101 protein-coding genes, 3 tRNA genes, 3 rRNA genes and 12 pseudogenes (2 of these 119 running past the window's edge) are annotated in these 113,394 nt (G+C 60.5%); 52 read left to right on the top strand and 67 right to left on the bottom strand.

Annotation, left to right across the window (positions count from 1 at the left end; genetic code table 11):
* The 7 genes in view from tssJ to tssB are tightly spaced (at most 16 nt apart) and all read right to left on the bottom strand, a layout consistent with a single transcriptional unit that may run on beyond the window.
* A protein-coding gene (gene tssJ, locus GKC70_RS15480) for a type VI secretion system lipoprotein TssJ (protein ID WP_342649204.1) crosses the window boundary here: on the bottom strand, positions 1-462 show its 5' portion. Its footprint begins 333 nt before the window's first position; 462 of the gene's 795 nt are visible here — the first part of the coding sequence; the start codon lies at positions 460-462; its stop codon lies off the left edge, out of view.
* A complete protein-coding gene (locus GKC70_RS15475; protein ID WP_342649203.1) occupies positions 459-1,016 on the bottom strand; it encodes an FHA domain-containing protein in 558 nt (185 codons plus the stop codon). Before GKC70_RS15475 ends, tssJ begins: the two co-directional genes overlap by 4 nt.
* The gene (tssG, locus tag GKC70_RS15470; RefSeq protein ID WP_342649202.1) at positions 1,013-2,029 is read right to left on the bottom strand and encodes a type VI secretion system baseplate subunit TssG; all 1,017 of its coding nucleotides are present in this window, start codon (positions 2,027-2,029) and stop codon (positions 1,013-1,015) included. Before tssG ends, GKC70_RS15475 begins: the two co-directional genes overlap by 4 nt.
* On the bottom strand, positions 1,993-3,759 hold the full coding sequence (tssF, locus tag GKC70_RS15465) for a type VI secretion system baseplate subunit TssF (RefSeq protein ID WP_342649201.1): 1,767 nt from the start codon (positions 3,757-3,759) through the stop codon (positions 1,993-1,995). Before tssF ends, tssG begins: the two co-directional genes overlap by 37 nt.
* Before the next feature lie 3 nt (positions 3,760-3,762).
* Positions 3,763-4,173 (bottom strand): type VI secretion system baseplate subunit TssE, encoded by a 411-nt coding sequence (tssE, locus tag GKC70_RS15460; protein WP_029612733.1) that lies wholly within the window; start codon positions 4,171-4,173, stop codon positions 3,763-3,765.
* Complete coding sequence (gene tssC / locus GKC70_RS15455) at positions 4,170-5,660, bottom strand: type VI secretion system contractile sheath large subunit (protein WP_342649200.1); 1,491 nt, start codon at positions 5,658-5,660, stop codon at positions 4,170-4,172. The genes tssE and tssC overlap by 4 nt, the downstream gene beginning before the upstream one ends.
* Before the next feature lie 16 nt (positions 5,661-5,676).
* Entirely contained in the window at positions 5,677-6,180 is a 504-nt protein-coding gene (gene tssB, locus GKC70_RS15450; protein ID WP_342649199.1) for a type VI secretion system contractile sheath small subunit, read from the bottom strand.
* Positions 6,181-6,576: 396 nt separating this feature from the next.
* Here tssB and vasI point away from each other — a divergent pair, with 396 nt between their 5' ends.
* The 4 genes from vasI to GKC70_RS15430 all read left to right on the top strand — a co-directional run bounded on the left by vasI (position 6,577) and on the right by GKC70_RS15430 (position 13,284).
* Positions 6,577-7,116 (top strand): type VI secretion system-associated protein VasI, encoded by a 540-nt coding sequence (gene vasI / locus GKC70_RS15445; RefSeq protein WP_342649198.1) that lies wholly within the window; start codon positions 6,577-6,579, stop codon positions 7,114-7,116.
* Complete coding sequence (gene tssA / locus GKC70_RS15440; protein WP_342649197.1) at positions 7,104-8,567, top strand: type VI secretion system protein TssA; 1,464 nt, start codon at positions 7,104-7,106, stop codon at positions 8,565-8,567. The genes vasI and tssA overlap by 13 nt, the downstream gene beginning before the upstream one ends.
* The gene (gene tssM / locus GKC70_RS15435) at positions 8,567-12,169 is read left to right on the top strand and encodes a type VI secretion system membrane subunit TssM (protein ID WP_342649196.1); all 3,603 of its coding nucleotides are present in this window, start codon (positions 8,567-8,569) and stop codon (positions 12,167-12,169) included. Before tssA ends, tssM begins: the two co-directional genes overlap by 1 nt.
* Before the next feature lie 488 nt (positions 12,170-12,657).
* Positions 12,658-13,284 (top strand): dTMP kinase, encoded by a 627-nt coding sequence (locus tag GKC70_RS15430; protein WP_342649195.1) that lies wholly within the window; start codon positions 12,658-12,660, stop codon positions 13,282-13,284.
* 36 nt (positions 13,285-13,320) lie between these two features.
* On the opposite strand, the gene GKC70_RS15425 is transcribed toward GKC70_RS15430, so the two are convergent.
* A complete protein-coding gene (locus tag GKC70_RS15425; RefSeq protein ID WP_342649194.1) occupies positions 13,321-13,743 on the bottom strand; it encodes an autoinducer binding domain-containing protein in 423 nt (140 codons plus the stop codon).
* A 283-nt stretch (positions 13,744-14,026) separates the two neighbouring features.
* Here GKC70_RS15425 and cobF point away from each other — a divergent pair.
* Positions 14,027-14,775, top strand: a pseudogene (gene cobF, locus GKC70_RS15420) (precorrin-6A synthase (deacetylating)).
* A 23-nt stretch (positions 14,776-14,798) separates the two neighbouring features.
* On the opposite strand, the gene GKC70_RS15415 reads toward cobF, so the two are convergent.
* Complete coding sequence (locus tag GKC70_RS15415; RefSeq protein ID WP_342649193.1) at positions 14,799-15,149, bottom strand: response regulator; 351 nt, start codon at positions 15,147-15,149, stop codon at positions 14,799-14,801.
* 260 nt (positions 15,150-15,409) lie between these two features.
* On the opposite strand from GKC70_RS15415, the gene GKC70_RS15410 reads away from it, so the two are divergent.
* The 5 genes and pseudogenes from GKC70_RS15410 (at position 15,410) to GKC70_RS15390 (ending at position 21,908) form a co-directional block, all read left to right on the top strand.
* On the top strand, positions 15,410-18,877 hold the full coding sequence (locus GKC70_RS15410) for a response regulator (RefSeq protein WP_342649192.1): 3,468 nt from the start codon (positions 15,410-15,412) through the stop codon (positions 18,875-18,877).
* Entirely contained in the window at positions 18,874-19,695 is an 822-nt protein-coding gene (locus GKC70_RS15405; protein ID WP_342649191.1) for a protein-glutamate O-methyltransferase CheR, read from the top strand. The genes GKC70_RS15410 and GKC70_RS15405 overlap by 4 nt, the downstream gene beginning before the upstream one ends.
* A complete protein-coding gene (locus tag GKC70_RS15400; RefSeq protein ID WP_342649190.1) occupies positions 19,692-20,267 on the top strand; it encodes a chemotaxis protein CheB in 576 nt (191 codons plus the stop codon). Before GKC70_RS15405 ends, GKC70_RS15400 begins: the two co-directional genes overlap by 4 nt.
* A pseudogene (locus tag GKC70_RS15395) lies at positions 20,261-21,486 on the top strand (hybrid sensor histidine kinase/response regulator). The gene GKC70_RS15400 and the pseudogene GKC70_RS15395 overlap by 7 nt, the downstream one beginning before the upstream one ends.
* 44 nt (positions 21,487-21,530) lie before the next feature.
* On the top strand, positions 21,531-21,908 hold the full coding sequence (locus tag GKC70_RS15390; protein WP_029612722.1) for a response regulator: 378 nt from the start codon (positions 21,531-21,533) through the stop codon (positions 21,906-21,908).
* 74 nt (positions 21,909-21,982) lie between these two features.
* On the opposite strand, the gene GKC70_RS15385 is transcribed toward GKC70_RS15390, so the two are convergent.
* The 7 genes and pseudogenes from GKC70_RS15385 to GKC70_RS15355 all read right to left on the bottom strand — a co-directional run bounded on the left by GKC70_RS15385 (position 21,983) and on the right by GKC70_RS15355 (position 29,137).
* Positions 21,983-22,348, bottom strand: a complete 366-nt coding sequence (locus GKC70_RS15385; RefSeq protein ID WP_342649189.1) for a Na+/H+ antiporter subunit G — start codon at positions 22,346-22,348, stop codon at positions 21,983-21,985.
* Positions 22,345-22,623 carry a K+/H+ antiporter subunit F gene (locus tag GKC70_RS15380; RefSeq protein WP_029612720.1) on the bottom strand — a complete coding sequence of 93 codons (279 nt, stop codon included), beginning with the start codon at positions 22,621-22,623 and terminating at the stop codon, positions 22,345-22,347. The genes GKC70_RS15385 and GKC70_RS15380 overlap by 4 nt, the downstream gene beginning before the upstream one ends.
* Positions 22,620-23,107: pseudogene (locus tag GKC70_RS15375) on the bottom strand (Na+/H+ antiporter subunit E). The gene GKC70_RS15380 and the pseudogene GKC70_RS15375 overlap by 4 nt, the downstream one beginning before the upstream one ends.
* Positions 23,104-24,779 (bottom strand): annotated as a pseudogene (locus tag GKC70_RS15370) (monovalent cation/H+ antiporter subunit D). Before GKC70_RS15370 ends, GKC70_RS15375 begins: the two co-directional pseudogenes overlap by 4 nt.
* A complete protein-coding gene (locus GKC70_RS15365) occupies positions 24,776-25,120 on the bottom strand; it encodes a Na+/H+ antiporter subunit C (protein ID WP_029612715.1) in 345 nt (114 codons plus the stop codon). The pseudogene GKC70_RS15370 and the gene GKC70_RS15365 overlap by 4 nt, the downstream one beginning before the upstream one ends.
* Positions 25,120-28,032 carry a monovalent cation/H+ antiporter subunit A gene (locus GKC70_RS15360; protein ID WP_342649188.1) on the bottom strand — a complete coding sequence of 971 codons (2,913 nt, stop codon included), beginning with the start codon at positions 28,030-28,032 and terminating at the stop codon, positions 25,120-25,122. The genes GKC70_RS15365 and GKC70_RS15360 overlap by 1 nt, the downstream gene beginning before the upstream one ends.
* Before the next feature lie 151 nt (positions 28,033-28,183).
* Positions 28,184-29,137 (bottom strand): DMT family transporter, encoded by a 954-nt coding sequence (locus GKC70_RS15355; protein WP_342649187.1) that lies wholly within the window; start codon positions 29,135-29,137, stop codon positions 28,184-28,186.
* An 83-nt stretch (positions 29,138-29,220) separates the two neighbouring features.
* On the opposite strand from GKC70_RS15355, the gene GKC70_RS15350 reads away from it, so the two are divergent.
* Entirely contained in the window at positions 29,221-29,784 is a 564-nt protein-coding gene (locus tag GKC70_RS15350) for a helix-turn-helix domain-containing protein (protein WP_342649186.1), read from the top strand.
* A 10-nt stretch (positions 29,785-29,794) separates the two neighbouring features.
* Here GKC70_RS15350 and GKC70_RS15345 read toward each other — a convergent pair whose 3' ends face one another.
* Positions 29,795-30,346 carry a cysteine hydrolase family protein gene (locus GKC70_RS15345; RefSeq protein ID WP_342649185.1) on the bottom strand — a complete coding sequence of 184 codons (552 nt, stop codon included), beginning with the start codon at positions 30,344-30,346 and terminating at the stop codon, positions 29,795-29,797.
* Between the two features lie 84 nt (positions 30,347-30,430).
* Between GKC70_RS15345 and GKC70_RS15340 the strand changes: the two genes are divergently transcribed.
* Both GKC70_RS15340 and GKC70_RS15335 read left to right on the top strand, forming a co-directional pair.
* On the top strand, positions 30,431-31,414 hold the full coding sequence (locus GKC70_RS15340) for a helix-turn-helix domain-containing protein (RefSeq protein ID WP_342651535.1): 984 nt from the start codon (positions 30,431-30,433) through the stop codon (positions 31,412-31,414).
* A gap of 119 nt (positions 31,415-31,533) precedes the next feature.
* Positions 31,534-33,342: an aminopeptidase P family protein gene (locus tag GKC70_RS15335; protein ID WP_342649184.1), complete on the top strand. Its 1,809-nt coding sequence runs from the start codon at positions 31,534-31,536 to the stop codon at positions 33,340-33,342.
* Between the two features lie 36 nt (positions 33,343-33,378).
* On the opposite strand, the gene GKC70_RS15330 is transcribed toward GKC70_RS15335, so the two are convergent.
* Entirely contained in the window at positions 33,379-33,660 is a 282-nt protein-coding gene (locus GKC70_RS15330) for a hypothetical protein (RefSeq protein ID WP_029612706.1), read from the bottom strand.
* A gap of 183 nt (positions 33,661-33,843) precedes the next feature.
* Positions 33,844-34,731, bottom strand: coding sequence for a threonine/homoserine exporter RhtA (rhtA, locus tag GKC70_RS15325; protein ID WP_342651534.1), 888 nt, complete (start codon positions 34,729-34,731; stop codon positions 33,844-33,846).
* A gap of 669 nt (positions 34,732-35,400) precedes the next feature.
* Between rhtA and GKC70_RS15320 the strand changes: the two genes are divergently transcribed.
* From GKC70_RS15320 to rrf, 5 genes are all read left to right on the top strand, one after another.
* A 16S ribosomal RNA gene (locus GKC70_RS15320) occupies positions 35,401-36,937 on the top strand.
* An 86-nt stretch (positions 36,938-37,023) separates the two neighbouring features.
* Positions 37,024-37,100: transfer RNA gene (locus GKC70_RS15315), tRNA-Ile, on the top strand.
* A 37-nt stretch (positions 37,101-37,137) separates the two neighbouring features.
* Positions 37,138-37,213 (top strand) — tRNA-Ala (locus GKC70_RS15310).
* Positions 37,214-37,467: 254 nt separating this feature from the next.
* Positions 37,468-40,359 (top strand): 23S ribosomal RNA (locus tag GKC70_RS15305).
* Positions 40,360-40,496: 137 nt separating this feature from the next.
* Positions 40,497-40,612: ribosomal RNA gene (gene rrf, locus GKC70_RS15300) — 5S ribosomal RNA — on the top strand.
* The 16S, 23S and 5S rRNA genes sit together here with 2 tRNA genes alongside, the layout of an rRNA operon.
* 111 nt (positions 40,613-40,723) lie before the next feature.
* Here the strand turns inward: rrf and GKC70_RS15295 are convergent.
* On the bottom strand, positions 40,724-41,587 hold the full coding sequence (locus GKC70_RS15295; protein ID WP_342649183.1) for a universal stress protein: 864 nt from the start codon (positions 41,585-41,587) through the stop codon (positions 40,724-40,726).
* Between the two features lie 152 nt (positions 41,588-41,739).
* Here GKC70_RS15295 and miaE point away from each other — a divergent pair, with 152 nt between their 5' ends.
* Positions 41,740-42,357 carry a tRNA isopentenyl-2-thiomethyl-A-37 hydroxylase MiaE gene (gene miaE / locus GKC70_RS15290; protein WP_029613110.1) on the top strand — a complete coding sequence of 206 codons (618 nt, stop codon included), beginning with the start codon at positions 41,740-41,742 and terminating at the stop codon, positions 42,355-42,357.
* A 22-nt stretch (positions 42,358-42,379) separates the two neighbouring features.
* Here miaE and GKC70_RS15285 read toward each other — a convergent pair whose 3' ends face one another.
* Complete coding sequence (locus tag GKC70_RS15285; RefSeq protein ID WP_029613111.1) at positions 42,380-42,700, bottom strand: DUF883 family protein; 321 nt, start codon at positions 42,698-42,700, stop codon at positions 42,380-42,382.
* 128 nt (positions 42,701-42,828) lie between these two features.
* On the opposite strand from GKC70_RS15285, the pseudogene GKC70_RS15280 reads away from it, so the two are divergent.
* Positions 42,829-43,091 (top strand): annotated as a pseudogene (locus GKC70_RS15280) (hypothetical protein).
* A gap of 3 nt (positions 43,092-43,094) precedes the next feature.
* Here GKC70_RS15280 and GKC70_RS15275 read toward each other — a convergent pair.
* On the bottom strand, positions 43,095-43,547 hold the full coding sequence (locus GKC70_RS15275) for an LEA type 2 family protein (protein WP_245219505.1): 453 nt from the start codon (positions 43,545-43,547) through the stop codon (positions 43,095-43,097).
* Positions 43,548-43,707: 160 nt separating this feature from the next.
* Here GKC70_RS15275 and GKC70_RS15270 point away from each other — a divergent pair.
* The 6 genes and pseudogenes from GKC70_RS15270 to zapE form a co-directional block, all read left to right on the top strand.
* A pseudogene (locus GKC70_RS15270) lies at positions 43,708-44,214 on the top strand (sigma-70 family RNA polymerase sigma factor); the annotation flags it as partial.
* A gap of 4 nt (positions 44,215-44,218) precedes the next feature.
* Positions 44,219-45,103 (top strand): FecR domain-containing protein, encoded by an 885-nt coding sequence (locus tag GKC70_RS15265; RefSeq protein ID WP_342649182.1) that lies wholly within the window; start codon positions 44,219-44,221, stop codon positions 45,101-45,103.
* 183 nt (positions 45,104-45,286) lie between these two features.
* Entirely contained in the window at positions 45,287-47,650 is a 2,364-nt protein-coding gene (locus GKC70_RS15260) for a TonB-dependent receptor (RefSeq protein WP_342651533.1), read from the top strand.
* A 161-nt stretch (positions 47,651-47,811) separates the two neighbouring features.
* Positions 47,812-48,132 carry a hypothetical protein gene (locus GKC70_RS15255; RefSeq protein WP_342649181.1) on the top strand — a complete coding sequence of 107 codons (321 nt, stop codon included), beginning with the start codon at positions 47,812-47,814 and terminating at the stop codon, positions 48,130-48,132.
* 22 nt (positions 48,133-48,154) lie between these two features.
* Positions 48,155-49,303 (top strand): PQQ-dependent sugar dehydrogenase, encoded by a 1,149-nt coding sequence (locus GKC70_RS15250; protein WP_342649180.1) that lies wholly within the window; start codon positions 48,155-48,157, stop codon positions 49,301-49,303.
* A 61-nt stretch (positions 49,304-49,364) separates the two neighbouring features.
* Positions 49,365-50,465, top strand: coding sequence for a cell division protein ZapE (zapE, locus tag GKC70_RS15245; RefSeq protein ID WP_342649179.1), 1,101 nt, complete (start codon positions 49,365-49,367; stop codon positions 50,463-50,465).
* Between the two features lie 4 nt (positions 50,466-50,469).
* Here the strand turns inward: zapE and GKC70_RS15240 are convergent.
* The 4 genes and pseudogenes from GKC70_RS15240 to yegQ all read right to left on the bottom strand — a co-directional run bounded on the left by GKC70_RS15240 (position 50,470) and on the right by yegQ (position 53,850).
* Positions 50,470-51,464 (bottom strand): annotated as a pseudogene (locus tag GKC70_RS15240) (alpha/beta hydrolase).
* A 76-nt stretch (positions 51,465-51,540) separates the two neighbouring features.
* Entirely contained in the window at positions 51,541-51,978 is a 438-nt protein-coding gene (locus tag GKC70_RS15235; RefSeq protein WP_342649178.1) for a YqaA family protein, read from the bottom strand.
* Positions 51,978-52,406 (bottom strand): DUF411 domain-containing protein, encoded by a 429-nt coding sequence (locus GKC70_RS15230; RefSeq protein ID WP_342649177.1) that lies wholly within the window; start codon positions 52,404-52,406, stop codon positions 51,978-51,980. Before GKC70_RS15230 ends, GKC70_RS15235 begins: the two co-directional genes overlap by 1 nt.
* Before the next feature lie 109 nt (positions 52,407-52,515).
* Entirely contained in the window at positions 52,516-53,850 is a 1,335-nt protein-coding gene (gene yegQ, locus GKC70_RS15225) for a tRNA 5-hydroxyuridine modification protein YegQ (protein WP_342649176.1), read from the bottom strand.
* Positions 53,851-53,980: 130 nt separating this feature from the next.
* On the opposite strand from yegQ, the gene GKC70_RS15220 reads away from it, so the two are divergent.
* Positions 53,981-55,045, top strand: a complete 1,065-nt coding sequence (locus tag GKC70_RS15220) for an AI-2E family transporter (RefSeq protein ID WP_029613120.1) — start codon at positions 53,981-53,983, stop codon at positions 55,043-55,045.
* A gap of 6 nt (positions 55,046-55,051) precedes the next feature.
* Here the strand turns inward: GKC70_RS15220 and GKC70_RS15215 are convergent, their stop codons facing one another.
* The 6 genes from GKC70_RS15215 to GKC70_RS15190 form a co-directional block, all read right to left on the bottom strand.
* Positions 55,052-55,984 carry a class I SAM-dependent methyltransferase gene (locus tag GKC70_RS15215; RefSeq protein ID WP_342649175.1) on the bottom strand — a complete coding sequence of 311 codons (933 nt, stop codon included), beginning with the start codon at positions 55,982-55,984 and terminating at the stop codon, positions 55,052-55,054.
* A gap of 196 nt (positions 55,985-56,180) precedes the next feature.
* Positions 56,181-56,924, bottom strand: a complete 744-nt coding sequence (locus GKC70_RS15210) for a YcaO-like family protein (RefSeq protein ID WP_342649174.1) — start codon at positions 56,922-56,924, stop codon at positions 56,181-56,183.
* A 129-nt stretch (positions 56,925-57,053) separates the two neighbouring features.
* Positions 57,054-58,301 carry an IS256 family transposase gene (locus tag GKC70_RS15205; protein WP_342648733.1) on the bottom strand — a complete coding sequence of 416 codons (1,248 nt, stop codon included), beginning with the start codon at positions 58,299-58,301 and terminating at the stop codon, positions 57,054-57,056.
* The gene (locus GKC70_RS15200) at positions 58,273-58,584 is read right to left on the bottom strand and encodes a hypothetical protein (RefSeq protein WP_342649173.1); all 312 of its coding nucleotides are present in this window, start codon (positions 58,582-58,584) and stop codon (positions 58,273-58,275) included. The genes GKC70_RS15205 and GKC70_RS15200 overlap by 29 nt, the downstream gene beginning before the upstream one ends.
* Before the next feature lie 48 nt (positions 58,585-58,632).
* Complete coding sequence (locus GKC70_RS15195) at positions 58,633-58,776, bottom strand: hypothetical protein (protein ID WP_155290516.1); 144 nt, start codon at positions 58,774-58,776, stop codon at positions 58,633-58,635.
* Between the two features lie 369 nt (positions 58,777-59,145).
* The gene (locus GKC70_RS15190) at positions 59,146-61,194 is read right to left on the bottom strand and encodes a TonB-dependent receptor (protein WP_342649172.1); all 2,049 of its coding nucleotides are present in this window, start codon (positions 61,192-61,194) and stop codon (positions 59,146-59,148) included.
* Between the two features lie 135 nt (positions 61,195-61,329).
* On the opposite strand from GKC70_RS15190, the gene GKC70_RS15185 reads away from it, so the two are divergent.
* Positions 61,330-61,950: a TetR/AcrR family transcriptional regulator gene (locus GKC70_RS15185; protein WP_295487784.1), complete on the top strand. Its 621-nt coding sequence runs from the start codon at positions 61,330-61,332 to the stop codon at positions 61,948-61,950.
* Positions 61,951-62,035: 85 nt separating this feature from the next.
* Here GKC70_RS15185 and preA read toward each other — a convergent pair whose 3' ends face one another.
* The 3 genes from preA to hydA all read right to left on the bottom strand — a co-directional run bounded on the left by preA (position 62,036) and on the right by hydA (position 66,242).
* Positions 62,036-63,310, bottom strand: coding sequence for an NAD-dependent dihydropyrimidine dehydrogenase subunit PreA (gene preA, locus GKC70_RS15180; RefSeq protein WP_342649171.1), 1,275 nt, complete (start codon positions 63,308-63,310; stop codon positions 62,036-62,038).
* Positions 63,311-64,678 (bottom strand): NAD(P)-dependent oxidoreductase, encoded by a 1,368-nt coding sequence (locus GKC70_RS15175; RefSeq protein ID WP_342649170.1) that lies wholly within the window; start codon positions 64,676-64,678, stop codon positions 63,311-63,313.
* Between the two features lie 124 nt (positions 64,679-64,802).
* On the bottom strand, positions 64,803-66,242 hold the full coding sequence (gene hydA, locus GKC70_RS15170) for a dihydropyrimidinase (RefSeq protein ID WP_342649169.1): 1,440 nt from the start codon (positions 66,240-66,242) through the stop codon (positions 64,803-64,805).
* Between the two features lie 615 nt (positions 66,243-66,857).
* On the opposite strand from hydA, the gene GKC70_RS15165 reads away from it, so the two are divergent.
* The 3 genes from GKC70_RS15165 to GKC70_RS15155 all read left to right on the top strand — a co-directional run bounded on the left by GKC70_RS15165 (position 66,858) and on the right by GKC70_RS15155 (position 70,866).
* Positions 66,858-68,348, top strand: a complete 1,491-nt coding sequence (locus GKC70_RS15165) for an NCS1 family nucleobase:cation symporter-1 (RefSeq protein WP_342649168.1) — start codon at positions 66,858-66,860, stop codon at positions 68,346-68,348.
* A gap of 36 nt (positions 68,349-68,384) precedes the next feature.
* A complete protein-coding gene (locus tag GKC70_RS15160) occupies positions 68,385-69,668 on the top strand; it encodes a Zn-dependent hydrolase (RefSeq protein WP_342649167.1) in 1,284 nt (427 codons plus the stop codon).
* 181 nt (positions 69,669-69,849) lie between these two features.
* A complete protein-coding gene (locus GKC70_RS15155; RefSeq protein ID WP_342651532.1) occupies positions 69,850-70,866 on the top strand; it encodes a transporter in 1,017 nt (338 codons plus the stop codon).
* A 17-nt stretch (positions 70,867-70,883) separates the two neighbouring features.
* On the opposite strand, the gene sodC is transcribed toward GKC70_RS15155, so the two are convergent.
* The 5 genes from sodC to GKC70_RS15130 all read right to left on the bottom strand — a co-directional run bounded on the left by sodC (position 70,884) and on the right by GKC70_RS15130 (position 75,900).
* Positions 70,884-71,402, bottom strand: coding sequence for a superoxide dismutase family protein (gene sodC / locus GKC70_RS15150; protein ID WP_039576844.1), 519 nt, complete (start codon positions 71,400-71,402; stop codon positions 70,884-70,886).
* 221 nt (positions 71,403-71,623) lie between these two features.
* Positions 71,624-72,964: a glycerol-3-phosphate transporter gene (gene glpT / locus GKC70_RS15145; RefSeq protein WP_342649166.1), complete on the bottom strand. Its 1,341-nt coding sequence runs from the start codon at positions 72,962-72,964 to the stop codon at positions 71,624-71,626.
* A gap of 149 nt (positions 72,965-73,113) precedes the next feature.
* A complete protein-coding gene (locus tag GKC70_RS15140; RefSeq protein WP_342649165.1) occupies positions 73,114-74,406 on the bottom strand; it encodes a sorbosone dehydrogenase family protein in 1,293 nt (430 codons plus the stop codon).
* Positions 74,403-74,831: a DUF2231 domain-containing protein gene (locus tag GKC70_RS15135; RefSeq protein ID WP_342649164.1), complete on the bottom strand. Its 429-nt coding sequence runs from the start codon at positions 74,829-74,831 to the stop codon at positions 74,403-74,405. The genes GKC70_RS15140 and GKC70_RS15135 overlap by 4 nt, the downstream gene beginning before the upstream one ends.
* Before the next feature lie 103 nt (positions 74,832-74,934).
* On the bottom strand, positions 74,935-75,900 hold the full coding sequence (locus tag GKC70_RS15130; RefSeq protein WP_342649163.1) for a ribonuclease Z: 966 nt from the start codon (positions 75,898-75,900) through the stop codon (positions 74,935-74,937).
* Positions 75,901-76,207: 307 nt separating this feature from the next.
* On the opposite strand from GKC70_RS15130, the gene GKC70_RS15125 reads away from it, so the two are divergent.
* Entirely contained in the window at positions 76,208-77,020 is an 813-nt protein-coding gene (locus GKC70_RS15125; RefSeq protein WP_039576855.1) for a crotonase/enoyl-CoA hydratase family protein, read from the top strand.
* A 34-nt stretch (positions 77,021-77,054) separates the two neighbouring features.
* Positions 77,055-77,885: an NAD(+) diphosphatase gene (gene nudC / locus GKC70_RS15120; RefSeq protein ID WP_342649162.1), complete on the top strand. Its 831-nt coding sequence runs from the start codon at positions 77,055-77,057 to the stop codon at positions 77,883-77,885.
* Positions 77,886-77,916: 31 nt separating this feature from the next.
* Here nudC and GKC70_RS15115 read toward each other — a convergent pair.
* The 3 genes and pseudogenes from GKC70_RS15115 to GKC70_RS15105 form a co-directional block, all read right to left on the bottom strand.
* Positions 77,917-78,695 (bottom strand): annotated as a pseudogene (locus tag GKC70_RS15115) (TSUP family transporter).
* Between the two features lie 162 nt (positions 78,696-78,857).
* Positions 78,858-79,793 (bottom strand): glutaminase B, encoded by a 936-nt coding sequence (glsB, locus tag GKC70_RS15110; protein ID WP_039576861.1) that lies wholly within the window; start codon positions 79,791-79,793, stop codon positions 78,858-78,860.
* Between the two features lie 110 nt (positions 79,794-79,903).
* Positions 79,904-81,903: pseudogene (locus GKC70_RS15105) on the bottom strand (DNA topoisomerase III).
* Positions 81,904-82,148: 245 nt separating this feature from the next.
* On the opposite strand from GKC70_RS15105, the gene GKC70_RS15100 reads away from it, so the two are divergent.
* A complete protein-coding gene (locus GKC70_RS15100; protein WP_342649161.1) occupies positions 82,149-83,999 on the top strand; it encodes a polyurethanase in 1,851 nt (616 codons plus the stop codon).
* A 43-nt stretch (positions 84,000-84,042) separates the two neighbouring features.
* Here the strand turns inward: GKC70_RS15100 and GKC70_RS15095 are convergent, their stop codons facing one another.
* The 3 genes from GKC70_RS15095 to GKC70_RS15085 form a co-directional block, all read right to left on the bottom strand.
* A complete protein-coding gene (locus tag GKC70_RS15095) occupies positions 84,043-85,020 on the bottom strand; it encodes an endonuclease (RefSeq protein WP_342649160.1) in 978 nt (325 codons plus the stop codon).
* 50 nt (positions 85,021-85,070) lie between these two features.
* The gene (locus tag GKC70_RS15090; protein ID WP_029613133.1) at positions 85,071-85,310 is read right to left on the bottom strand and encodes a DUF1654 domain-containing protein; all 240 of its coding nucleotides are present in this window, start codon (positions 85,308-85,310) and stop codon (positions 85,071-85,073) included.
* Positions 85,311-85,509: 199 nt separating this feature from the next.
* Positions 85,510-86,601 carry an asparaginase gene (locus GKC70_RS15085; protein ID WP_342649159.1) on the bottom strand — a complete coding sequence of 364 codons (1,092 nt, stop codon included), beginning with the start codon at positions 86,599-86,601 and terminating at the stop codon, positions 85,510-85,512.
* A 318-nt stretch (positions 86,602-86,919) separates the two neighbouring features.
* Between GKC70_RS15085 and GKC70_RS15080 the strand changes: the two genes are divergently transcribed.
* The 7 genes and pseudogenes from GKC70_RS15080 (at position 86,920) to GKC70_RS15050 (ending at position 93,901) form a co-directional block, all read left to right on the top strand.
* The gene (locus GKC70_RS15080) at positions 86,920-87,873 is read left to right on the top strand and encodes a sugar ABC transporter substrate-binding protein (RefSeq protein ID WP_342649158.1); all 954 of its coding nucleotides are present in this window, start codon (positions 86,920-86,922) and stop codon (positions 87,871-87,873) included.
* Positions 87,874-87,924: 51 nt separating this feature from the next.
* Complete coding sequence (locus GKC70_RS15075; RefSeq protein ID WP_342649157.1) at positions 87,925-89,478, top strand: sugar ABC transporter ATP-binding protein; 1,554 nt, start codon at positions 87,925-87,927, stop codon at positions 89,476-89,478.
* Positions 89,475-90,470 (top strand): ABC transporter permease, encoded by a 996-nt coding sequence (locus GKC70_RS15070; RefSeq protein WP_039576874.1) that lies wholly within the window; start codon positions 89,475-89,477, stop codon positions 90,468-90,470. The genes GKC70_RS15075 and GKC70_RS15070 overlap by 4 nt, the downstream gene beginning before the upstream one ends.
* Positions 90,471-90,473: 3 nt before the next feature.
* Positions 90,474-91,496 (top strand): LacI family DNA-binding transcriptional regulator, encoded by a 1,023-nt coding sequence (locus GKC70_RS15065; RefSeq protein ID WP_342649156.1) that lies wholly within the window; start codon positions 90,474-90,476, stop codon positions 91,494-91,496.
* A gap of 9 nt (positions 91,497-91,505) precedes the next feature.
* Positions 91,506-92,413 (top strand): annotated as a pseudogene (gene rbsK / locus GKC70_RS15060) (ribokinase).
* Positions 92,410-92,814, top strand: a complete 405-nt coding sequence (gene rbsD, locus GKC70_RS15055; protein WP_029613135.1) for a D-ribose pyranase — start codon at positions 92,410-92,412, stop codon at positions 92,812-92,814. Before rbsK ends, rbsD begins: the two are co-directional and overlap by 4 nt.
* Positions 92,815-92,881: 67 nt before the next feature.
* Positions 92,882-93,901 (top strand): nucleoside hydrolase, encoded by a 1,020-nt coding sequence (locus GKC70_RS15050; protein ID WP_342649155.1) that lies wholly within the window; start codon positions 92,882-92,884, stop codon positions 93,899-93,901.
* Here GKC70_RS15050 and GKC70_RS15045 read toward each other — a convergent pair.
* Positions 93,873-94,085, bottom strand: coding sequence for a hypothetical protein (locus GKC70_RS15045; protein ID WP_342649154.1), 213 nt, complete (start codon positions 94,083-94,085; stop codon positions 93,873-93,875). The two genes, GKC70_RS15050 and GKC70_RS15045, sit on opposite strands and share 29 nt — an antisense overlap.
* A 268-nt stretch (positions 94,086-94,353) precedes the next feature.
* Here GKC70_RS15045 and GKC70_RS15040 point away from each other — a divergent pair, with 268 nt between their 5' ends.
* Positions 94,354-94,677 carry an I78 family peptidase inhibitor gene (locus GKC70_RS15040; RefSeq protein WP_342649153.1) on the top strand — a complete coding sequence of 108 codons (324 nt, stop codon included), beginning with the start codon at positions 94,354-94,356 and terminating at the stop codon, positions 94,675-94,677.
* Between the two features lie 61 nt (positions 94,678-94,738).
* Here the strand turns inward: GKC70_RS15040 and GKC70_RS15035 are convergent, their stop codons facing one another.
* Positions 94,739-94,951, bottom strand: a complete 213-nt coding sequence (locus GKC70_RS15035) for a cold-shock protein (RefSeq protein ID WP_342649152.1) — start codon at positions 94,949-94,951, stop codon at positions 94,739-94,741.
* A gap of 160 nt (positions 94,952-95,111) precedes the next feature.
* Complete coding sequence (locus GKC70_RS15030; RefSeq protein ID WP_029613139.1) at positions 95,112-95,420, bottom strand: hypothetical protein; 309 nt, start codon at positions 95,418-95,420, stop codon at positions 95,112-95,114.
* 328 nt (positions 95,421-95,748) lie between these two features.
* Here GKC70_RS15030 and thrS point away from each other — a divergent pair, with 328 nt between their 5' ends.
* From thrS to GKC70_RS14985, 9 genes and pseudogenes are all read left to right on the top strand, one after another.
* A complete protein-coding gene (gene thrS, locus GKC70_RS15025; protein ID WP_039576902.1) occupies positions 95,749-97,671 on the top strand; it encodes a threonine--tRNA ligase in 1,923 nt (640 codons plus the stop codon).
* Positions 97,671-98,222 (top strand): translation initiation factor IF-3, encoded by a 552-nt coding sequence (infC, locus tag GKC70_RS15020; protein WP_205419309.1) that lies wholly within the window; start codon positions 97,671-97,673, stop codon positions 98,220-98,222. Before thrS ends, infC begins: the two co-directional genes overlap by 1 nt.
* A 61-nt stretch (positions 98,223-98,283) precedes the next feature.
* A complete protein-coding gene (rpmI, locus tag GKC70_RS15015) occupies positions 98,284-98,478 on the top strand; it encodes a 50S ribosomal protein L35 (protein ID WP_003250667.1) in 195 nt (64 codons plus the stop codon).
* Between the two features lie 28 nt (positions 98,479-98,506).
* Entirely contained in the window at positions 98,507-98,863 is a 357-nt protein-coding gene (gene rplT, locus GKC70_RS15010) for a 50S ribosomal protein L20 (protein WP_003250671.1), read from the top strand.
* Positions 98,864-98,973: 110 nt separating this feature from the next.
* A complete protein-coding gene (pheS, locus tag GKC70_RS15005; RefSeq protein ID WP_342649151.1) occupies positions 98,974-99,990 on the top strand; it encodes a phenylalanine--tRNA ligase subunit alpha in 1,017 nt (338 codons plus the stop codon).
* Positions 99,991-100,023: 33 nt separating this feature from the next.
* Positions 100,024-102,403, top strand: a pseudogene (gene pheT / locus GKC70_RS15000) (phenylalanine--tRNA ligase subunit beta).
* Between the two features lie 4 nt (positions 102,404-102,407).
* Entirely contained in the window at positions 102,408-102,710 is a 303-nt protein-coding gene (gene ihfA, locus GKC70_RS14995) for an integration host factor subunit alpha (protein ID WP_029613142.1), read from the top strand.
* Positions 102,691-103,047, top strand: coding sequence for a MerR family transcriptional regulator (locus GKC70_RS14990; protein WP_009394050.1), 357 nt, complete (start codon positions 102,691-102,693; stop codon positions 103,045-103,047). The genes ihfA and GKC70_RS14990 overlap by 20 nt, the downstream gene beginning before the upstream one ends.
* Before the next feature lie 100 nt (positions 103,048-103,147).
* A tRNA-Pro gene (locus GKC70_RS14985) sits at positions 103,148-103,224 on the top strand.
* Positions 103,225-103,314: 90 nt separating this feature from the next.
* On the opposite strand, the pseudogene GKC70_RS14980 reads toward GKC70_RS14985, so the two are convergent.
* The 8 genes and pseudogenes from GKC70_RS14980 to GKC70_RS14945 form a co-directional block, all read right to left on the bottom strand.
* A pseudogene (locus tag GKC70_RS14980) lies at positions 103,315-104,417 on the bottom strand (tyrosine-type recombinase/integrase).
* Complete coding sequence (locus tag GKC70_RS14975) at positions 104,417-104,629, bottom strand: hypothetical protein (RefSeq protein ID WP_342649150.1); 213 nt, start codon at positions 104,627-104,629, stop codon at positions 104,417-104,419. The pseudogene GKC70_RS14980 and the gene GKC70_RS14975 overlap by 1 nt, the downstream one beginning before the upstream one ends.
* 37 nt (positions 104,630-104,666) lie before the next feature.
* Positions 104,667-105,167 carry a hypothetical protein gene (locus tag GKC70_RS14970; protein WP_342649149.1) on the bottom strand — a complete coding sequence of 167 codons (501 nt, stop codon included), beginning with the start codon at positions 105,165-105,167 and terminating at the stop codon, positions 104,667-104,669.
* 51 nt (positions 105,168-105,218) lie between these two features.
* Entirely contained in the window at positions 105,219-105,701 is a 483-nt protein-coding gene (locus GKC70_RS14965; protein ID WP_342649148.1) for an SAM-dependent methyltransferase, read from the bottom strand.
* Positions 105,698-106,090 carry a phage protein NinX family protein gene (locus GKC70_RS14960; protein WP_342649147.1) on the bottom strand — a complete coding sequence of 131 codons (393 nt, stop codon included), beginning with the start codon at positions 106,088-106,090 and terminating at the stop codon, positions 105,698-105,700. The genes GKC70_RS14965 and GKC70_RS14960 overlap by 4 nt, the downstream gene beginning before the upstream one ends.
* Positions 106,087-106,599 (bottom strand): hypothetical protein, encoded by a 513-nt coding sequence (locus GKC70_RS14955; protein ID WP_342649146.1) that lies wholly within the window; start codon positions 106,597-106,599, stop codon positions 106,087-106,089. The genes GKC70_RS14960 and GKC70_RS14955 overlap by 4 nt, the downstream gene beginning before the upstream one ends.
* On the bottom strand, positions 106,596-106,979 hold the full coding sequence (locus tag GKC70_RS14950) for a hypothetical protein (RefSeq protein WP_342649145.1): 384 nt from the start codon (positions 106,977-106,979) through the stop codon (positions 106,596-106,598). The genes GKC70_RS14955 and GKC70_RS14950 overlap by 4 nt, the downstream gene beginning before the upstream one ends.
* Positions 106,976-107,458, bottom strand: a complete 483-nt coding sequence (locus GKC70_RS14945) for a hypothetical protein (protein WP_342649144.1) — start codon at positions 107,456-107,458, stop codon at positions 106,976-106,978. The genes GKC70_RS14950 and GKC70_RS14945 overlap by 4 nt, the downstream gene beginning before the upstream one ends.
* Before the next feature lie 282 nt (positions 107,459-107,740).
* Between GKC70_RS14945 and GKC70_RS14940 the strand changes: the two genes are divergently transcribed.
* Positions 107,741-107,998, top strand: coding sequence for a hypothetical protein (locus GKC70_RS14940; protein ID WP_342649143.1), 258 nt, complete (start codon positions 107,741-107,743; stop codon positions 107,996-107,998).
* Here the strand turns inward: GKC70_RS14940 and GKC70_RS14935 are convergent.
* From GKC70_RS14935 to GKC70_RS14890, 10 genes are all read right to left on the bottom strand, one after another.
* Positions 107,977-108,573: a hypothetical protein gene (locus GKC70_RS14935; RefSeq protein WP_342649142.1), complete on the bottom strand. Its 597-nt coding sequence runs from the start codon at positions 108,571-108,573 to the stop codon at positions 107,977-107,979. The two genes, GKC70_RS14940 and GKC70_RS14935, sit on opposite strands and share 22 nt — an antisense overlap.
* A gap of 30 nt (positions 108,574-108,603) precedes the next feature.
* Positions 108,604-108,780: a hypothetical protein gene (locus GKC70_RS14930; RefSeq protein ID WP_342649141.1), complete on the bottom strand. Its 177-nt coding sequence runs from the start codon at positions 108,778-108,780 to the stop codon at positions 108,604-108,606.
* Between the two features lie 256 nt (positions 108,781-109,036).
* Positions 109,037-110,194 (bottom strand): RNA-directed DNA polymerase, encoded by a 1,158-nt coding sequence (locus GKC70_RS14925; RefSeq protein ID WP_342649140.1) that lies wholly within the window; start codon positions 110,192-110,194, stop codon positions 109,037-109,039.
* Positions 110,195-110,392: 198 nt separating this feature from the next.
* Complete coding sequence (locus GKC70_RS14920; RefSeq protein ID WP_342649139.1) at positions 110,393-110,746, bottom strand: four helix bundle protein; 354 nt, start codon at positions 110,744-110,746, stop codon at positions 110,393-110,395.
* 52 nt (positions 110,747-110,798) lie between these two features.
* Positions 110,799-111,371, bottom strand: coding sequence for a DUF1566 domain-containing protein (locus GKC70_RS14915; protein ID WP_342649138.1), 573 nt, complete (start codon positions 111,369-111,371; stop codon positions 110,799-110,801).
* A gap of 116 nt (positions 111,372-111,487) precedes the next feature.
* The gene (locus GKC70_RS14910) at positions 111,488-111,967 is read right to left on the bottom strand and encodes a hypothetical protein (RefSeq protein ID WP_342649137.1); all 480 of its coding nucleotides are present in this window, start codon (positions 111,965-111,967) and stop codon (positions 111,488-111,490) included.
* A 59-nt stretch (positions 111,968-112,026) separates the two neighbouring features.
* Positions 112,027-112,386, bottom strand: coding sequence for a hypothetical protein (locus tag GKC70_RS14905; RefSeq protein ID WP_342649136.1), 360 nt, complete (start codon positions 112,384-112,386; stop codon positions 112,027-112,029).
* The gene (locus GKC70_RS14900; RefSeq protein ID WP_342649135.1) at positions 112,361-112,726 is read right to left on the bottom strand and encodes a hypothetical protein; all 366 of its coding nucleotides are present in this window, start codon (positions 112,724-112,726) and stop codon (positions 112,361-112,363) included. Before GKC70_RS14900 ends, GKC70_RS14905 begins: the two co-directional genes overlap by 26 nt.
* Positions 112,727-112,792: 66 nt before the next feature.
* A complete protein-coding gene (locus GKC70_RS14895; RefSeq protein WP_342649134.1) occupies positions 112,793-113,311 on the bottom strand; it encodes a hypothetical protein in 519 nt (172 codons plus the stop codon).
* Positions 113,312-113,319: 8 nt separating this feature from the next.
* Positions 113,320-113,394 carry the 3' end of a lambda exonuclease family protein gene (locus GKC70_RS14890; protein WP_342649133.1) on the bottom strand. The gene runs 543 nt beyond the window's last position, so only the last 75 of its 618 coding nucleotides appear in the window; the start codon falls outside the window, past its right edge — the gene reads right to left on this strand; the stop codon is at positions 113,320-113,322.

Here is a 113,394-nt window from a genome sequence, read left to right as displayed (position 1 = left end):
AGGCTCGGCGGCCACGGTGGTGGTGTGGGGTAAGGTCAGGACCACGGCCGGGTCGTCGTAGCTGCCAGGAGTGCTCTCTTCCATGGGCGATCGCAGCAGGTCGTCGTCCTCGTCCAGAGGCATCGAGACCGGCGACATGGCAGGGAACTGTTGCTGGAGGTATTCGAACAAGGTCCCGACTTTCTCGGTCAAGGCGTACGGATCGCCTGCGCTCAAACTGACCGCGTAGGGGCTCGGTTCCAGTGCGTCAGGCTGCTCGATGGGCACCTCGACGCTGTGAGCGTTGCCGTTGAGTGTCGGGCTGGCGTTGATACTGAACGCGACCTGGGTGAGATGCTCCTTGGGTGGGCCTACGGGTACAGAGGGGTCCATGATCACTTGGCCGATTTTGCTCAGAGAAGTGCAACCGGAAACTCCGATCAACACCGTCAGCAGACCAGCCGAGAACGAACAACGGGTCATGGGTGTTTTCCCGTAATCAGGTGGTCCATCGGGTTTTCCTGTACAGGCGCTGCCACAGTGTCTAGAGCGACCAAGGGGTCTTTACCCATGTTCGATTCGAAGGCGGCACAGATTTCAACCGCAGCGTCACGGGTGACAGATACGGGCTGCCACGCTTGGGCGGGTACATCGAGTAGCCATTGATCAAGGGTTCTCTGGTCAGGGCTAAACAGGTCTTCCAGCGAGCGCACATCAGCTTGTGAAACTTGAGCTTGCAGCAGGCAAGCGCCAATGCGCAGTTGGTCACCTTCTAACAGCCGTCTGGCGGTGAGCGATCCCACACTCTCAAGGCTGTCATTCAGATAGGTGCGTTGGCAGCGGTCGATTACACAGAAACTGCCCTCGAACCAGCGAATCTCGCAGTGAATCGGCGCAACGTTTCCTTCACGATCATCAATCCGCCAGGTAGCCCCTGCGCTGCCAATAGTGCCGCCGGAGCAATCGAACTGATGTCGGGCAGTGACGTTGTGCCGCAGTTGTTCAAGGTTGGTGATGCTCAAGGTCAAGGAGCTCATGAGCGCCCCCGGAACCGTACAACCGGGGCGATCTGACCGTTGCGGTCATCAACGAAACTGGTCCAGCCCAGGTAGGCGCCCTGGCTGTTGTGCAGGCGAAAGGGCAGTAGGGCGTTCTGCTTGAGGCGCAGCTCCAGGTCGTAGGCCAGGCCATCGCGTAGCAGAAAGTCGATCAATGCACGCAGGCGATTGAAGTTGATGCCACTGGGCAACAGGTCGCGCAATTGATCCTGATCGAGTTCACTGATCACGATGGTGAACTTGCTGCTGCGAGTTCGTGTGCGGCTGCCGATCGTGAAGGAACTGCCCAGATTGCCATTGCTGCAACCCAGGCTTACCCGTTGCTGGGTCGTGGTGTAAACCGAGCGGGTTTCGAACTCTCGAATCTGTACCTGCTTGAGGTCGAAGCAGTGGGCAATGATGCCGGCGACGGTGCCTGGCGAACGGCTGCGACTGGCGATCACGCCGGCAAAACTGAGCAGTCGACTCCAAGGCAGTGCCGTGTCGCCGCGCAGCTTTTTGTCATTCAATCCAAGCAGGGCGAAGATATATTGGGAGAAGCCATCGCTGGCACCCGGCTGGAAACGAATGTAGTAGCGGTACTTGCGCCAGATGCGGTGTAACAGACTGAGCAGGTAGTGATTGAAGAAATCGAAGAAGGCCGGACGCACACCGATACCCTGCGCATGCTCATACGCCACCTGCTCCAGGTAGTAGGACGGCAACGGGGAGTCCGTGCCATGCAAGCCCATGAATGTGGTGCAGATGCGGTACCGGTCTTGCGCCGCAGGCATGCGTTCCGCTTTGTACACGTCCGAAATGGGAAAGGTCAGCCGCGGGTCGCAGCCAAGCCGTACACGCAGGCGGGTGGCTCTGTCTGGCCAACGCGGTTCCAGATCATCCTCGTGCAAGCCGTGCAGGCGCTCCAGCAACTGGAAGAAGTTGTACTGATGTGCCTCGGCGAGCAACGTGTCGGCTAGATCAGCGGTTGCTTGCCGGTCTGGATTGGCCATGTGTAACGCTCATTATTGGTGATGTTGATCACTTCCAGTTGATGGAAGGAATTGATGCTGGCGTAGAGGGCGAAGAAGTGTGCGAGCACGCAACCGAATAGGTAGAGGTCGCCTTCGCAGAGGAACGCCGTCTGATCCACCTTCAATCGTGTCCGCAGGCCACGAACGGGCTGTCCTTTGATCAGCCAGTCCAATGGCTCTGTTTGAACATCCTGGATGCCATCGAGGCGTTTGCGGGTGGTGCGTGTCTGCTGGATATCGTGCAACGCCGCGAAGTCGTAGGCGCGAATGATCGCCTTAAGCGCTTCAGCCGAAAGCAACGACAGGTAGTTGAGTGACATGTTGGAAATCAGGACCCACTGCAGTTGGCCGTCCAACACCGGCCGATAGGGGCGCGTAGGGGCACAGATGTTGCTGTAGCTGGCAAGTGGAGGCGTGACCTCGGAGGTTACATTGATATCATCCACTGCCAGTGCCAGCGGTAGGTCGCGATTGGTGCAGGTCAGATCGATGGATGCGGTTTCCAGCTCGCCGATGTAAGCGTTGGCGTCCGCGCGCACAAAGGCGATGCGGTGCGTAACGCCATCACCGCGCAGGGACTGCTCGAGTGTGTAGCGGTAGTACAGTGCTGTACGTCCTTGGGCATGTTCGATCTCATGAGCGAACGATTCGAAAGGGCGGAAGGTCCGCAGGTGTCCGCCGACAGTACCGTCGGTTGTCGTGCGGGTGCTGATTACCTGATCGACACTGAAGATCTCATAGGCATGCCGCTCGCTCCCCTTGGGCGTGAGCTCGACCTGAGCAGCCTTATTCGAAAGGTCGATTGGTTCCGCGCTGTGTGCGAATAAGTTCACCGCAGGTGTACAGCACAGGCTGAAGTCTGCTTCCGCGACATGCAGTAAGTCGGGCAACTGGCGGGTGAAGTGGAACTCCAAGCCCACGTGCTGGGCCACTTGATCAGGCCAGATCCTTTCCAGACCCGTTAGCGTGAAGAAATGGAAGCGCTCAGGAAAAACGAAGTATTCCTGGAGAATTCGGTAACCATCGAAGACGTTTTGCGGGTAGGGCAGTAAAGCCTCGTCGGGTCTGAAGCCTGGGAAAGCAAGGCTACTGGCGGGTAGTCGGCGAACTGCACCATTGATCACCACACTGACATCTTTGAGGTACTGAGCGATCCAGAGATACAGGGTGCGGGCGGTCTGGGTGTCACCGCTCAGATGGAAGTCCAGGCTGTCGCAGCTCATCGTGTTCAACGGCCGCTTGGCCAAGGTTCGCAGGTCAAGCCGGACTACCGAACTGTCGAGTGTCTGGGTAGCGTGTACCTTATCGATCGCGAATGGGTGGATGTCCACTTCGGTACAGGTGCGAAACTCGCAGGGCACCCCATCCACAGGTTTGGAAAACAGTCGCGAGCCCCTCGGTATACGCTGGGATTGACTGAGTGCCTGGTTGCGTGGCGTGAACTGGATGATCGTGGCGCTCGGCAGCGGCCGCAGGTAGTTGGGCCACAGCAGTTGCAGCATTGGATGCGTTAGTTCAGGGAGATCGTCTTCCAGCTTGAGCCGCAGCTTGGCGGTGAGGAAAGCAAAAGCCTCCATCAAGCGTTCGACATCCGGGTCGCTACCACCCTTGCCTAGCAGTCGGGCAAGCTGCGGGTTGTCTTTGGCGAAGTCATTCCCCAGCTCATGGAGGAAACGCAACTCTTCGCTGAATCTATCCTTGAGCGACATGCGTCACCTCACTCGGGTGTGGTGGTTATGGCCGTTGACCAGCAGATCCAGTTGCAACTGCTCAGAGTGGTTGTTGACCTGTATGTGGCAGTCCAGCCTGAAATGCAGTTCCAGCGAGGCGTGGCAATCGGGCATTGCTTTGAGCGCGTGCACGTGCACGCGCGGTTCGAAGCGCAGAATGGTGCGACGGATGTCTGCGCTCACTTGCTGCAGCAGATCGCCACTGCTTGCGTCGTGTCCGTTGAAGTCACGCAGGCCCAGCTCAGGGCTGCTTTGCGAGCAACCCTGACGAGCGTTGAGCAATATTTCGAGGTGGCGCTTGATGGCAGCGAATTTTTGACTAGCGTTTTCCTGCCGGGACGGCTCTCGGCAGACGGATTGATTCGCCGTCAAACGATCGAAAAATCCACTCATTGCGTGTCGAGCCGCCCAACCAGGGAAATTTCGAAGTTCGCCCCCATGTACTTGAAGTGCGGGCGTACGGCGAGCGAAACCTGATACCAGCCTGGATCGCCGGCAACGTCCGACACCTCGACTCTCGCGGCACGCAATGGCCGACGGCCGCGCACATCGGCAGAAGGATTTTCCTGGTCGGCAACGTATTGCTTGATCCATTTGTTGAGCTCGGACTCAAGGTCACGACGCTCTTTCCAGCTGCCGATCTGCTCGCGCTGCAGCACCTTGATGTAGTGGGCCAGGCGGTTGACGATGAACAGGTAGGGCAACTGGGTGCCGAGTTTGTAGTTAGTCTGCGCTTGCAGCCCTTCTGGGGTCTTGGGGAAGTTCTTCGGCTTTTGGGCCGAGTTGGCGGAGAAGAACACGGCGTTGTCGCTGTCCTTGCGCATGGTCAAGGCGATGAAGCCTTCTTCAGCCAGCTCGAACTCCTTGCGGTCGGAAATCAGCACCTCAGTCGGGATCTTAGCCTGCAACTGGCCGAGGGACTCGTACAGGTGCACCGGTAGATCCTCGACGGTGCCACCGGACTGCGGGCCGATGATGTTCGGACACCAACGGTATCGGGCGAAGCTGTCGTTGATGCAACTGGCCAGCAGGAACGCTGAATTGCCCCACAGGTAGTTGTCGTGCTCCCCGTCGATATTCTCGTAGTAGTGGTAGCTCTGGACGGGGTTCTCTTGTGGGTGATAGGCCGAGCGGAGCATGAAACGCGGACCGGTCAGCGCAGCATGGCGGGCATCCTCACTTTCACGGAACGCTCGCCATTTGGCATGCCGCGGGCCAGCGAAAATGTCCTTGATCTCTTTCAGGTTGGGGAGCTCTTCGAAGCTGCTCAGATTGAAGAACTCAGGGGATGGCGCTGCGAGGAAGGGAGCGTGAGACATTGCGCCGACGGAGGCCATGTAACTCAGCAGTTTGATGTCCGGGGAAGAGGGGCCGAAGTTATAGTTGCCCACCATGGCCGCAACTGGCTCGCCGCCAAATTGACCGTAACCTGCTGTGTAGACATGCTTGTACATTCCGCTGCAGGTGATATCGGCAGCATTCTCGAAATCGTCGAGTAGATCGTCCTTACTGACATGCAGGACTTCAAGCTTGATATTCTCGCGGAAGTCAGTGCGGTCGACCAGAAGTTTGAGGCTGCGCCACGAGGACTCAAGCTGCTGGAACTCAGGCTGGTGCAGGATCGCATCCATCTGTTTGCTGAGTACCCGATCCACCTCGGCGATCATCTGATCAACGCGATGTTTATTGATCATTTGATTTGGATCATTACTTTTAAGTAGTTCAGCGATAAAGGCCGAGACGCCTTGCTTGGCGACCTGATAACCCTCTTGTAAGGGAATCAATTTGGTTTCCGCCATGAGCTCGTCGAGTAAACTGGCAGAGCCCAATGTGTCGGCAGTTTTTTTAACGGCCACAGGAGTGCTGTTTTGCTTAGGCATGGGACGCTCCGCTGTCTCAGTCTTGTTTTGGTGCTTCGAGCACTAGGTCCAGTTCTTCAGCGAGCTGCTTTCGTGCACGCTCATTGCTCAACAGATGCTGCAGGTGCTTGCGAAATGTCGGCACATTACCCAGCGGGCCTTTGAGGGCAACCAGTGCTTCACGCAACTCCAGCAGTTTGTTCAGCTCCGGAATCTGACGGGCGATCCGGTCTGGCCCAAAGTCATTGATCGACCGGAACTGCAATTGCACAGCGAGCTCTGTCCCTGGCGCGGCATTGAGCATGGAAGGTACGGACATGCCTAGGCTTACGTCGGCGTCATGCAGTACATTGTTGAACGTGTGTTTATCAATACGCATGACCTGGCGGTCCTCCAGAGCACGGTTGTCATCCAAGCCGAAATCGCCCATGACCAACATCTTGTGGGGGAGCTCTATTTCGGCTTGCTCGTCCCCAGTTGCCGAAACATATTTGATATTTATACGTTCCTTGGGCGCGACGGAGCCAGTGCTCTTGATCATTGAAACTCTCTCCTTGATATGTAGGGATTTTCCGAAAGATATGAATTTTAAAGATTACTTGTAGGAAAATTCTCTGATGGCGGTGCGAAAGTTGGCTTTATGAAGTTGGCGGCGATTCGAAGATTTAAAACCTTGCACTGGGAAGGATTGCTTGGTCGAGCGTGAATTTGTAAATGAATATTTGTTTGTTATTTTTCTTTCCTATGGCCTACGCTTTCGCCAGTTTCCAGGCCCGGCTGACATTGAGTGATGAGCAGGCCTGGTCTCGGCCAAGTGCAGACCTAGAACAGGAAGTTATTGTCAGTGATTGTGCGGAGTACATATAGCGTAGCTATTTCACTGCTACTCAGTTGTATGCCGGTGCTTGCATACGCTGATCGAGATTGCCCAAGAATTGTGTCCAACCTCGAGCGCCTGGCTTGTTTCGACAAGTCCGCCGGAACACCGGCTCGCGTTGAGCCGGTGAGTTGGTCCGCGCCGGAGCAGGACTCATCCACCCTGCGCCGCGTATTGGATCACGAGGCGGGTCGGCCGCCAGAGGACCTGACGTTTCGCCTGAGCGCTGAAGGGGAGGGGTTGTTGTTTTCCGCGCCCGCTATCGCATCGGCAGCCCCAGTTCCGTACCTGGTCATCAGCTGTGTGCAGAACATCTCCAGATTGCAGTTGGTCCTCGGCCGCCCTGTCGATGTGGGTCGGGTGAAGGTGCGGTTGCAGGGCGAGCAGCGCTCTACGCACGCGACGTCATGGCGGGTACTGGAAAACGGCCAAGTACTCGATGCTGGTCGAGGTTTACCGGGGATCGAGCAGATTAGGCAACTGATCGGAGCTCATCGCATCCATGTTCAGAGCGACAACCCGGCGGTCGATGGCTTGATCTTCGATGCCCAAGGGCTTGATCCACTCATCGATAAGGCGCGCAAGACATGTCGCTGGTAGCAAAGGTCTCGGCTGAGGAAATCGCCCGGCTGCTTGCGCCGATTGACCCACAGGCACCTGCCGGCCTGTTCGATGTGGAGGACGAAACGTATCAGGCCATTGATCAAGAGATGGTCAAGCTGGGCGGGCTGCAGGAAGCCTCGATCGACTGGGTCTACATCGAAGAAGCGTCCCGGCAATACTTAGGCCAGCAGTGCAAGCATTTGCGGATCGTCGCCCACCTGAGTGCTGCATGGCTGCGCGTCGATTGCTGGCAGCGCTGGGTATTTACCTTGGAGCTGTTGGCGGGTGTTGTTGAGCGCTATTGGGAAGCCGCTCATCCCAAACCGGGCCCCAAGGGCTACCTAGGCAAGCGCAAGCTGGTCGTCATCGTGGTCACGCGTTTGATCGAGGCTCTACCGCGGCTAGACCGTTTTACTTACAGCACCTCCCATGCCGCAATGGCTCTGGATGGGTTGACGCGCCTACAGCAGCAACAGAACACCGCACAATTGGATGCCGGGGGTCTGGGGGAGTTGGAGCGCGTGCTACGTAAACAGTTGGAGCTTGCCAGCGGTGTTGGCGAGTCCTGCGTGGCCACTAATCTTGCTCCTAGCACCGACTCTGCACCGCTTGCGCAGGTCATCGCCAAGCCAGCGCCGCGCGTGTCGCTGGGCAACGAGCGAGAAACGCGGCGGGCCCTATTGAGCATGGCTGAGCTCATCAATCAGCAGGACCCCTACGATCCTACCGGCTACCAGTTACGCCGCTTCGGCCTTTGGGCACATATTCAGGCTGCGCCGCAGACCAGGCAGGACAATCGTACGGAACTGATGGCGGTTCCGCAGGACATTGCCGGTGACTATGAGGAGGCCATCGGTGGCACGACGGTTGATGCCGCATTGCTGCAGCGGATCGAGAAAAGCGTGACGGCTTGCCCTTACTGGATTCGCGGCAGTTTCCTCGCGGCGACCGCCGCAACCCGGTTGGCGATGGGCGAAGTGGCCGAGGCTATTCGCGCTGCCACCGCGCGGTTCGTGCTGCGCATGCCGGCGTTGCAGCAATTGTGTTTCAGCGACGGCCGGGTATTCGTGGATGACCAATGCCTGGCCTGGCTCAAGGGCTCTCAAGGGCAACCTGATCAGGACGCAGGCGCTCAGGAGTTTTCAAGCTTGCGCGAGGAGCTGACCGGCCAACTGGAAACCGGTGGCGTCGAGCCGGTTCTGCTCAGGCTGCAAGGAATGCAGGCCGATCTGCGAACGCCCCGGGAGCGCTGCCATACCACAGTGATCGCTGCTGACTTGCTGGCTACGCGGGGGGTGTCCTGGCTGGCGCAGGACCTGTGCGCGAGCGTTGCCCGGACGATGCAGCACACCACCGCCAGCGCATGGGAGCCAGAGGTCTTTCAAAGGCTTCAGCAGTATGCCGCCCCCCAGTTGCTGGTTGAACGGAGCAAGGAGCAGGAGTCTTGATGACGCAATTATGGAAGCAACTCAAACGCTGGAACTTGCCGCTGGTAACGCGTATTGGTCTGGCAATGCCGTTGCTGATTGTGCTGGCTGCTCTGCTGATGCTCGTTGCCATTTGGTGGCTTGGTCCGCAATGGAGGTGGCACGAGCAGCAGCCGTTGGCCAGCACGGCCCACCGGGGGTTGGCAAGCCTGGTGCTTGTGCTAATACCGCTGCTGTGCTGGCTGGTTGTGCTGCGCGGCCGTAATCAACGCCTGCAGTCCGAGCGCAATCAGGCCGTGGCAGCCGAGCTGGACCAAACGTTGCCGTTCGTTCAAGCGCAAGAGAAGGCATTGGACCAAGGGCTTTCGCGATTTCTGCACAATGCCGGTGGGCGACGTGCGTTGTACCGACTGCCCTGGTATCTGGTAGTGGGCGACCGGCATGCAGGCAAGACCAGCTTGATCGACCGTACCGAACAAAATTTTTCTCTGACTCGCATCGACCAGACACAGGCGCGCGGCCGACAAGTGCAATCACTGGCCTACCCGATCGGTTGGTGGATCAGCAACGATGCGGTGATCATTGACCCGCCAGGCGCCTTTATCAGTCAGGAATCAGGGGACGCTTCGCCTGCCGAGAAATCAGGCGCAGTGCCACCCGCCACTTCGGCCAGATTATGGCAGCACCTGCTGGACTGGCTGCTGCGCAACCGAAGCCAGAGAGCCCTCAACGGTGTGTTGCTGGTCGTCGATTTGCCTGCACTGCTGCACGGCACGCCTGAGCAACGTATTGCGCTGGCGCACGTGTTGCGCACGCGGGTGTACGAGGTGAGTAGCCAATTGGGCTCGCGCCTGCCGCTGTATGTGATATTGAGCAAGTTCGACTTATTGGATGGTTTCGATCAGCTTTACGCCGGGCTTCCCGCCGCGGCGCGGGAAAAGATGCTGGGTTTCACCTTCAAGCTGGACGCGATTGGAACGTTCGACGCCTGGCTGGACGAGTTTAGCGATCACTACGACCGAATGATCAGCCACGTATTTGAGCAGGTGCTGGACCGACTCGATACCTTGGGCGATGCAACACTGCGGGCGCGTCTTTTCTCATTGCACGCCCAGTTGGTTGGGCTGCGTCCGATCCTACTGGGATTCCTGCAAGAAGCATTGGCAAGTGACCGCTTCACCACACCAGCACTGGTGCGTGGTGTGTACTGGTCTTCGGTGGTACAGCAAGGCGACATGCTCAATGCATTCGTTCGTGAGGCCGCACAGCCCTACAAGACAAAACTTCCCCTGCGCGAGGGCAAGGCTCAGGGCAAGGCACTGGTCTATTTCATCCAACATGCCTTCAGGCGTGTCATCTATCAGGAAGCCGGGCTTGCCGGGGATAACATCAGAGTGGCGCTTAGGAAGCGGCAGTTACTCTGGGTTGGCACGGGTGTGGGGATACTGGCTCTTAGTGTCACCATCGCCAGTTGGCAACGTTATTTCGAAATCAATGGCGCGAAGGCCGCCAACGTGCTCGCCAAAAGTCGAGTGTACAGTCATCGTGAAGTGGACCAGCGTCTGGACCCGACTGGACACAACCTGCTGCAGCCGCTGGATCAGATCCGCGACGCCGTGTCGGTATTTGGCGACTACCGTGGCGCATGGCCGGGTGTGGCTGACTTAGGTTTGTATCAGGGGCGTGTCATCGGTCCGCGTGTCGATGAGGCTTACCTTAGCTTGCTCTCGAAACGTTTCCTGCCGGCCTTGGCCAGCGGGGTAGTCGATGTCATGGATACGGCCTCCCCAGGCAGTGAGCAGCAGATGGCGGCCCTAAGGGTCTACCGGATGCTGGAGGATCGCCAGAACCGCCGACCCGAATGGGTAGAGGATTGGATGGCTCGCCAGTGGCAGCAAAAATTTCCTGGCCAGGGCCAATTGCAACGCGACCTCATGCGGCACCTGAAGTACGCGATGGCCTATGCCGATACCGAGCTGCCGCAATACAACCAGCGAATCGCTGAGGTGCAGCAAAGTTTACGCAAGATGCCGCTGCCAGAGCGGGTCTATGCGAGCCTGAAGCAGCAGGCAGGAAAACAGTTGCCTACTGACTTGGACCTGCGTCTTCAGGTCGGGCCGGCCTTCGATGTGGTATATCGGTCGTCGGTCGGTGGCAGGCAGGGTGAAAGTGTGTTGGTAGCACCCATGCTTACGGCCAAGGGATTCAGGGAATACTTCGAGCCGCATAGTCAGCGATTTGCCGAAATGGCGATGGTCGACGAGTGGGCACTGGGTGAGCGCGGCCAGCTCGACTATTCGGATGCCGACCGAGAGGCGCTGGGTGAACGGCTGCGTAATTTGTACAGCGCCGACTTCATCGACAGTTGGCGGCGTGCCTTGAATGCTTTCTCGGTGGCCGACTTCCGCGATCTGGATCATGGCGTTGAGGTGCTGCAGCAGTTCACCGGTCCATCTGCACCCCTGCATCGGCTGTTGGATACGGTAAGGGCCAATACCTGGCTGACATCCGCTGTGGATACTGATGCAGTGGCGAAGGCTGAGATGTTAGGGCCGACAACCCGCAAGTCTGAGCAACAGCAGGCGTGGGCGATTCAGCGTGCCTTTGCGGGGCTGACCGCCATGCTGCGCGCAACGGGTGAAAAGCCTAGCTATTACGATGAAACCCTAGGTGCCATCACCGCCGTACATGATTACGCGAAGGCGGTGCAGGACAGTCCGGACAGAGGCAAAGCGGCACTCCAGGCGGTGCTTCAGCGCTTCTCGATGACAGGACCTGATCCGATCGGCACCCTGCAACGCGTAGCCACCGGCTTGCCAGAGCCAATCAACCAACAGGTTGGAAAATTGGCCGATCAAACGGCACAAGTGCTTAACGTCGAGGCCCTGCGCGAGCTTGAGCGCCGCTGGGATGCCGAGGTGTACAGCTTCTTCCAGCAGCGCCTGGCTGAGCGCTACCCCTTTGTGGTGCGGGCACCCGATGCTTCTCTGGATGACTTTGAAGCATTCTTTGGACCGAAGGGGCGGCTGCAGCAGTTCAACAATCAATACCTGCGGATTTTCCTAAAGGACAATCTCGAAGCCATGCAGGCTGACAAGCAAGGTCGGTCGTTGATTCGCAGCGATGTGATCGAGCAGTTGGAGCAGGCAGATCGTATCCGCGAAACGTTCTTTGATCAGCGCGGCAACCTGAGCGTGCAGTTCAGTATCGAGCCGCTGGGGCTCAGCGCGAACCAGCGCACCAGTCTGCTTGACCTCGATGGTCAGTTGATTTCTTACACCCATGGTCCGCGCCAGATCATCGGTATCATCTGGCCTAATACCCTGGGGCAGCATGTGCGTAGCAACCTGACCTTGCTTAGGCAGAACGGCAACAGTAGCAGCTTGGAATACCGCGGGCCGTGGTCGATGTTCCGCTTGCTCAGTCGTGGCTCGCTCAATGGGCGCACGGCGACCAGCGTGGACTTGAGCTTCCGCACCGGCGACGGCGTGATGCGCTATCGACTCAACGCCGAGAAGGCTTTCAACCCCATCACGCAAGAGCCTTTTAAAGGTTTCAAATTGCCACGCGGATTGTTGCAGAAGTCGTCCAATCTGGAGCCAACCGCGCGGGCCCGGCTATAAGCGGGGGCAATCTGAAGTAAGTTGAGGACGGCGTTTCGGCGCCTTTATCCTAGGCAGATTCAATGTGCGGTATGCCGCTGATGGTTATTTAACATTCGAGGTAGCGTCACCTATATGAGTGACTGCTCATGGTACCCATGCAGGTGACCCGCACATTAGGCGTCTTTATTCATTTCAGCCTCTTCTAGACTACGACTTGCCTATCCACGCCTGTGATGCGAGCTCATCCAGGACTTCAGTACACTTGAACGCCAGATAGCCATCGTCGAGCAGCCGAACGCCATGAACTGCACGAAACAGTCAGCCCTGGAAGCGATCAGCGAGGTGCTGTTCGCTTCGCTCGCAACCTCGTTCAAGCCTTTATGTGGTGCGCTCGAAGAGCGGCTGGCGAGGCGTGCTGACCAATCCCGGTTGTGCCTCAGGCATCGGGTCCAATGTCATGTGGGCGCTCCTTGCCGCACACTATATACCACAGTCGAGGTTCAGTGATGTCTGCACCACTGTTCGTCTCGCTGGACGGTCCCAAGGGTGTCGGCAAGACCACCTTGCTCGAAGCCATCGCTCGTGCGCTACGGCTCGAGGGTCACAAGGTAGTACGACTCAGCGAGCGTAATCACGATCCATTCCGGGCGCAGACCATGGCGCTCGTCAATGCGTTCGCCAGAGCGCCTTGTGTGGAACTGGAGCTGCGTATCTGTGAGCAACTGGCGGACAGCCGTGCCTGGATTTCACGTCACGTGCTGCCCAACCAGTTGCCCGGCAGCATCATCCTGATGGACCGCTGGTACGCCTCAGATGCGGCATTCCGGCGCACTGTTGCTTTCGCGGACATTCAGCGGCTGAATCTTGAACGCGGTGTCCAAGTGCCAGATCTGCAAGTGGCCGTAATCACTCGCTCGGAGCTGTCGTGGGCCAGGGCGCAGGCACGCCGCGGCGGTCTGCGCAGCACCGTGCTGCAGAGCGCTCAGGACCATGCAGCCTGCACCGATGCTTTCGAGCAGGCAATGGCCGGCCAGGGCTGGCTGGTGTGTCGCAACGAGGGAGCACTGGAGGTCGCCATCGCGCAGGTAGTGGCCGGAGTGCGGGAGCGTTTGAAGGCAAGGGCTGACGGCTGATTGAGGTGTTCTTGCGGCGCCTGCTGACCCCTGCCATCACCGGCCGCACGTGTCGCTGACTTCAGAACCTTGGTGATGGATCAGTGAGGCTCGATGCAACTGCTGCGCCGCCCACATGACGAAACCGGCTTTGCGGTAGAGCTCTTGAGGGGAGATGACACAACGGGGGCGTAGGACCGTCAGGCTGCTGTGGGTGCCCTCAAGATGTGACGGCTGGACCCAGCCATGACGCAAACCACTGGCTTGCAGGGCAGCCCACAGCTCAGGTGCTGTCAAGAACGCGTCGACCGTCCATAGTAGCGGCAGTTCATGGGTTTCGACGTATCCCGGAATCGGGTTGCTGCTGGCGAACGCGTCCAGGCATGCCAGTCCTTCCGGCCCCAGGTTTGAGTGCAACTGCGAAGTTGGGCTGGTGAAGAGATAGAATTCGAAACCCAGAAGATGAACGAGCTTGGGCATGCCCTCCAGCAATGGCCGAAGATTGCCCGCGCTTGCCCAGCGCGCCGCAGCTGTCTCTAACATCATGCCTCCCTGCTGGATAATTCCGTTAGTTTCACACCCTGCACAGCGTGGATACCTCAAACGTTGCTAGCCTGCCGTATTTACGGTGTGAATGTATAGTCATTGATGATTGGCGGTCATCAAAAAGCGTGACCCTGTATACCGGTGGGCTGGCTAAACCGTTGTAGCCCTACGTCGTTCGCTGATCGATAGTTCCGAATCATTTTGTAGAGGAGGCAGCATGAAGCAACTGTTGCTGATTGGCATAGGCCCCGGCGATCCTCGTCAGATCACCTTCGAGGCGGTCGATGCGATGCGGCGTGCGACTGTCTTTTTCATGATTGAGAAGGGCGGCGACAAGGAAGAGTTGGCGCATCTGCGCAAGGACATTCTGGCGCGTTACCTTCCACATGACGGCTATCGAATCGTGCGTGTGACGGATCCGTGTCGAGACGGTAGTGCGCAAGATTACATCAGCGGAGTGCAGGATTGGCACCGGGCACGGGCGAATTTGTACCGCCAAGTGATGGAGCATGAACTCCACGAAGGCGATATTGGGGCGTTCCTGCTGTGGGGGGAACCTACGCTGTATGACAGTACCCTACGCGTCCTGGATCTGGTGCGCGAGCAGGGGATGGCGCTGAAGCTGGAGGTGATTCCCGGTATCAGCAGTGTGCAGGCGCTCGCTGCACGTCATTGCTTGACGCTCAATCGCATCGGAGAGCCGTTGACGGTACTGCCGGCGCGCCGTTTGGCCGAGCTGGAGACACTCGATAATGTGGTAGTCATGCTTGATGGCCACGCCACCTTCGCCGAACTGGATGACCCAAATCTGACGATCTATTGGGGGCATATCTGGGAACGGCGGACGAGATTCTGATGTCTGGGCCGCTCATGGAAGTGAAAGCGCAGATCGTTGCGCTACGGTTGGAGGCGCGAAGGCGCAAAGGCTGGATCATGGATACCTACCTGTTGCGCCGTGAGGGGTGAAGCTGGGTACCGGTCGAGGGGGCTCAGGGTGTACCGAGAATGCTGACCACTTTGTCGCATAATTGGTCGACACTGAATGGCTTGCCGATCAAGTGCATGCCTTCCGGAACGTCCACGGTTTCCGCATAACCGCTGGCGAACAGAACCGGCAGCGAGGGCCGGATGTCGCGTGCTTGGCGGGCCAATTCATCGCCACGCATATCGGGTAAACCGACGTCCGTCATCATTAACGCCAGCGGCTGAGTTTTGTCCTTGAGGATCGCCAAGGCTTGGGTGGCATTTTCCGCCTCGACCGCCTTGTAGCCCAGTTCGTCGAGCACATCGACCATCAGCATACGAACGATGTCGTCGTCTTCGACTACCAGAAGGTGCATGTATTGAATCCTGTTGCAGGGAGAGGTAGTTACTCTGTGTCTGTTACCAACGCAGAAGTTCCCTCAGAATAGCGGGCCTTGCAGTTGGATGGAACGATTCTATGGGGTTACCTTCAAATACTGGCTAAACGCCCCGATCCAGTAACGCTGAAAGTGCTTAGTGATCGTGGCAGCACTGGACGCAAAGGTCAGCGACGGCCGCCGTGCTAGCAGTGTCGTCCTTCTACTCTTCAATGGATTCTTCGTTCGGGCGTTATCAGATGATTCAAGCAGCCTCCATGGATCAACGCAGCTTCCGCAGACTGCTGAGCCGCAATATCGGCCTGCCGTTAGGTGTCGGGCTGCTGGGCGCCGTGGCCTTCGTCGCGGTAATCAACTACCTGCTATCGGCCATGCAGTGGGTGGAGCACACCGACCGGGTGATCGGTAATGCCAATGAAACGGTCAAGCTTTCGATCGACATGGAAACCGGGATGCGCGGCTTCCTGATTACGGGTGATGAGCGTTTTCTCGATCCCTACGAGGTGGCCAAGCCGCAGATTTTCGGCAGCCTGGAGAATCTGCGCGACATGGTCGGTGACAATCTCCCGCAGGTTGATCGCATCAATCGCCTGACGGGCCTGCAACGCGCCTGGAACGATTTCGGCAGCGAACTGATCACCCTGCGCCGCCAGAACGGTGACTTTCAGGGGGCGATCGGTGGCGGTCGCGGCAAGCGAATCACTGACCAGATCCGCAAGGAATTCGAAGACTTCATCGCAACCGAGCAGCAACTGCGCCAGGCCCGTACCGAGCAGGTCAGCACCGTCACAGTCACGGCCATCACCGCGTTCGTACTGTTCATCGTTGGCCTCAGCGGGTTGCTGGCCTATCTCGGGCGCCGCGATCTGCTGGCGCTGTCCGACAGCTATGTTGGCAACCTCAAGGCTCAACAGCGTGCCGCCGAGCGTTTGGAGCACCAGGCGTGGCTACGTAACGGGCAACAGCAATTGTCGCAGCAAGTGCTGGGTCAGCTGACGCTGACGGCGCTGGGCGACAACGTCCTGCGCTTCTTCGCCAGCTACCTGGGGAGCGTGGTGGGCGCACTTTATGTGCGCGATGCCCATGGCCAATTGGTGCGCGTCGCTACCTATGGCCTGGATGCCGAGCAACAGAAACGTAGCCAGACCCTGGGAGAGCACGAAGGCCTTCTGGCGCAGAGCGTGCGTGAGCGGCGACTGATCCGGCTGGACGATCTGCCCGCAGACTACTATCGCCTGAGTTCCGGCCTGGGCAACGGCTTGCCGCGCAGTGCGCTGTTGATTCCTTCGAGCGATGAAGGTGAGGTCAATGGTGTGCTTGAGTTGGGCTTCCTGCGCCCGTTGCTGGACCGCGATGGCGAACTGCTCGAGCGCATTGCTGATAACTTGGGCATGTCCATCGAGAGCGCGCGCTATCGTCAGCGACTGCAAGAGGTGCTTGCCGAGACGCAGCAGTTGAACGAAGAGTTGCAGGTCCAGCAAGAGGAGCTCAAGACTGCCAACGAAGAGCTCGAGGAGCAGTCTCGTGTGCTCAAGGAATCCCAGGCCTACCTGGAGACCCAGCAGGCCGAACTGGAGCAGACCAACGAGCAACTGGCCGAGCGCACGGTGGCCTTGGACCGCAAGAACAGCGAACTCAACAGTGCCCAGCAGGAGCTGCAGGCCCGCGCCGAGGACCTGCAGCGTTCGAGCCGCTATAAGTCCGAGTTCCTCGCCAACATGTCTCATGAGCTGCGTACGCCGCTCAATAGCTCGCTGATCCTGGCCAAATTGCTGGCCGAGAACGGCGAAGGCAATCTTACCCAGGAGCAGATCAAATTCGCCGAGTCCATCTACTCGGCCGGCAACGATCTGCTCAACCTCATCAACGACATCCTCGATATCGCCAAGGTCGAGGCCGGCAAGCTTGAGGTGCGACCGGAGACCACCCAGGTGGTGCGCCTGGTCGAAGGCTTGCGCGGCATGTTCCAGCCGCTGGCCGACGACAAGCAACTGGGCTTCGAGGTGTCGCTCGAGTCGCAGGTGCCGAGCACGCTGTTCACCGACCGCCAGCGCCTGGAGCAGATTCTCAAGAACCTGTTGTCCAATGCCATCAAGTTCACCGATCGAGGTCAGGTCAGCCTGAGCATCAGCCATCGGCCTGACACGGGTATCGTTTTCACCGTCCGTGACAGTGGGATCGGCATTCCCGCCGATCAGCAGGAGGCCATCTTCGGTGCCTTCCACCAAGTCGATGGCACCAGTAATCGTCGCTTTGGCGGTACCGGCTTGGGGCTATCGATCTCGCGAGACCTTGCGCACCTTTTGGGTGGGCAGATCACGGTGCAGAGCAGTGACGGTCAGGGCAGCATCTTCAGTCTGACCATTCCTGAGCGCTATGAGTCGGCGGATGCGCAGGGAGAGGTTCAGAGCCCTCGACCGACACTCGATCGCCTGCCACCCATAGTGCGGGCCGCGCCGATGCGTCAGCCGACAGTGCTGACTCCGAGTTTCGCCGATGACCGTGCACAGGCGCCGTTCACGGGGCGCTGCATCCTGGTGATCGAGGACGAGCCCAATTTTGCCCGTATTCTCTACGATCTGGCTCACGAGCTGGGCTACAACTGTCTGGTCGCCCATGCTGCCGACGACGGTTTCGCCCTGGCCGCCCAGTACTTGCCCGATGCCGTGTTGTTGGACATGCGTCTGCCCGACCACTCCGGATTGACCGTGCTGCAGCGTCTTAAAGAGCAGGCCAGTACCCGTCACATCCCTGTGCACATCATCTCGGTGGAAGATCGCGTCGAAGCAGCCATGCACATGGGTGCGGTGGGTTATGCGGTCAAGCCGACCAGCCGTGAAGAACTCAAGGAGGTCTTCGGGCGCCTCGAGGACAAACTCACGCAGAAGCTCAAGCGCATTCTGCTGGTGGAAGATGACGATCTTCAGCGTGAAAGCATTGCACGCCTGATCGGCGATGACGATATCGAGATCACCGCGGTGGCCATGGCTCAGGACGCGCTGGAGCTGCTGCGCGAAAACATCTACGACTGCATGATCATCGACCTCAAACTGCCCGACATGCTGGGCAACGAGTTGCTAAAGCGCATGACCGCCGATGACATCCGCAGCTTCCCGCCAGTGATCGTATATACGGGCCGTAACCTGACCCGCGAGGAAGAGACCGACCTACTCAAGTATTCGCGCTCGATCATCATCAAAGGCGCCCGCTCGCCGGAGCGTCTGCTCGATGAGGTGACGCTGTTCCTGCACAAGGTCGAGTCGCAGTTGTCCCATGAACGCCAGCGCATGCTCAAGACGGCTCGCAGCCGTGACAAGGTGTTCGAGGGGCGTAAAATCTTGCTGGTGGACGACGATGTACGCAACATCTTCGCCCTCACCAGTGCACTGGAGCACAAGGGCGCCATCGTCGAGATAGGCCGTAATGGTCGTGAAGCCCTCGAGCGGCTTGACCAGCATAGCGACATCGATCTGGTGTTGATGGATGTGATGATGCCGGAAATGGATGGCTATGAAGCCACCCGGTTGATCCGCCAGCAACCGCGTTGGCGCAAGCTGCCGATCATTGCGGTGACTGCCAAGGCCATGAAAGACGACCAGCACCGCTGCCTGCAGGCCGGCGCCAACGACTACCTGGCCAAGCCCATCGACTTGGACCGTTTGTTCTCCCTGATCCGCGTCTGGCTGCCGCAACTGGAGCGAATTTGATTAGCGAGCGCAACACCGACATCGAAATTCGCCTGCTGATCGAGGCCATCTACCTCAAATACAGCTACGACTTCAGGAATTACTCCGGTGCCTCGATCAAGCGCCGGATTCTTCATGCCTTGCGCCAGTTCGACTGCCGTACCGTTACGGCATTGCAGGAGCGCGTGTTGTACGATCCTGGCATGTTCATGCAGTTGCTGCAGTTCCTGACGATTCCGGTCAGCGAGATGTTTCGTGATCCTGGCCATTTCCTGGCGTTGCGCCATGAGGTGGTGCCATTGTTGCGAACCTGGGCGTCGCTGAAAATCTGGATCGCCGGGTGCAGCACGGGTGAGGAGGTCTATTCCATGGCGATCCTGCTGCGCGAGGAAGGGTTGCTGGAACGCACTATCATCTATGCCACCGACATCAATCCCAGCTCGCTGGAAAAAGCCAAGCAGGGTATCTATTCGATGCAAAGCCTGCGCGAATACGAAGAAAACTACCGCAAGGCCGGGGGGCGTCGCGACTTCTCCGACTACTACACGTCGGCCTACGGCAATGCCATCATGGACAGCAGCTTGCGAGACAATGTCACCTTTGCCGACCATAGCCTGGCTACCGACAGCGTATTTTCCGAAACCCAACTGGTGTCCTGCCGGAATGTGCTGATCTACTTCAACAAAGAGCTGCAGGACCGTGCGCTGGGTCTGTTCCACGAGTCGCTGTGCCACCGGGGGTTCCTGTTCCTTGGCAGCAAAGAGTCAGTTGACTTTTCGGCGTACGGTGATCGCTTCGAGCCTTTGGTACGGCCCGAGCGGATCTACCGAAAAGCATGAGGGGCGTTCGCGCGGTAGTGATCGGCGCCTCGGCGGGTGGCGTTGCGGCGCTATTCGAGGTGCTTGGCGCTCTGCCGATAGATTTTCAGCCGCCGGTGCTCTGCGTGTTGCATCTGCCGGCGGATCGTCACAGCCAGTTGGCCGAGGTGTTGCAGCGGCGCTTGCGTCGGTCCGTGCGTGAGGCCTGCGACAAGGAGCCCATCGAGGTGGGCGGCATCTACGTGGCAGGACCGGCCTATCATCTGTCGGTGGAACGTGACCTGAGCTTGTCGCTGAGCCAGGAGGCGCCGGTGCATTTCTCTCGGCCTGCAATCGATGTGTTGTTTCATTCGGCCGCCGATGCCTACGGCGAAGCTCTGCTTGGCGTGTTGCTCACCGGAGCCAACGAAGACGGCGCCGAGGGATTGGCCTATATCAAGAAATGCGGAGGTCGGACGCTGGTTCAGGATCCCCGCGAAGCACAGGTCGCGTTAATGCCCGAGGCTGCTCTGGCCCTGCATCGGCCCGATCATATTCTTTCTCTGAGCGGTATCGGGCAGTTGCTCGCCACCCTGGAAACCAGCACATGCTAAGCCACATCATCGCCAAACTGCTGATCGTCGACGATCTGCCGGAAAACCTGCTGGCCCTCGAGGCTCTTCTGCAAGGTGAGGATCGCGAGGTGCACCGCGCTCAGTCGGCCGAGCAGGCTCTTTCGCTGCTGCTCGAGCACGACTTCGCCCTGGCTATTCTCGATGTGCAGATGCCGGGTATGGACGGTTTCGAGTTGGCCGAGCTGATGCGCGGTATGGAGAAGACCAAGAACATCCCTATCGTATTCGTCAGTGCCGCCGGTCGCGAGTTGAACTACGCCTTCAAAGGCTATGAAAGCGGTGCGGTCGATTTCTTGCACAAACCGTTGGATACCCAGGCGGTTAAAAGCAAGGTGTCGGTCTTCGTCGATCTGTACAGGCAGCGCCAAGTGCTCGGCCGCCAGTTGCAAGCGCTGGAGCGCAGCCGTCAGGAGCAGGAGCAGTTGCTGGCGCAGTTGCAGGTGGCTCGCGGTGAGCTCGAGCGGGCAGTGCAAATGCGCGACGACTTCATGTCGATCGTTTCCCATGAAGTTCGCACGCCGCTCAATGGCCTGATTCTGGAAACGCAATTGCGCAAGATGCACTTGGCCCGAGGCAACTTGGCGGCATTCAGCGAGACGCACTTGCAGGCCATGGTGGAGCGTGATGAGCGGCAGATCAACAGCCTGATCCGCCTGATCGAAGACATGCTGGATGTTTCGCGGATCCGTACCGGCAAATTGTCGATCAGGCCACGCTCTGTGGACCTGGCCAAGCTGGTCGAGGGCTGGTCGAGCGCTTCGCTGCTCAGGCCGCAGCGTTGGACACCTCCATCGATTTGACCCGTTGCGAGCCCTTGCAGGGTGAGTGGGACGAATTCCGGATTGAGCAAGTGCTGGCCAATCTGTTGTCCAACGCTTTGCGTTATGGCGAACGGCGTCCAGTGCAGGTCAGAGTTTTCGAGCAATGTGGCATGGCTTGCGTGCAGGTTCAGGATCACGGCATCGGCATCAGCGCTGCTAACCAGCAGCGCATCTTTCATCAGTTCGAACGGGTATCCGCTCAGCAGGCCAGTGGTGGATTGGGCCTTGGGCTGTTCATTTCAGAACAGATTGTTCACGCCCATGGCGGGCGGATCCGGGTCGACAGCGAGGAGGGTAGGGGCTCCACATTCAGTATCCTGCTGCCACTGGCGACTGTCGGCCAACAAAGTGACCAGACCCAGGCAACCTCTGCGTGACCCTGGGGTCAGATAGCCAACTTTTTGAAATTCAAGGCATTGTCATGAGCGAAGACGCACAAGATGTAGTACTGGTAGTGGAAGATGAACCGCTGATCCGGATGATCCTGCGCGACTACCTGGCAGGGCAGGGCTACCACGTGCTGGTGGCGGAAGATGGGGCAGAAGCGTTCGCCATCCTGGCCAGCAAGCCACATCTGGACCTGATGGTCACCGATTTCCGCTTGCCGGGCGGCATTTCCGGTGTGGAGATCGCTGAGCCTGCGCTCAAACTGCGGCCGGATCTGAAAGTGATCTTCATCAGCGGCTACCCAGCCGAGATTCTTGAATCGGGCAGCCCTATTGCACGCAAGGCGCCGATTCTGGCGAAGCCTTTCGACCTTGATACCTTGCACGAGCAGATCCAGGCCTTGCTCAAGTGACGTGTCTGCAAGACTGTGACTGCAAAGGTTCAAGCAAAGTAGTCAGCTCATCAATGAGCATTGGGTATCCGTGCTCAGTGGCTGCGATTGCTGCCGCTGCTGACCTCTTCAGGCACCGCATCGCCCGCCATGCGCTTGCGGAACAATGCTGCCCGCGCCAGCAACAATGTCGTCACCGGCACGGTGATTGACAATAATACGGGGATTAACCACGCGTGCAGTACGGGCCCGTGCTTGAGCTCGGAGAAGTACAGGATCGATGCCAGGCTCACGCACCAGGCACCAAGAGTCGACGCCAGTGCCGGTGGGTGCATGCGTTGGAAATAGTCCTTGAGTCGCACCAGCCCGATTGCGCCGAGCAAGGCGAACAGACTGCCCGTCAGTAGCAGTGCGGCGGTGACCAACTCCAGCCAGAATGGCAACTCAACGGTCTGGATCATTCGATCACCTCCCCGCGTAGCAGAAACTTGGCCAAGGCGAATGACCCGACGAAGCCAAACAGTGCGATCAGCATGGCGCCTTCGAAGTAGGTGTCACTGCCATATCGGATGCCCAACACCAACATCATCAGCATCGCCAGGATGTACAGGTAGTCCAGCGCGAGCACCCGGTCCTGTGCCGAGGGGCCGCGAAACACCCTGATCAATGCGAGCGCCATGGCGATGACGAAGATGAACAGGCTGGCGAGGATGGCATTGGCAAGTAGGCCAGTCATTCGAAGATCTCCATCAGCGGGCGTTCGTAAGTGTGTTTGAAATGCGCGATGAAGGTGTCTTCGTCCTCAAGGTCAAACACATGTAGCAACAGCACGCTGCGGTCCAGGGCCAACTCCGACCAGACTGTTCCAGGAACCACCGTGGTTATCATCGACAAGGCGGCCAACCCGTGAGCATCGCGAAGTGCCAAAGGGATATGCACGAACGCCGAGCGAGGGGGTGGGTGCGCGCCCGTAGCACGCCCCAGGCCACCTGCAGGTTCGATGAAATCACGTCCAGGCCGACGCGAGCGATTAGGCGGATGACCGTCAAAGGGCGGCGCACGAGTGCATGCTGGGGGCGCAGCGGCGCCATTAGCAGGGGCGCAAGAATACCTAGCGCCGCAGCAAGCAGCAGATTACCGGGACTGATCGAAACGTTCAGGGCCAGCCACAGTACGAACAGCGACAGGGACAGCAGCGGGGCGGGGAACAGTCGCTTCATGGCTGCACCTGCGAGAGTGTGGTCGGGCCGGGCAGGGTGCGCGTCGACAAGACTGCCTGGATGTAGCTATCCGGGGCCTGCAGGCCAGCGGCGGTATCCTGCGTGTACCGCAGGAGGGGCTCGGCCTGGGCGCTGATTAGGATACACAAGCCCAGCAATAGCACGATCGGCATACATTCGTAGCGACGCAGCAGAGGAGAGGCCGGCTCTTCGGGTTTCCAGAACCGTTGGATGCCGACTCGGCCGAAGGCGATCAACGACGCCATCCCGGAGAGCAGGAGTGATGCCACCAGGCACCAGCCCGCCGCCGATAATGGCTGTTCTGGCGCAGCGCCAAGGCCCAGTGGGTTGAACAGCGCACTGATCAGATTGAGCTTTCCGATGAAGCCCGACAGTGGCGGCATACCAATGATCAGTAGCGCACAGGCGATAAAGCTCAGACCGAGGAAGGCCATGGTCCATGGGATGATCTGTCCGATGACGGCTTTCTGCTCATCGTCCAAGTTGATGCCCTTGGGCGGATGCAGAGACTCGAGCAGGGGGGGATGGCATCTTCCTCGTCATCCAGGGGCGCCTCATTGGCCGAGCGCGAACGCTCGATCAGTTCGGCGAGCAGGAACAAGGCGCACAGTGCGAGAGTGGAACTGACCAGATAGAACAACGCTGCGCCAGTGAGAACCGGCTGGCCGAAGCCGACCGCTGCCAACAGAGTGCCGGCCGAGACCAGAATGCTGAGTGCCGCCAAACGCTCCAGACGCTGCGCAGCCAGAATGGAGACCACTGCCACAGCCAGGGTTACCAATCCTCCATAGACCAGCCATTGCCCACCAAAGTGTGCCGAGGCGCCGGCCTGTTCGGAGAACAGCAGTGTCCACAAGCGCAGTAAGGCATACAGTCCAACCTTGGTCATGATAGCGAACAGCGCCGCTACCGGTGCGCTGGCCGAGGCATAGGCCGGCACCAGCCAGAAATTCAACGGCCAGACCCCGGCCTTGACCAAGAAGGCCATGGCCAAGATCGCAGCACCGGCGTGTAGCAGGCCGCGATCGGCCTCGGCCACAAGAGGAATTTTCAATGCCAGATCGGCCATGTTCAGCGTGCCGGTCACGCCGTAGAGCATGGCGGCCCCGACCAGGAACAGAGAAGAGGCGAACAAGTTTATGGCGACGTAATGCAGGCCGGCCTTGACTCGAGCCCTGCCCGAGCCATGCAGCAACAGGCCGTAGGACGCTGCCAACAGGACTTCGAAAAATACGAACAGGTTAAACAGGTCGGCCGTGAGGAAGGCGCCGTACAGCCCCATCAGTTGGATCTGGAACAGAGCGTGGAAGCTGGCCCCGGCACCATCCCAACGGGCACGCGCGAACAGCAGTGCACTGACGCCGATCACTCCGGTGAGCGTCAGCATCAGCGCCGATAAATGATCGACTACCAGTACGATGCCAAACGGCGCTGGCCAGTTGCCCGGCAGGTACACGCCGATGGATTCGGCCTGGCCCTGATTTCGCACCCACAGCAGCAGCGTGATGGCGACCCCCAGGCCGATCAAGCTGGACAGCAGGTTGAGCCGGCCCTTGAACTGGCGGTGTTTTTCGCCGATCAGCAGCATGATCGCGGCAGTCACCAACGGCAGTAGGATGGGGGCTACGATCAATTGATTCATCCCACTCATTCCCCACGCTCCCGGCCGTCGACGTGGTCGGTACCTGTGAGACCTCGCGAGGCCAGGAGCACCACCAGAAACAAGGCCGTCATGGCGAAACTGATGACGATGGCGGTCAGTACCAGGGCCTGTGGTAGCGGATCGGTGTAGTTCAGCAGATCCTGTGGCACGCCATCCTTGATGATCGGTTCCTTCCCGATGAACAGGCTGCCCATGCTGAAGATGAAAAGGTTCACGCCATAGGACAGCAAGCACAGGCCCATGATCACCTGATAGGTGCGTGGACGCAGTACCAGCCACACACCGGAGGCAGTCAGTACGCCGATTGCGACTGCGATGACTTCTTCCATCAGGCGGCTCCTGCTTGGCTGGATTTCTGGTTGCCCGGGCGGTAGGCGCGTACCGACTGGTGCGCCAGAGCAGTGAGGATCAGGAGGGTCGAGCCGACCACCACTGTGTACACGCCGACGTCGAAGAACAGGGCGCTGGCCACGTGGATATCTCCAAGCAAAGGCAGGTGCAGGTGCGCGGTGTGTGTGGTGAGGAATGGATAACCGAGGAACATGGCGCCGATACCGGTGAGAGTGGCGCACAGTAATCCGGTGCCCATCCACCGCAGTGGACGCAGGCTCATCTGCGCCTCGACCCACTGGGTGCCGGCCACCATGTACTGAAGAATGAAGGCCACGGACATCACCAAACCAGCGACGAAGCCTCCTCCGGGTTGGTTGTGACCGCGCATGAACAGGTACATCGACACCAGGAGGGCGATGGGCAGCAGTAATCGCACCAGCACTGCCGGGACCATCATGAAGCCCAGCGCGGTATCGGCAACCTGTCGCGGATTCACCAGGTCGGTGACCAGGTCCGGGGCCAGGTGGCGCTGCTGTGCTGGCAGTTGCATGCTTTCTTTTGGCGGGCGGAAGCGACGCAGCAGGGCGAAGACAGTCAGCGCGACGGCCACCAGTACGGTGATTTCGCCGAGGGTGTCGAAACCGCGGAAATCGACCAGCATCACATTGACGACATTGGTGCCTCCGCCTTCTGGCAAGGCGCGACTGAGGTAGAACGAAGAAATGTTATTGGGGGTGGCACGCGTCAGCATTGCATACGACAGCAGCGCCATGCCGCCACCGACCAGGATCGCCAGCAGCAGATCGCGCAGACGTCGTACCCGCGCCCGCTCGCGGCTGCCGGGCAGTGGCGTGACGCCTTCGATCCTGCGTGGTAACCAGCGCAGGCCTAGCAGAATCAGAACGGTGGTCACGACTTCGACCACCAATTGGGTGAGCGCCAGGTCGGGTGCCGAGAACCAGACGAAGGTGATACAGGTCATCAGTCCGCACACGCTGACCATGATCAGTGCGGCCAGCCTGTGGTACTTGGCCTGCCAGGCGGCGCCGATCGCGCAGGCGATCGCGATCAGCCACATCACTACGAATACGCCGGAACCCGGGATCTTCGGCCGGTCGCCCCAGCTGATGCCGCTATAGAGCATCGGTGATAGACCGGCAATGAACGCGGCTGTCACCAGCATGAACAGTTGTGTCTGCAGGCGGCGACTGGTCAACAGGGCCTCGGCGCGTCGGGCGATCAGCATCAGGCGTACCAGGCCATGTTCGAACAGGCGCTTGCCGTTGAAGCGTTCGATCAGCGGCGGGTAAGGGAAGCGGCCCCGGCGCAGTTGCTTACGCAGCAGCAGGTACAGCACCACACCGCCACACATGGCGATCAGGCTCATGATCATCGGTGCGTTCCAGCCATGCCAGATTGCCAAGCTGTACTCTGGCAGCGTTCCGCCCACCACCGGCAGCGCCGCAGCAGCCAGTAACGGGCCGACAGATTGGGCGGGAAAGATGCCGACTACCAGGCAGGTCAGCACCAACAGTTCGACCGGTGCACGCATCCAGCGTGGCGGCTCGTGCGGGGTATGTGGCAGGTCCTGCGCAGTGGGTCCGAAGAAAACGTCGACGGTGAAGCGCAACGCATAGGCCACACTGAAGGTTCCGGCCAGAGTCGCGATCACTGGCAAGGCTATTTCGACCCAGGCTGATGAGGTGATGAACACGGTTTCAGCGAAGAACATTTCCTTGGAAATGAAGCCGTTCATCAGCGGCACGCCTGCCATGGATGCGCTGGCGACCATGGCCAGAGTGGCAGTGTACGGCACCAGGCGGATCAAACCGCTGAGGCGTCGAATGTCTCGGGTGCCGCTTTCATGGTCGATGATGCCAGCGGCCATGAACAGCGATGCCTTGAAGGTGGCGTGATTGAGTATATGGAAGACCGCTGCTACCGCTGCCAGCGGGCTGTTCAGTCCCAATAGCAAGGTGATCAGACCCAGGTGGCTGATGGTCGAATAGGCCAGCAAACCCTTGAGATCGTTCTGAAACATGGCGGCGAATGCACCGAGTAACAAAGTGCAGGCACCGGCACCGCCGACGATCCAGAACCATTCCTCGGTGCCTGCCAGTGTTGGCCAAAGCCGAGCCATCAGGAACACTCCTGCCTTGACCATGGTCGCGGAGTGCAGGTAGGCCGAAACTGGCGTGGGCGCAGCCATTGCGTGCGGCAGCCAGAACTGGAAGGGGAATTGCGCACTCTTGCTCAAGGCGCCCAGGAGGATCAACGGTAGCAGCACCGGATAGAGCGCATGCTGGCGCACGGCATCGCCGGCGGCCAGTACCTTGTCCAGGTCGTAGCTGCCGACCACATGTCCGAGCAATAGCGCCCCGACCAGCAGGCAGAGCCCGCCTGCGCCGGTGACCATCAACGCCATGTAGGCGCCACGGCGGGCGTCGGCGCGGTGGTGCCAGTAGCCAATCAGCAGGAAGGAGAACAGGCTGGTGAGCTCCCAGAAGAACACCAGTTGAATAAGGTTGCCGGAAATGACCAAGCCGAGCATGGCACCCATGAAGGCCAGGAAGAAGGCAAAGAAGCGTGGCACCGGATCCTGGGGCGACATGTAGTAGCGCGCATACAGAGACACCAGGGTGCCGATGCCCAGCACCAGCAGCGAAAACAGCCAGGCAAAGCCGTCCATGCGCAGCACCAGGTTCAAGCCCAGGCTCGGCAACCACAGAAATTCTTCGCGAATCACGCCGCCATGCGCGACCTGCGGATACAGCAGCGCCACCTGGACAGTGCCGACCAGGGCTACGAGTCCGGCAAGGATAGACTCGGCATTACGCGCATTGTGCGGCAGGACGGCTGCCAGGCAACTGCCGATGAACGGCAGAAGCAATAGCACTATCAATGACATAGCGTTCTAATCTGCGAAGGTTGGTCAAGGATCATACGTGTGCAGGTGGTTGATCACCAACACGCAAGCTGTGGCAGAATCCTACAAAAGCGTGGTGACAAGCAGTTTTTTTATAACAGTTTTTTTCAGAGCATAGCCGTTGGGCGAGAGTTCAACGCCCGCTCTCGCCTGCATTGTTCGGTGAGAGCGCCGAGGTATCGTCCGGCACGGTGCCCCTGCGCCGGACCTTCAGTTCGCTGATAACGACCGCTGTCACGATCAATGCGCCACCCAATAGCGCCAAGCCCGGTAGGCGTTCCCCGGCAAGACGACCGACAATCCCTGCCCAGACCGGCTCGCCGGCGTAGATCAAGGTAGCCCGGGTGGGCGATACCGACTTCTGCGCCCAATTCATCGCGACTTGGATGACTGCACTCATGGCGCCCAGGCCAACGGCGCTGATAAGCAGTAGCCAGGAGAAATCAGGCAAGCGCTCCTGAGTCGGTATAGTCATCAGAAATGACAGCACAGAAGCGGTCGCCAGTTGCACCACGGTCACTCGGCGCACGTCCACCTTACCGGCATAGCGGCTGATCAGGATGATTTCACCGGCGATCGCCACAGCGCTGATCAGCGTCACCAGTTCACCTTCGCTCATGTGCAAAGTGCCGCCCTCAGGGCCTGCCAACAACATCAGGCCAACGAAGGCCAGGGCAATTCCGAGGCTGGGCATCAAGCCAGGCCGCCGCCCCAGTACCAGCCACTGCAGCAAGGGCACGAAAGGCACGTATAGCGCGGTGATGAAGGCTGACTGACTGCTGCTGATGCTTTGCAGGCCCATGGTCTGAAGCCCGTAACCGAGCATGATCGAGGCGCCAATCACTGCCCCGGCTTTCAATTCGGTGAATGTCAGTCCTGGCAATGCGCGCATCGAGACCAGTCCGACGAACAGCGCCGCTGCGGCAAACCGCAGTCCGACGAAGTACATCGGCCCACTGACGCTCATGACGTTGTGGACGATCAGGAAGGTTCCGCCCCACAGCATGGTAATGAACACCAGCACCATCTCGGCTTTGCTTAGACGGAAATAGAGGGAAGGCCGTGGACGGCAGTTGGGCTGGCTCATGATCTTGCGCACTCGTGGAGGGCGGCGCACAATCGCCGCAAAGTGCGCAGTATACTGCGCACCCCCTTCTGGTGAGCAATATAGTGCACAGAGATTCTTCCCATCGCGCTTCGGTGTTGCAATACGTCAGCCAGAACATCCGCCGCTTGCGCACTGAACAACGCTATAGCCAGACTCTTTTGGCAGAGCGCTCGGGCGTCAGCCGACGGATGCTAGTGGCCATTGAAGCTGGCGAAAAGAATGTGAGCTTGACCACCCTTGACCTGATCGCCGAAGCCTTGGGCGTAGCGTTCAGTACGCTTATCCAGGCGCCGGAACAGCGTGATTCGGCACGCATCAACCAACTGGCCTGGGCTGGGCAGCACCCCGAGAGTCGTGCTGTGTTGCTGGGTAGCAGTTCGGCACGGCGTGAAGTGGAATTGTGGGAGTGGACCCTGGGGCCAGGCGAGCACTATGCCAGTGAGGCCGATGCTGAAGGCTGGAGTGAGCAGATCTATGTCTGCTCAGGTTGCCTGACCGTGGTGATCGAGGGGGGCGAAGTGCGCCTGCAAGCAGGCGACTTCTACATCTTCCAAAGCAATTGCCGTTATGCCTACCGTAACGACGGCGACCAACCCACTCGCTTCGTGCGCAACGTAGTGACTTGAGCGCAGTGCTTCATGCCTCGGCGAGCAGTGAGGCGGTGTCTTGTACGCGAGCGAACGCAAATGCCAGGGCGGCCATGGCTGCGCCATGCACTTGCTCAGCCGGTATGCTGTGCTCGGCGAAGGTAAGTCCCAGTGTTGCGCAGGCGTCGTGTGCCACTGTCACTTGGTATCCATGGTCTGCTGCGGCGCGGGTGGCCGAGTCGATGCACATATGGCTCATGGCTCCGACAATGGTTATCGTCTCTACGGCCTGCTCATCCAGCACTTTCTTGAGCTCAGTGTCACGAAAGGCGTTGACCTGATGCTTGAGCACTACCACCTCATCGGCGGTGGGTAGCACCTTTACATGGATTTGCGCGCCGTGCGATCCAGGCGCGAAGAACGGCGCGTCAGCCGACCCGAACTCGTGGCGTACATGCACCACCAGGTCACCGCGTTCGCGAGCCTTGGCCAGCAGGCGCGCCGCGTTGTCGGCCGCCGCTTCGATGCCGTCCAAGGTCCATTTTCCGCCGGGGAAGTAATCGTTCTGGATATCGATGAGAATAAGGGCCTCTTTAGCCATGTCGGGAGTCTCCGGTGAGGTGTGCTGAGAGTGCGATGAGGTTAGCCCGATATGGAGCCGGCCGGGATTGGCGCGACCGACAGATTGAAGGCAAAAACTGACATGAGGTCTGAAGTGGAAGTAGGCGTGTTGATCTACCCGGATGTGCAGATCGCGGCGGTACACGGCTTGACGGATCTGTTCGCAGTCGCCAACAGGGTGGCTGGAGAGATGAGCAATATTCAGTTGTCGAGGATCCGCGTCACTCACTGGCAGCTCGATGGCTTCGGCAGATTGGCCCCTGTGTATGACAGTCACCCGGGAGCGGTCCATGCGCTCAACGTGTTGGTGATCCCGCCCAGTCTTGGTGGCGCGCCTCCCTCGGAGCTGCTTGAGCGTCATTGTCCGCACCTGTGTGACTGGCACGGACGCGGTGCGGTGCTGGCCTCAGTCTGCATTGGTGTGTTCTTCCTCGCCGCCAGCGGGGTGCTGGATCGGCGTCCGGCGAGCACTCACCAAAACTACGTGCACGCTTTGCTCGAGCGCTACCCCGAGGTCCGCGCTGACGCCAATGTGCCCCTATTGGACGACGGCGACGTCGTGACCTCGGCGGGCTTGATGGCTTGGACCGGGCTGGGACTGCGATTGCTCGAGCGTTTTCTTGGCGCCACGCTCGCCTTTGAGACTGCCCGCTACCTTTCGCTGGAGCCGCTGCCAAGCGCAGTCTCGGGAGCACTGTTCGTCCCTCGCCTGGACCATGGTGATGAGGCTGTGCTCAAAGTGCAGCATTGGTTGCAGGGCGGTGCGGTGCAACACGCAAGTGTGAGCAGCATGGCGGCATGCGCCGGTTTGGAGGAGCGCACCTTCCTTCGCCGGTTCCGTGCTGCAACTGGATTGCGTCCTACTCATTATTGTCAGCAGATCCGGGTGGGGCGTGCTTGTCGCTTGTTGGAGTTTACTAGGCGTAACGTGGACCAGATCGCCTGGGAGGTGGGATACCAGGATCCTGGCGCGTTTCGCAAGGTGTTCCAGGCCGCCACAGGTTTTACACCCAGTGACTATCGACGACGTTTCGCCCTGACCGTTTGATCGAGCCGCGCTGGCATAACTGACGGCAGCACCGGCATCTGGCTCCGATTGCAGGACATGGCCTGCTGTTCCATTATCCAGCGTCTGAAACCGTCGACGATATTGCCGCAGGAGAGTGCATGAGCCGTTCCCCAACCCCCCAGGATTCCGTTCCTTCGCGTCTGGCACGTGTTCGTCAGGTGCTGGCCAGAGAAGGCGTCGATGCCTTGTTGGTGCCTTCTGCCGATCCTCATTTGTCGGAGTACCTGCCTGAGCATTGGCAAGGCCGTCAGTGGCTTTCTGGATTTCAGGGGTCTGTGGGAACGCTGGTGGTCACGGCGGAGTTCGCCGGTCTATGGGTCGATAGCCGCTATTGGGAACAAGCCGCAGTGGAGCTGTCAGGCAGTGGCATCGAACTGATGAAGCTGCAGGGAGGTGGGCCCGGCGCACTCGATTGGCTGGGTGCGCATACCGTCAGTGGCGGGGTGGTTGCAGTCGATGGTGCGGTGATGTCCCTGACCTCCGCCCGTCAACTGGAAGAGCGTCTGAAAGTACGTCACGCGAAATTGCTCACCCATCTGGACGTGTTTGACGAGGTGTGGAGTGCGCGTCCGGCGTTACCTGGCAATCGTGTCTATGAACACTTGGCGCCCTATGCCACGCGTGCGCGCGCTGACAAACTCGCAGCGTTGCGCTGCACAATGGCCGAGAAGGATGCTGATTGGCATTTCATTGCCACCTTGGATGACATCGCCTGGCTGTTCAATCTGCGGGGTAGCGATGTCTCCTACAACCCGGTGTTTGTGGCGTTTGCCTTGATCGGTGGTGACCGAGCGACGCTTTTCGTTGCGCAGGAAAAAATCGATGCCAGCCTGCGTCAGGCACTCGCTGCCGATGGTGTCGAGGTGCAGGATTACAGTGAAATCCATCGGGCACTGGCCGCGATCGAAACTGATCACCGTCTTTTGTTTGATCCGTCACGTGTGACCTGTGGGCTTCTGGCGTCTGTCGATGAACGCGTTACGTGGATCGAGAGCCTCAACCCGACGACGTTGAGTAAGTCGCGCAAAAGCGAGGCCGAACTGATGCATATCCGTAAGGTAATGGAACAGGATGGTGCAGCCTTGTGCGAGTTCTTCGCCTGGTTCGAAATGACTCTGGGACAGGAGGTCATCACCGAGCTGTCGGTGGATGAGCACTTGAGTGCAGCGCGGGCGCGACGGCCTGACTTCGTCTCGTTGAGCTTCTCGACCATTGCTGCGTTCAATGCCAATGGCGCAATGCCGCACTATCGCGCGACTGCCCAGTCCCATGCGGTGATCGAGGGTGATGGCTTGCTGCTCATCGACTCGGGCGGACAGTACTTTGGGGGGACTACCGACATCACCCGCATGGTGCCGATCGGTACGCCCAGCGAGGCGCAGAAGACGGACTGTACGCGCGTGCTCAAAGGCATGATCGCACTATCACGCGCGAAGTTTCCGCGAGGGATTCTCTCGCCGATGCTCGACGCCATCGCCAGGGCACCGCTGTGGGTTGATCAAGTCGATTACGGGCATGGCACAGGGCATGGGGTAGGCTACTTCATGAATGTGCACGAGGGGCCGCAGGTGATTGCCTATCAAGCCTCCGCCAGTCCGCAGACAGCGATGCAGGAGGGCATGATCAGTTCCATCGAGCCGGGTACCTACAGGCCGGGTGAGTGGGGCGTACGGATCGAAAACCTGGTGGTCAATCGTGAAGCGGGGCGGAGTGTCTTCGGCGAATTTCTGGCGTTCGAGACGTTGACACTGTGCCCGATCGATACACGTTGCCTGATACCAGAGTTACTGGACGCTTCAGAACGGCATTGGCTCAATCAGTATCACCAGGCAGTGCGCCAGCGTCTTGCGCCTCTAGTTGAGGGTGATGCCCTTGCGTGGCTGGAGCGCCGGACCCAGCCTCTATGAGAGAGTTGAAAGAAGGGCAGCGAACGCTGCCCTTCTTTACTTGCAGATCACGATCATGCTGCGACTGGTATAGCCGGCCGGATTGATCCCGAACACATAATCGCCAGGCTCCTCCTCGCTGTCGCTGGAGCGAGCGATGACTTTGTACCCTTTGCTGCTGCATGAGGCTTGAGCGTTGGCGTAGCACTTATCCCAAGAAGAAGAGAGGCCCGAGCAATTGATGTGGATGCCTTTCTTTCCTCGTTTCACCTCGGTCTTGGCGGTAGCGGCGCACCCAGCAATGGCCACGATGGCCAGGATGAGAAAAATACGTTTCATTCCTGTCCTTATCAGGGCGTTTACAGGTGTAGGCCCTTTCAGTGGTGACTGCGTTCTTCCTTAAACTCCCTGCTTCCGTGCCCAGCTTAGTAGATCGTCTGAAAATGATGATTCTTCGACAGCTTAAACAGCCTGATAGGCTGGTACAAGGCTGAAGAAGGGCCAATGAAAGTATTTCTCAGATCAATCGACTGCAACAGGTGGAGGGTTCTCCTTGCGCATGGAAAGGGTTGCGCCCACGGAGGCCGTGATGATCGCCAGAATTGCGAGCCATTGTGTCAAGCTCAGCACTTCACCGAGAAATAGCAATCCGGACAGCGCCCCGAAGACCGGCTCAATGCTCATCAAGGTGCCGAAGGTGCGAGCTGGCATGCGGGTGAGTGCGACCATCTCCAGGCTGTAGGGTAGGGCGGTAGAAAGCACCGCCACGCCCAGGGCTATCGGAATTAGCCCAGGTGTCAGCAAGGCGCTGCCTGCGTGTGCAATCCCAATGGGGGCGATGAACAGGGCTGCGATCAACACGCCAAGGGCTGCGGTCTGGATACCATTTTCAGCGCCTGCGCGTTGCCCATATAAAATGTACAGCGCCCAGCACACGCCCGCCCCCAATGCGTACGCAGCGCCTGTGAGGTCCAAGGCAGCGTCAGTTTGTCCGGTCGGCATCAGCAAGAGCAGGCCGGCGATGGCCAACGCGATCCAGAGAAAATCGAGTGCGCGGCGCGAGGCGAAGATCGCTACCGCCAACGGTCCCGTGAATTCCAAGGCCACGGCGATGCCCAGCGGTACGCTACGCAGAGACATATAGAAGAGGAAGTTCATGCCGCCCAATGCCAACCCGTAAATGATGACGCTGCGCAGAGTGCGAGCGTTGAGCTTGGCGCGCCATGGGCGCAGCAGGGCTAGCATGATGATGCTGGCAAAGATCAGGCGCAATGCTGTAGTTCCTTGGGCACCTACGATTGGAAACATGCTTTTAGCCAGGGAGGCCCCTGACTGGATCGAGGCCATGGCGATTAGCAGCAGGCCGATGGGGAATAGCGTGGTGGCCAAGCTGCGGGAGGTATTGTTCATTGGGTAGGACAGTCCAGGAAGGAGGCGATTCAGTTGCGCACTATATTGCGCAATTGGTCGCTGGGTATGCAACTGGGTCATGGTTGGCTTATCGGTGAGGCTTGATTTATAGGGCGCAGGGGGCGGCGCTTGACGGCCTTGACTACCGTTGCACCAATCAACTATTTGAATTTATTTGAAATCAAGCCTTGACCGCTGTTCAGATCCCCTTATAATGCGCCCCACCTCCGCAGCAAACGGAACGCGAAACTCCTTGAGAATCAACGAGTTAATCGAGTTCGGTGCGGTGCGAAGGGCTTCGATCCTCGGGTTGAAAGCGGTGAAAAAGGCAGTTGACAGCATCGAATGGTGCTGTATGATTCGCCTCCCGCTACGAGAGATCGCAGCGAGTCAAGTGTTTGAAGCTAAACGAGTTTCTCGGAAAGAACTTCAAAATAAACGCTTGACACGAAGTAAGGCTGCTGTAGAATGCGCGGCCTCGGTTGAGACGAAGCGCTCTTAGCCAAACGCTCTTTAACAAATCGAATCAAGCAATTCGTGTGGGTGCTTGTGAGTATGGACTGATCGTCGCCTAGATTATCAGCATCACAAGTGGCCATGCGAGAAATCACATAGTCATTTGAGATTGCTGAGCCAAGTTTAGGGTTTCTTAAAAACCCAAGCAGTATTGAACTGAAGAGTTTGATCATGGCTCAGATTGAACGCTGGCGGCAGGCCTAACACATGCAAGTCGAGCGGATGAGAGGAGCTTGCTTCTCGATTCAGCGGCGGACGGGTGAGTAATGCCTAGGAATCTGCCTGGTAGTGGGGGACAACGTTTCGAAAGGAACGCTAATACCGCATACGTCCTACGGGAGAAAGCAGGGGACCTTCGGGCCTTGCGCTATCAGATGAGCCTAGGTCGGATTAGCTAGTTGGTGAGGTAATGGCTCACCAAGGCGACGATCCGTAACTGGTCTGAGAGGATGATCAGTCACACTGGAACTGAGACACGGTCCAGACTCCTACGGGAGGCAGCAGTGGGGAATATTGGACAATGGGCGAAAGCCTGATCCAGCCATGCCGCGTGTGTGAAGAAGGTCTTCGGATTGTAAAGCACTTTAAGTTGGGAGGAAGGGTTGTAGATTAATACTCTGCAATTTTGACGTTACCGACAGAATAAGCACCGGCTAACTCTGTGCCAGCAGCCGCGGTAATACAGAGGGTGCAAGCGTTAATCGGAATTACTGGGCGTAAAGCGCGCGTAGGTGGTTTGTTAAGTTGGATGTGAAAGCCCCGGGCTCAACCTGGGAACTGCATCCAAAACTGGCAAGCTAGAGTACGGTAGAGGGTGGTGGAATTTCCTGTGTAGCGGTGAAATGCGTAGATATAGGAAGGAACACCAGTGGCGAAGGCGACCACCTGGACTGATACTGACACTGAGGTGCGAAAGCGTGGGGAGCAAACAGGATTAGATACCCTGGTAGTCCACGCCGTAAACGATGTCAACTAGCCGTTGGAATCCTTGAGATTTTAGTGGCGCAGCTAACGCATTAAGTTGACCGCCTGGGGAGTACGGCCGCAAGGTTAAAACTCAAATGAATTGACGGGGGCCCGCACAAGCGGTGGAGCATGTGGTTTAATTCGAAGCAACGCGAAGAACCTTACCAGGCCTTGACATGCAGAGAACTTTCTAGAGATGGATTGGTGCCTTCGGGAACTCTGACACAGGTGCTGCATGGCTGTCGTCAGCTCGTGTCGTGAGATGTTGGGTTAAGTCCCGTAACGAGCGCAACCCTTGTCCTTAGTTACCAGCACGTTATGGTGGGCACTCTAAGGAGACTGCCGGTGACAAACCGGAGGAAGGTGGGGATGACGTCAAGTCATCATGGCCCTTACGGCCTGGGCTACACACGTGCTACAATGGTCGGTACAGAGGGTTGCCAAGCCGCGAGGTGGAGCTAATCTCACAAAACCGATCGTAGTCCGGATCGCAGTCTGCAACTCGACTGCGTGAAGTCGGAATCGCTAGTAATCGCGAATCAGAATGTCGCGGTGAATACGTTCCCGGGCCTTGTACACACCGCCCGTCACACCATGGGAGTGGGTTGCACCAGAAGTAGCTAGTCTAACCTTCGGGGGGACGGTTACCACGGTGTGATTCATGACTGGGGTGAAGTCGTAACAAGGTAGCCGTAGGGGAACCTGCGGCTGGATCACCTCCTTAATCGAAGACATCAGCCTGCTGATGAGCTCCCACACGAATTGCTTGATTCATTGTGAAAAGACGATGCTGTAACGCGACCCTGTTATAGGTCTGTAGCTCAGTTGGTTAGAGCGCACCCCTGATAAGGGTGAGGTCGGCAGTTCAAATCTGCCCAGACCTACCAATTACTTGGTGCGGCCTACGAGATGTAGCAGATACACGGGGCCATAGCTCAGCTGGGAGAGCGCCTGCCTTGCACGCAGGAGGTCAGCGGTTCGATCCCGCTTGGCTCCACCACCTTTGTACAGCACTGTTAGAACTCAGAAATGAGCATTCGCGCGTCGTGTTGACGCCGCGTTGGAATGTTGATTTCTGGCTTTTGCCAGATCGTTCTTTAAAAATTCGGATATGTGATAGATACAGACTGATGACCAGTTTCACTGCTGGACATCAGGCTGAGGTAAAATTTGTGAGTTCTGCTCGAAAGAGCGACGTGCGAATTTTCGGCGAATGTCGTCTTCACAGTATAACCAGATTGCTTGGGGTTATATGGTCAAGTGAAGAAGCGCATACGGTGGATGCCTTGGCAGTCAGAGGCGATGAAAGACGTGGTAGCCTGCGATAAGCTTTGGGGAGTCGGCAAACAGACTGTGATCCAGAGATCTCTGAATGGGGGAACCCACCTAGGATAACCTAGGTATCTTGTACTGAATCCATAGGTGCAAGAGGCGAACCAGGGGAACTGAAACATCTAAGTACCCTGAGGAATAGAAATCAACCGAGATTCCCTTAGTAGTGGCGAGCGAACGGGGACCAGCCCTTAAGTTGATTTGAGATTAGTGGAACGCTCTGGAAAGTGCGGCCATAGTGGGTGATAGCCCCGTACACGAAAGTCTCTTTTCAATGAAATCGAGTAGGACGGAGCACGAGAAACTTTGTCTGAACATGGGGGGACCATCCTCCAAGGCTAAATACTACTGACTGACCGATAGTGAACCAGTACCGTGAGGGAAAGGCGAAAAGAACCCCGGAGAGGGGAGTGAAATAGAACCTGAAACCGTATGCGTACAAGCAGTGGGAGCCTACTTTGTTAGGTGACTGCGTACCTTTTGTATAATGGGTCAGCGACTTATATTCAGTGGCGAGCTTAACCGAATAGGGGAGGCGTAGCGAAAGCGAGTCTTAATAGGGCGCTTAGTCGCTGGGTATAGACCCGAAACCGGGCGATCTATCCATGGGCAGGTTGAAGGTTAGGTAACACTGACTGGAGGACCGAACCGACTACCGTTGAAAAGTTAGCGGATGACCTGTGGATCGGAGTGAAAGGCTAATCAAGCTCGGAGATAGCTGGTTCTCCTCGAAAGCTATTTAGGTAGCGCCTCATGTATCACTGCTGGGGGTAGAGCACTGTTTCGGCTAGGGGGTCATCCCGACTTACCAAACCGATGCAAACTCCGAATACCAGCAAGTGCCGAGCATGGGAGACACACGGCGGGTGCTAACGTCCGTCGTGAAAAGGGAAACAACCCAGACCGTCAGCTAAGGTCCCAAAGTCATGGTTAAGTGGGAAACGATGTGGGAAGGCTTAGACAGCTAGGAGGTTGGCTTAGAAGCAGCCATCCTTTAAAGAAAGCGTAATAGCTCACTAGTCGAGTCGGCCTGCGCGGAAGATGTAACGGGGCTCAAACCATGCACCGAAGCTACGGGTATCACCTTTGGTGATGCGGTAGAGGAGCGTTCTGTAAGCCTGTGAAGGTGAGTTGAGAAGCTTGCTGGAGGTATCAGAAGTGCGAATGCTGACATGAGTAACGACAATGCGAGTGAAAAACTCGCACGCCGAAAGACCAAGGTTTCCTGCGCAACGTTAATCGACGCAGGGTTAGTCGGTCCCTAAGGCGAGGCTGAAAAGCGTAGTCGATGGAAAACAGGTTAATATTCCTGTACTTGCAGTTATTGCGATGGAGGGACGGAGAAGGCTAGGCCAGCCTGGCGTTGGTTGTCCAGGTTTAAGGTGGTAGGCTGAAATCTTAGGCAAATCCGGGATTTCAAGGCCGAGAGCTGATGACGAGTTGCCTTTAGGCGACGAAGTGGTTGATGCCATGCTTCCAAGAAAAGCTCCTAAGCTTCAGATAACTGGGAACCGTACCCCAAACCGACACAGGTGGTTAGGTAGAGAATACCAAGGCGCTTGAGAGAACTCGGGTGAAGGAACTAGGCAAAATGGCACCGTAACTTCGGGAGAAGGTGCGCCGGCGAGGGTGAAGGACTTGCTCCGTAAGCCCATGCCGGTCGAAGATACCAGGCCGCTGCGACTGTTTATTAAAAACACAGCACTCTGCAAACACGAAAGTGGACGTATAGGGTGTGACGCCTGCCCGGTGCCGGAAGGTTAATTGATGGGGTTAGCGCAAGCGAAGCTCTTGATCGAAGCCCCGGTAAACGGCGGCCGTAACTATAACGGTCCTAAGGTAGCGAAATTCCTTGTCGGGTAAGTTCCGACCTGCACGAATGGCGTAACGATGGCGGCGCTGTCTCCACCCGAGACTCAGTGAAATTGAAATCGCTGTGAAGATGCAGTGTATCCGCGGCTAGACGGAAAGACCCCGTGAACCTTTACTATAGCTTTGCACTGGACTTTGAGCTTGCTTGTGTAGGATAGGTGGGAGGCTTTGAAGTGGGGACGCCAGTTCTCATGGAGCCATCCTTGAAATACCACCCTGGCAACCTTGAGGTTCTAACTCAGGTCCGTAATCCGGATCGAGGACAGTGTATGGTGGGTAGTTTGACTGGGGCGGTCTCCTCCCAAAGAGTAACGGAGGAGTACGAAGGTGCGCTCAGACCGGTCGGAAATCGGTCGTAGAGTATAAAGGCAAAAGCGCGCTTGACTGCGAGACAGACACGTCGAGCAGGTACGAAAGTAGGTCTTAGTGATCCGGTGGTTCTGTATGGAAGGGCCATCGCTCAACGGATAAAAGGTACTCCGGGGATAACAGGCTGATACCGCCCAAGAGTTCATATCGACGGCGGTGTTTGGCACCTCGATGTCGGCTCATCACATCCTGGGGCTGAAGCCGGTCCCAAGGGTATGGCTGTTCGCCATTTAAAGTGGTACGCGAGCTGGGTTTAGAACGTCGTGAGACAGTTCGGTCCCTATCTGCCGTGGACGTTTGAGATTTGAGAGGGGCTGCTCCTAGTACGAGAGGACCGGAGTGGACGAACCTCTGGTGTTCCGGTTGTCACGCCAGTGGCATTGCCGGGTAGCTATGTTCGGAAGAGATAACCGCTGAAAGCATCTAAGCGGGAAACTTGCCTCAAGATGAGATCTCACTGGGATCTAGAATCCCCTGAAGGGCCGTCGAAGACTACGACGTTGATAGGTGGGGTGTGTAAGCGCTGTGAGGCGTTGAGCTAACCCATACTAATTGCCCGTGAGGCTTGACCATATAACACCCAAGCAATTTGAGCGTGAGCGCCGAATTGTGGTGGTGAAGACGAAAGAACCGAAAGTTCGCGACGAATCACAGAATCACATATCCGAATAGGCTGGGGTGTCCGCAGGGGCGCACTGGCAACCGAATTTCTTGACGACCATAGAGCATTGGAACCACCTGATCCCATCCCGAACTCAGCAGTGAAACGATGCATCGCCGATGGTAGTGTGGGGTTTCCCCATGTGAGAGTAGGTCATCGTCAAGATTCATTTCGCAAAACCCCTATCTGCGCAAGCAGGTAGGGGTTTTGTCTTTTTGGTGTTTTCAAAATCAGCGCTGCCCTCTTGGGAGGCAGCTTGCAACCCCAACAGAAATCTCACACCATGACCGGTCGTGTGAGGGCGCTTACAGCCTGATCACTCTTGAGTACAAGCACATCGCCTTCAAGTGCGTCGAGCACCACCTCAGCAGTATTGCCAATCAGGGCCCCGGAGATACCCGTGCGCGCAACTGTTCCGATAATAGTCACCACCGCATCGATTTTCTTTTCGGTGTAAGGAATCAGCACATCCGCTGGTCCTTCGGCGACATGCAGCCGCTGATTGCTGATGTCGAACTCCGCCTGGAAAGCTGAACACGCCTCACGGTAGCGCTTTTCGATAGTCTCGCTGAGCTGATACACCGGATCGGAGGCAGCCAACATGGGCGAGGGGTGAGCGCTGATCACGTGCAGTTCACCTTTGGCCAAGCTGGCGATAGCGTAGCCATGGTCAATGATACTGGCATGCAGGCGGCGGTGATCTTCATCCTGATTGCCCACATCCACTGCCGCCAGGATGGCGCCGCCGGTCCAAGGCCGCTCGCTCTTGACCATCAGTACGGCACACGGACAGTTGCGCAACAGTTTCCAGTCGCTAGGCGTCAGCAGGGCTTTGCGCAGGGGGTTATCCGGGTAATGCTCTTTGATGACCAATTCGCACCCTTCGGCCTGCTGCACAGCGATGATCGACTCATGCAGGCTGTCCTGCCAGGCCTGTTCGTGGCTGACGTTATCGTAGCCATCGTCATGCAACTGACTGGCGAGCACGCTCAGCAATGCGTGATGGTCGCGCTTCTTGTCACACATCAGCAGATGCAGGCGTGCGCCGGTAACCCCGGCAATCAGCTTGGCGCGGGTCAGCGCGCGACTGTGGGCGTGTTCAGGGTCGAGCACGACGAGGATGCTGCGAACGGCTTGCATGGCATGAAACTCCTTGGATCTCGAGGGCTCATACCTGACTATAGTTGGCCAATGCGGCGATGCCGTTTGACCTGTATCAAGCGCAAGCGCTGGCGATGGCTGTCACCGTCGGTATAATCCCGCGCTCCTGCGTTGCCAACCTCCGTGAATTTATGTCCCTGACTCCTGAAATCGATGCCTTTCTTGGTTGCCCCACACCCGACGCCTGGATCGAGGCTGCGTTGGCCGATGAGCACACCTTGCTGATCGACCACAAGAACTGCGAGTTCAAGGCCGCTAGTACCGCACTCAGTTTGATCGCCAAGTACAACACGCATTTGGAGCTGATCAATATGATGTCGCGCCTGGCGCGTGAGGAACTGGTGCACCACGAGCAAGTGTTGCGCTTGATGAAGCGTCGGGGTGTACCGTTGCGCCCCGTTTCAGCCGGACGTTATGCCTCTGGACTGCGGCGAGTGGTGCGTGCCCATGAGCCGGTGAAGCTGGTCGATACCCTGGTGGTCGGCGCTTTCATCGAGGCCCGCAGTTGCGAGCGCTTCGCGGCTTTGGTCCCACACCTGGACGAAGAACTGGGTACGTTCTACCACGGCTTGCTCAAAAGCGAGGCGCGCCACTATCAAGGCTATTTGAAACTGGCGTATGAGTATGGAGAGGCGTCAGATATCGCGCAGGTGGTGCAGAAGGTTCGGGAGATAGAGGCGGAACTGATAAGTTCCGCCGATGGGGAAATGCGCTTTCACAGCGGCATCCCAATGGCCCAGCCAGCCTGAGTGGGCCAGAAGTTTCCTTGACTTACTGCCTACGGCCGAGTAGCAGGCCTACCACCAGACCGATGCCAGCGGAGATCGCCACAGTCTGCCAAGGATGAATGCCGATCAGCTCTTCAGTCGCCTCGACCACCGGCTGCGCTTTTTGCCCCAGACGGCTGGTGGCCTGACGCGCTTGACGCAGCTTCAGACCGAGCTGGGCGCGCAGCGTATCGGCTTCCTCGCCCACCAAAGACGCGCTGCTGTCCAAAAGCTTTTCCGACTCCTCGATAAGCGCCTGCAACTCGCTGAAGACTTGATCCTTGATCTGCTCGGTTTCGCTGGTCGCGTTGGATTTCCTGGCCATGGATGCCTCCTTGTAGGTGTGTTGGTGTAAACAGTGGAAAGCAGTGGTCGGCGAAAGTTGCACTGGCTTGGCGATGGTGCATCGCAAGCGTGTAAGATATCGCTCATTTTCAAGCGGCAGGAAAGACCATGAGTTTCAATCTGGCCAATAGAGACTTCGCCGAGCGTGCGCAGATCGAGTCGGAAAAGGCGCGCTTGTTCGAGCTGTGGCAGAACAACCTGGGCAAGGCCAAAGCCGAGGCGGCCAGGATGATTGCCGAAAAGTCGCGGCGCAAGGGCAAGTGGGCGGAGTGGGTGCGTGCGGAGCTGGACGGCATATCGCCCCTGAATTCGCTAACATGATTCGCAGCGAAATCAATAAGATGATGGCCGCCGCCAGCGCCAATCGTTGAGGGCTACCAGCCGAGAGTACCTGGCTGGGGCAGATCGAGTTTGCCCTTGTCGGTGAAACGGATCGTTCCCAACGGACCCCCGGCCAACTTGCCACGTAGTATGTAGGGCAGACCCTGTAGCGACTGTGCACGGCTCAGGCCGTAGGCTTGGCGTAGAAAGGAAAACGCGGTAATGCTCACCGGTACTACGATCACCGTCTCCTCATAACGCCCGATGTGGCCGCGTTGATCGCTGACACCAGCCGCCAAGGGTTGATCGTTCACCTCCAGATTCAAGGCAACGCCGTTGAAATCCACAGGCGTTTCGTTGGGGTTCTGAATGCGGATCTTGACTGCCATGCGTAACTCTAGATCTTGCCCCGCAAGAGGTTCGATACCGATGACGCTGATGTTCAGAGGATCTCGTGGTTGCAACAGCGCGCAGGCGTTGAGCAGCAGGGCCAGCATCAGCACCATGCACAGGCCTGGTCTTGAGCGAAAGCGGACAGTCATGAGCAGGCGCCTTGGCGTGTGGACGAGCGCGCAGTGTGGCAAATGCGGCGTGTCGTTGAAAGTGACAGTGGATATGAAAGATACTCTTTCGCATTAACACCAATCCTACTGGCATCATCTCTCCATGCTGACGTCTCCCGTGTCCAGCCTGCTGGCAAGCTTCCAGGAGCATTACGACGACTTGTTGTCGTTCCTCACACGTCGTATGCAAGACCGACAGCGCGCCGCCGACGTTGCGCAGGAAACATACCTGCGCCTGGTGCGTATCGAGGCACAGGCCATCGCGGTCGCGCACCCACGCAGTTTCATCTTCCGGGTCGCCGGCAACCTGGCCATCGACGCGCTGCGGCACGAGCGACGCCGAGCATCGAATCATGAACCGGAGGAGGGTAGGGGCGAAATCCCGTGTCCCTCGCCCGCCCCGGAAGCTACGCTGTTAGCTCGCGAGCGCCTGCAAATCTTGGATGACGCCTTGCTGCAGTTACCGAGCAACGCCCGTCAGGCCCTGCTGCTGAACCGGGTCGAGGGCCTGACCCAGGCGCAGATCGCTCAGCGCCTGGGCGTTTCCCCGAGCATGGTGGCAAAATACATCGGCCAGGCCCTGCGCCACTGTCGTGACTGGCTCGAGCAAAACCATGACTGAGCGGCCTGCGATGACCCCGCGACCTCCCCACAACGACCTCTGCGACGATGCCCTCGACTGGCAGGTCGTGCTCCACTCCGGTAATGCCGGTGCCGATGACCATGAGCGTTACCAGCGCTGGTGTGCGTCCAGTCCGGCCCATGCGCGTGCCGCTCGTGAGGCCGAGGCGCTGTGGGGCGATCTCGGGCAGACCCAGGCTGCACGGACGTTGCACGCCAAGCCGCTATCGCGTTCTCGGCGGCGCTGGCCACGCGCACTGGCCGCATCGATAGTGATGGTCGCCATCGCTTGCACCGGATGGCAGCAAGCGCCGATGTGGTTTTCTGACTATCACACCGCAATGAACCAGCGTCAGACTTTCACTCTGGCCGACGGCACACGTGTCACTCTGAACGGCAATAGCGCATTGTCGGTGTCATTCAGCGATACACGGCGTGAGGTCGTGCTGCAGACAGGTGAAGCATTGTTCGATACCGCCAGCGATCCGCGTCCGTTCGTGGTCGATGCCGGAGGCGAACCGGTCGAGGGCCGCCATGCCTTGTTCAGCGTGAGACGCCAGGCATCCGGCGCTGAAGTGGTGTTGACCCGGGGCGAAGCGCAACTCGGTGGGCGACAGCTTGCACTCACCCCTGATGCCGAGGCCCGGACCGCCTGGCGGCGCGGCAAGCTGATCTTCAATGGCAAGCCGCTTGGCCAGGTACTCGCCGAACTGGAGCGATACCGTCATGGGCGTATCTTCATTTCCGATGCCCGCCTGGCAGGCCTCGAAGTGAGCGGGGTGTTCGATCTTGACCAGCCGGACGCCTTGCTTCGTACCTTGGAGCAGCGCTACGGTTTGACAGTGACCTATCTGCCGCTTCTGGCAGTGGTGCGTTGATCGAGAAGATAATCGAAATATTTTTCATTTCCTGCTGCAAGTTTCCGCTGGCCAGATCGTCGTAGGGGGACTGATCCGTACACCCCCCTCGACTCGCCTGGAAGCTCACTTGTGAAGGCCACGCTCAATTCCCTGAACCGCTGCGGCGGTGGTTTCAAATATGTCCTGGCATCCTGCAGCGCCGTGCTGTCGCTGGCAGGCCCGCTGCCGCTGCTGGCTGCCGAGTCCCTCGACAGTGCCCAGGTGCAGTCACGCCAAGTTCGGCTCGATCTGCCCGCGCAACCGCTGGATCGCTCACTGACCGCATTTGCCGACCAGGCGGGCCTGCATGTGCTCTACACCACGGCCGATGTCGCTGGTTTGGACGGACCACCTCTGCAGGGTAGCTACACCATCAACCAAGCGCTCCAGATGCTGCTGGCCAGTACGGGTATCGACTGGCAGTTCAACGATGCCCGCACCGTCACACTGCGCAGGGCCGACGTTGCGCCGCAGAGCATCAACCTCAAGCCCATCGAGGTGAGTGTCGCCTCGCGCACCAGCACTGCGATCAGTGAAATCCCCGGTACTGTCTGGGTGGTGGATCAACAGCAACTGCGCGAGCAGATCGACAGCGGCGTGAGCCTCAAGGAGGCGATTGGCAAGCTCGTCCCTGGCCTGGACTTGGCGCCGGAAGGCCGCACCAATTACGGCCAGAACATGCGTGGGCGCAATGTGCTGGTGATGATCGACGGTGTCAGTCAGAACAGCTCGCGTGGTCTTTCGCGTCAGTTCGACAGCATTTCGCCATTCAACGTCGAGCGCGTCGAGGTGCTCTCCGGCGCCAGCGCCCTCTATGGCGGCGGTGCCACCGGTGGAATCATCAATATCGTGACCAAGAAGGGAGAACCGGGGCCGGCGCGGTTCGAGACGCAGATCGGTGCCAGCAGCGGTTTCAACAACAGCGACGACCTGGCGACCCGCATCGCTCAGTCGATCAGTGGCGGTAACGAGCGGATCAGCGCCCGTCTGGGTATCTCCGGTGAGCAGAACCAGGCCTTCTATGACGGCGCGGGCAAGCAGATCTTCATCGACAACACGCAGACCGATCTGCAGTACAACCGCACCCTCGACCTACTGGGCACACTCGGCCTGCAACTGAACGACGAACAGAGCCTGGAGTTTCTTGCCCAGTACTACGACTCCGGTAACACGGGCAGCACGGGCATTTTCTTCCCCAACCTCAAGCACAACGCGCCGTCGGATCTGGAAGACGCGCAATTGCGCGGTGGCTATTCCTCCGACTTGCAACCGCGTACCCGGCGTCTGCTGCTCAACGCCAACTATCACCATAGCGACGTGCTTGGCCAGGACTTTTACCTGCAGGCCTCGTATCGCAAGGAAAACGACAACTTCTACCCGTTCCCGTATTACAACGCCGGCTCGCCGCGTGGATCGCGCGGCGTGTACTTCGCAGCCTCGCAGCAGAATTTCGAGGTCAGCAGCCTCAAGGCGCTGTTCTCCAAGCAATGGGATCGCTTGAAGCTGACCTACGGCGTCGATATCGATCGCGAGCGCTTCAGCGCCGAGCAGACCACCTTCGATGCGCTGACTTCATCGAACAGCGGCGGTCTCGACCTGGACAAGGCCAGCAAGGCAGCGCGCTATCCCAGTTATCGGGTCGACGGTGTCTCGCTCTATGCCCAGGCCGATTGGCGCCTCACCGATAACCTCACGCTATCCGGCGGCGCTCGGCGTCAGCAGATGGACGTGGACGTGGGGGACTTCAAACGAGTGCCGGGCGGTAGCAACGACTATCAGGTCAATCTGTACAACCTGGGCGCGATCTACGATTTCAAGAACGGTCACCAGATCTGGACCAATTACGGCGAAGGGTTCGATCTGCCAGACCCGGCCAAGTACTACGGCAAGCCAGGGCTGTCCGTGGCCGACAACCCTCTGGCTGGCATCAAGAGTCGCCAGGTCGAGATGGGCTGGCGCTACAGCGATCTGCAATGGGATGCCCAGGCGGCGCTGTATTACATCTGGTCGGACAAGATCATCAACGTCGACCAGCAGACCTTGACCATCAATGTCGATGAGCAGAAAAGTCGCGACTTCGGCTTCGAAGGTGCCTTGACCCGGCACTTCGACAGCGGCTGGGAGGTTGGCGGCTCCTTGCACCTGGTACGTTCGGAGGAGGAGGCGGCCAACGGCGGCTGGAACAAGCGTGATGCGCGTTACGCCTCGCTCTCCAAGTCTACGGCGTTCGTCGGTTGGAAGGGCGATGGGCGCAGCGCGCGTCTGCAGGCCAACAGGGCCTTCACGCTCAAGGACGATGCCGACCATCAGATCGACGGCTACACCACCTTCGATTTGCTGGGCAGCCAGGAAACCGGCTTCGGGACCTTCAGTGCGGGTATCCAGAACCTGTTCGACAAGCAATACAGCACGGTATGGGGCCAACGGGCGACGCTGTTCTATTCGCCGACCTACGGCCCTGCCTACTTGTACGATTACCAAGGCAGGGGCCGTACTTACAGCCTGACCTGGAGTCTGGCGTACTGACCGGCTGCACGCGTCTGGTCAAGGCAGGGGGCCCGCGGTGCCCACCTGCCTAGCTGAAACATCGCGAATCAACTCAATACGGCTTCATGCTTTTTTGGCGAACCTGTCGAGACTTAGGCTATCCAACGCTTGGTCGCGAATTTTCGTACAGGAGGTGAAGCATGAAACCTACACTGCCGCTCTTGGCTATCAGCCTGCTCCTGTGTCTGCCGGTACAGGCTGCCCCAGTGCAGCTCCCCCTGCTGGCCGCCAGTGACTCGAACAACCCTTACAACAGTCCGATCCAGCGCGCCAACCCCAACAGTCGCCAGGGCAGCGTGCCGGATACGCCCCCGGTACGGGGGCCCTCGACGGCACCTGTTGAACGTCCCCCGACGCTGGAAAACCGCGGCATCGGCAATGGCGACAACCTGCGTCGTCAGCAGCAGACACCGAACCTGGAGCCCCGTCGGCCTCCACGCGACTCGCAACGCACGCCTTGAATCCCCCTGGAAGGAATCCCCTATGACCCCACGTACCTGGATGACCACACTGGCGGCTGCTGCACTGTTTCCATTGCTGGCGCAGGCCGCTGCCGAACAGCGCTTGCCCAGTGAAGAAGGCGAGTTGACGGTCAGCACTGTCGCCGATGGACTCAACCACCCTTGGGCGCTGGCCTTCCTGCCTGGTGGCAAGGACATGCTGATCACCGAGCAGCCAGGCAATCTGCGCATCGTCAATGCCGAAGGCAAGGTCGGCCCACCGTTGTCGGGCGTGCCGAAGGTCTGGGCGCAAGGGCAGGGCGGCCTGTTGGATGTTGCCCTTTCACCTGAGTTCGCCAAAGACCGGACGGTGTACCTGTCCTATGCCGAGGAGGGTGCGGACGGCAAGGCCGGTACGGCGGTTGGTCGGGGGCAGTTGTCCCAGGATCGATCGCGTCTGGAGAACTTCAACGTGATCTTCCGCCAGCAACCGAAGCTCTCGGTGGGTAATCACTTCGGCTCCCGGTTGGTGTTCGACCGTGACGGCTACTTGTTCATCGCCCTGGGCGAGAACAATCAGCGCTCCACTGCCCAGGAACTGGACAAGCTGCAAGGTAAGTTGGTGCGAATCCTGCCCGATGGCGAAGTACCCAAGGACAACCCCTTCGTTGGTCAGAAAGATGTGCGGTCGGAAATCTGGTCGTTCGGCCACCGCAACCAGCAGGGTGCGGCGCTCAATCCTTGGACGGGTCAGCTCTGGACACATGAGCATGGGCCGCGCGGTGGCGACGAAATCAATATTCCTCAGCCGGGCAAGAACTATGGCTGGCCGATTGCCACCCACGGCATCGATTATTCCCTGTTGCCGATTCCCGAGGCCAAGGGCAAGCATGTCGACGGCATGGAAGACCCACATCACGTCTGGGAGAAATCACCCGGCATCAGTGGTATGGCCTTCTATGACAGCCCCACCTTCAAGGCTTGGGATCACAATCTGTTCATAGGGGCCTTGGCCACTGAGGAGTTGATCCGTCTCCAGCTCGACGGCGACAACGTGGTCCACGAGGAGCGCTTGCTTGGCGAGCTCAAGGCGCGAATTCGTGACGTGCGGGTTGGCCCTGATGGCTATCTCTATGTGCTGACCGATGCGCAGGATGGCGCGCTACTCAAGGTGGGCTTGAGCAAGGATTGATCGGCGGCCCCACGCCAACGCTGCTTGCACTATCATGGCGGCTTTGCCCAGGCATGCCGCCATGACGCCCGCTGCTCTCTACCTCCAAGCCCTGCAACGCGAGGGTTTCGTCGCCGATGCCGCGCAGGCCTCGGCGGTCAGCGCCCTTGAGCGCTGTTTCGAGGCCGTCCAGCAAGGACGTGCCGTCCAAGGCGTCTATCTGTGGGGGCCGGTGGGGCGTGGCAAGACCTGGCTCATGGACCTGTTCCATCGCTGCCTTGAAGTGCCGTCGCGGCGTCAGCATTTCCATCACTTCATGGCCTGGGTGCACCAGCGCCTATTCCAGCTCGTGGGCACCGCCGATCCTCTACAGGCCCTGGCTCAGGCGTTGGCGCAGGACATCCGTGTGTTGTGCTTCGACGAGCTGTTCGTCACCGATATCGGTGATGCGATCATCCTCGGACGCCTGTTCCAGGCGCTATTCGAACAAGGTGTCGTGCTGGTCGCGACCTCCAATCAACCGCCTGATCAGCTCTATGCCGATGGCTTCAACCGCGAGCGCTTCCTGCCGGCGATTGCGGCGATCGAGCAGCATATGCAACGGGTGGCGGTGGCTGGCGATCAGGATCACCGGCTGCATCCCGGCGCGCAGTTGCAGCGCTACTGGGTGAGCGAGGCAGGCACCGCCTCTGCGTTGGCGGCCGTGTTCTGTCAACTGAGCGCCGGCGAAACGGCTACTGAGCTACCGCTGCAGATCGGCACACGGCACGTCACGGTCATTCGTCGCAGTGAGCGGGTGATCTGGTGCGACTTCACGCACTTGTGCGACCAAGCGTTAGCGGCGACGGACTTCATGGCCTTGTGCGATCGCTATAGCGCGATTCTGGTCAGCGCCGTGCCCGCACTGGGTGGCCAACAGCGCGCCGGGCGTATCGCCCGAGGGACGGAAGATGCCGCGCAGCGCGTGATCGCTGGCGACCGCGAGCTGCCGGCGCTGTCACCGCGTGATGACAGTGTGCGGCGCTTCATCGCACTGGTCGACGAATGTTACGACCGGCGAATCGCCTTGTACCTGGAGGCTGCCGTGCCGCTCGAGGCGCTGTATACCGAAGGTTACCTGTCATTTGCCTTCCGCCGAACCTTGAGTCGCTTGCAGGAAATGCAGTTGCAGCGCTTCGCCTGAGGACCTATCGCAGCCAGTCGATCAGCGCGTCGTGAAAGCGCTCGGGCGCCTCGATTTGCGGCGCGTGACCCAAGCCTTTGAAGGTCACCAGTTTGCCTTGGGGTATCAGTTTTTCCACCTGAGGGCCCAGTACCGCATAGTGGCCCAGTTTGGCTTTGATCTCGGGCGGTGCGATGTCGCTGCCGATGGCAGTGGTGTCCTGGTCGCCGATCATCAGCAGCGTCGGCATCTGCAGGTTCTTGAACTCGTAGACCACCGGCTGCGTGAAAATCATGTCGTAGATCAGCGCAGAGTTCCACGCCACCGCTTCATGTCCTGGTCCTTGGTTCAGGCCCACCAACATATCTACCCAGCGCTCGTATTCGGGCTTCCAGCGCCCGGCGTAGTAGGTGGTGCGTTCATAATTGCGCACGCCCTCGGCATTGAGCTTGAGCTCGCGTTCGTACCATTGATCGACCGTGCGGTAAGGCGCACCCAGGGCTTTCCAGTCTTCCAGGCCGATGGGGTTGACCATGGCCAGGCGCTCGACCTGCTGTGGGTACATCAGGGCATAGCGGGTGGCTAGCATCCCCCCGTGGAGTGGCCCACCAGGCTGATCTTGTCGATCCCCAAGCGTTGGAGCAGCGCATGGGTGTTATCCGCCAGTTGTTGGAAGCTGTACTGGTAGTACGCGGGTTTGCTGGAGGTGCAGAAACCGATTTGGTCGGGAACGATGACCCGATAGCCGGCCTTGCTCAAAGCGTCGATCGAGGACTCCCAGGTGGCGGCGCAGAAATTCTTGCCATGCATCAGTAGCACGCTGCGACCATTGGCATGACCTCGGGCGGGTACATCCATGTAGCCCATCTGCACGGTCTGGCCTTGTGAGCTGAAGTTGAAATGTTGCAATGGATGAGGGTAGGCGAAGCCTTCGAGCTGCTTGCCGTAGGTGACGGATTCAGCGGCCAGGGCCGGAGCGCCGGCCAGGCATGCCAAGGTCAATGCGGTTATGCGCAGCATGGCGAAGACTCCGAGTTCGGTCATATAGGAAGCGGCGACTGTAGCAGTCGGTTGACCTGCGCAGCGGACAAAGGTGTCACCCGGTGTGAAACCAGCCCAGGGTAATCAGTATCAGAACCCAGTAGCGACCAGCCTTGGCCAGGGTCACCAATAACACAAAGCGCCAGAGCGGCTCGCGAAGGATTCCCGCGACCAGCGTCAGTGGATCGCCGATCACCGGAACCCAGCTCAGTAAAAGCGACCACTGTCCCCAGCGCTGGTAGTGGCATTGTGCGCGTTGCAACTGAGTGGCGCTGAACGGGAACCAGCGTCGATCACGCAGGCGTTCGATTGCCCGGCCCAGCAGCCAATTGACCACCGAGCCGAGCACATTGCCGAAGGTGGCCACCAGCAGCAGGAGCAGCCAGGCGTCAGGATCGCGCAGCAGCAAGCCGACCAGCACGGCCTCGGACTGCAGCGGCAGCAGCGTGGCAGCACCGAAGGCGCTGAGAAACAGGGCCCCTAAACTGATCATCAGTACTCGGCGACCACGGTGTCCCGACCCTCGCGCGTGAGGCCGATCACCTGATAAGCGTCTTTACGCGCCCCCATCTCCATCCCCGGGGAGCCGATCGGCATTCCCGGCACTGCCACACCCACCAGATCGTCTCGCTGAGCCAGCAGGCGGACCTGCTCGGCGGGCACATGGCCCTCGACGAATTTGCCGTCGATCACTGCGGTATGGCACGAGGCGAGTCTGGGTGCGACGCCAAGGCGCTGTTTCACCGCGCTCATGTTCGGCTCGACATGGTCATTGACCGTGAAACCGTTATCGCGCAGGTGGGCGATCCACTGTTTGCAGCAACCGCAGTTCGGGTCGCGGTAGACATCCACGACCTCGCAGGCCTGGGCCAGGCCGCCGCAGGCCAGCAGTACGAACGCCAATAGGTGCTTTTTCAGCATGAAAACACTCCTCGATCAATGCGCCTGCATTGCGCGCGCCAGCATCACGTAACGGTCGAGCATGCAGCGCCTTGTCTGACCTTAGCCTGAAGCGCAGATGACAGTTTTGTCAGGCATGTTCTTGTGCTTCGCCCAAGTCGCGCATCAGCAGTCCGAATTCCAGCGGCACCTGCTCGGGCACCGGCAGGTACACCACATGCCCGTCCCCTGGGGCGACATCGATGGCATTGCCCTGGCGATCGCTCAGACGATCGAGGTCGAAATGATAATTGCCCCTAGGGGTCATGATCTCGAGCGTGTCGCCCACTGTGAAACGGTTCTTGACCTTGACCTCAGCCAGTCCGTCGACGCGCTGCCCAGTCAACTCACCGACAAACTGCTGGCGTTCTGAAACCGAATGGCCGCGTTGATAGTTCTGATACTCATCGTGCACATGTCGGCGCAAGAACCCTTCGGTGTAGCCACGCTGGGCAAGCGATTCGAGATCGTCCATCAAACCGCGGTCGAATGGCCGTCCGGCCGCGGCATCGTCAATGGCCTTTCGGTAAGCCTGAACGGCACGCGCGCAATAGAAATGCGATTTGGTGCGGCCCTCGATCTTCAGCGAGTGCACGCCCATCTGCGTCAGGCGTTCGACGTGCTGAACGGCGCGCAGGTCCTTGGCGTTCATGATGTAGGTACCGTGCTCGTCCTCGAATGCCGGCATCTGCTCATCTGGCCGGTTGTGTTCCTGGAGCAGGAAGACTTGATCGCTGGGCGCGCCAACGCCCAGCGTAGGCTCGACCGTACGCACGATCTCGCCGGTGACGTTTTCGCAGGCTTCGGTGGCCTGGTACTTCCAGCGGCACGCATTGGTGCACGTGCCTTGGTTGGCGTCGCGCTTGTTCAGGTAGCCCGACAACAGGCAGCGACCGGAGTAAGCCATGCACAGCGCACCATGCACGAAGACTTCCAGCTCCATGTCAGGCACCTGCCGCCGTATTTCCTCAATCTCCTCCAGCGACAGCTCGCGCGACAGAATCACACGACTCAGCCCCATTTGCTGCCAGAACACGACACTGGCCCAGTTCACCGTGTTGGCTTGCACCGAAAGGTGCACCGGCATCTGCGGGAAGTGTTCACGCACCAGCATGATCAGGCCGGGATCGGACATGATCAGCGCGTCGGGTGCCATCTGGATCACCGGCTCGAGATCCTTGAGGAAGGTTTTGAGCTTGGCATTGTGCGGCGCGATGTTGACCACCACGTAGAACCGCTTGCCCAGGGCATGCGCTTCCTGGATGCCCGCGGCCAGGTTGGCATGATCGAATTCGTTGTTGCGCACCCGCAGGCTGTAGCGCGGCTGGCCGGCATAGACCGCGTCTGCACCGTAGGCGAAGGCATAGCGCAACGTCTTGAGCGAGCCGGCAGGGGCGAGCAATTCAGGCTTGGCAAGAGAGTTCATGGACGCACCGGGGCAAAAGGCGCGAATGCTAGCGATAGGGCGCCCGTGGCGTGTTGATCTGAATCAAGCGCCTGATGGCACTTTTGCCTGCGCGCTGCGCACTAAGGTCCAGGACAACCGAGGAATCCCCATGAATCAAACCGCTCTACAAAATCGGGCACTGGCCGTCTTGCTGGCGCTGGTGACCATCGCCTTCGTGTGGATTCTGTTGCCTTACTATGGCGCCATCTTCTGGGGCGTGATCCTCGGTATTCTGTTTGCGCCCTTGCAGCGCAATCTGCTTATTCGCTTCAACCGTCGTCGTAATCTGGCCGCGTGCGCGACGCTTGCCATCTGTTTGCTGATCGCGGTTCTGCCCGTTATCGTCATCAGCGCCTTGTTGGTGCAGGAGGGCGCGACGCTGTACCAGCGCATCGAAAGTGGCCAACTGGACATCGCCGGTTACGTCGAGCGCGGTCGCGACATGCTGCCGCACTTCGCGCAGAACGGGCTGGACCGCCTGGGTGTCGGCAACCTCGACGGTCTGCGCGAGAAGATCACCCAATGGGCGACCCAGGGCAGCCGGTTCCTCGCTAGCCAGGCCTTCAGCTTTGGCCAGGGCACCTTCGATTTCCTGGTCAGCTTCGGCATCATGCTCTACCTGCTGTTCTTCTTCCTGCGCGAGGGGCCGGAGTTGGCGCGCAAGGTGCGTCAGGCTGTACCTCTGCCCGAGCAGCAGAAGCGCCGCCTGCAACTGAAGTTCAACCGTGTAGTGCGTGCGACCGTCAAAGGCAACCTGCTGGTGGCGATCACCCAGGGCGCCCTGGGTGGTTTCATCTTCTGGGCGCTGGACATTCCCAGTGCGCTGGTCTGGGCGGTGTTGATGGCATTCCTTTCGCTGCTGCCTGCGGTGGGGGCTGGCATCGTATGGGGGCCGGTTGCGGTGTACTTCCTGCTCACGGGTGCCATCTGGCAAGGGGTCGTACTGGCCGCATTCGGCACGCTGGTCATTGGGCTGGTGGACAACGTGCTGCGGCCGATCCTGGTGGGCAAGGACACCCGTATGCCTGACTACCTGATCCTGGTATCGACCCTCGGTGGGCTGGCGGTATTCGGGCTCAATGGTTTCGTGATCGGGCCACTGATCGCTGCCCTGTTCATCGCCAGTTGGACCATCTTCACCGAGACCACGCCACAGGTACAGTTGCCGTCGTGAGCCGAGTCAGGACCGTTCCAGCGTAAAGAGCTGGAACAGCGCCTGGGTATGGGGGCATTGGGCGAGGGCGCCTGTCATGTTCAGACCCAGGCGCCTGGCTTCGGCTTTCATGGGAATCAGCACGGGCGTATGTCCGAACACAATCACCAGCCCGCCGTACCGAACCAGTGGAATCAGGCGTTCGAACAAGTGCACAGCTTCATGCTGGCGCATGACTTCGGCATTGAGAAAACGCAGGACCAGGACATCGCATCGCCCGGGTGCAATTGCCGGGGTGACTGCATCGGTCAGTGCGAAGCGCAGATTAGGATGCACGTGCTGGACGCGTGCATGGTCGATCATGGCAGCCGAGATATCGCTTCCCAGACACTGCACGTGCGGCAAGCCTGCCGCGAGACTGGCGATGAACGTGCCGGTCGAGCACGCCGGATCGTAGACCACTGCCCCCGGTGCAAGGCGCTTCGACAGTAACCCGAGGCAGTGCTGCCGGAAATGCGTCTCCTGGGGATCCAGGTGGCGAGCCAGCCGTCGCGTGTCATCCCAGAACGACAAGGGTGCCACCTGCTCATTGCCGTGTTCGTCGAGCACAGGGAAGGGGAAGTGGACCGTTGCGTCGGGACTGCATGAGGCCTCGCTGAAGACACGGAGCTTTTCTTCCAGACTCAGGGCGGTGTAGTGCAGGCGTAGGCAATGGTGGGTGTGTCTGGCCTTGAGTAAGGGGCCTAACAGCATCCTTGGGCTGAGGAGGCTACCCAGCGTGCCTGTTTCGTCCAGCAGCTTGCGACCGAGGTAGTTGACGCCTTCCAGTTGAAGCACGAACAGGTTATTCAGGCCGTGCCCCATAGGCTCTTCGAAGAATGCTACGGTGCCTGGCTCGTGAGTGAAGGCCGGTAGGTGACGAGCTATCCAGGATTCGCGTTCGGCGTAGTGCTTTTGCATGACGGGACTCACCGTGTTCGGCTTTGTAGAGAACGGCCTCTAGGGCCGGGACAGACCACATTTCCGCTGCACACGAGGTGAAAACGCTCAAGGCCGGGAATGGCCACGTTGACCAGGCTTATGCCGTTCTGGCCTCGAAAGACCTCGCAAACCCCGGCGTGTTGGCCATGCCTTCGCAGATCCGCCCACAGCTGTGCTACCTGCTCACGGACCGTCGTGAATGGGGGGCTGGAGGTAGCGGCACGACTTCGCCGGCTGCTTGATGCACTGTGCCGAGGTCGAGTTGCAGACACCCGTGCAAGCGCGGGAACGGGCGTAGCTGTTGCTCAGCCAGCGTCAGCTCGGCCTTGGCCTCTGCAACCTGGCTGTTGAGCTGGACCTGAACCAGCTCTGTGACTGCTCGGCGCACTGCATGCCAGGGGTCGAGCGATGCACCGGCACCAAACAAGGCGCCATGCAACGTCGTCTCCGTTGTGATGCGAAGTGCGAGGTAGGTGCGGCTGGCAAATTCGCTGCTGATGTCCAGCACTCGAATCTGCGCGTCAAGGCACTGCTCGGCTTGCCGCCACAGGTGGCCAAGGGCGTAACTGGGGTCTGGTTTGCTGACCCAGCGCAGCAGCGAGGGCTGCCGATAGAAATAGTGACGTAGAAAAAACAGTGACAGCGCGTCGCGCTCGATGCTTTGGTTCAGTGCGTGTAGCACGGCCTCCAGGTAGGTCGCGCCGATGGCTGCACCGTCGTTACTGCTGTAGCGCCGCAGGCCGCGGTAGTCGAAGGTCTCGTCGGGTAGAGGGTGGTCGGCATGATCAGGCAGGCTGAGGGCAAGCGGATAGTCGAACAGCCATTCCCCGTCCAGATCATGGTAGGCCTGGCAAGCCAGTGTTTTTTCCGGCTGCTCGGCCAGCCAGGGCTGGAGTATGTCCTGCTGCAGTGCTGGCATGCGCGCCAAACGGGCAGCCACGCTGAGGTGGGTCGCGCGTACGTGGTGCTGCTCGAGGAAGTGTTCCAGAGAGTGTCAGATTTTTTGTGTGCGGGCCGATAACGGCCTGCCGTCAGGCTGGCCATGCTTTTACCAGGTCGGCCTGATAAATCGATCTCCGTACAGCATCGCGAATTGATTCATCGCATTTTTCCAGTCATGGGCCGCTGAGCCCCAGTTTGCCGTGATGTTCCGCAGCCCCAGCCAGATCAGCTTGGTGGCGGCCTCATCCGTTGGGAAGTGACCACGCGTTTTGATGATCTTGCGTAGCTGGGCGTTGATGCTTTCGATCGCGTTGGTCGTATAGATCACTTTTCGAATGCCCGACGGGAAGACAAAGAATGGAATCACTCGATCCCAGGCTCTTCTCCATGCCGCAACTACCGTTGGGTACTGTTTGCCCCAAGGGCCGTTTTCAAAGGCATCCAGTGCCTGCTCAGCCGCCTCGGCGTTGATGGCCTGATAGATCGGCTTGAGCGCTTTGGCCAGATCACGACGCTTATCCCACGCTGCATAATCGAGACTGTTGCGGATCAAGTGGACGATGCATGTTTGCAGCGTGGTGGCCGGAAACACGGCGCTTAGCGCATCTGGCATCCCTTTGAGGCCGTCGGTGACGGCGATCAGCACATCCTCAACGCCGCGCGTCTTAAGGTCATTGAAGACCTTCATCCAGAACTTCGCACCTTCGGTATTTTCGATCCAGATCCCGAGAATATCGCGCGTCCCATCGGGTAGAACGCCCAGCGCCAAGTAAATCGCTTTGTTGCGCACAAGCCCTTCTTCGCGAATCTTGACTCGCAGCGCATCAAAGAAAATGACCGGGTACATCGGCTCCAGCGGCCGCTGTTGCCACGCGCCGATTTCCTCCATCACCTCGGCCGTGACCGAACTGATGAAGTCGTGCGAAACATCCGTTCCGTACTGTTCAGAGATGAATGCGCGAATTTCCCGAACGGTCATGCCTCGGGCATACATGGCGATGATCTTGTCATCGAAGCCGGTGTAACGGCGCTCATGTTTGGGAATCAGGATGGGCGCAAAACTACCGTCTCGATCACGGGGGATATCCAGCCGCAGCGGCCCCTCTCCAGTCAGAACCGTCTTGCCAGTCCTGCCATTGCGCTGATTGGTTTCATCCTCTGGACGCTGCGCGCCCGGCAGATACCCCAGATGGTGACTGAGCTCGGCGTTCAAGGCCCGTTCGATCAGCGCCTTCTTGAATGCCGCAGAGGCATCTTCGATAGCCTCCGCAGTCATCAGGCCCTCACCGAACTGCTCAAGCAGCTCCTTGGGGATTTTTGGTAGGTCACGCAGGGGTTTCTTCTTGGTTGGCATACATGCACCTCTTGCTCATGTTATGCCCGAACACAAAATTTCTGACATACCCGTGTTCCAGCGCTTCGAAGCGTGCGCCAACCCGCGCTTCTGCCTCAAGACCTTTGCCGCAACCCTGGCTACTGGCGCCGCAGTGACGACTTAGGGTGACGCGTGCCGAGCCCACGTTGGTGCCGCTCCATTGCTCATTGACGCTGAGCGACAACTGCCGCAGTTGCTCGTCTATGCGCTGGCTGGCCAAGGCGAGAGGCAACTCCCGCTCAGCGACTTGTGTGATATCCATGGCGACTCCTGGGGGCAAGGCGGCTTGAGGGCCGCCTTGCAGGCAAGGTTATTCGCCTTTGAGCTCAACCTGCTCATGCTCGGCCAGTTGCAGGGCTTCGCGCTGCTCTGTGGCCTGTTCGACAGGTTGCTCGACGCGCTCGGCGTCCTGCTCGTTCAGCTTGTTGCTCAGACCACGAAAGAGATATCCCATGATGAAACTCCTAGAACAGTGAGTGTCTTTGGCGGTGCCGGATGGCCCGCAGACACAGTGTTCCCCAGTCATGTGCTGTGCTCATAGACGGCAACGGGCGGGGCGGCTGCGTGATGACACCAGGGGTCACAATTGCAGCGCTTGACGACGGTTTTTCAAGCGGACGCGTTTAGGTGGGCAGACGTCGGCCGTTTCAAAGGCCTGTGCCGGTCGTTAACGGACAATCAGCGGAAAGAGCTTTCATTCGATGTTCGTAGGGTTCTTCCGTATAAACCGTCGAAATTGGAAATTTTGCCGTTGTTCATACAGCCTTTGAGGCCTGTTCCCAGCAATCAACGGCTGCATGAAGTGTTGGCAAGTGTCCGCTTCTTATTTCAAGGTGTAAGAAACACCCACGTAAGCGGCCAGCCCCTCGCCTGGCGTCGAGCGCGCCATGTCGCTGCCGCGATCATCGAAGCCAGGTGTCACGGTGGCGGCGTAGCGCTGTCCGGTGAGGTTGCGCAGGTCGAGCCAGGTCTGCCAATCGCGTTTGGGCGAGTCCCACCCCAGCCGCGCGCCGAGCAGCGCGTAGGCATCGGCGTGGTAGCTGTTGGCATAGTCCACCTGTGTTTTGGAGGCGATCTGCGTATTGACGCCGACATTGAAGCCGTTCGGCCAGTCGTAGCGCAGTTCAGCCTGGTAGGCGTGCATGGGGATCCCGGGCAGGCGGTTGTCGCCGAAGCGGTCGTCGTCGCGGTAGTGGAAATCGCTGAAGGTGTAGGCCTGACGCAGCGACAACTTACCGGCACCGGGCCGCTGCCAAAGCAGGCTGTCCAGCCCGGCCTCGATCCCCTGATGCACTGTGGCGCTGGCGTTGAACTCTTTGAACGGCTGACCTGGGACGATTTCCACCGCCAGCAGTTCATGGCGGACCTGCGAGTAGTACCAGGCCAGCTCCCAGTGCCCCAGCGCGGCATCGCCGCGCGCGCCGAGTTCGAGGGTGGTGGCGGTCTGGTTCTGCAGCTTGATTGGCTGAGTCGCTACCGTCGAACTCCAGATCAGCGACCAGGGGTGCGGTGGCTCTACCGAGCGGCTGAGGTTGCCGTAGACCTGGGTCTGTGGATCGATGTCGTAGCGCAGGCCCACGCGTGGCGCGTAGTCCCAGTCGTGTTGGCTGACCTTGCCGCCATTGGCCGGGTAGCTGACCGCGCTCTCCCGGCGGGTGTAGATCATCGCCAGGCCGGTGGTCAGCCACAGGTCGGGCAGCAGTTCCAGGTCGTTGCCTGCATGCAGGACGGTATCCGAGCCTTGGTAGCTGAAATCGCGGCTGCGTGGGCCGAAGACATCGCCGTTACGCACGAACTGCGACGCGCCGCTGTTGGGCAGATGCTTGGTGGTGCGCCAGCCGACGGTGGTTTTGCTGTCGAGGCCGAACAGTGTGTCGCGGCGCATGTAGTTGAGCGTACCGCTGACGTCGGTGTAGGCCACCTTCAGGCGCATCGGGCCTTCGCGCAGGTCCATGGGATAGTCGTGGTAGACCAGTCCCGCTTCCAGGCGTGAGTCGTCGTCGAGGAAGAAGGTGGTTTTATTGCCGACCCAGGTGCTACCCGGCTGAGGTCGACTGTCGTCGCGTGCCAGATAGCCCGGATTGGCGGCGCGCGGGTCGTGCTTGATCTGCGCCTTGGTCAGGCGTCCGGCCAGCTGGTTTTCGGTCTCCCGGTAGCGCAGGTAGAAGCGGGTCTGCAGATTCGGGTTGAAGCGGTAGCCGATATTGGCGGCGATGCCTTTGGCGCTGCCGCTGCTGTGGCGTTGATAGCCATCGTAGTCGGCGTCGGTCAGGGCTACGTAGTAGTCCAGATCGCCCAGCACCTGTCCGGAACTGATGTGCCGGCGCTGATAGCCCCGGCTGCCGGTCTCGTAGCGGACCTGCAGAGGCGCGGCATCCTGCCCGGTGTGGGTGACGTAATCGATCGCTCCGCCCAAGGCCAGGGCGCCTCGATCAAAACCGTTGGCCCCGCGCAGGACTTCGGCACGGCTGAGCCACAGCGGCTCGAACAGCTCATAGGGCGTACCGCCTGGCCCTGTGAGCGGCAAACCGTCGAACATCGTGTAGACCCCAGAGCCGTGGGCCCCCGGTGCGCGATTGATGCCGGAGCCGCGAATCGACAGCTTGATGCCATCGTTGCCGGCCGACTGGGCGAACACGCCCGGTTGATAGGCCAGCACATCCTGGTTGCTGGCCACGCGCCCCTGGTCGACCCTGTCCATGTCCACCAGGTTGCTGGCACCGGGGATCTCGTGCAGGCGTGCGGCGGCATCCTGCAGCTCGGCGTGCTCCTGATCCTGGATCAGCACCTGGCCCAGCTCGATGGGCTCCGCGGCCTGGGCGGTGGCGCTGACCCACAGGGCCAGCAGGGAAAGGGGAAGAGTCTGACGCATGGGCAAGGGGTTTCCAGAACGAAGGCGGGGTTGTGACGTTGCAACTGGAGGACGAAGCACAGTCGGCGATCTGCAGGGCGCGCCACATGAACCTGCGTGGTAGCCTTGGCCGGTTAACGCCGTTTCGGACGCCCCATGGCCAACCACAAGATCGAGATCCGCCGTCGCAACATCGAGAAGATTCTCCAGGCCGCCGAGCAGGTATTCGCCGAGCAAGGCTACGGCGTCACGTCCATGGCCGATATCGCCGAGCGTGCGCAGTTGCCGCGCTCGAACCTGCACTACTACTTCAATACCAAGGACGAGCTGTACCGCGCGGTGCTGCAGGACTTGCTGGAGGTGTGGAAGCAGGATGCGCTGTGCTTCGAGCGTTTCGACGACCCGCGCGTGGTGCTGACCAGCTACATCCGCGCCAAGATGGGCCACTCGCGTTCGCGTCCGCTCGGTTCGAAAGTCTGGGCCGAGGAAATCCTGCATGGGGCGCCGCTGCTAGGTGACAGCCTGGGCGATTCGCTGGTGCCCTGGGCACAGCTCAAGCAAGCCAAGATTCGCCGATGGGTGGAGCAGGGGCTCATTCTGCCGGTGGAGCCGTCGGCGTTGCTCTACATGATCTGGGCCTCGACCCAGCATTACGCCGACTTCGGCTATCAGGTGGCGTTGCTCAACGACGGCGAGCCGCTCTCGGACATGGCCTTCGAGCGGTCCGTGCAAACGGTGACTGGCGTGATTCTGCGGGGGATCGGTCTGGAGCCCTAGCGGTGAAGATCTCTGAGGTCGCACCTGCACTGAGCGGCCCGCCCTGGAACTCGAGGGAGCGGGCTCGCTTGCAGGGTGAGCGATGTCAGCTCGCTTCACGGTAGGGGTTGCGTGGATCCTGGGTCCAGTTCAAGTACGGTTTGCCGGTGTCCTGGGCGACCATCTCGATGCAGTCCTGCACCGGGCAGGTGATCTGGCACAGGTTGCAGCCGACGCATTCTTCCTCGATCACGCTGTAGGTGTGAGTACCGTCAGCCTGCAGGGTACTGGCGATGGCTTGGTGCGAAGTGTCTTCGCAGGCGATATGACAGCGTCCGCAGCCGATGCAGGCCGACTGATCGATGTGCGCCACCGACTTGTAGTTGATGTCCAGGTACTTCCAGTCGGTGGTGTGGGCCACCGCCTGACCCCGGAAGGCCTCCAAATTGCGGTGTTCCTGCTGGTCCATCCAGCGCGCCAGACCGTCCTGCAGGTCTTCGACGATACGAAAGCCATGCAGCATCGCGGCCGTGCACACCTGCACCGCGCCGCTGCCCAGGGCGATGAACTCGGCGGCGTCTCGCCAGGTGCCGATGCCACCGATACCACAGATTGGCAGCCCACGGGTTTCGGGGTCGCGGGCGATTTCGGCGACCATGTTCAGCGCGATCGGCTTGACCGCCGAACCACAGTAGCCGCCGTGAGTGCTCTGATCGCCGACGATGGGGTGAGCGACCATGCGTTCCAGGTCAACGCTGGTGATCGAATTGATGGTGTTGATCAGCGACACCGCATCCGCGCCCCCGCGATGGGCCGCCCGCGCCGACTGACGAATGTCGGTGATGTTGGGGGTGAGCTTGACGATCACCGGCAGTGAGCAATAGGCCTTGCACCAGCGTGTGACCATTTCCACATACTCCGGCACCTGGCCGACCGCCGCGCCCATGCCGCGCTCGGGCATGCCATGGGGGCAGCCGAAATTCAGCTCGATGCCGTCGGCGCCGGTCGCTTCCACCAGCGGCAGGATGAACTTCCAGCTCTCTTCCTCGCACGGGACCATCAGCGAGACGACCAGCGCACGGTCCGGCCAGTCCTTCTTCACCTGGGTGATCTCACGCAGGTTGACCTCCAGCGAACGGTCGGTGATCAGCTCGATGTTGTTGATGCCCTGCACCAGACGGTTGGCGCCGAAGTGCGCGGAGTAGCGCGACGACACGTTGACTGCAGCGGGGTCTTCGCCAAGGGTCTTCCACACTACGCCACCCCAACCGGCCTCGAAGGCGCGGATCACGTTGTAGGCTTTGTCGGTGGGCGGCGCGGAGGCCAGCCAGAACGGGTTAGGTGCCTTGATGCCGGCGAATTCGATGGACAAGTCGGCCATTTACGCAGCCTCCACGTTGAGCATGAGTTGGGCATGGATGGCTTCGGCGGCCAGCTTGCCATGTTGCACCGCCTGGACGGTGAGGTCCTGGCCCAGCGCGGTGCAGTCGCCGCCGGCGTAGACGCCAGGCAGGCTGGTGCACATCTGCGCGTCGACGCGAATGCGCTCGCCGTCGCGCGCCAGCTGCGCGGCAATCGGGTCGGCCAGGCCGGCGTGGTCGAACCCTTGGCCGATGGCCTTGAAGATCGCATCTGCGGCCAACTCGAAGGTCTCGTCGGTGTCGGTCAGACGGCCTTCGACCAACGCGGTGCGAACGAAACGCATGCCCCGGACCCGGCCCTGTTCGTCGAGCAGCACGGCCTCGGGACGCGCCCAGGTGTGCAGTCGTACTTGGTCGGCCTTGGCAATGGCCTGTTCGTGGTCGGTGGCCCCCATGTCGGCGACGCCGCGGCGATATACCAGGTTGACGTCGCGCGCGCCCAGCCGGCTCATCTGTACGGCCATGTCGATGGCGGTGTTGCCGGCGCCGATCACCAGACAGCGCTCGGCCAGAGGCAGTTGGCTGAGATCGTCGGTCTGACGCAGTTCACGAATGTAGTCGGTGGCGGCGAGCATGCCCGGCGCATTTTCATCGGCCAGGCCAAGTTCGCGCACGGCGTTCAGGCCGAGGCCGAGGAATACCGCGTCGTATTGCTCGCGTAATTCGCCCAGGTTCAGGTTGTCCCCGAGGCGCTGCCCGTGGCGGATTTCTATACCGCCTACGCCAAGCAGAAACTGCACTTCGCGCTGGGCGTAGTCATCGACCAGCTTGTAGCGGGCGATGCCGTACTCATTCAGCCCACCGGCTTTTTCGCGGGCCTCGAACACCACGACCTCATGCCCGTGCAGCGCCAGACGATGCGCGCAGGACAGTCCTGCAGGACCGGCGCCGACCACGGCGATGCGTTTGCCGGTGACCGGCGAGCGCTGGAACGGGTGGGCGGCGAAGTGGGCGTTGTCCAGTGCATAGCGTTGCAACTGGCCGATCAAAACGGGCGCGCACTCCTGGGCGTTGTTGCGCACGCAGGCCTGCTGACACAGGATTTCCGTGGGGCAAACCCGCGCGCAACTGCCGCCGAGAATGTTGGCCGAGAGAATTCGCTCGGCGGCGCCCTGGAGGTTGTCGTCGCTGATGCGGTGGATGAACGACGGAATGTCGATCTCGCTCGGGCAAGCGTTGACGCACGGTGCGTCGTAGCAGTACAGGCAGCGCGCGCTTTCCACGGCGGCCTGACGCGCAGTCAGGGGCGGGGCGAGGTCGCTGAAGGCGGTGTCTAGCTGGTCGGCGCCGGCTCTGGGACGTGGTAGGTGGTTCAGGGTGTCGATCACGGTTGTAGCCTCTCTCTTTTTTTATGGGTACAGGCGGCGGTTACTCGCCCGTCCGTTCAGGGATGGCAGTCAACAGGCGTTTCTGAGTCGTTATTGTCGGACGCTGCAGGTCAGCCCTGCGGCTTCAGCGCTGAACCGGCGTCGGCCGCCGTTGTTCGGCTCGCCGACCCAGTACCTCGTACACCGAGGGGTAGGCCGGTCGTTCCACGTAGCGGCCCGCACCTGGTTCGGCGCGCAGATCGCCGTCGGCCCAGAGCACCCGGCCCTGGCTGATGGTGTGGCTGGGGATGCCGCGCACGGTGCGGCCTTCGAAGATGTTGAAGTCGACCTTCTGGTGGTGGGTAGTGGCCGAAATGGTACGGGTGCCCTCAGGATCCCACAGCACCAGGTCGGCGTCGGCGCCAACGCGGATCGCGCCTTTGCGCGGGAACAGGTTGAAGATCTTCGCCGTATTGGTGGAGGTGAGGGCGACGAACTCGTGCATCGACAGACGACCGCTGTTGACCCCGGCATCCCACAACACCGCCATGCGGTCCTCGATACCCGCGGTACCGTTGGGGATGCGACTGAAGTCGTCGCGGCCCATGGCTTTCTGTTCGGTACAGAAGCAGCAGTGGTCGGTGGCGGTGGTATGCAGGTTGCCCGACTGCAAGCCGCGCCACAGTGCTTCCTGATGTTCGCGGGGGCGGAAGGGGGGGCTCATCACATAGCCGGCGGCTGTGTGCCAATCAGGGTCACGGTAGACGCTGTCGTCGATCAGCAAGTGGCCCGGCAGCACTTCGCCGTACACCGGCTGACCCTTGGCGCGGGCATAGGCGATTTCGTCCAGCGCCTCCTGGCTGGAGATGTGCACCAGGTACAGCGGCGTGCCCAAGGTCTCGGCGATGCGGATCGCGCGGCTGGCCGCTTCGCCCTCCACCTGCGCCGGACGTGACAGCGGGTGCGCCTCGGGGCCGGTGATGCCTTGGGCCAGCAGCTTGTTCTGCAGATGGAACACCAGTTCGCCGTTCTCTGCATGCACGGTCGGCACGGCGCCCAGTTGCAGACAGCGCTCGAAGCTGGCCACCAGGGTGTCATCGGCGGCCATGATGGCGTTCTTGTAGGCCATGAAGTGCTTGAAGCTGTTCACGCCATGTCGAGCGACCAGTTCACCCATTTCTTCGGCGACCTGCTCGCTCCACCAGGTGATCGCGACGTGGAAACCGTAGTCGCTGGCCGACTTTTGCGCCCAGCCGCGCCACGTGTGGAAGGCCTCGAGCAGCGATTGCTGTGGGTTGGGGATGACGAAGTCGATGATCGAGGTGGTGCCGCCAGCCAAGCCTGCGGCGGTGCCGCTGAAGAAATCTTCACTGGCCACGGTGCCCATGAACGGCAATTGCATGTGGGTGTGGGGGTCGATGCCGCCGGGCATCAGGTACTGGCCGCTGCCGTCGAGAATCTGGCAACCGCCGGGGGCGTCGAGGTCTTGGCCGACGGCGCGGATCAGACCATCTGCACACAGGACATCAGCGCGAAAGCTTTCTTCGTGGGTGACCACGGTGGCGCCACGGATCAACAGGGACATGCCGTCTTCCTCGCAGGCTGACCGGTCGTTTTGCCGGTTCTTGAAATTGTGAGTGCCAGCGTTTCGAGGGTGCAGGGCAATCCTGTCACGCATGACAAGATTGGAATCTAGATGCTGATCGTCGTTTGATCAAGAAAATAATTTATAAGCTTATTAGGTTGATAAATTATTGAAAAACAACAATAAAAATCATAAATCCCCAATCTGGGGCACGTTCTCACCATTTTGACGCACTTGACAAGATCGAAATCTGGTCAAGATTTTCCATGCGAAATCAGCCGTTTGAAACCTGGCAGGTCGGTGCGAACCACACCGAAAAAAACCAGGCTGCACCAGGGTGATACCGGTGCAGGGGCCAGGGTCGGCCCGAGACGAGCGTATCGACAGAACCCGGTAACCCCGGTGTCGTCGAGCGTCGTCGATCAATGTCTTGCAGATCAGTGAATTACCTCCAGTTGGCAGTGGCCGAGCGTGGTGCCCCCGCCCGTTCGGCACGCATCTTGACTGCGGCCCCACCGCCAGGCCGGACCGGAGGTGCAGTACTGGTGATGTGTTTACTCCGGCCATCGAATCAGCCGATGAGCGAATAACTAGAACAATTCTGGAGAAGGCCCCATGCAACAGAGCAGATCGCAGGTGATCGAACATCACGGGCTGTACGAACTGGCAGCCGGTAGCGATGTACTCGACAGCCCCCGTTATAACCACGACATCGCACCGACCCAGGTGCACCAGCGCACCTGGAACAAATGGCACATCACCGCCCTGTGGGTCGGCATGTCCATCTGTGTCCCGACCTACACCCTGGGTGGGGTGCTGACGGCCTATTTCGGCCTGAGCGTTGGCGAGGCGTTGCTGGCAATCCTGCTGGCCAACCTCATCGTGCTGATTCCGCTGACGCTCAATGCGTTTCCCGGAACCAAGTACGGCATTCCGTTTCCGGTGCTGTTGCGTTCTTCGTTCGGCATCCTCGGCTCCAACGTGCCGTGCCTGATTCGGGCGGTGGTGGCCTGCGGCTGGTTCGGCATCCAGACCTTGTTCGGTGGCCTGGCCATTCACCTGCTGCTTGGCTCGCTGTTCGACGGCTGGAAGAGCCTGGGCGGCACGGGTGAGGTGATCGGGTTCATGCTGTTCTGGTCGCTGAACCTATGGGTGGTGCTGCGCGGTGCCGAGTCGATCAAGCTGCTCGAGACCCTGGCGGCACCGCTGTTGGTTGCCGTAGGGGTGGGGCTGCTGGTGTGGGCCTTGCCGTACATGTCCATGAGCGAACTGCTGGCCCAGCCGCCGAAGCGTCCGGAGGGCGCCAGTGTGGTGGGATACTTCTGCGCCGGACTCACCGCCATGGTCGGCTTCTGGGCCACCTTGTCACTGAACATCCCCGACTTCAGCCGCTACGCCCGCAGCCAGAAAGACCAAGTGCTGGGGCAGATCTTCGGCCTGCCGCTGACGATGTTCCTGTTCGCCTCGCTGGGGGTGATCATGACCGCCGCCTCCGCTTCCTTGGTGGGGGAGACGGTGTCCGACCCGGTGACCCTGATCGGCAAGATCCAGAGCCCTGGTTGGGTGGCGGTAGCCATGACCCTGATCGTGCTGGCGACCCTGGCCACCAACACCGCTGCCAACGTGGTGTCGCCCACCAACGACTTCCAGAACATTGCCCCGCGCCTGATCGGTCGCAGCCGCGCGGTCTGGCTCACCGGGTTGATCGGCCTGGCGCTGATGGCCCACGAACTGTTCAAGAAGCTGGGCTGGATCGTCTCCGATATCAGCTTGGAGACGGTCTATTCCAACTGGCTGCTGGGCTATTCGAGCCTGCTCGGGCCTATCGCCGGCATCATGGTGGTGGACTACTTCCTGGTGCGTCGGCAACGCCTGGACCTGGCCGGACTGTACCGCGATGACGTGTACCCCGCATGGAACCGTGCCGGCTTCCTGGCCTTCGCGGTGCCTGTGGCGCTGACCCTGATGTCGATCGGCAACAGCCGCTTCAGTTGGTTCTACGACTACGGCTGGTTCACCGGATCGCTGCTCGGTGCCGGCCTGTACTACGCCCTGGGCCGAGTCGCGGTGCGCGGGCCGGCGCCGCTGGCCAAGCCACTGCCTTGAACCCTGAGAACAAGAAAACGCCTGAGGAGACTTGCGATGAAACCGATCGAGCATGTGCTGAATTCCACCGACCGCCATGTCGACAGCGCCCGTTTGTGGCAGTCGCTGATGGACCTTGCACGCCTGGGCGCAACGCCCAAGGGCGGGGTCTGTCGGCTGGCGCTGACCGACCTCGACCGCCAGGCCCGTGACCTGTTCGTGCAGTGGTGCGAAGCCGCCGGCTGCAGCGTCAGCGTCGATGCGGTGGGCAACGTATTCGCCCGGCGTCCCGGGCGTAACCCCGACTTGCCGCCGGTGATGACCGGCAGTCACATCGATACCCAACCCACCGGCGGCAAGTTCGATGGCTGCTTCGGGGTGATGGCGGGCCTGGAGGTCATCCGTACCTTGAACGACTTGGGCGTGGAAACCGAGGCGCCTCTGGAGGTTGTGGTCTGGACCAACGAAGAGGGCTCGCGCTTCGCGCCCTGCATGATGGGTTCGGGGGTCTTCGCCGGCAAGTTCACCCTGCAGGAAACGCTGGCCAAACGCGATGTCGAGGGTGTCAGCGTCGGCGAGGCGTTGCAGGCGATCGGCTACGCCGGATCGCGTGCGGTGCTGGGGCATCCGGTGGGCGCCTACTTCGAGGCGCATATCGAGCAGGGCCCGATTCTGGAAGACGAGCACAAGACCCTTGGTGTGGTGCTCGGCGCCCTGGGGCAGAAGTGGTTCGACCTGAGCCTGCGCGGCGTCGAGGCGCATGCCGGGCCGACGCCGATGCACCTGCGCAAGGATGCATTGGTGGGGGCGGCGGCAGTGGTCGAGGCCGTCAACCGCGCCGCCCTGGGTCACCAGCCGCATGCCTGTGGCACGGTCGGCTGTCTGCAAGCCTACCCAGGCTCGCGCAACGTGATTCCGGGTGAAGTGCGCATGACCTTGGACTTCCGTCATCTGCAGGGCGAGCGGCTGGACGCGATGATCGCCGAGGTGCGCGAAGTCATCGAGCGCACGTGCGAGAAACACGGGCTGAGCTTCGAGCTGACGCCGACCGCCGACTTCCCGGCGCTGTATTTCGACAAGGGTTGTGTCGATGCGGTGCGTGAGTCGGCGAAAAGCCTGGGCCTGTCGCACATGGATATCGTCAGCGGGGCAGGGCACGACGCGATCTTCCTGGCCGAACTCGGCCCGGCGGGGATGATCTTCGTGCCGTGCGAGAACGGCATCAGCCACAACGAGATCGAGAACGCTGCGCCCGAAGATCTGGCAGCCGGTTGCGCCGTGCTGCTGCGGTCAATGCTGGCGGCTTCGCAGGCGATCGCCCTGGGGCGCAAGGCAGCCTGAGGCCTCCCGGAGGATGGGGTCGCCCAGCGGCCCCTGAATGACGGTGTGGGCGGCTGGATGAAGATCAGTACATGGTCACAAGATCGTCATATTGGCTTACCTATGATCGCGCCATCCTCCACCGCGCCAGGGCCTCACCTTGCCCACACATCATTCATCCTCATCCGACAAAACTCGCCCATTGGCAGGCGCCGCGCACGGTGCCCAGGAAACCGAGCTGCATGGCCTGCTTTGCGGTTTCGTGTTCCGTCCCGGCGAGCCAGGACGCGAGATCGACGCCAATCAGGCCATGCATCTGATGCAGGAGGACGACGACTCCGAGCATTTTCTCTGGCCGCACCTGAACCTTGCTCACGCCTCGTGCGAACGCTGGATGCGCAGCAACCTGGCGTTGCCGGAGACGTTTTTCGAGACCCTGCGCGAGGGCTCTCGCTCCACGCGCATCGAGCATACCGATGCGGCCTTGCTAGCCGTGGTCAACGACGTGGTATTCAGCTTCGGGCGGGTGTCCTCGGAGGTGTCGACATTGTGGGCCTGCGCGCGTCGCCGTCTGTTGGTCAGTGCGCGCCTGCATCCGCTGCAGTCGGTGGATACCTTGCGCTCGTCGGTCAAGCGCGGCGAGCGTTTCGACTCGACCGTCGAGTTGCTGATTCACTTGTTGGGCGATCAGGGCGACCTGCTCACCCAGGTGGTGCGTGAAACCACCTTGCATGTGGACCGTATCGAGGATCAGTTGCTGTCCCAGCGCCTGGGTGTCAACCGCGCCGAGCTCAGTACCCTGCGTCGGGCGCTGGTGCGGTTGCAGCGGCTGCTGGCGCTCGAACCCGGCTCATTGCTGCGGCTGCTCAACCGGCCGCCGGAGTGGTTGCGCGAGCAGGACATGCGGCAGTTGCGTGCGGCCACCGAGGAGTTCGCGGTGATCATCAACGACCTCACCGCGCTGGTGGAGCGCATCAAGCTGTTGCAGGAAGAAATCGCCGCCAAGCTGACCGAGGACAACAACCGCACGCTGTTCACTTTGACGGTGGTAACCGTGCTGGCGCTGCCGATCAACATCATCGCCGGCTTCTTCGGTATGAACGTCGGCGGCATTCCGCTGGCCGACGATCCCAATGGATTCTGGGTGCTGGTGGCGCTGGTGTTCACGTTCACGGTGCTGGCCGGGCGCTGGGCATTTCGCAAGCGTGGCGATTACTGACGCCCGGCCACGCGGGTTCAGATCACGCCGCAGGCCATGCGGTCGCCGCCACCGCCCAAGGGCATGGGCATGTCGGCGTGGTTGTCGCCGCCAGCATGGACCATCAGGGCCTTGCCTTTGATTTCGGAAATTTTCTTGATGCGCGGGGCCAACACCGGATAGGTGGCGTTGCCATCGGTGGTCACGTACAGCGCCGGCAGATCGCCGAGGTGGCCGTCGCCGTAGGGGCCCAGGTGCTTGCCGGTCTTGGCCGGATCGAAGTGCCCGCCAGCGGCCAGTGCGGCGACCTTCTTGCCATCCTTGACCCCAGCATCGCAACTGCCGTTCTCGTGCACGTGGAAGCCGTGGATGCCAGCGGGCAGCTTGCTCAGTTGAGGCGTGAAAATCAGGCCGTAGGCCGATTCGCTGATGGTCACCTGGCCGATCGGCTGTGGCGCACCGTCAGCGCTGACCAGGTTGATCGGCACCTCCACGGAGGCGGCATGAGCGCCGAGGGAGAGGCTCGCGAGTAGACCGAGGAGCAGCGTGCGTTTCATAGCGTTTTCTCTTGTGGGTCGTTTGAATGAAGGCCATTGCAAGCTAGGACCGCCGTAACAGCCTAGTCGTTTCCGCGGCCCTGTCGCGTAGGACGAAGCCAGCGTCGTTCGAACGAGAGAAAACCTGAGGAAGTGGGCTGACAGGCCCGGGACGGGCGGGCCTGTCAGCAAGTGTTTCAAAGCATGTCGCTCAATGGCCGTCCGGCGTATCAGCGCTTTGCTTAGCGGCTGCTGCTCGCGACGCGGTTGTGACGCAAGGTAGGCAACAGGAAGGCGATGGCCAGCACGCAAGCACCGATCAGCAGTACGAAGCCACCGTCCCAACCGAAGTGATCGACGGTGTAGCCCATCGCTGCGCTGGCGGCGACCGAGCCGCCCAGATAGCCGAACAGGCCGGTGAAGCCGGCGGCGGTGCCGGCGGCTTTCTTCGGCGCCAGTTCCAGCGCTTGCAGGCCGATGAGCATCACCGGGCCGTAGATCAGGAAACCGATGGATACCAGCGCGATCATGTCGACGGTGGGATTGCCCGGTGGATTGAGCCAGTACACCAGGGTGGCCACGGTCACCAGCGCCATGAACACGATACCGGTCAGGCCACGGTTGCCCCGGAAGATCTTGTCCGACATCCAGCCGCACAGGAGGGTGCCCGGAATGCCTGCCCATTCGTAGAAGAAGTAGGCCCAGGAGGTCTTGTCGACGGTGAAGTGCTTGGCTTCCTTGAGGTAGGTCGGCGCCCAGTCGAGCACGCCGTAGCGCAGCAGGTAGACGAACACGTTGGCCAGGGCGATGTACCAGAGCATCTTGTTGCGCAGCACGTACTTGACGAAGATCTGCTTGGCGCTGAATTCCTGCTCGTGGCTGGCATCGTAGCCTTCGGGGTAATCGTTCTTGTATTCCTCGATTGGCGGCAGGCCGACCGACTGCGGCGTGTCGCGCATGGTGGCAAAGGCGAACACGGCCACCAGCACGGCGACGGCCGCGGGTACGTAGAAGGCCGCATGCCAGTCGTTGGTCCAGCCCAGGCCGAGGATGAACAGTGGGCCGATCAGGCCGCCGCCGACGTTGTGCGCCACGTTCCACACCGACACCACACCGCCACGCTCCTTCTGCGACCACCAGTGCACCATGGTGCGGCCACTGGGCGGCCAACCCATGCCTTGGGCCCAGCCGTTGATGAACAGCAGCACGAACATGATGGTCACGCTGGAGGTGGCCCAGTGTGCGAAACCGAACACAAACATTACCGCGGCCGACACCAGCAGGCCGAAGGGCAGGAAATAGCGGGGGTTGGAGCGGTCGGACACCAGCCCCATGAGGAATTTGGAAAGGCCATAGGCGATGGCGATGGCGGAGATCGCCACACCCAGTTGACCACGGGTATAGCCCTGCTCTTCGATCAGGTAGGGCATGGCCAGGGAGAAGTTCTTGCGCAGCAGGTAGTAACCGGCGTAGCCGATGAAGATACCGGCGAAGATCTGCCAGCGCAGGCGGCGGTAAGTACTGTCGACTTGATCGGCGGGCAGTGGCGCCCGGTGTGCGGCAGGGCGGAAGAAGGCAAGCATGGGAAGCTCCAGCGTTGTTGTTTTATCTGCGAAAACGAATATTACATTTTCGTTACAGAAAACAGTACTGCGGCGCTGGCATAACCTGTGGTGCAGGGAGATTTCCTACTGAAGGAGCAGGAGCGGCATGCCGCCGCCCCCGCTGAGGCTCACGGCTTACGGGTGACTCGCCATACGGTGTTGGCCAGATCGTCGGCGATGATCAACGCACCTTTCGGATCGACGGTCACCCCGACTGGGCGTCCTCGGGTCTTGCCGTCTTCGCCACGAAAGCCGGTGGCGAAGTCGATCGGCTCGCCCGCTGGCTTGCCATCGCTGAACGGCACGAAGATCACCTTGTAGCCCACCGGGTTGGGCCGGTTCCAACTGCCGTGTTCGCCGACGAATACGCCATTGGCGAACTGCTCGCCCATGGCCGCCACCGAGAAGTCGACGCCCAGGGCCGCCACATGCGAGCCAAGGCTGTAGTCCGGTTTGATCGCGGCGGCGACCTTTGCCGGGTTCTGCGGCTGGGCGCGGGTGTCCACGTTCTGCCCCCAGTAGCTCCAGGGCCAGCCGTAGAAGGCGCCTTCACGGACCGAGGTGAGGTAGTCCGGCACCAGGTCCGGCCCCAGTTCGTCGCGCTCGTTGACCACTGCCCAGAGTTGACCGGAGTCGGGCTGGATGGTCAGCGCGGTCGGGTTGCGCAGGCCAGTGGCGTAGGGCTTGTGCGCGCCGGTCTGGGCGTCGATCTGCCAGACCATCGCCCGATCGACCTCGACCTCCATGCCACGCTCGGTGATGTTGCTGTTCGAGCCAATGCCCACGTAAAGGTAGCGGCCGTCGGGGCTGATGGTCAGCGCCTTGGTCCAGTGGTGGTTGATCGCCGAGGGCAGTTCGGTGACCGTGGTGGGTGCGCCAGTGGCCTTGGTCTGGCCGTCCTGATAATCGAAACGCACCAGCGCATCCTGATTGGCCACGTACAGCTTGCCGTCGGCATAGGCCAGGCCATAGGGCGCGTTGAGGTTCTCGGCGAACACCGTCTGCACTTCGTAGCGGCCGTCACCGTCGGCGTCGCGCAGCAGCGTGAGGCGATTACCGCCCTTGACCTGGGTGTTGCCCTTGGCCTTGATCTGGCTGGCGATCACGTCCTTGGGCTTGAGCTTGGCCGCATTGCCGCCGCGACCCTCGGCAACCAGGATGTCACCGTTGGGCAGCACCAGCGTCTGGCGCGGAATCTTCAGGTCGCTGGCGATGGCGGTGATGCTGAAGCCCTGGGGTACGGTGGGCTTCTGCTCGCCCCACTGAGTGGGCTCGGCGATCTTCATGCTGGGCAGCAAGCCCCGTTCCGGGGCAGGCAGCTTCGGATCGGGACCGCGCGCCTGGGTGGCATCGCCGTCGCCGCCACAGGCGGTCAGCAGCAGGCTCATGCTCAGAACGGACAACGTCAGTGGCGTTTTCATGCAGCACCTCCGGAACGCAGTTTGGTCAGGCCGACCCAAGTCGCGATGCACGCCAGCACGCTGACGATCACCGACAGCACCAACCCCGAAGGCATCACCGCCCAGGCGTCCTTGGCGTGTTCGAAGGCGTTGATCAGCCCCAGTACCCAGGTCACCAGCAACAGCAACACGTAGAGCACCGGCCGTCCGGCCTTGCGCTCGGCGCGCACCAGGTTGGCCAGCGCGAACAGGAACGCCAAGCCGCAGAACAGCAGGCCGCCGGCGATCAGCCAGGCGGCGAAGTTGCTCCATTGAATCTGCATGCTCTGGTAGTAGGCGATGTCGCTGATCAATGCCCCCAGGAACAACGGCACGGTGCCGGCCAGCAGTGTCGCGTGCAGCGGCCCGGGTCGGCAGCGGTAGGGGTCATGGACGGTCGTGGTCATGGCGGCTCCTTGTCGTTCGGCGGTACTGGCCAGCGCGTTTTGCGCTGGCTGCGCCTAGTCAAGGATCGTCGGGTAAAGGCGTTAGTTCAGCGTAATTTCGCGCTCAAACATTCGCCTCGGGCAACAAGCGCGCGCTGCGGTCGAGGTGATAACGGTGCAGATCCTGCGCCAGAATCAGTTGGCCGTCATAGTGAGCGCGGGCTTCATTGCGGATGTCATCGATGTTCGGGCTGCGCCGTGGATCGCCCTGATAGCGTGCGCTGAAGTGAGTCAATACCAGGTTGCGCACGCCTGCGTCCTGGGCGAATTGCGCAATCGCGGCGGCGCTGCTGTGGCCGAAGCTGGCGCCGGTGCGCTCGATCAGCGCTTGGGTGAAGGTCGCCTCATGCACCAGCACGTCCGCGTCCTTGGCCACTTCGGCGAGCAACTCGGGGCGGTCGTTGTCGCCGCAGACGATGATCTTGCGCGGGGCGCGGGAGGCACGCAGATAGTCTTGAGGGTCGAGGGTACGGCCTTGGTGCGCTACGGCGATGCCCTGCGCCAGTTGCCCCCACAGCGGGCCGCGCGGGATGTGCTCGGTCTCCAATCGTGCCGTATCCAGGCGCGGTTCCGGGTTGACCTCGGTGAACACATAGCCCCGACTGGGCACCCGGTGCGACAGTTGCACTGCGCTGACCTGCACGCTGGCCGAGCGCCAACCGACGAAATCTTCCACCGCCAGTAGACGCAGCTCAAAGGGCAGGTAGGTGTCGCTTACTGCCAATCCCAGACGCACCCAATCGTGCAACGCGGTCGGCAGGATCACATCGAGCGGTTCGCGGCGCCCGGACATCCCCGCGCTGGCCAGCAGGCCGGGCAGGCCGAAGCAGTGATCGCCGTGCACATGGGTGATGAAGATCGCGCGCAGGTCGCGTACCGATAGCGGGGTGTGCAGCAGTTGGTGTTGAGTGGCCTCGCCGCAGTCGACCAGGTACCAGCCGCTACCGGTCGCCTCGATGACAGCTGTGGCACTGACGTTGCGCGCCTTGGTGGGAATGCCGGCGCTGGTGCCGAGGAACAACAGGTCCATGCTGGGTCCTTCCTTGAAGTGTGGGGCTATTCTAGGCTCTTTCTGAAAAGCCTTGATACTCGGTGATGCTGCGTTGAAAACCGCCTCGGAATGCTCATTTACAGCTCGTAAAGTCGAGCGCGACTCCGACCGTTCCTCGGCGGTTTTCGCCTTGCCTGACCTTCGTCTCAAGACTTTTCAAACAGAGCCTAGGGGGGCGATGGCAGATGTGCACAGGCGGGCGGGAGTCCAGCTTTTGGCACACGTCTCGCCGGGGCGCTGCGCTATAGTCCGGTGCACCATCCTCACCTTCACAGGAGTGCTGTCCGTGACCGAGTACACCGCCTTCAAGGTCGAACTGACCGACCACATCGCCCATGTGCAGATCAACCGCCCGGACAAGGTCAACGCGATGAACGCGGCGTTCTGGGACGAGCTGGTGAGGATCTTCCAGTGGATCGACGACACCGAATCGGTACGGGCAGTGGTCATCAGTGGGGCGGGCAAGCATTTCTCCTCGGGTATCGACTTGATGATGCTGGCCTCGTTGGCCGGCGAGATGGGCCCGGATGTGGGCCGCAATGCGCGCCTGCTGCGTCGCACCATCTTGCGTCTGCAAGCCTCGTTCAATGCCGTCGACCGCTGCCGCAAGCCGGTACTGGCGGCGATCCAGGGGTATTGCATCGGCGGCGCCATCGATCTGGTGTCGGCTTGCGACATGCGCTATTGCAGCGCCGATGCGCAGTTCTCGATCAAGGAAGTGGACATGGGCATGGCGGCCGATGTCGGCACTCTGCAACGTTTGCCGCGTATCATCGGTGACGGCATGATGCGCGAGCTGGCCTACACCGGCCGCATGATCGATGCCCAGGAGGCACTGCGCATCGGCCTGGTGAATCGGGTGCACGAAGAGGCCTCGGCCCTGCTTGAAGCGGTATTCGACATTGCCCGGGACATAGCCGGAAAATCGCCGCTGGCGGTGGCAGGCACCAAGGAGATGATCAGCTACATGCGTGACCACAGCATCGACGATGGCCTTCAGTACATCGCCACCTGGAATGCTGCCATGCTGCAATCGCAGGACTTGCGGGTCGCGGTGGCGGCCCACATGAATAAACAGAAACCGACGTTCGCCGACTGAGCCGTTCGACGTACGTGCCTGAAGGACCATGACCATGTCAGCACGCTGGACTACCGCAGTACTCGATCCGCAGATCGCCGGTGGCTGGGCCGTCGCCCGCAGCCCGGCGGGGTTCCTGGTGGATGACAACGGTGCTTTGTTTCCACGCGACTGGCTCAAGCGCCAAGGGCTGGACGTGCTCTGCGAGCACGGCATTGGCCATTTCGACGGCGAGCCGGTCTTCCTCCTCGAACTGCGCAGCGCCACCGACGTGCCAGGCATGACTTGGCGCGGCCTGCGTCAATTCATGCTCGAAGGCGACCTCGAGACCTACAAGCTGCTTGGCTATGCCGCGCAGATCGGCACCTGGGCCCGCGAGCACCGCTTCTGTGGCAGTTGCGGCCAGCCGATGACGCAGATCCGCTGGGAACGGGCGATGCACTGCCTGGCCTGCGACCTGCGCAGTTATCCGCGCATCTCGCCGAGCATGATCGTGTTGGTGACACGGGGCGACGAGGTGCTGTTGGCGCGCTCGCCGCGTTTCGTCAGCGGCGTATACAGCACCTTGGCCGGATTTGCCGAGCCGGGCGAGTCGGCGGAAGATTGCCTGGTGCGCGAGGTCCGCGAGGAGGTCGCGGTGGAGGTCGGTAACATTCACTATGTGGGCAGCCAGTGCTGGCCGTTCCCGCATTCGATGATGCTGGGGTTCCACGCCGAGTATGCCGGCGGCGAGATCGTCATGCAGCCGGACGAAATCGAAGATGCGCGCTGGTTCAACGTGCGTGACCTGCCGCCGCTGCCGGCCAATCGTTCCATCGCGCGCTACTTGATCGACCTGTATGTCGCGCGGCGTTTGGGCTTGCCCGAGCCGACGCTGCCCAACTGAGGCCGCGGCGGCTGATGCCGTCACCCCTGAGTCAGGCCTGGCCGAACCAGTGCTGCCAGGCCAGGCGCACGGTCAACGCCAGTACCACGGCGATGAAGACCGGACGGATGAACTTGCTGCCGCCGCTGATCGCAGTTCGAGCGCCGAAGAACGCGCCGACCATCACCGCCAGGCCCATGGCCAGGCCGACGATGTAATCCACCTGCCCGGAAACCATGAACACCGTCAGCGCTGCAATGTTGCTGACGAAGTTCATGCTGCGCGCCACACCGCTGGCGCGGACCAGGTCGATGGGGTAGAGCAGTAGCGTGCTCACGGTCCAGAACGCGCCGGTACCAGGGCCGGCGACACCGTCGTAGAACCCCAGGCCGAAGCCTTGTGGGAACTGCCAGGTCCGCTTGATCGGGGCTTCAGCGTCCAGGGGGCCTTGGGCGTGCCGCCGAACAGCAAGTACAGGCCACAGGCGAAAACGATCACCGGCAGCATCTTGTTCAGCCACTCGGCAGGCATGTAGTGGGCAACCACCGCGCCGATCAATGCACCGACCAGTGTGCCGAGAATCGCCCGACGCCATTGGGCGGGATGGAACAGCTTACGGCGGTAGTAGGTGAAGCTTGCAGTGGCCGAGCCGAAAGTCGAGCTCAGCTTGTTGGTACCCAGCACCAGGTGCGGCGGCATGCCGGCGGTGAGTAGGGCGGGCGTGGTGAGCAGCCCGCCGCCGCCGGCGATGGCATCGATGAAACCGGCGACGAAGGCGACTGCAGTGAGGATCAGCAGGGTGAGCGGTTCTACGGTGAGTTCGAAGGGCATGGGACGGCTTTCAGGCAGCGGGCAGGAGCGCGGCAAAACGTCGCGCGCGAGCGGCCATGGTACTGGCCGAGACCCGCGGTTGCCAGTCAAGCGCGGCGATATCAGGGCTGGCCATTGCGGCCGAACAGTCGGTAGCCTTCCGGTTGACCCAAACGCACCGCCTCAGCGCGCCAACTCCTGCGCCACGGCGGAAAACACCGAGCCGGTCATTCGCTCGCTGAGCAGTTCCAGCACGCGCATGCCGGCCAGTGAGTTGCCCGAGGCGTTGAGCGCAGGTGACCACACGCAGATGCTGTAGCGCCCTGGCACCACGGCGACGATACCGCCGCCTACGCCGCTCTTGCCTGGCAGGCCAACCCGGTAGGCGAAGTTGCCAGCCTCGTCGTACAAACCACTGGTGGCCATGATCGCGTTGACCTGCTGTGCCTGACGCGGGCTCAGTACCTGCTCGCCACTGTGTGGGCAGTAGCCGCTGTTGGCCAAGAAGGCGAAGCCTCGGGCCACGTCTACGCAGCTCATCGATAGCGCGCAATGGTGGAAGTAACTGCGCAGCACGGCATCGACATCGTTGTGGAAATTACCGAACGCCTGCATCAGGTAGGCCATGGCGGCGTTGCGGGCGCGGTGTTGATACTCGGATTCGGCGACCACTGCGTCGCTGACGATACGCGGATTGGCCGCCAGGCGCCGGACGAAGTCGCGCATCGACAGCGTCGGTGTGGCATAACGCGATTGATTGATATCGCAGATCACCAGCGCTCCAGCGTTGATGAACGGATTACGCGGGCGGCCTTTCTCCACCTCCAACTGGACCAGCGAGTTGAACGCCTGCCCGGAGGGCTCGTAGCCCAGTCGCGACCAGATGGCCTCGCCACTGTGGTTGATCGCCTGTACCAGGCTGAACACCTTGGAGATGCTCTGGATCGAGAAGGGCGTTCGCGCATCGCCTGCACAGTGCAACTGGCCGTCCAGGCTCTGCACGGCGATGCCCAGCTGGTTGGGGTCGACCTGAGCGAGGGCGGGGATGTATTGGGCGACCTGGCCCTGGCTGAGCAGTGGGCGGACTTGATCGAGGATCTCTTGCAGTAGTGCTTGCATGGGGGCCTGCGAAAGCGATTGGAAAGGAGCTGGGGAACTGGTCTACAAGACGCGCCGCGGCTTGCCGACGACACACCCGTGACTGGCGATTGTCGGCACGTGCCAGTGGCTCAGCGCGGCTTGAGGGTATGGCGTGCGGTGCTCTTGCTCTTGCCAGTATCGGCGGTGCCTGTCTTGGTCTTGCGTTTGCCTGAGCTGCGGCGTTTCTTCTTCCATGGCGCGCCCTTGCCGGCGGCGGGCGCGGGTGGCCCATTTATGGTCAAGCGCATGCCCGCGTAGCGTTGCACCAACTTGCCCATCCAGGCCGACTGGCGCGTGACGAATTCGTCCAGGCTCATTTCACCGTTCTGCACCATGTCCAGCGCTTGCTCCCAGATGGCCGTCGTGCCAGGGTCGGCAATCGCCTTGGGCACCGCGTCGATCAGGCTGAACGCGGCAGGAGTGGCCGACAGGGCCTTGCCGTGCTTGATCAGGTAGCCACGATCGAGCAGGCCTTGAATGATACTGGCGCGGGTGGCTTCGGTACCGATACCGGTGGTTTCCTTGAGCTTCTGCTTGAGCTTGGGGTCGTCCACCAGCTTGGCGACATTTTTCATCGTCTTGATCAGGTCGCCTTCGGTGAAGGGCTTGGGCGGCTGGGTCCACAGGTCCTTGAGTTGCAGCTCCTGGAGGGGGCAGTCGTCACCTTGTTTCAGTGAGGGCAGCACCTGAACTGGCGGGGCTTCGCGACCCTTGGTGGCGGTGGCCGAGGAGGACTTGGTCGTCGAGCTCAGGGCCTCGGGCAAGGCGCGGCGCCATCCGGGTTCGACGATGTGCTTGCCGATTGCGCGCAACGCATGGCCAGCGCACTCGAGCTCGGCTTGAGTACGGTCGTATTCGTGGTGAGGCAGGAACTGCGCCAGGTAGCGTGCACGGATGAGCGTGTAGACCGACTTGTGCTTGGGCGGCAGGCGCGCCGGATCGCTGACTGCGACGGTCGGGATGATGCCGTGGTGGGCGCTGACCTTGGCGTCGTTCCAGGCGCGCGAGCGCCGCTCTGACTGCAGGTACGGTTGCAGGGGGCCAGGCTTGAGTCGGCACGTTGCAGCGCCGCGAGAATGGCGGGCGCCTCTGCGTGCTGGCTGACAGGCAGGTAGCCGCAGTCGCTGCGCGGGTAGGTGATCAGCTTGTGGGTTTCGTACAGCGCCTGGGCAATATCCAGGGTTTCCTGTGCCCCCAGGCCGAACTTCTTCGAGCACAGCTCCTGCAGCGTGCCGAGGTCGAAGGGCAGCGGCGCCGCCTCGCGTACGCGCTCGGTCTGCACCTTGAGTACCCGGGCGCTGCCGGCGGCCTGCATCTGGCTCGCCGCGAGCTGGGCCAGCGCCTGGTTCAGGCAGCGGCCCTGGTCGTCGCAAGCCTCTTGCGGTGCGCGCCAGTGCGCGCTGAACAGACTGTCGGCATGGGAAAGCTGCGCTTCGATGGCCCAATAGGCCACGGGTACGAAGTGGGCGATGCTGCGATCACGGTCCACGACCAAGCGCAGCGTTGGGGTCTGTACCCTGCCCACTGGCAGCACGCCTTGATAGCCCGACTGACGCCCGAGCAGCGTGAACAAGCGGCTCATGTTCATGCCGATCAGCCAGTCCGCCCGGGAGCGGCCCAACGCGCAATGGTAGAGGCTGAACGTGTCGCTGCCTGGGCGTAACTGGCCCAGGGCCTTGCGGATCGAGGCGTCGTCCAGTGCCGACAGCCAGAGGCGCTGGACCGGGCCGCGATAACGACAGTGCTCGACCAATTCACGGGCGATCATTTCCCCTTCACGGTCGGCGTCGGTGGCGATCACCAGCTCGCGGGCTTCGCCCAGCAAGCGCTTGACCGCCTTGAACTGGCTGGCGGTCTTTGGCTTGACCAGCATCTTCCAGCGTTCGGGGATGATCGGCAGGTCGTCCAGCGTCCAGCGTTTATAGCGGGCGTCGTAGCTGTCTGGCGGTGCGGCTTCCAGCAGGTGGCCAATGCACCAGGTCACGCACACATCGGTGCCCTGCCAGCAGCCGTCGGCCTTGCGGTTGGCGCCCAGTACCTTGGCGATATCCTTGGCTTGGGAAGGCTTTTCACAGAGAAAAAGACGCATGGCGGTGAACGCTTGATCAGAGACGATGGACGCTAGGATGGGCAAGCCAACGCGCTCACGCAAGCTTTATCTGTATGTATGTACAGTTTTGCAGTCAGCGAATATGTCCTTGGATTTGGCATGAACGTCAGTGCCGCAGGGTTGGCTGACTCACCGGTCTCGTGCCAGCGTTACCAGATGCCCCGGATGTGTCATTGGACGATGTCACCGGGGCTTTTCTCTGTCTCATTACAAGGACGTCACCCATGCCACTGTTCGATTACCGTCAACTCGACTCCGCGACTTCATCTGCGCTGTTCAAAGACGCCTTGCTGCTGGCCAGTTACGCGTATCACGCCATCGACGATGGCTTCATTGCCGGCTACGAGAAACACGGCTTCGGCCTGGGTTTGCCAGCGACGTTGGTCAAGGCGCTGATCGGTGGTACCGACAGCCAAGGCGTGATCCCTGGCATCCCCTGGAACCCCGATGCCGAAGCCCGCGCCCTGGCGCAGGTCAAAGCCGCCGGATGGACGCCGATCAGCGCCGCGCAACTGGGCTATCAGGGCAAGACCGATGCCCGTGGCACGTTCCATGGCGAGGCGGCGGGCTATACCAGCGCGCAGGTGGAGGTGCTGGGTCGCTACGGCGCCGAGGGTCAACTCAGTGCCATCGGTATCGCCTTTCGCGGCACCAGCGGCCCGCGGGAAAACCTGATCGGCGATACCCTCGGCGATGCCATCAACGACCTGCTGGCTGCCATTGGCCCGGCCGACTATGCGCGTAACTATGCCGGCAACGCCTTCGATCGCCTGCTCGGCGATGTCGCCACGTTGGCCCGTGCCCATGGCCTCACCGGCGCGGACATCACCGTCACCGGACACAGCCTGGGCGGGCTGGCGGTCAACAGTCTGGCCGACTTGAGCGCCAGCCGGTGGGACGGTTTCTATCAGCAGGCCCGCTATCTGGCCTTTGCCTCGCCGACCCAGGCTGCCGATGCCAGCCAAGTGCTCAACATTGGCTACGAGAACGATCCGGTGTTCCGCGTGCTCGACGGCACCTCGGTGACCTGGGCTACGCTGGGCGTGCACGATGCCGCCAAGCCCTCGACCACCGATAACCTCGTCAATTTCAACGATCACTACGCTTCCGACGCCTGGAATCTGCTGCCGTTCTCCATCGGTAACATCGCCACCTGGCTGTCGCACCTGCCGGGTGCCTATACCGACGGCCTGAGCAGGGTCGTCGATTCGCCGTTCTATCAATGGACCAGCCGCGACTCGACCGTCGTGGTCAGTCACTTGTCCGACGTCACCCGCGGCTCGACCTGGGTCCAGGATCTGAATCGCAATGCCGAGCCTCACACCGGCAGCACCTTCATCGTCGGCTCCAGCCAGGATGACCTGATCCAGGGCGGACGCGGCAACGATTATCTGGACGGCGGCGCGGGTAACGATACCTTCCGCGATGGCGGCGGCTTCAACATGATCGACGGTGGTTCGGGTCATGACACCTTGCAGCTCGACAATGCGCTGGCCAGCGTTGCAATTGCCCGCGATGGCCAGGGCACGCTCTACGTGCGCGATGCCGCCGGCGGTATCAGCCTGGTGCGCAACGTCGAGGCGCTGGTCAGCAAGGAAGCCAGCCTGATGCTCCTGCGCAAGGAGGTGTCCCATGCGGTGACGGAGCAGGGGCTACTGAGCAGCGGCAAAGTCGAACCCTACGCGCTGTCGCTGCAAGGCAGCCAGGGCGCCGATCACCTGCAGGCCGGTTCGCAGGGCAGTTGGTTGTTCGGCTTGGCCGGGGATGACCGGCTGGCAGGAGGTGCCGGCGACGACGTCTTGATCGGCGGCACCGGCAACGATGTGCTCAGTGGCGGCGCTGGACGCGACACCTTCCTGTTCAGCGGGCATTTCGGCCAGGATCGTGTGCTGGACTTCAGCGCGCAGGATCGACTGGTGTTCATCGGTGTGGAGGGGGGGACTGCGCTGCCGGACTGGCGCGATCACCTGAGCCGGGCGGGCGATGATCTGCTGCTCAGTTTCGGCGCCGACAGCGTGACCTTGGTGGGCGTCGCCAGCCAGGGGCTGGCCGACGGACAGGTCGTCATCGCCTGACCCAAAGGCCGCCAAGCGGCCCTCGAATCATCGCTCCCAGCGCTCAGCGGCAGTTGCCGGCCTTGCGATAACCCGCCGACTGGGCCTGGGACTCGGATTCGAATGTCACCAGGTTCTTCGCCGATACCTGGCCATAGCTCGGGCAGCCCGTAGGCAGGTGATAGACCCGGCTGTTCTGGTTGCCGACAATCATGCCAGCCGACCCCGTTCCCGCCTTGGGCTGCGGCGTCGGGGTCGAGGGTTTGGCCGGGGTGTCCGGCAGACGGCTGACCACGCCATCGCCGACGGTCTTGTAGCCAGCGACCCAGCGTCGCTCGCCGCTGACGAACGGATTGCCATGGCCCATGACCGCAGCGATACGACCGTCGCGTTCACGCTCCCACGCTGAGACGGGGTACTGCTTGTCCCAGGCCATCAGCAGTTGCTGCTGTTGACGCGACATGTTCAGGCCGTAGCGATCGAACATGTAGAAGGTGGTACGCGCCACCAAGCCCTTGACCTCGTCGCGCGGCTCGGCAGCCCGTTGGTTGAAGTCCACGCGGGTCTTGCACTGGCCGTACTGCGGCCCGACGCCAGAAGCCATGCCGTAGTTGAAATTGCTGCGGTCGCCGTTCACTTCGCCTACGGCCGGATACAGATTGAACAGGTCGGCCTCCATGGCGCGGAACACCGGGTCGTCGTCCACGCAGTGCTCGCGGCCACCGTTCTTCCAGCACTGGCGCTGATGGCCGAAGGTCCAGGCGGGCACGATGTGCTCCCACTCGGTGCGCTCGGCGCGGTTGGCTTGCTTGCGCGGCTGCAGGCCGCAGGAGGCGGGATCGATCCGCCCGCCGGATTTGCCCACCCAGGTCCATTGGCAGCCGCAGTACAGGTCACCCATGGCACTGCTGGCCTGGTCGAGGTAAATCTTTTGTTTGGCGACCACCTTGGCTTCAGCGAAGGTCGCTGGAGGGGCGGCAAGGGCGGGGGGGTGACGAACAGGAGCAGGGCAACAACGGACAACAGTCTTTTCATGGGTCAACGCAACATCATCGTTCGGTAGTCGGGGGAGGTGGGGTAAGGCCGGCAGTATCAGTCGTCCTTGGGAACGGTCCAGAAGATCTGGATGCCACCATCGTCGCGGTGGGCAAGGGTGACGTTGTCGTTCTCGGCAATTTCTCCGAGCAGGGTTTCCCAATCGTCGGGCGACTCATGTTCCAGGCGGAAGATCAGCGCGGCGCGGCTGCGCTGGGCCATGGGGCTGTTGATGATCTTCTGGATACGGGTGCCCAATTGCGCGTAGCTGCTGGGTGCAGCGGCGGGACTGGCCATGGAGCTTTTCCTTGTTTTGCTGTATGCGCGTACAGTATTTCACCGTCCGTTTTTTCGCAACAGCGTGTCGGGTATAAGCTCAGGTTTTGTAGCTGCTGATGGTAGAGGGCAGGGTGAGCGCTGGCGTAGGTTCGCCCACTCGACACGTCGATGAGGCGAAGGCCAGTGCCCGATGCACCAGCCTTGCGCCCATTGGCAATCAGTACTCCCAGAAGATCCGCTGCAACTCTTTGCTGTCCTGGGTCTTGGTCATTGCGACCATCGCCAGGATCCGTGCTTTTTGCGGATTGAGATCGTGGGCGACTACCCAGTCGTTCTTGTCATCGGGTTGTTCTGCGTTACGCAGCACGAAACCACCTTGGTTGACGTGGGACGAGCGGATGATCTGCACGCCATTCTTGCGCAGTTCCTGCAAGGCCGGCACGACCCGCGACGAGACCGAGCCGTTGCCCGTACCGGCATGGATCAGCGCCTTCGCGCCGTTCTGGGCCAGCGCTTTGTAGGCGGTGTCGGTCACGTTGCCGTAGCCATAGGCGATGTCCACTTGGGGCAGGCTGCTGATCTGCTTGATGTCGAACTCGGAGTTGAGGGTGTGGCGCTTGGCCGGCAGACGGAACCAGTACGATTTACCCTCGACCACCATGCCCATCGGACCCCAGGCGCTCTTGAAGGCCTCGGTCTTGATGTTGACCGCTTTGCTCACGTCGCGACCGGACTGGATTTCGTCGTTCAGGGTCACCAGTACGCCTTTGCCGCGCGACTGCTTGTCGCCTGCCACAGCCACGGCGTTGTAGAGGTTGAGCATGCCATCGGCGGACATCGCGGTACCCGGGCGCATGGAGCCCACCACCACGATCGGCTTGTCGGTCTTTTCCACCAAGTTGAGGAAGTAGGCCGTTTCTTCCAGGGTGTCGGTGCCGTGGGTGATGACGATGCCATCGACGTCGCTGCTGTCGGCCAACTCGGCGACGCGCTTGGCCAGTTTGAGCAGGTCGTCGTTGCTGATGCTTTCCGAAGCGATCTGCATCACCTGCTCACCGCGCACGTTGGCGATGTCGGCCAGTTCCGGTAGGCCGGCGATCAGCTTGTCGATGCCCATCTTGGCGGCTTGGTACGTGGCACTGTTGGCTGCGCTGGCGCCGGCACCGGCGATGGTACCGCCGGTGGCGAGGATGACCACGTTGGCGAGCTTCTGCTGCTGCTCGGCTTCTTTCGCGCTGACCGACAGCGGCAGGGCCAGGAGCAGGGCGAGGGCAGTGGGGGCGAGGGTCTTGAGTGCTGCGGTCTGCATTTTTCTTCTCTCTTCCAAATGAGATGGTTGTTTTATTCGCGCAGCAATGTAGGCATGTTCCGTACCAAAGCGGGAAGTGTGAGCCCAAATGCGACGGGGCAGTGATTACCCGTGAGACCCGCTGCTGTTTATGTTCGAAGTCCCGAACGGTTCGATGAAAGTTATTCGGCATTCCGACTCTTCAGGCGGATAAACTCCGTGAATGCAGCGGCAAGCGTCTGGCGCGATGTCATTTGACAAAACAGACCACCGTTCTCATAGTGAGCCAACGCAAACGTTTGCGATCCGATAAAAAACACAAGATTCGGAGTTGATCCAATGAAAATGCCATTCCCCGGCCGTCTGCTGGCCATTGCCGTACTCTCCACACTCTCGCTTGCCGTCTCGCTGCCTGCGGCGCACGCCGAAGACAAACCGAAAGTGGCGCTGGTCATGAAGTCGCTGGCCAATGAGTTCTTCCGCACCATGGAAGACGGCGCCAAGGACTATCAGAAAAGCCATGCCGACGAATTCGAGCTGATCGCCAACGGCATCAAGAACGAAACCGACACCGGTGAGCAAATCCGCATCGTCGAACAGATGGTCAATGCGGGTGCCAAGGCGCTGGTCATCGCGCCGGCCGATTCAAAGGCGCTGGTATCGGCGGTGAAGAAAGCCATGGACCGCGGTGTCGTGGTCATCAATATCGACAACCGCCTCGATCCTGAGCTGCTCAAGAGCAAGGGCATCAGCGTGCCCTTCGTCGGCCCCGACAACCGCAAGGGTGCACGTATGGTCGGCGAGTACCTGGTCAAGGAAAAACTCAAGGCTGGCGATGAAGTCGGCATCATCGAAGGAGTATCGACCACCACCAATGCTCAGCAGCGCACCGCAGGTTTCAAGGATGCGATGGACGCTGCGCAGATGAAGATCGTCTCGGTGCAGTCCGGCAACTGGGAAATCGACAAGGGCAATGCGGTCGCCGCCTCGATGCTCAATGCATACCCCGACCTCAAAGCGCTGCTGGCCGGCAACGACAGCATGGCTTTGGGCGCGTTTTCAGCCGTGCGCGCGGCTGGCAAGGCCGGCAAAGTGCAGGTGGTCGGGTACGACAACATCAACGCGATCAAACCGATGCTCAAGGATGGCCGGGTACTCGCCACCCTCGATCAGGCCGCCAGCCAGCAAGCGGTGTTCGGTATTCAGGCGGCGCTGAAGATGGTCAAGGGCGAGAAGCCCGATGTCGATGCCGACAATGTGATCCAGACCCCGGTGAAGTTGATCACCGAGTGACCGTTGCGCGCCTCGCGGGGCGCGTAGAGTCAATTCAGGAGAGAAGTGGCCATGTCCGTATCGGCCAATGAAGTGGTGCTTGCCGTCAGCGGGCTGGGCAAGACTTACGCCCAGCCCGTGCTTGGCGATGTCACCTTGCAGTTGCATGCCGGCGAGGTGCTTGCCCTGACCGGCGAGAACGGTGCCGGCAAGAGCACCCTGTCCAAGCTCATCAGTGGCCTGGAAACCCCGACCACTGGGCACATGAGCTACCGCGGCCAGCCCTACAGCCCGGCTAGCCGCAGCGAGGCCGAGCGGCTCGGCGTGCGCATGGTGATGCAAGAGCTGAACCTGCTGCCGACCCTGACCGTCGCCGAGAACCTGTTCCTCGACAACTTGCCCAGTCGCGCCGGCTGGATCAGCCAGAAGCGCCTACGCCAATTGGCGACGGCGGCCATGGCGCAGGTGGGGCTGGAGGCCATCGATCCCGATACTCCGGTCGGCGAGCTGGGCATCGGCCATCAGCAAATGGTCGAAATTGCCCGCAACCTGATTGGCGATTGCCACGTACTGATCTTCGACGAGCCCACGGCCATGCTCACGGCTCGCGAAGTTGAGCTGCTGTTCACCCAGATCGAGCGTCTGCGTCAGCGCGGCGTGGCCATCGTCTACATCTCCCATCGATTGGAAGAGCTGCAGCGGGTTTCGCAACGCATCGCCGTGTTGCGCGATGGCAAGCTGGTGTGCGCCGAGCCGATCGCCCGCTACAGCAGCAACGAGCTGGTCAACCTGATGGTCGGCCGCGAAGTGGGCGAGCATATCGACCTGGGTCGCCGGGAGATCGGCGCGCCGCTGCTCAAGGTCGAACACATGAATCGTGCCGATAAAGTGCGCGATGTCTCGTTCGAGGTTCGCGCCGGGGAGATCTTCGGCATTTCCGGTCTGATCGGTGCCGGGCGCACCGAACTATTGCGGCTGATCTATGGCGCTGATCGTGCCGACAGCGGCTGTATCCAGCTTGGCCAGCCCCTGCGCCCAGTGACCATCGATTCGCCGAAGGCCGCCGTGCGCGCGGGGATTGCCCTGATCACCGAGGACCGCAAGGGCGAAGGTTTGCTGCTGCCGCACTCGATCAGCGCCAACGTGGCCTTGGGCAACCTGGGGGCCGTGTCCCGGTGTGGAGTGCTCGACGCACAGGCCGAGCGCGAACTGGCCGAACGACAGATCGCCGCCATGCGTATCCGTAGCGCGAGCCCAGCCCAGGCGGTGGGCGAGCTGTCCGGGGGCAATCAGCAGAAGGTAGTGATTGGTCGCTGGCTGGAGCGCGACTGCCAGGTGCTGATGTTCGACGAGCCGACCCGCGGCATCGATGTGGGCGCCAAGTTCGACATCTATGGCCTGTTGGCCGAGCTGGCGCGTCAGGGCAAGGCGCTGGTGGTGGTGTCCAGCGACCTGCGCGAACTTATGCTGATTTGCGACCGAATCGCCGTGCTCTCGGCCGGTCGCCTGATCGAGACCTTCGACCGTGATGGCTGGAGCCAGGATCAGATCCTCGCCGCTGCCTTCGCCGGTTACCAGAAACGTGACGCACTGCTGCATGAGGCAGCTCCCAGGATGGACGCATGAAAACTCCCACCCTCGACTCCGCTGGCAGCAAGCCGGCTCGCCGCTCCGGCACCTACTTCGGCCTGGGCACTTACCTGGGGCTGGCGGGCGCCTTGCTGGCGATGATCGTGCTGTTCTCGTTCCTCAGCAGCCATTTCTTGTCCTACGCCACATTCAGCACCTTGGCCAATCAGATTCCCGACCTGATGGTGCTGGCGGTCGGCATGACCTTCGTGCTGATCATCGGAGGCATCGACCTGTCGGTCGGCTCGGTGCTGGCGTTGGCGGCGTCCACCGTCAGTGTCGCCATTCTTGGCTGGGGCTGGAGCGTGGTGCCCGCCGCGCTGCTGGGCATGGCCATCGCCGCCCTGGCCGGCAGCATCACCGGCGCGGTGACCGTGGCCTGGCGCATTCCCTCGTTCATCGTCTCGCTTGGCGTGCTGGAAATGGCGCGGGGCCTGGCCTATCAGTTCACCGACTCGCGTACTGCCTACATTGGCGATGCCTTCGCCTGGTTCTCCGACCCCATTGCGTTCGGCATCTCGCCAGCGTTCATCATTGCCTTGCTGGTGATCCTGCTGGCACAACTGGTGCTCACTCGCACCGTGTTCGGCCGCTACCTGATCGGTATCGGCACCAACGAAGAAGCGGTGCGCCTGGCTGGTATCGATCCGCGCCCCTATAAAGTGCTGGTGTTCGCCTTGATGGGCCTGCTCGCCGGGCTCGCCGCGTTGTTCCAGATTTCCCGCCTGGAGGCGGCAGACCCCAATGCCGGCTCCGGTCTGGAGTTGCAGGTGATCGCCGCCGTGGTGATCGGTGGCACCAGCCTGATGGGCGGACGCGGCTCGATCATCAGCACCTTCTTCGGCGTGCTGATTATCTCCGTGCTGGCCGCAGGCCTGGCGCAGATCGGCGCCTCCGAGCCGACCAAGCGCATCATCACCGGTGCGGTGATCGTCATCGCCGTGGTCCTTGACACCTACCGCAGCCGGCGCGCGACTCGGCGGAACTGAACCATGGCTACCATCAAAGACGTCGCGGCACTGGCGGGGATTTCCTACACCACCGTGTCCCATGTGCTGAACAAGACCCGTCCGGTCAGCGAACCGGTACGGTTGAAGGTCGAAGCCGCCATTGCCGAGCTGGACTATGTGCCCAGCGCCGTGGCGCGTTCGCTCAAGGCACGCAGCACGGCCACCATTGGCCTGCTCGTGCCCAGCAGCGTCAACCCCTATTTCGCCGAGCTGGCCCGTGGCATTGAGGACGGCTGCGAGCGCAACGGTTACTGCGTGATTCTGTGCAATTCCGACGACGACCCGAAGAAGCAGCGTAATTACCTGCGCGTACTGCTGGAGAAGCGCATCGACGGCTTGATCGTCGCCTCGGTGGGCGAGGATCTGGACCTGCTCCAGAGCCTGGCTGCCGTGCGTACGCCAATCGTCATGGTCGACCGCGCGCTGGAGGGCGTCGACACCGATGTGGTGCGTATCGATCACGAACTGGGCGCCTATCTGGCCACCCAGCACCTGCTCGAACTCGGTCATGCCGAGATTGCCTGCATCGGCGGTCCGGCCAATACCGGGGTTAGCCAATTGCGGGTCAACGGTTTTCGCCGGGCCATGGCTGAAGCAGGGCTATCGGTCGCCGAGCGGCAGGTGCTGCATTGCGACTTCACCAGCCCTGGTGGTCACGCAGCGGCCGCGCAGTTGCTCGATGGTGCGCGGCCCACGGCGATCTTCGCCGGCAACGACATGATCGGCTTCGGCGTGCTGAGGGCGGCGGCCGAGCGCAACATCGACGTGCCGGGTCAACTGTCGGTCATCGGCTTCGACGACATCGAGCTCAGCCGTTATGTGTATCCGCCCCTGACCACGGTCGGCCAGTCGATTCGTGAGCTGGGTGACAGTGCTGCGCAATTGCTGCTGTCGCGCATCGTCACCCCGCGCCGCGAGGCGGGTGAGCAACGTATCGTCGCGCCGCGCATCGTGCTGCGCGAATCCACTGGGCCGCGCCCGGATCTGTTCAATGATTACCGTTAAGGAACACCCATGCATGCCAAGGTCGTAGTGGTCGGCAGCCTCAACATGGACCTGGTGGCCCGTGCCGAGCGTTTGCCGCGAGGCGGTGAAACCCTCGCCGGCGACAGTTTCTTCACCGCTCCCGGTGGCAAGGGCGCCAATCAGGCCGTGGCCGCGGCGCGTCTGGGCGCCAGCGTAGCGATGATCGGCAATGTCGGAGACGATGCCTATGGCCAGCAACTGCGCCAAGCGTTGCAGGACGAAGGTGTCGACTGCCAGGCGGTGGCCATCTGCGAAGGCGTGTCCAGCGGTCTGGCGCTGATCGTGGTGGATGCTGCAAGTCAGAATGCCATTGTGATCATTGCCGGTGGCAACGGTCAGTTGACCGCCGAGTCGGTAGAGCGCTTCGACGCCCTGCTGCAGCAAGCCGAGGTGGTTGTCTGCCAGTTGGAGGTGCCGCCGGCCACGGTCGCCTGGACATTGGCCCGCGGCCGCGAACTGGGCAAGACGGTGATTCTCAATCCAGCACCGGCCAGCGGCCAACTGCCGATAGATTGGTTCGCCCATATCGACTACCTGATTCCCAACGAGAGCGAGGCCGAGGCACTGACCGGCCTGCCAGTCACGGACCTGGACAGCGCCCGTCGTGCGGCCGAGCGCCTGCGTGAGTGGGGGCGGGCAAGGTCATCGTGACGCTCGGCGCTCAGGGTGCGCTGTTTGTCAGCGCAGCAGGTGACCAGCACTTCCCGGCGAATCGGGTGAATGCTGTGGATACCACGGCGGCCGGCGACACCTTCGTCGGCGGATTCGCTGCCGGGTTGGCCTGCGGCCTGGAGGAGGGTGAAGCGATCGTGCGCGGCCAGCGCGCGGCGGCGTTGTCGGTCACTCGCGTGGGGGCGCAGCCTTCGATCCCGCATCTTGCGGAGCTGGCGCCATGAAGAAGACCGCGTTGCTCAATATCGCCTTGTCGCGCACCATCGCCGGACTGGGTCACGGCGATGTGCTGGTGATCGGCGATGCCGGTCTGCCCGTACCGCCGGGAGTAGAGGTGATCGATCTGGCCTTGACGCCAGGCATTCCGGATTTTGCCAGCGTGCTGCGTGTAGTGCTCAGTGAGATGCAGGTGGAGAGGCATGTGCTGGCTGATGAAATGTTCCAGGCTTCGCCGCCGGGGTTGGTGGCGGTCGAGGAGCAGCATGCGCTGGGGCTGTTGGGCGCGCGCGAGCGTCTGTCGCACGAGGCATTCAAGGTGCTCAGCCGACGGGCGCGGGCGGTGATTCGCAGTGGTGAGTGCAAGCCCTACAGCAACATCGCGTTGATTGCCGGTGTGACTTTTTGAACCGTATTGTTCGTGCGGTCCGCTTGCCGGGTCGGAGTTGTTAATCAAGCTGAAGGAGACAAGCTGAATGTCGATCGAAAAAATCAGACGTTTGCTACAAGGAGCAGTGCTGATGTCCACGATAGCCGCCACCGGTGCCTTCGCCGCCCCGCGCGATTTGATCATCGATACCGACCCCGGTGCCGATGATGTGGTGGCGCTGTTCCTGGCCATGGCCTCGCCAGAGGAACTGAAGATCCGCGCTATCACCACCGTCGCTGGCAACGTGCGCCTGGACAAGACTTCGCGCAACGCCCGCCTGGCCCGCGAGTGGGCCGGGCGCGAAGACATTCCGGTGTATGCCGGGGCAGGGCGGCCACTGGTGCGCACGCCGATCTACGCGGCCAACGTCCACGGCGAGGAGGGCCTGACCGGTGTCGCCGTGCATGAGCCGCGTCAACCGCTGGCCAACGGCAATGCTGTGCAATACCTGATCGATACCCTCGATGCGGCTGAGCCCCACAGCATTACCCTGGCCATGCTCGGCCCGCAGACCAACCTGGCCTTGGCATTGATCCAGAAGCCGGAGATCGTCAAGGGCATCAAGGAAGTGGTGGTGATGGGCGGCGCCCATTTCAACGGCGGCAACATCACCCCGGTGGCCGAGTTCAACCTTTACGCCGACCCGCACGCGGCCGAGGTGGTGCTGGCCAGTGGCGTGAAGCTGACGTACCTGCCGCTGGATGTGACCCACAAGATCATCACCAGCGATGCACGGCTCAAGCAGCTGGCCGCCGTTGGCAACGACGCCAGCCGCAAGGTGGTCGACATTCTCAATGCCTACATTCAGTACGACATCGACAAGTACGGCATGACCGGCGGCCCGGTGCACGATGCCACAGTCATCGCTTACCTGCTGGAGCCGGGGCTGTTCAGTGGGCGGCAGGTCCACATGAGCGTCGACAGCCTTGAAGGGCCGACCTTCGGTCAGACGGTGGCCGACTGGTATGGCGTGCTGGAGCAGCCGGCCAACGTGACCTGGATCGAAGAGGGCAACGCGCAGGGCTTCTTCGATCTGCTCAGCGCGCGCCTGGCTCGTTTGCAATGATCGTTTGCGGCGCGTAGCGCTCGAACACCTGTTCGATGAAGCCGCGTGCCGCTTCCCCGCCGCGTTCGCGTACCAGCAGGTCGACGGCGATCAACAGCAGTTCCTCCGGTGTACTTGGGCTGTAGGCACTTTGGCCCTCGGCCCATTTGACCTTGATGTCGGCGACGATACTGTGGCTGTTCATGGATGTACTCGCGAAGCTGCTGGAGCCTGGGACGGAGGGAGGAGGCTGGCGCACTCCACGGCGCGCCAGTAGACCATGCCTGTGCTGTCGGCGCGCTGCGACCTAAGCATAAGTCCCCAGCGTGCTGCCACCAAGGGTGCGATGCAAAATCCCGTCACGATTGCATTTCGCTTCGCTTGATGGGCTGAGGCAGACTTAGGCGGTTTTGCAACGAACTGTAAGCGTCACGGTCGCATATGACAGTTCCCAAGATCGATTAGGAGGATTCATGTTCCGTACTCGCGTTTCCCTGGCAGCCCTGCTGGTTGCAGCGGCACTGGCCGGCTGCAGCACCGGTGGCTCGTCTGATGCTGCCGGTACTGCCCCTGTTGCCGCAGCAGGCGGCGATGGCCGTTGCAGCGCCAGCGGCGCCGACTTCACTGTTGGCAAGCCCGGCACGCCAGAGCTGCTCGAGCAGGCACGCAAAGCCAGTGGTGCGCAGGTCGCGCGAATCCTCAAGCCTCAGGACGTGGTTACACTGGAGTACCGTTCCGAGCGTCTGAACCTGAATGTCGATCAGCAGGGCAGAGTGGTACGCGCCAACTGTGGCTGAGTGACAGTCGCCCACAAAAAAACCCGCCGATGAAGGCGGGTTTTTTACTGCAGTGACCGAATTACTCCGGACGAACCTGAGCAGCCTGCATGCCCTTCAGGCCTTTTTCGGCGACGAAGGAAACAGTTTGACCTTCTTTCAGGCTCTTGAAGCCGTCAGACTCGATGGCCTTGAAGTGAACGAACAGGTCGTCGCCGCCGCCAGCTGGAGTGATGAAGCCGTAGCCTTTCTCATCATTGAACCATTTGACGGTGCCTTGTTGGCGGTTGGACATGAGGTGAATCTCCAGAACATTTAGTTTTTCAGTAGTGCAATGTGGCCGTGGCTACATGCGCACCGGCAACATCATAGTCTAATTCTGCTTATGTAGCGCCGTTTACCTTAGCTCGATACTGATCTAGCGCAAGCTAGGAGTGATCGGCAGTGTGTCCACGTCACTGCTTGTCTTTCATGCAGGCTTCCTGCACAACCATCTGTGCTTTCTGCATCAAGGGTGCGTCTACGCCATCCTTGCTATCGAGATCCTTGATCTCTTTATCGCTGAGCTTGGCCTTGAGGGCGGTGGCACCGCATTCGCAGTGCTGCTTGGCATCAGCAGCGCTCAAACCCTGGGCGGTGGCGGCTGGCTGGCATTGAGCCATATACGCCTGTTCCCCGCCTGGCGGAAATTTACCTGCATGGGCAGCCAGCGGCAGCAGCAAGACGCTCGCAGCGCACGCGGCCAGAAGAGACTGAACTCGCATAACCAGACACTCCTTGGTTTAGGTCTCATCAAGAGTAGGATGCTTCAGTCCGTCTGATAGGGTTTTTTCCGCACAAGTTCACCCTTGCCGCGTAATTTCCAAATATTTCTGCGATATCCGTAACCTGCGTGCTAGCATGCCCGGCTTGCAGCTCAACCCTTGCAGCTCGCAACTTTTTTCCAGTCACTCTGGTTCGTCCCTGAAAGGCCGAAAGGCTTCTGCCACTGTGAGGCAGGCTCTCCCACGGGAAAGTCAGGTCGGATCTTGTACTGGCTCATCCCAACCCACGTGACCTTTGGTAGGGGTCACCACTAGGAGAGGAGGCGCCATGCCCACCATTACTCTTCCCGATGGCAGTCAACGTTCATTCGACAAGGCCGTAACCGTAGCCGAAGTCGCCGCCTCCATTGGCGCAGGTCTGGCCAAGGCCACCCTGGCCGGCAAGGTAGACGGCAAGCTGGTCGACGCGTGCGACCTCATTGAACGCGATGCCACCCTGCAGATCATCACCCCCAAAGACGAAGAGGGACTGGAGATCATCCGTCACTCGTGCGCCCACCTCATTGGCCACGCGGTGAAGCAGCTGTACCCCACCGCCAGGATGGTGATTGGCCCGGTGATCGACGAGGGCTTCTATTACGACATCGCCTACGAGCGTCCTTTCACGCCCGAGGACCTCGCCGCCATCGAGCAGCGCATGCATCAGTTGATCGACAAAGACTACGACGTCGTCAAGAAGATGACTCCACGTGCCGACGTCATCGATGTGTTCACTGCCCGCGGCGAAGACTACAAGCTGCGTCTGGTCGAAGACATGCCGGACGAACAGGCCATGGGCCTGTACTACCACGAAGAATACGTCGACATGTGTCGTGGTCCGCACGTGCCGAACACGCGCTTCCTCAAAGCGTTCAAGCTGACCAAGTTGTCTGGCGCCTACTGGCGTGGCGATGCCAAGAATGAGCAGTTGCAGCGTGTGTACGGCACCGCCTGGGCTGACAAGAAGCAGTTGGCGGCCTATATCCAGCGTATCGAAGAAGCTGAAAAGCGCGATCACCGCAAGATTGGCAAGCAGCTCGACCTCTTCCATCTGCAGGAAGAGGCTCCAGGCATGGTGTTCTGGCACGCCAACGGCTGGACGGTGTACCAAGTACTCGAGCAGTACATGCGTCAGGTTCAGCGTGAGAACGGCTACCAGGAAATCAAGACCCCGCAAGTGGTCGACCGTATTCTTTGGGAGCGTTCCGGGCACTGGTCCAACTATGCCGAGAACATGTTCACCACGTCGTCGGAGAATCGTGACTACGCGGTGAAGCCGATGAACTGCCCTTGCCATGTGCAGGTGTTCAACCAGGGCCTGAAGTCCTACCGTGACCTGCCGCTGCGCTTGGCGGAGTTCGGTGCGTGCCACCGCAATGAGCCCTCGGGTGCGCTGCACGGCATCATGCGTGTGCGTGGCTTCGTGCAGGACGATGCACATATCTTCTGCACCGAAGAGCAGGTGAAGAAGGAGGCGGCCGACTTCATCAAGCTGACCCTGGACGTGTACAAAGACTTTGGCTTCACCGATGTCGCCATGAAGCTGTCCACTCGTCCGGCCAAGCGCGTCGGTTCCGAAGAGTTGTGGGATCGCGCTGAAGGTGCGCTGGCAGACGCCTTGAATGAATCCGGTCTGGAGTGGGAGTACCAGCCAGGCGAGGGTGCCTTCTACGGTCCGAAGATCGAGTTCACCCTGCGCGACTGCCTGGGTCGTAACTGGCAGTGCGGTACGCTGCAGTACGACCCGAACCTGCCGGAGCGCCTGGACGCCAGCTACATCGCCGAAGACAATGCGCGCAAGCGTCCGGTGATGCTGCACCGCGCCATCCTCGGCTCGTTCGAGCGCTTCATCGGCATGCTCATCGAGCACTATGCTGGTGTGTTCCCGGCTTGGCTCGCGCCGACCCAGGCGGTGATCATGAACATCACCGACAAACAGGCTGATTTTGCCCTTGAAGTGGAAAAATCCCTGAACGGTAGCGGTTTCCGCGCCAAGTCCGACTTGAGAAATGAGAAGATCGGCTTTAAAATCCGCGAGCATACTTTGCTCAAGGTCCCGTACCTTTTGGTTATAGGGGATCGCGAAGTCGAAACGCAAACCGTCGCTGTGCGGACTCGCGAAGGCGCAGACCTGGGCTCCATGCCCGTCGCCCAGTTCGTTGAGCTCCTGTCGCATGCGGTTTCCCGGCGTGGTCGCCAAGAATCGGAGTAATGACTATTAAGCGTGAAATGAGAAACGATAAACGAACTGCACCGAAAGCCCCGATCAACGAGAATATCTCGGCACGCGAGGTTCGGTTAATTGGCGCTGACGGCGAGCAGATTGGCATCGTCTCGATTGATGAAGCGCTTCGAATCGCTGATGAAGCGAAGCTGGATCTGGTGGAAATTTCCGCCGACGCTGTCCCGCCTGTCTGCAAGGTGATGGACTACGGCAAGCACCTCTTCGAGAAGAAGAAGCAAGCCAACGAAGCGAAGAAAAACCAGAAGCAGATCCAGATTAAAGAAATCAAGTTTCGTCCAGGGACGGAAGAAGGGGATTACCAGGTAAAACTACGCAACCTGGTACGTTTCCTTAGCGATGGGGACAAGGCCAAGATCTCTCTGAGATTCCGCGGCCGCGAGATGGCCCACCAGGAGCTGGGTATGGAGCTGTTGAAGCGGGTCGAAGCCGACCTTGCCGAATACGGTTCCGTTGAACAGCATCCTAAGATGGAAGGACGCCAGCTTATGATGGTCATCGCTCCCAAAAAGAAGAAGTAATCTCCCGGGCACGGCAGGCCTGATGATTATTGTGTAATTTTATCGAATGCGGAGTTCCAACATGCCAAAAATGAAAACCAAGAGCGGTGCTGCGAAGCGTTTCCTGAAAACAGCTTCCGGCTTCAAGCACAAGCACGCTTTCAAGAGCCACATCCTGACCAAAATGTCGACCAAGCGTAAGCGTCAACTGCGCGGTGCCAGCTTGCTGCACCCGTCTGACGTGGCAAAAGTCGAGCGCATGCTGCGCGTACGTTAATTTCGGTCAAAGATAGAGGAAGTTACTCATGGCTCGTGTAAAGCGTGGCGTCATCGCTCGTAAGCGTCACAAGAAAATTCTGAAACTGGCTAAAGGCTACTACGGTGCACGCTCGCGCGTATTCCGCGTTGCCAAGCAAGCGGTCATCAAGGCAGGCCAGTACGCCTACCGCGACCGTCGCCAGAAGAAGCGTCAGTTCCGCGCTCTGTGGATCGCTCGTATCAACGCCGGTGCCCGCACCAACGGTCTGTCTTACAGCCGTCTGATTGCTGGCCTGAAAAAGGCGTCGATCGAAATCGACCGCAAGGTTCTGGCCGACCTGGCAGTGAACGAAAAAGCGGCGTTTGCTGCGATTGTCGAGAAAGCTAAAGCCGTTCTGGCTTAAGTACCCGCGACAATCATCCACCGGCACACCGTGCCGGCGGGTGTAAAACGTCATCGATAGGGGAAGAGCCTTCAAAGCTCTTCCCCTATTTTCGTATCTGGAGTCTGTACATGGAAAACCTGGACGCGCTGGTCTCCCAAGCCCTTGAGGCCGTGGAGCGCGCTGAAGACATCAATGCCCTGGAACAGATCCGGGTCCAATTTCTCGGCAAGAAGGGTGAACTGACCCAGGTGATGAAGACCCTGGGCAACTTACCCGCCGAAGAGCGCCCCAAGGTCGGAGCGCTGATCAACGACGCCAAGGAACGCGTCACCGACGTACTCAACGCCCGTAAGGCTGCCTTCGAAGAAGCTGAGCTGAACGCTCGCCTGGCCGCCGAATGCGTTGACGTCACGCTGCCAGGTCGTGGCCAGACCACCGGTGGCCTGCACCCGATCACCCGCACCCTTGAGCGCATCGAGCAGTTCTTCACTCATATTGGCTACGGCATCGCCGAAGGTCCTGAGGTCGAAGACGACTACCATAACTTCGAAGCGCTCAACATCCCCGGCCACCATCCGGCCCGGGCGATGCACGACACGTTTTATTTCAATGCCAACATGTTGCTGCGTACCCACACCTCGCCGGTGCAGGTGCGCACCATGGAAAGCGGCCAACCGCCGATCCGCATCGTCTGCCCAGGCCGGGTCTATCGCTGCGACTCGGATATCACCCATTCGCCGATGTTCCACCAGATCGAAGGCCTGCTGGTCGACCGAGACATCAACTTCGCCGACCTCAAGGGCACCATCGAGGAATTCCTGCGGGTGTTCTTCGAGAAAGAACTGGCGGTGCGTTTCCGTCCCTCGTTCTTCCCCTTCACCGAGCCGTCCGCCGAAGTCGACATGGAGTGCGTGATGTGCTCCGGCAAAGGCTGCCGTGTGTGCAAGCAGACCGGCTGGCTGGAAGTGATGGGCTGCGGCATGGTCCACCCGAACGTGCTGCGCATGTCCGGAATCGATCCCGAAGAATTCTCCGGCTTCGCCTTCGGCATGGGTGTCGAACGCCTGGCCATGCTGCGTTATGGCGTCAACGACTTGCGTCTGTTCTTCGACAACGACCTGCGGTTCCTGGCGCAATTCCGCTAGGCCACACCTCGACGCAATCTTCAGGAGAACAGCATGAAATTCAGTGAACAGTGGCTGCGCGGTTGGGTCAACCCGCATGTCTCCCGTGACGAACTGGTCGCCCGCCTGTCCATGGCCGGCCTGGAAGTCGACAGTGTTACGCCGGCGGCTGGCCAGTTCAGCGGTATCGTGGTGGGTGAGATTCTCGCCACCGAACGGCATCCGGACGCCGATAAGTTGCGTGTGTGCCAGGTCAGCAACGGCCAGGAGACTTTCCAGGTTGTCTGCGGCGCGCCCAACGCTCGCCCCGGCATCAAGATCCCCTTCGCCATGATTGGCGCCGAACTGCCGGGCGACTTCAAGATCAAGAAGGCCAAGCTGCGCGGCGTCGAGTCGTTCGGTATGCTCTGCTCGGCCGCTGAACTGCAGATCAGCGAAGAAAACGACGGTTTGCTGGAGCTGGCTGCCGATGCGCCGGTGGGCGAAGACATTCGCCAGTACCTCAACCTGGATGACGCCAGTATCGAGATTGGCCTGACCCCCAACCGTGGCGATTGCCTGTCGGTGGCGGGGTTGGCGCGCGACGTCAGCGCCCTGTACGACGTCCCGGTCACCCGCCCAGTGGTGCCTGCGGTGGCGGCAGTCCATGACGAAGTACGCCCGGTCGAAGTCAGCGCCCCCACCGCGTGTCCGCGTTATCTGGGCGGGTAATCCGTAACGTCGACCTGAGCAAGCCCACCCCCTGTGGATGGTCGAGCGCCTGCGTCGCAGTGATGTGCGCAGCATCGACGCCGCCGTCGACATCACCAACTACGTAATGCTCGAGCTCGGCCAGCCCATGCACGCCTTCGATCTCGCCGAGATCAATGGTGGCATCCACGTGCGCATGGCCGAGGAGGGCGAGAAGCTGGTTCTGCTCGACGGTCAGGAGGTTGCGCTGCGTAGCGACACGCTGGTCATCGCCGACCACTCGCGCGCCCTGGCCATCGCGGGTGTCATGGGCGGTGAGCACAGTGGCGTCAATACTGAGAAAACCCGCGATCTATTCCTGGAAAGCGCGTTCTTCGAGCCTGTGTCCGTCGCTGGCAAGGCGCGCTCCTACGGCTTGCACACCGATGCCTCGCACCGTTTCGAGCGTGGAGTCGATTCGCAACTGGCCCGCGAAGCCATGGAGCGTGCTACGGGCTTGGTGTTGGAGATCGTAGGCGGTGAGGCCGGCCCGATTGTCGAAACCGTGAGCGAGCAACACCTGCCCAAGGTCGCGCCGGTCACCCTGCGCGCTCAGCGCCTCAGCCAGGTGCTCGGCATGGACATGGATCCTGCCCAGGTCGAGCAGTTGCTCAATGCCCTGGAGCTGAAAACTCAGTCCAATGGGGAAGGGGTGTGGACTGTCCAGATCCCGAGTCATCGTTTCGACATTAGCCTTGAAGTCGATTTGATCGAAGAGCTGGCGCGTCTGTACGGTTACAACAACCTGCCCGTGCGCTATCCACAAGCGCGCCTGGCACCCAAGGCTCGTTCGGAAGCCCGCGGCGAGCTGCCGATTCTGCGTCGTCTGTTGGTGGCCCGCGGCTACCAAGAAGCGATTACCTACAGCTTCATCGATCCCAAGTTGTTCGAGCTGTTCACGCCAGGTGTCGAACCGCTGCTGTTGGCCAACCCGATTTCCAGCGACATGGCCGCCATGCGCGCCTCGCTGTGGCCGGGTCTGATCAAGGCGCTGCAGCATAACCTCAACCGTCAGCAAGATCGCGTGCGTCTGTTCGAAAGCGGCCTGCGCTTCGTTGGACAACTGGGCGACCTCAAACAGCAACCGATGATTGCCGGCGTGATGACTGGAAGTCGCCTGCCAGAAGGCTGGGCCAACGGCCGGGATAGCGTCGATTTCTTCGATGTCAAAGCCGACGTCGAGGCTCTGTTGGGCTACTCGGGTGCGCTGTCCGACTTCACCTTCAGCCCAGGCAACCACCCGGCCCTGCACCCTGGTCAGACCGCCCGTATCGAGCGTGACGGCAAGGAAGTGGGCTATGTGGGCGCCATCCATCCGGAACTGGCCAGGACGCTTGGTTTGGAGCGTCCGGTGTTCGTCTTCGAGTTAGTGCTGGGCGATGTGATCGAAGGCCGCTTGCCGAAGTTCAGCGAGCTGTCCAAGTTCCCTGAAACCCGTCGCGACCTGGCATTGATTGCAGGCCGAGAGGTTGCTTCGAGTGCAGTGCTTGAATTGATTCGTGACAATGCAGGCGAATGGCTCACAGACCTCAGGCTGTTTGATGTCTACCAAGGTAAAGGCATTGATCCTGATAGAAAAAGCCTGGCGGTCGGCTTGACCTGGCAGCATCCATCGCGCACTCTTAACGACGATGAGGTGAACGCCAGCTTGCAGAATATCCTCACCTCGCTCGAACACAGGTTGAACACCACGTTAAGGAAATAACGGCATGGGTGCTCTGACGAAAGCTGAGATGGCCGAAAGGCTGTACGAGGAGCTGGGGCTGAACAAGCGCGAGGCCAAGGAGCTGGTCGAGCTTTTTTTCGAAGAAATTCGTCATGCGCTTGAAGAGAACGAGCAGGTCAAGTTGTCCGGTTTCGGTAACTTCGACCTTCGCGACAAACGCCAGCGGCCGGGCCGCAACCCCAAAACCGGGGAAGAGATCCCGATCACCGCTCGCCGTGTCGTCACCTTTCGTCCAGGGCAGAAACTGAAAGCCCGGGTTGAGGCCTATGCTGGAACCAAGTCATAACGACGAGCTGCCCCCCATTCCGGGGAAACGCTACTTCACTATTGGTGAGGTGAGCGAGCTCTGTGCGGTAAAGCCGCACGTGCTCCGTTATTGGGAACAAGAATTCCCGCAGCTCAATCCGGTCAAGCGTCGCGGTAATAGGCGGTATTATCAGCGTCAGGACGTTTTGATGATTCGGCAAATCCGCGCCTTGCTGTATGATCAAGGCTTCACCATTGGCGGGGCGCGCTTGCGGCTCTCCAGTGATGAGGCCAAGGATGATACGACCCAGTACAAGCAGCTGATTCGGCAGATGATTGTCGAGCTGGAGGATGTGCTGGTGGTGCTGAAGAAGTGATCTGTCGACTGAGCGATGGAAAATTTTTGAAAAAAAGCTTCCATTATTCAAAAGGTTAGGTTAAATTCTTCACCGTTCTCAGCGGTATAGAGAATGATGTCGGGGCGTAGCGCAGCCCGGTAGCGCACTTGCATGGGGTGCAAGGGGTCGAGTGTTCGAATCACTCCGTCCCGACCAAAATACTCCAAGAAATCCAGTCACTTAGCGGTGACTGGATTTTTTATGGGCGGTCGTGCGCAAAACCTGCGCAAAACTTGCGCAAAACTTTCAAGCGAAATCACCGATATCGAGGTCTGCTTCTACCTCAGACCAGACCACATCCTCGTGCCCCTTCTGGTAGTTCTTGGTCATGTTCTCAGTGGTGTGACCAGCTATTTTCTGGCCGTCCTTCCCGGCCCGTTTGTAGAGGTGGAGCGACAGTGCTCGAACCTCGTGGAAGCCTGGCATCTCTTCCTCTCGCAAGTCGCTGTAACAACCTGCAGCGTCTCTTGCATCCTTGAAGGCCCTGGTAAGAAACCTCTCGTCAACCTTCGTCCAGTGATCTTTCCCCTCTCTTTTTTTCTTCCGCTCAGGTCGTCGGTGCACCAGGTAGGGCGATAAAATTTCGTCGCGGCATCGGCTTAAAACTTCCCCGAGCTGGTCTGTCACCTTGATCTTGAGCCAGCCGGCATCCGATGCCTTCTCTGTCTTGCTCTGTACGACATAGAGGTATCCATCCCTCACATCCTCAAACTTCATGTCGAGAATGTCGCCGCGTCGCTGGGCAGTGATCAACGCGAGATCTATCGCATTACGAAGCCACTTCGGCGACTTCTCGCGGATCGCCCGGAGCCCCTCAATAGTGTGGCGTTTGCGCTGCTTCTTCTCGATCTTCGGCATCGTGCTAGCTGCCGGGTTGTCAGGGCACAATCCCTTTGCGGCGGCGTGGTTGAAGACATCGATCAGGATCGCTCGCGCTTGGTTGCTGGCCCTCGCCGTCAGGGCTCTAGGAACTCTGCGACCATGCGAATGGTGATCTGCTCGATGGAGCGGTCGCCCATGCTTGACCTGATCTGTTTGAATCTGACGCCGTAGAGGTCCAGCGTGGCTTTGGCCAACTCCCGTGGCGGGAGAATATCGGTCTCGTAGACAGTCAAAAAATCAGAGACGGTCATGCTCTTTTCATCGAGGACCAGTGCTACAAGATCGCCCCCACGTAGGAACGTAGTGTTCAACTGACAGGCAGCATCGATAGCCCGGCCCCGGTCATTGCCGAATTGAAACCACTTACCATCCGTGGGCCGGCGATACCTGTAGGTACCGCGGCGCGCATCGAAGTAGAGGTTCATAGGCAGGCCCTTGTTGGCCTTGTTCCGCGGTCGGGGAACCATCAGGCAGCTCCTTGCAGCACCATGTCGACGAGAGAATTGCCGGTGGCGCGCTGATAGGCTGCCCAGTCAACGTACCAGATCTTCCCAATGCGCTCCCCGGGGAGCTTGCGGTCTCGCAGGTGGTTTCGTATAGCTTGCGAGCACAGCGGGGTACCGTTGACCCCCCAGTTTCGCCGCTGGAACTCACTGATCTTGATCAGCTCTTTTTTCATGTTGGTCTCCACGCCGCCGGTGGCGGCAGGTTGGTGGTCAGGCGGATGCTCGGGCCGCTTTGGCATGGCCAACGCAAACGCGCAGGGGCTCGCCTTGCTCATCCAGGTCGGCATGACACATGAAGCCCTTGCGGTCATGCGCCATGAACTCGGCGTCGCTGGTGGTGATGGGCGACTGGTTGGCGATCGATCCAAGACGGTAAGCGCAGCCATGGCAGGCGCCAGCCGGGTCGCACTTGCTGGCGATCTGCACGCCCTGGCAGGCGCCGAAAATCGTCGGCAGATTCACGCTACTGAACTTGTCAGGGTGCACGCCGCATTCATGGATCAGCACCATGTCGCTCATTTCTGCGCAGTTGGCAGCAACGGAGTTGGCCATGCCGATGAACTGGGCCAGGATCTCTACCAGCTTCTCGCTGCCGTACTGATCAAGCAGCGCCTGGATCATCGCCCTGCGTGCAGCAAGTGCGTGCTGGCCAATCCCGGCGACCAGTAGCGCGTCGTCGGGTGTCATGCTGTATTCGGTATTTTCAGGCACGGTTCATCCTCGCCCGCGCATGTCGGCGGGCTTGAGTAGTGAGGGGAGGGGTTAGGCTGCTGGGCGTTTCATAAAGGTGATCCAGTGCGTTTTTTCGCGCTTGCCGGACTTATGGCCAAACAGGGGTTTTTCATTGGTGAGCGCCAGCAGCTCGCTGACCAGCACCTGGGTTTCGTTCCACTTGAAGATCAGGATCCCCTCGGGCTCAAGCACGCGGAAGCACTCGGCGAAACCTTGGCGGATGTCCTCCCGCCAGTCGCTGGTCAGCAGTCCATACTTGGCACGCAACCAGCTATCGACGCCGGCACGGGTGAGGTGCGGCGGATCGAACACGACCAGGCGAAAGGTTGAGTCCTCGAAGGGCAGCTTGCGAAAGTCCATCAGAACGTCAGGTTCAACCTTCAGCACCCGGCCGTCGCAGAGCAGATGCTCCTCGTCGCGGATGTCACCGAATAATGCACGCTGGTCTTGCTTGTCGAACCACATCATTCGGCTGGCGCTGCAAGGATCGAGAACTTTTATTACAGCGCTCACGGCACGAGCTCCTTCGGCACCTGGACTGAATCACCCAGCTTGGAATGCACCAGTCCACGACAGAACGCGACTAGGGCCGTAGGTCCGTAATGCCAGTACATCGAGTTTCCGGGTCCGGCGTAGTAGCACGCATCGCTGGCGCCCTGGCGGTTCCACTGGCATCCGCCACGGTGCTTATCCACCAGCGGCCCGCCCAGCGCCCATGCTTCCCAGGGGTTGTACCGCTTGCAGCGCTCGGTCACTTCGCCCCGGTAGATTGAGAACACGAGCCAGCCGTTGCCGTAGTGTGGCGGCTCGAGGTGCAATTCCAGCCCTTCAGCTATGCCCACCGCCCAGCCCAGAGCCTCGCCCGAAAGATCCGCCGTCTTCACTTCGATCAGGTCGGTCATCGCTGCACCGCCCGCCAGAATGGCCCCTTGTTGGTCACCAAGCCCTTTCGCTTCAGGCGCTGACATGCCTTGCTGATCTCTTCGCGAGATTCGCGGATGGCGCCGCGCATTGCGTGGGCAGTTGAGCCCTCAATGCCAATCAAGTGCCCAAGAACTCGTTCATCTGTCCCGCCGTCGAGCATGCCTTGGCCAAACTTGGCAGCCACTGTTGCCACTGCCAAGCGGAGCGCCTTCATCCTGGCGCCGGGATCGTCTGTATGCGACACCTCGCTCTGCTTGAATCCGACGTAAGGAACATGGGCTGTGGCCCGTGCAAGGTGGTGTAGGCAGCAGATGTCCATCCTGAGTTTCGCGATGATGAGCAGCGTCTGCCTGTCGTCCTGCATCGGCAGCCAGACCTCACGGCCTGTCTCAGGGTCGTCGTAGTAGAAGGAGTCACTGCCGCGCCGGTACTCCAGGTCAAAGCCCATGGCCTTGGCCGACAGCTTGATGATGTCGTCTTCTTTCACAGCTCATACCTCTCATCAATCCAGAGCGCCGGAGCGCCTGCGGGTGTTGGTCCGTCGTCTTGTTGTTCGTGCGGGGAGAGCTGGCGATCGGCGCCGGCCTGGTCTGGGCCGCGTAGCATCCAGTCGGGCAGGCACGACAGCGTGTTACCACCCAGCGACCAGCATGTGACGCCATTGACCGAGTCGCGGTAGACGTTCATGCGGGTGGTCAGAGGGTTTAGGTCCGAGCCGTGGAAGTAGCTGGCCATCTTGTCTCGATTGGCCTTAACGCGCGCCTGCTCGCGCTCTGCTTGGCACTGGGTAGGATCGCTACTCCAGCAGTCAGGCTGGCAACCGGCCAGAGTGGCCAGCAGCAGGAGGCAGAGGGCGAGGCGGGTCATTCCTGAGCCTCCAAGCGTTCATGGGCAACCATGTCGATGAAGGCCTGCGGCAGCTCGACCGCCTCATGACCCGGAGACCAGGACAATGGCGGGCACTTGCGGATCATCTCGTTGAGCAGTTCGAACGCTGCAAGCAGCTGCTCGTTGTTGATCTCGCCATCTTCTGGCAGGTCATCACAGAAGTGGTCGCCTGGATCAATCTCGCTGGGGTAGTTCGGCGTGCAGAAGACCAGTCTAAGGTCGGTCAGATCGATCTCATGCTCGATCAGGTGGTCGCGCAGCTCTTCCTCGCCAAAGAAGTATCGGTCGCCGTCGTATTCAGTGATCGCTTCGCCGGCCCATACGCGCTTCGGCATGGCTGCGAACTTGGCGGCCCGGATCTCTGCATGGCAGGCCGCGCACCACCCGTTTGTGGCATGGATGGGGTGCTCTGGGTTCTTCGCGCAGTGGCGGTGGGTCGACCCGCAGTAACGGGCCATGTGCTCGTCCTTGCCCCAGAAACGGCCAGTCGCATCGACCCAGCCGGTAACGGTCTGGAGGCTGGCGGCTTCGGGGATTCGTACATCACGACTTTTTCTTCGCGCACGGTGATTCCTTTGCCGCCATATCGCGGCAGTGAATAGAGGGGAGGGTCAGGTATTAGCTGGTGATGAGGCTTTTGGTATCGCTCGTCGGCTTAGAGGCCAAGTACTGGACCTTTTCACCGCTTGGAGTGGTCTATGAATTAGGTACGGTTATCAATGGCTTGCGGATGAACTCTCATGAGCACTGACAAACATGAGCGCCGATTTTTGGCGTACCAGGCTCTCAAGGATCTCAGCGATGTCGCTGCTGACACTATGAAAATGATCGCCTACGAGCAGATGGGGCACATTGACTGGAATGAAACCTGTCGTCGACATCGCGAGGCTTTTTCTCGATGGATTGATATTGCTGAAGGTCAAAAACTGGTCAGCGAGGAGAGTGCCAGCGGTCCTGTCCACTTAAGTGAACTGCCTCAGCGCTTTGGAAATAAATAGCTATTTCCTCGCCTGGCTGACAGAGCGTTCCGCGCGACAGTGCCGTCCTCGATGAAATCAGGCTCGTTGCCGCACCACAGGATGTTCAGTGGCTCTCCGCTCACTGTGTCCCAGTTTCCGCTTTCGAAGTGGAAGTGCTCGCGGTCGGCGTAGAACCTCAGCGCTGCGCGCAGCCGCTCAACCTCGGCAGTGTCTGCTGGCGCTGGGTGGGTGTAGAGCGGCCCCAGCTTGGTGATTTCGTCGAGGCAGGCGTTCCATGCAGAATTCTTCGCATTCTGCATAGGAGAGTTCCCTTTTTTATGGGTTTTCCGCACAGGCAGCGCCACCGGCTCGCCCTGGTGCTGCTGGGCTGGCAATACATCGGACAGCGCGATTTCGGGAGCCTTGCACTGGGCAGCATCGATCGCCGCCATCGCCAGGTCTCGGTCACGCATGCCGGGCACGCCTTTCAGGCGCGTGATGCAGGCTGTAGCAGCCTCAACCTGCTGCTCTGTCCAGATGCTGCGCTCCACCAGCTTGAAGCCCTCGGGCACGCTGACTGGTTCGGTATTGCTGGATCGGTTTTCTGTGGGCATGGGGATACCTCGCCGGAGTGGCGTGACTGGTCAAAGGGTGATTTCGCCGGAGTCGATCTTTCGCAGCTCGACGACCTCGATCTTCTGGGTGCCATCGGTGATCACCCAGCAGGGTAGGTCCAAGTTCTGGAATGTGCCCCGGTAGCTCCGGTACGCGCCCAGCGCTGCTTTGCGGAAGCAGCTCGACGCCACCTTGCCGATTAGCATTGGTTTCCCCCCCTGTGAGCTGGAGGTCGAAAACCTCGATCTTGTCGATGCGCTTGGCGGCCGCTCGGACGGTGTTCGGCGAGAGCCTGAATTCCTCGGCGACCTCGGCCACGCGCTTGTAGATCAGAGCATCGTGAATCGCCTGATCGCGGGCGCCGTTCCGCAGGCCTGCGTAGATGACTTGCATAGGTAAGCCTCCTGGCCTGCGCGGCCTGGTGCGTTATCGTTGAATAGGGGAAGGCGCTGGAGGGCAGCGCTATCGTTTCGGGTAGGTCTTCGTGAGCTCGCCGTTGACCGTATGGCCTCGGCGAAGAATCAGGTTCGCCAGTGTGGCTCGGTCTTTCTGGCTGTGGCTGGCTTGCCCAAGCAGTCCGAAGTAGCTGTTGGCCGTCTCGCGCAGATTCTCTGCCGGCGCTGCTGCTGTTCGCTTCAAGGCCTGAGCAACTGACTTCTTGCGGGCGGTGCGCCGCCAGGGCTTGATCACATGCCCGACGAAGTCCACGCCACGTTCGATTGGCTGCAGGATGGTCTTCGAAGGGTTCAGCTTGACGCCCAGGCTGGGCAGAAACTGTTCGATCTGGAAAAGCCAATCGTTCAGCTTTTGCGGCGACTCATGCAGCAGCACGAAGTCGTCGACGTAGCGAATGTAGTGCCTTGCCTTGAGAGTGTGTTTGCAGAACTGGTCCAGGGCGTCGAGGTAGACGTTGGCGAAGAACTGCGACGACAAGTTGCCTATAGGTAGGCCTAGGTGCGAAGGCTGCGCGGTTAGGCGCTTGTGCTGGGGAACCCGATTGAACAGGTTGGCGGGGCTCCGGGTTATGAAGTCCTCTCGCGGGTCATGCATCAACACCTGTAGGGCTAGTTGTCTGAACCATGGGTCATCGATGCGGCTGGCCAACTGCCTGGAAAGCACGAGCTTGTCGATCGACACGAAGAAGTTGGCCAGGTCGCACTTGAGGTAGAAGCCAGGCCTCGACCAGTTCTGCGTCTGGCTGCGGATCTTCGCCTCCATTCGCTTACCGGCGTACAGCGTGCCGCGCCCTGGGATACAGGAGCAACTGTCCGCTATGAAGCTGCGCTCGATGGCGGGGCCGATGCGGTTGTACAGCAGGTGGTGCACGATGCGGTCGCGGAAGTCGGCGGCCCACACCTCGCGGGCTTTTGGCCGGGTGACCACAAAGCAGATTGAGCGGCCGGGCCGGTACGTTCCGGCCTGGAGCTCGTCGTGTAGGTCGAGGAGGTTGGCTTCCATGTCTACCTCGAAGCGTCTTGCGCTCGCGGTGTTCCGCTTGTGCCGGCGGCAGTCGTAGTAGGCCTGGGCCAATTCCTCGAAGGTGAAGCTTGCAACGGGCGAATCTGCGGACGGGGCGGACGAGACGCTCGTTGTTCTTGTCGTTGTTGTTGATCCAGCCATCTTCGAAGTCCATGTTGTAGGCGTTGTTGGCGGAGAACTGCGACCTATCGTGCTATCTACGTCGCCAGGACGATTGCTCAGCCTGGAAACTGCGCCGGACCTACCAGCAGGTGCTGGCGGTATCCGTGGCGCGCATGGCGGTGATCACAGATCAGCGGCACGACCAGATTCAGCGCACAGGCAGGAGAGCCGTAACCCTCAAGCAGCGGGCGCGGTTGCGGATTTCTTCCAGGCGTTTGCCTGTCGGCCTACGGAGGCCGTGAGCTTCATTGCTTTGGCGTGCTGACCTTTACTGATCAAGCCCTTGTTGGTCAGGGCTCGCAGGAGGTAATTCAGCATCCAGACGCTTTCGAGCAGGAGGTTCAGATGAGGGAGCTTGTGCTGCGCCATGTTGGCTCGACCGATCAGCACCAGAGCTTGCAGGCACTCGTCCCGGATCTTCGACCCGACAACCTGTTTCAGGTCGCGCGGGATGTTTCGGACCAGGTCGAGCGAAAGGCCGAGTAGTTCTTCGGCCGCCCTGTGGATCTCAAGCTCTGTGTGAAGGGCCATCCTAGCCTCCTAAAAGCGAGGGCGCTTCTGCGCCCATGAATGAAGAAATGAATTACGGAATAAATCTGCGGACGGGGCGGACGAGACGCTCGCCGTCCTTGCCGCTGCCGTCGATCCAGCCATCTTCGAAGCCCATGTAGTAGGCGCTGTCGGCGGAGAACTGCGAAGACGACCAGTGATAGGCCTTCTCGAACAGCTCAGGAACGTTCGCCTCGGCAACCTGCAGTTCGCGCCGAGCTGGGAGATAGAAGTCGGCATGCCCGTCGGCAATGAACTCGCTGGCGAGTTTGGCGGCCGGGTGATCGCTTTCGTCTGCCAGCAAAGCCTTGGTGTTGGCCAGGCCATCGCTCATGCTGGTTGCGCCCTCGCATTCCTCGCCGCGGCCGCCCCATTCCGCGCGCAGTTGCTCGGACAGCACCGGAGCGATGAGGTAGTAGTCCGGCGCGCCGTTCTCGCCGCGAATCAGACCGGCGTTGTAACCGCCTTGCCCTGGCCAGTACGAACCCAACGACGGCACAACAGAAGGCGTTGCATCGAGCGCTGCATAGTTCAGCAAGCGGTCGAACTCGCGCTGGATGATTCGGGACGCCACGCCGGCGTCAATGCTGATGCTGACTTGCTCCATGGGGTGCTCCTGATAGAAATAGGTGCAGGCGGCCGGCGCTTCCCGGCGCGCTTCTGGTCTGATCGCCGTCCTGACGAACCCGGAATCGCCTGCGAAGAAAGGAATGAATGGTTGAATTACTGAATTGGAAGGCTGCGGACGGGGCGGACGAGACGCTCGCTGCTCTTGCCGTAGCGGCCGTGGACCCAGCCACCTCCGAAGTCCATGTAGTAGGCGAAGTTGGCGGAGAACTGCGAGCTCAGCCAGTGGAATCGATCCTCGCGCAAGGTCAACAGGTCATCATCCTTCGCCGCCATCAGTAACTGACCCTCCAGGCAGGAAGGGATGAAAGCACCCAGTTCCAGCGCCTTGATGGCGATCTCACTGCCGGCCTCTGCCATGGCGCGGGTGTTGGACTCGCCGTCGCTATAGCTGCTGGCGCCTTTGATCTCGACGCCGTATTCACCCCATTTGCCGCTCAGTTCGTCCGGCAGCAGGATCAGGGCACGCTCTTGACCGTTGAGCCAGTAGCGGGTGACGAATACGCCACCGGCCAGGGTTTGGCCGCGCTCCGGCAGGTCGGCGGCGGCAATGGATTGCAGTACAGATTGGGTCATGACTTTCTCCAGGGTGTGCGCCGCCCTCCGTGGCCGGATGCGGCATGATTCGGCAGGGTTCAGCCGTTGCCGAGCAGCAACAGGCCGGTGTCGTCTGGGTCTTCGCCCAGCATCAAGTCGGGCGTCCGTAGCTCGCGCCCGATGCGGAACTGATCGAGTCGGCGCGCCACAAAATCCGACACCACGATTTCGTGGCGCGGCGCACTGAGGAAGTGAAGGGCCGCTTCAGGCCCCAATTCATGGATGCGATGGATCAGCAGGGTCACGGCCTCGCCGTTTTCCTCCACGCTGGCCCAGGCCTTGATCTCGGTCAGAGCCTGCTTGGTGCCTTGGCGGACCTTCAGGCGCAGGTCCTCGACCTGGGCCTTCGCCTCCTTGTCGCGGCGATCCTCGTCACGCTGCTGCTGAGTCTTGGCCATCGTCTTCTCCATTGCGCAAGAAGCGGGTGCCCGGCGCGTACTCCAGCAGGTCGCACACCCGGTTGATGATCTTGAGCGCGGCGTCGAACACCTTCGCGTCGTCCGGCTCGCGCGCCAAGCGCTTCATGTTCGGCTGGTGCTCGAGGCAGACCTTGTCGACCAGGCGCCTGGCCAGCCGGCGCAGGTGATCGGCGTTGTCGTGCACACGTAGACTCAGCGCGAAGGCCAGGGCCACATCGTCAGGCCGGTACTGGCCGCCACTGCGGGTGTTGTACAGCTTCTTGACCGGGCGATTCAGCCAGCCCGGCAGGGTTACTACTCCAGAAGAGGCTTTTTGCATGTGGTTGCTCCGTGAGGCCGCTGGGCGGCAGGTGGAACTGCTCTTGGCGCCGGCGCTGGCGAACCTTCACACTGGTCCGTCGCATCGCTTGCCCTCGGCCTTGGGGTAATCGACGCTGAACAGGTGGATGACCCGGCAGAACTTGCGATCCGAGATCCCCAGCTTTGCCTTGGCCTGGTGCCGATTCAGGCCCTCATCGCGTAAAGCGGTGATCTGCTTGGCCAGCGCCCGGTCGGCGGCCGGATCGGTGTAGGTCCGGGCCGCTGGCGCGCGCTCCCTCCGCGGCTCTGGCTGGAAGGAGAAGCCGCCGTCCCTTGTCGCCTGGTACAGCGCGCTCTGGCTGAGACCGGTGTGGGCGCGAGCCTGCGCATAGGTCATGGTCTCGGCAAGCGTGCGCAGTTCGGCCAGTTGCTCCTGGCGCCGCTTCTTCTTGGCGCATTCCGGCCTGGGCGCTGCGGCCTGGACCTTTTCAATGTCGCGGTGCGGCCGGTGCGGCGTGTAGTGATAGCCCTCGAGTACGATGATGCTGCCTCCAGAGGCGAAGAAGGCGGCCTTCGCTGCCTCCAGGTCGATTGATGGGTTCATGCTGCCCCCTATGCTGCAGAACGCATGACTTTTTCCATGCGCTCGTCGAGGATTTCGTAGAAGGTTTTCACGCGCTCGGTCAG

Origin of the sequence: Pseudomonas sp. REB1044, assembly GCF_038813925.1 — a bacterium.
Lineage (GTDB): Bacteria > Pseudomonadota > Gammaproteobacteria > Pseudomonadales > Pseudomonadaceae > Aquipseudomonas > Aquipseudomonas boreofloridensis.
This window is presented reverse-complemented; position numbering and strand designations above follow the sequence as displayed.

Coding starts and splice junctions, on each gene's coding strand:
- GKC70_RS15475 (WP_342649203.1), bottom strand. CDS start 1,016: ATGAGCTCCTTGACCTTGAGCATCACCAACCTTGAACAACTGCGGCAC.
- tssG (WP_342649202.1), bottom strand. CDS start 2,029: ATGGCCAATCCAGACCGGCAAGCAACCGCTGATCTAGCCGACACGTTG.
- tssF (WP_342649201.1), bottom strand. CDS start 3,759: ATGTCGCTCAAGGATAGATTCAGCGAAGAGTTGCGTTTCCTCCATGAG.
- tssE (WP_029612733.1), bottom strand. CDS start 4,173: ATGAGTGGATTTTTCGATCGTTTGACGGCGAATCAATCCGTCTGCCGA.
- tssC (WP_342649200.1), bottom strand. CDS start 5,660: ATGCCTAAGCAAAACAGCACTCCTGTGGCCGTTAAAAAAACTGCCGAC.
- tssB (WP_342649199.1), bottom strand. CDS start 6,180: ATGATCAAGAGCACTGGCTCCGTCGCGCCCAAGGAACGTATAAATATC.
- tssA (WP_342649197.1), top strand. CDS start 7,104: ATGTCGCTGGTAGCAAAGGTCTCGGCTGAGGAAATCGCCCGGCTGCTT.
- tssM (WP_342649196.1), top strand. CDS start 8,567: ATGACGCAATTATGGAAGCAACTCAAACGCTGGAACTTGCCGCTGGTA.
- GKC70_RS15430 (WP_342649195.1), top strand. CDS start 12,658: ATGTCTGCACCACTGTTCGTCTCGCTGGACGGTCCCAAGGGTGTCGGC.
- GKC70_RS15425 (WP_342649194.1), bottom strand. CDS start 13,743: ATGCCCAAGCTCGTTCATCTTCTGGGTTTCGAATTCTATCTCTTCACC.
- GKC70_RS15415 (WP_342649193.1), bottom strand. CDS start 15,149: ATGCACCTTCTGGTAGTCGAAGACGACGACATCGTTCGTATGCTGATG.
- GKC70_RS15410 (WP_342649192.1), top strand. CDS start 15,410: ATGATTCAAGCAGCCTCCATGGATCAACGCAGCTTCCGCAGACTGCTG.
- GKC70_RS15400 (WP_342649190.1), top strand. CDS start 19,692: ATGAGGGGCGTTCGCGCGGTAGTGATCGGCGCCTCGGCGGGTGGCGTT.
- GKC70_RS15390 (WP_029612722.1), top strand. CDS start 21,531: ATGAGCGAAGACGCACAAGATGTAGTACTGGTAGTGGAAGATGAACCG.
- GKC70_RS15385 (WP_342649189.1), bottom strand. CDS start 22,348: ATGATCCAGACCGTTGAGTTGCCATTCTGGCTGGAGTTGGTCACCGCC.
- GKC70_RS15380 (WP_029612720.1), bottom strand. CDS start 22,623: ATGACTGGCCTACTTGCCAATGCCATCCTCGCCAGCCTGTTCATCTTC.
- GKC70_RS15365 (WP_029612715.1), bottom strand. CDS start 25,120: ATGGAAGAAGTCATCGCAGTCGCAATCGGCGTACTGACTGCCTCCGGT.
- GKC70_RS15360 (WP_342649188.1), bottom strand. CDS start 28,032: ATGTCATTGATAGTGCTATTGCTTCTGCCGTTCATCGGCAGTTGCCTG.
- GKC70_RS15355 (WP_342649187.1), bottom strand. CDS start 29,137: ATGAGCCAGCCCAACTGCCGTCCACGGCCTTCCCTCTATTTCCGTCTA.
- GKC70_RS15345 (WP_342649185.1), bottom strand. CDS start 30,346: ATGGCTAAAGAGGCCCTTATTCTCATCGATATCCAGAACGATTACTTC.
- GKC70_RS15335 (WP_342649184.1), top strand. CDS start 31,534: ATGAGCCGTTCCCCAACCCCCCAGGATTCCGTTCCTTCGCGTCTGGCA.
- GKC70_RS15330 (WP_029612706.1), bottom strand. CDS start 33,660: ATGAAACGTATTTTTCTCATCCTGGCCATCGTGGCCATTGCTGGGTGC.
- rhtA (WP_342651534.1), bottom strand. CDS start 34,731: ATGAACAATACCTCCCGCAGCTTGGCCACCACGCTATTCCCCATCGGC.
- GKC70_RS15295 (WP_342649183.1), bottom strand. CDS start 41,587: ATGCAAGCCGTTCGCAGCATCCTCGTCGTGCTCGACCCTGAACACGCC.
- miaE (WP_029613110.1), top strand. CDS start 41,740: ATGTCCCTGACTCCTGAAATCGATGCCTTTCTTGGTTGCCCCACACCC.
- GKC70_RS15285 (WP_029613111.1), bottom strand. CDS start 42,700: ATGGCCAGGAAATCCAACGCGACCAGCGAAACCGAGCAGATCAAGGAT.
- GKC70_RS15275 (WP_245219505.1), bottom strand. CDS start 43,547: ATGGTGCTGATGCTGGCCCTGCTGCTCAACGCCTGCGCGCTGTTGCAA.
- GKC70_RS15265 (WP_342649182.1), top strand. CDS start 44,219: ATGACTGAGCGGCCTGCGATGACCCCGCGACCTCCCCACAACGACCTC.
- GKC70_RS15255 (WP_342649181.1), top strand. CDS start 47,812: ATGAAACCTACACTGCCGCTCTTGGCTATCAGCCTGCTCCTGTGTCTG.
- GKC70_RS15250 (WP_342649180.1), top strand. CDS start 48,155: ATGACCCCACGTACCTGGATGACCACACTGGCGGCTGCTGCACTGTTT.
- zapE (WP_342649179.1), top strand. CDS start 49,365: ATGACGCCCGCTGCTCTCTACCTCCAAGCCCTGCAACGCGAGGGTTTC.
- GKC70_RS15235 (WP_342649178.1), bottom strand. CDS start 51,978: ATGATCAGTTTAGGGGCCCTGTTTCTCAGCGCCTTCGGTGCTGCCACG.
- GKC70_RS15230 (WP_342649177.1), bottom strand. CDS start 52,406: ATGCTGAAAAAGCACCTATTGGCGTTCGTACTGCTGGCCTGCGGCGGC.
- yegQ (WP_342649176.1), bottom strand. CDS start 53,850: ATGAACTCTCTTGCCAAGCCTGAATTGCTCGCCCCTGCCGGCTCGCTC.
- GKC70_RS15220 (WP_029613120.1), top strand. CDS start 53,981: ATGAATCAAACCGCTCTACAAAATCGGGCACTGGCCGTCTTGCTGGCG.
- GKC70_RS15215 (WP_342649175.1), bottom strand. CDS start 55,984: ATGCAAAAGCACTACGCCGAACGCGAATCCTGGATAGCTCGTCACCTA.
- GKC70_RS15210 (WP_342649174.1), bottom strand. CDS start 56,924: ATGCCAGCACTGCAGCAGGACATACTCCAGCCCTGGCTGGCCGAGCAG.
- GKC70_RS15205 (WP_342648733.1), bottom strand. CDS start 58,301: ATGCCAACCAAGAAGAAACCCCTGCGTGACCTACCAAAAATCCCCAAG.
- GKC70_RS15200 (WP_342649173.1), bottom strand. CDS start 58,584: ATGGATATCACACAAGTCGCTGAGCGGGAGTTGCCTCTCGCCTTGGCC.
- GKC70_RS15195 (WP_155290516.1), bottom strand. CDS start 58,776: ATGGGATATCTCTTTCGTGGTCTGAGCAACAAGCTGAACGAGCAGGAC.
- GKC70_RS15190 (WP_342649172.1), bottom strand. CDS start 61,194: ATGCGTCAGACTCTTCCCCTTTCCCTGCTGGCCCTGTGGGTCAGCGCC.
- GKC70_RS15185 (WP_295487784.1), top strand. CDS start 61,330: ATGGCCAACCACAAGATCGAGATCCGCCGTCGCAACATCGAGAAGATT.
- preA (WP_342649171.1), bottom strand. CDS start 63,310: ATGGCCGACTTGTCCATCGAATTCGCCGGCATCAAGGCACCTAACCCG.
- hydA (WP_342649169.1), bottom strand. CDS start 66,242: ATGTCCCTGTTGATCCGTGGCGCCACCGTGGTCACCCACGAAGAAAGC.
- GKC70_RS15165 (WP_342649168.1), top strand. CDS start 66,858: ATGCAACAGAGCAGATCGCAGGTGATCGAACATCACGGGCTGTACGAA.
- GKC70_RS15160 (WP_342649167.1), top strand. CDS start 68,385: ATGAAACCGATCGAGCATGTGCTGAATTCCACCGACCGCCATGTCGAC.
- sodC (WP_039576844.1), bottom strand. CDS start 71,402: ATGAAACGCACGCTGCTCCTCGGTCTACTCGCGAGCCTCTCCCTCGGC.
- glpT (WP_342649166.1), bottom strand. CDS start 72,964: ATGCTTGCCTTCTTCCGCCCTGCCGCACACCGGGCGCCACTGCCCGCC.
- GKC70_RS15140 (WP_342649165.1), bottom strand. CDS start 74,406: ATGAAAACGCCACTGACGTTGTCCGTTCTGAGCATGAGCCTGCTGCTG.
- GKC70_RS15135 (WP_342649164.1), bottom strand. CDS start 74,831: ATGACCACGACCGTCCATGACCCCTACCGCTGCCGACCCGGGCCGCTG.
- GKC70_RS15130 (WP_342649163.1), bottom strand. CDS start 75,900: ATGGACCTGTTGTTCCTCGGCACCAGCGCCGGCATTCCCACCAAGGCG.
- nudC (WP_342649162.1), top strand. CDS start 77,055: ATGTCAGCACGCTGGACTACCGCAGTACTCGATCCGCAGATCGCCGGT.
- glsB (WP_039576861.1), bottom strand. CDS start 79,793: ATGCAAGCACTACTGCAAGAGATCCTCGATCAAGTCCGCCCACTGCTC.
- GKC70_RS15100 (WP_342649161.1), top strand. CDS start 82,149: ATGCCACTGTTCGATTACCGTCAACTCGACTCCGCGACTTCATCTGCG.
- GKC70_RS15090 (WP_029613133.1), bottom strand. CDS start 85,310: ATGGCCAGTCCCGCCGCTGCACCCAGCAGCTACGCGCAATTGGGCACC.
- GKC70_RS15085 (WP_342649159.1), bottom strand. CDS start 86,601: ATGCAGACCGCAGCACTCAAGACCCTCGCCCCCACTGCCCTCGCCCTG.
- GKC70_RS15080 (WP_342649158.1), top strand. CDS start 86,920: ATGAAAATGCCATTCCCCGGCCGTCTGCTGGCCATTGCCGTACTCTCC.
- GKC70_RS15075 (WP_342649157.1), top strand. CDS start 87,925: ATGTCCGTATCGGCCAATGAAGTGGTGCTTGCCGTCAGCGGGCTGGGC.
- GKC70_RS15070 (WP_039576874.1), top strand. CDS start 89,475: ATGAAAACTCCCACCCTCGACTCCGCTGGCAGCAAGCCGGCTCGCCGC.
- GKC70_RS15065 (WP_342649156.1), top strand. CDS start 90,474: ATGGCTACCATCAAAGACGTCGCGGCACTGGCGGGGATTTCCTACACC.
- rbsD (WP_029613135.1), top strand. CDS start 92,410: ATGAAGAAGACCGCGTTGCTCAATATCGCCTTGTCGCGCACCATCGCC.
- GKC70_RS15050 (WP_342649155.1), top strand. CDS start 92,882: ATGTCGATCGAAAAAATCAGACGTTTGCTACAAGGAGCAGTGCTGATG.
- GKC70_RS15045 (WP_342649154.1), bottom strand. CDS start 94,085: ATGAACAGCCACAGTATCGTCGCCGACATCAAGGTCAAATGGGCCGAG.
- GKC70_RS15040 (WP_342649153.1), top strand. CDS start 94,354: ATGTTCCGTACTCGCGTTTCCCTGGCAGCCCTGCTGGTTGCAGCGGCA.
- GKC70_RS15035 (WP_342649152.1), bottom strand. CDS start 94,951: ATGTCCAACCGCCAACAAGGCACCGTCAAATGGTTCAATGATGAGAAA.
- GKC70_RS15030 (WP_029613139.1), bottom strand. CDS start 95,420: ATGCGAGTTCAGTCTCTTCTGGCCGCGTGCGCTGCGAGCGTCTTGCTG.
- thrS (WP_039576902.1), top strand. CDS start 95,749: ATGCCCACCATTACTCTTCCCGATGGCAGTCAACGTTCATTCGACAAG.
- infC (WP_205419309.1), top strand. CDS start 97,671: ATGACTATTAAGCGTGAAATGAGAAACGATAAACGAACTGCACCGAAA.
- rpmI (WP_003250667.1), top strand. CDS start 98,284: ATGCCAAAAATGAAAACCAAGAGCGGTGCTGCGAAGCGTTTCCTGAAA.
- rplT (WP_003250671.1), top strand. CDS start 98,507: ATGGCTCGTGTAAAGCGTGGCGTCATCGCTCGTAAGCGTCACAAGAAA.
- pheS (WP_342649151.1), top strand. CDS start 98,974: ATGGAAAACCTGGACGCGCTGGTCTCCCAAGCCCTTGAGGCCGTGGAG.
- ihfA (WP_029613142.1), top strand. CDS start 102,408: ATGGGTGCTCTGACGAAAGCTGAGATGGCCGAAAGGCTGTACGAGGAG.
- GKC70_RS14990 (WP_009394050.1), top strand. CDS start 102,691: ATGCTGGAACCAAGTCATAACGACGAGCTGCCCCCCATTCCGGGGAAA.
- GKC70_RS14975 (WP_342649150.1), bottom strand. CDS start 104,629: ATGAAAAAAGAGCTGATCAAGATCAGTGAGTTCCAGCGGCGAAACTGG.
- GKC70_RS14960 (WP_342649147.1), bottom strand. CDS start 106,090: ATGACCGACCTGATCGAAGTGAAGACGGCGGATCTTTCGGGCGAGGCT.
- GKC70_RS14950 (WP_342649145.1), bottom strand. CDS start 106,979: ATGACCCGCCTCGCCCTCTGCCTCCTGCTGCTGGCCACTCTGGCCGGT.
- GKC70_RS14945 (WP_342649144.1), bottom strand. CDS start 107,458: ATGGCCCGTTACTGCGGGTCGACCCACCGCCACTGCGCGAAGAACCCA.
- GKC70_RS14940 (WP_342649143.1), top strand. CDS start 107,741: ATGAGCACTGACAAACATGAGCGCCGATTTTTGGCGTACCAGGCTCTC.
- GKC70_RS14935 (WP_342649142.1), bottom strand. CDS start 108,573: ATGCCCACAGAAAACCGATCCAGCAATACCGAACCAGTCAGCGTGCCC.
- GKC70_RS14930 (WP_342649141.1), bottom strand. CDS start 108,780: ATGCTAATCGGCAAGGTGGCGTCGAGCTGCTTCCGCAAAGCAGCGCTG.
- GKC70_RS14925 (WP_342649140.1), bottom strand. CDS start 110,194: ATGGCTGGATCAACAACAACGACAAGAACAACGAGCGTCTCGTCCGCC.
- GKC70_RS14920 (WP_342649139.1), bottom strand. CDS start 110,746: ATGGCCCTTCACACAGAGCTTGAGATCCACAGGGCGGCCGAAGAACTA.
- GKC70_RS14915 (WP_342649138.1), bottom strand. CDS start 111,371: ATGGAGCAAGTCAGCATCAGCATTGACGCCGGCGTGGCGTCCCGAATC.
- GKC70_RS14910 (WP_342649137.1), bottom strand. CDS start 111,967: ATGACCCAATCTGTACTGCAATCCATTGCCGCCGCCGACCTGCCGGAG.
- GKC70_RS14905 (WP_342649136.1), bottom strand. CDS start 112,386: ATGGCCAAGACTCAGCAGCAGCGTGACGAGGATCGCCGCGACAAGGAG.
- GKC70_RS14900 (WP_342649135.1), bottom strand. CDS start 112,726: ATGCAAAAAGCCTCTTCTGGAGTAGTAACCCTGCCGGGCTGGCTGAAT.
- GKC70_RS14895 (WP_342649134.1), bottom strand. CDS start 113,311: ATGAACCCATCAATCGACCTGGAGGCAGCGAAGGCCGCCTTCTTCGCC.